Annotated in this window: 106 protein-coding genes and 1 other RNA gene; 45 read left to right on the forward strand and 62 right to left on the reverse strand. The window is 37.3% G+C overall.

The window, feature by feature from the left end:
- Window positions 1-178: 178 nt before the first annotated feature.
- From M2R48_RS12150 to M2R48_RS12175, 6 genes are all read right to left on the reverse strand, one after another.
- On the reverse strand, window positions 179-2779 hold the full coding sequence (locus tag M2R48_RS12150) for a TonB-dependent hemoglobin/transferrin/lactoferrin family receptor (protein WP_262086292.1): 2601 nt from the start codon (window positions 2777-2779) through the stop codon (window positions 179-181).
- A 190-nt stretch (window positions 2780-2969) separates the two neighbouring features.
- Window positions 2970-3563 carry a fimbrial protein gene (locus M2R48_RS12155; protein WP_262086293.1) on the reverse strand — a complete coding sequence of 198 codons (594 nt, stop codon included), beginning with the start codon at window positions 3561-3563 and terminating at the stop codon, window positions 2970-2972.
- A 605-nt stretch (window positions 3564-4168) separates the two neighbouring features.
- Window positions 4169-4762 (reverse strand): fimbrial protein, encoded by a 594-nt coding sequence (locus tag M2R48_RS12160; RefSeq protein ID WP_262086294.1) that lies wholly within the window; start codon window positions 4760-4762, stop codon window positions 4169-4171.
- Between the two features lie 90 nt (window positions 4763-4852).
- The gene (locus M2R48_RS12165) at window positions 4853-5464 is read right to left on the reverse strand and encodes a fimbrial protein (RefSeq protein WP_262086295.1); all 612 of its coding nucleotides are present in this window, start codon (window positions 5462-5464) and stop codon (window positions 4853-4855) included.
- Between the two features lie 444 nt (window positions 5465-5908).
- Window positions 5909-6892 carry a FecR family protein gene (locus tag M2R48_RS12170; RefSeq protein ID WP_262086296.1) on the reverse strand — a complete coding sequence of 328 codons (984 nt, stop codon included), beginning with the start codon at window positions 6890-6892 and terminating at the stop codon, window positions 5909-5911.
- On the reverse strand, window positions 6882-7430 hold the full coding sequence (locus M2R48_RS12175) for a sigma-70 family RNA polymerase sigma factor (protein ID WP_262086297.1): 549 nt from the start codon (window positions 7428-7430) through the stop codon (window positions 6882-6884). The genes M2R48_RS12170 and M2R48_RS12175 overlap by 11 nt, the downstream gene beginning before the upstream one ends.
- A 168-nt stretch (window positions 7431-7598) precedes the next feature.
- On the opposite strand from M2R48_RS12175, the gene M2R48_RS12180 reads away from it, so the two are divergent.
- Entirely contained in the window at window positions 7599-8213 is a 615-nt protein-coding gene (locus M2R48_RS12180) for a biliverdin-producing heme oxygenase (protein WP_262086298.1), read from the forward strand.
- A gap of 124 nt (window positions 8214-8337) precedes the next feature.
- Here the strand turns inward: M2R48_RS12180 and M2R48_RS12185 are convergent, their stop codons facing one another.
- The 4 genes from M2R48_RS12185 to M2R48_RS12200 all read right to left on the reverse strand — a co-directional run bounded on the left by M2R48_RS12185 (window position 8338) and on the right by M2R48_RS12200 (window position 14433).
- Window positions 8338-9582 carry a transposase gene (locus tag M2R48_RS12185; protein ID WP_262086299.1) on the reverse strand — a complete coding sequence of 415 codons (1245 nt, stop codon included), beginning with the start codon at window positions 9580-9582 and terminating at the stop codon, window positions 8338-8340.
- 225 nt (window positions 9583-9807) lie between these two features.
- On the reverse strand, window positions 9808-12327 hold the full coding sequence (locus M2R48_RS12190; protein WP_262086300.1) for a PEP/pyruvate-binding domain-containing protein: 2520 nt from the start codon (window positions 12325-12327) through the stop codon (window positions 9808-9810).
- 126 nt (window positions 12328-12453) lie between these two features.
- Window positions 12454-13290 carry a phosphatase PAP2 family protein gene (locus M2R48_RS12195; RefSeq protein ID WP_262086301.1) on the reverse strand — a complete coding sequence of 279 codons (837 nt, stop codon included), beginning with the start codon at window positions 13288-13290 and terminating at the stop codon, window positions 12454-12456.
- A gap of 36 nt (window positions 13291-13326) precedes the next feature.
- Window positions 13327-14433: a hypothetical protein gene (locus tag M2R48_RS12200; RefSeq protein ID WP_262086302.1), complete on the reverse strand. Its 1107-nt coding sequence runs from the start codon at window positions 14431-14433 to the stop codon at window positions 13327-13329.
- A gap of 208 nt (window positions 14434-14641) precedes the next feature.
- Here M2R48_RS12200 and M2R48_RS12205 point away from each other — a divergent pair, with 208 nt between their 5' ends.
- From M2R48_RS12205 to M2R48_RS12215, 3 genes are all read left to right on the forward strand, one after another.
- A complete protein-coding gene (locus M2R48_RS12205; protein ID WP_262086303.1) occupies window positions 14642-15490 on the forward strand; it encodes an SDR family NAD(P)-dependent oxidoreductase in 849 nt (282 codons plus the stop codon).
- Window position 15491: 1 nt separating this feature from the next.
- Window positions 15492-16922 (forward strand): class I adenylate-forming enzyme family protein, encoded by a 1431-nt coding sequence (locus M2R48_RS12210; RefSeq protein ID WP_262086304.1) that lies wholly within the window; start codon window positions 15492-15494, stop codon window positions 16920-16922.
- A gap of 203 nt (window positions 16923-17125) precedes the next feature.
- Window positions 17126-17752 carry a regulatory protein RecX gene (locus M2R48_RS12215; protein ID WP_262086305.1) on the forward strand — a complete coding sequence of 209 codons (627 nt, stop codon included), beginning with the start codon at window positions 17126-17128 and terminating at the stop codon, window positions 17750-17752.
- A 386-nt stretch (window positions 17753-18138) separates the two neighbouring features.
- Here the strand turns inward: M2R48_RS12215 and ffs are convergent.
- An RNA gene (ffs, locus tag M2R48_RS12220) (signal recognition particle sRNA small type) lies at window positions 18139-18235 on the reverse strand.
- A 380-nt stretch (window positions 18236-18615) separates the two neighbouring features.
- Between ffs and M2R48_RS12225 the strand changes: the two genes are divergently transcribed.
- A complete protein-coding gene (locus M2R48_RS12225) occupies window positions 18616-19473 on the forward strand; it encodes a YbgF trimerization domain-containing protein (protein WP_262087490.1) in 858 nt (285 codons plus the stop codon).
- A 69-nt stretch (window positions 19474-19542) separates the two neighbouring features.
- Here the strand turns inward: M2R48_RS12225 and lpxA are convergent, their stop codons facing one another.
- From lpxA to rimO, 12 genes are all read right to left on the reverse strand, one after another.
- Complete coding sequence (gene lpxA / locus M2R48_RS12230; RefSeq protein WP_004822130.1) at window positions 19543-20331, reverse strand: acyl-ACP--UDP-N-acetylglucosamine O-acyltransferase; 789 nt, start codon at window positions 20329-20331, stop codon at window positions 19543-19545.
- Complete coding sequence (gene fabZ, locus M2R48_RS12235) at window positions 20328-20813, reverse strand: 3-hydroxyacyl-ACP dehydratase FabZ (RefSeq protein ID WP_004719745.1); 486 nt, start codon at window positions 20811-20813, stop codon at window positions 20328-20330. Before fabZ ends, lpxA begins: the two co-directional genes overlap by 4 nt.
- A gap of 2 nt (window positions 20814-20815) precedes the next feature.
- Complete coding sequence (lpxD, locus tag M2R48_RS12240; RefSeq protein WP_262086306.1) at window positions 20816-21886, reverse strand: UDP-3-O-(3-hydroxymyristoyl)glucosamine N-acyltransferase; 1071 nt, start codon at window positions 21884-21886, stop codon at window positions 20816-20818.
- Between the two features lie 3 nt (window positions 21887-21889).
- The gene (locus M2R48_RS12245) at window positions 21890-22375 is read right to left on the reverse strand and encodes an OmpH family outer membrane protein (RefSeq protein WP_004822135.1); all 486 of its coding nucleotides are present in this window, start codon (window positions 22373-22375) and stop codon (window positions 21890-21892) included.
- A gap of 43 nt (window positions 22376-22418) precedes the next feature.
- The gene (bamA, locus tag M2R48_RS12250) at window positions 22419-24956 is read right to left on the reverse strand and encodes an outer membrane protein assembly factor BamA (protein WP_262086307.1); all 2538 of its coding nucleotides are present in this window, start codon (window positions 24954-24956) and stop codon (window positions 22419-22421) included.
- A 36-nt stretch (window positions 24957-24992) separates the two neighbouring features.
- Complete coding sequence (gene rseP, locus M2R48_RS12255) at window positions 24993-26348, reverse strand: RIP metalloprotease RseP (protein WP_262086308.1); 1356 nt, start codon at window positions 26346-26348, stop codon at window positions 24993-24995.
- A 2-nt stretch (window positions 26349-26350) separates the two neighbouring features.
- Window positions 26351-27547, reverse strand: coding sequence for a 1-deoxy-D-xylulose-5-phosphate reductoisomerase (gene ispC, locus M2R48_RS12260; RefSeq protein WP_262086309.1), 1197 nt, complete (start codon window positions 27545-27547; stop codon window positions 26351-26353).
- Window positions 27548-28372, reverse strand: a complete 825-nt coding sequence (locus M2R48_RS12265) for a phosphatidate cytidylyltransferase (protein WP_004719733.1) — start codon at window positions 28370-28372, stop codon at window positions 27548-27550.
- Window positions 28372-29124, reverse strand: a complete 753-nt coding sequence (uppS, locus tag M2R48_RS12270) for a polyprenyl diphosphate synthase (RefSeq protein ID WP_004719730.1) — start codon at window positions 29122-29124, stop codon at window positions 28372-28374. The genes M2R48_RS12265 and uppS overlap by 1 nt, the downstream gene beginning before the upstream one ends.
- A 7-nt stretch (window positions 29125-29131) precedes the next feature.
- Window positions 29132-29686 carry a ribosome recycling factor gene (frr, locus tag M2R48_RS12275; protein ID WP_004719727.1) on the reverse strand — a complete coding sequence of 185 codons (555 nt, stop codon included), beginning with the start codon at window positions 29684-29686 and terminating at the stop codon, window positions 29132-29134.
- Window positions 29687-29811: 125 nt separating this feature from the next.
- Window positions 29812-30540, reverse strand: a complete 729-nt coding sequence (gene pyrH / locus M2R48_RS12280; protein WP_004719725.1) for a UMP kinase — start codon at window positions 30538-30540, stop codon at window positions 29812-29814.
- Window positions 30541-30605: 65 nt separating this feature from the next.
- Window positions 30606-31949, reverse strand: coding sequence for a 30S ribosomal protein S12 methylthiotransferase RimO (gene rimO, locus M2R48_RS12285; protein ID WP_262086310.1), 1344 nt, complete (start codon window positions 31947-31949; stop codon window positions 30606-30608).
- A gap of 363 nt (window positions 31950-32312) precedes the next feature.
- On the opposite strand from rimO, the gene glnL reads away from it, so the two are divergent.
- The 3 genes from glnL to M2R48_RS12300 all read left to right on the forward strand — a co-directional run bounded on the left by glnL (window position 32313) and on the right by M2R48_RS12300 (window position 35730).
- Window positions 32313-33419 (forward strand): nitrogen regulation protein NR(II), encoded by a 1107-nt coding sequence (gene glnL / locus M2R48_RS12290; protein ID WP_034613940.1) that lies wholly within the window; start codon window positions 32313-32315, stop codon window positions 33417-33419.
- Entirely contained in the window at window positions 33409-34893 is a 1485-nt protein-coding gene (gene glnG, locus M2R48_RS12295) for a nitrogen regulation protein NR(I) (RefSeq protein ID WP_004822147.1), read from the forward strand. Before glnL ends, glnG begins: the two co-directional genes overlap by 11 nt.
- 120 nt (window positions 34894-35013) lie before the next feature.
- A complete protein-coding gene (locus tag M2R48_RS12300; protein ID WP_262086311.1) occupies window positions 35014-35730 on the forward strand; it encodes a hypothetical protein in 717 nt (238 codons plus the stop codon).
- Window positions 35731-35786: 56 nt separating this feature from the next.
- On the opposite strand, the gene M2R48_RS12305 is transcribed toward M2R48_RS12300, so the two are convergent.
- Both M2R48_RS12305 and M2R48_RS12310 read right to left on the reverse strand, forming a co-directional pair.
- A complete protein-coding gene (locus M2R48_RS12305; RefSeq protein ID WP_262086312.1) occupies window positions 35787-36389 on the reverse strand; it encodes a YidB family protein in 603 nt (200 codons plus the stop codon).
- 124 nt (window positions 36390-36513) lie between these two features.
- A complete protein-coding gene (locus M2R48_RS12310) occupies window positions 36514-36984 on the reverse strand; it encodes a DUF6231 family protein (protein ID WP_004822152.1) in 471 nt (156 codons plus the stop codon).
- A 32-nt stretch (window positions 36985-37016) separates the two neighbouring features.
- Between M2R48_RS12310 and M2R48_RS12315 the strand changes: the two genes are divergently transcribed.
- Window positions 37017-37889: a DUF2797 domain-containing protein gene (locus M2R48_RS12315; RefSeq protein WP_004719710.1), complete on the forward strand. Its 873-nt coding sequence runs from the start codon at window positions 37017-37019 to the stop codon at window positions 37887-37889.
- A 160-nt stretch (window positions 37890-38049) separates the two neighbouring features.
- Here M2R48_RS12315 and lpxB read toward each other — a convergent pair whose 3' ends face one another.
- Window positions 38050-39225, reverse strand: coding sequence for a lipid-A-disaccharide synthase (lpxB, locus tag M2R48_RS12320; protein WP_262086313.1), 1176 nt, complete (start codon window positions 39223-39225; stop codon window positions 38050-38052).
- Window positions 39226-39454: 229 nt separating this feature from the next.
- Between lpxB and M2R48_RS12325 the strand changes: the two genes are divergently transcribed.
- From M2R48_RS12325 to M2R48_RS12345, 5 genes are all read left to right on the forward strand, one after another.
- Window positions 39455-41590 (forward strand): TonB-dependent siderophore receptor, encoded by a 2136-nt coding sequence (locus M2R48_RS12325; protein WP_262086314.1) that lies wholly within the window; start codon window positions 39455-39457, stop codon window positions 41588-41590.
- Window positions 41591-41650: 60 nt separating this feature from the next.
- Window positions 41651-41929, forward strand: coding sequence for a hypothetical protein (locus tag M2R48_RS12330; protein ID WP_262086315.1), 279 nt, complete (start codon window positions 41651-41653; stop codon window positions 41927-41929).
- A 3-nt stretch (window positions 41930-41932) separates the two neighbouring features.
- The gene (locus M2R48_RS12335) at window positions 41933-43495 is read left to right on the forward strand and encodes a PepSY-associated TM helix domain-containing protein (RefSeq protein WP_262086316.1); all 1563 of its coding nucleotides are present in this window, start codon (window positions 41933-41935) and stop codon (window positions 43493-43495) included.
- Window positions 43492-43779, forward strand: a complete 288-nt coding sequence (locus M2R48_RS12340) for a hypothetical protein (RefSeq protein ID WP_262086317.1) — start codon at window positions 43492-43494, stop codon at window positions 43777-43779. The genes M2R48_RS12335 and M2R48_RS12340 overlap by 4 nt, the downstream gene beginning before the upstream one ends.
- A gap of 316 nt (window positions 43780-44095) precedes the next feature.
- Window positions 44096-45970: an ABC transporter ATP-binding protein gene (locus M2R48_RS12345; RefSeq protein ID WP_262087491.1), complete on the forward strand. Its 1875-nt coding sequence runs from the start codon at window positions 44096-44098 to the stop codon at window positions 45968-45970.
- Window positions 45971-46348: 378 nt separating this feature from the next.
- Here the strand turns inward: M2R48_RS12345 and M2R48_RS12350 are convergent, their stop codons facing one another.
- The 4 genes from M2R48_RS12350 to M2R48_RS12365 all read right to left on the reverse strand — a co-directional run bounded on the left by M2R48_RS12350 (window position 46349) and on the right by M2R48_RS12365 (window position 52279).
- Window positions 46349-47497, reverse strand: coding sequence for a phospholipase A (locus tag M2R48_RS12350; RefSeq protein ID WP_004822164.1), 1149 nt, complete (start codon window positions 47495-47497; stop codon window positions 46349-46351).
- 27 nt (window positions 47498-47524) lie between these two features.
- On the reverse strand, window positions 47525-50464 hold the full coding sequence (locus M2R48_RS12355; RefSeq protein ID WP_262086318.1) for an insulinase family protein: 2940 nt from the start codon (window positions 50462-50464) through the stop codon (window positions 47525-47527).
- 220 nt (window positions 50465-50684) lie between these two features.
- Window positions 50685-51449 (reverse strand): hypothetical protein, encoded by a 765-nt coding sequence (locus tag M2R48_RS12360; protein WP_262086319.1) that lies wholly within the window; start codon window positions 51447-51449, stop codon window positions 50685-50687.
- A 362-nt stretch (window positions 51450-51811) separates the two neighbouring features.
- Window positions 51812-52279 carry a GNAT family N-acetyltransferase gene (locus M2R48_RS12365; RefSeq protein WP_004822170.1) on the reverse strand — a complete coding sequence of 156 codons (468 nt, stop codon included), beginning with the start codon at window positions 52277-52279 and terminating at the stop codon, window positions 51812-51814.
- Window positions 52280-52593: 314 nt separating this feature from the next.
- Here M2R48_RS12365 and M2R48_RS12370 point away from each other — a divergent pair, with 314 nt between their 5' ends.
- The 3 genes from M2R48_RS12370 to M2R48_RS12380 are packed head-to-tail and all read left to right on the forward strand — an operon-like array spanning window position 52594 to window position 54557.
- Window positions 52594-53598, forward strand: coding sequence for an adenosine kinase (locus M2R48_RS12370; RefSeq protein ID WP_034613897.1), 1005 nt, complete (start codon window positions 52594-52596; stop codon window positions 53596-53598).
- Window positions 53599-53616: 18 nt separating this feature from the next.
- Entirely contained in the window at window positions 53617-53928 is a 312-nt protein-coding gene (locus M2R48_RS12375) for a Rieske (2Fe-2S) protein (RefSeq protein WP_162242519.1), read from the forward strand.
- A gap of 14 nt (window positions 53929-53942) precedes the next feature.
- Window positions 53943-54557, forward strand: a complete 615-nt coding sequence (locus M2R48_RS12380; protein WP_004822174.1) for an OB-fold-containig protein — start codon at window positions 53943-53945, stop codon at window positions 54555-54557.
- Between the two features lie 70 nt (window positions 54558-54627).
- Here M2R48_RS12380 and M2R48_RS12385 read toward each other — a convergent pair whose 3' ends face one another.
- Window positions 54628-55206, reverse strand: a complete 579-nt coding sequence (locus M2R48_RS12385; protein ID WP_262087492.1) for an NAD(P)H-dependent oxidoreductase — start codon at window positions 55204-55206, stop codon at window positions 54628-54630.
- Between the two features lie 564 nt (window positions 55207-55770).
- On the opposite strand from M2R48_RS12385, the gene cydP reads away from it, so the two are divergent.
- Genes cydP through M2R48_RS12410 form a run of 5 tightly spaced genes read left to right on the forward strand, consistent with a single transcriptional unit; the run spans window position 55771 to window position 59122 of the window.
- Complete coding sequence (gene cydP / locus M2R48_RS12390; protein WP_004719678.1) at window positions 55771-55962, forward strand: cytochrome oxidase putative small subunit CydP; 192 nt, start codon at window positions 55771-55773, stop codon at window positions 55960-55962.
- Window positions 55962-57548 carry a cytochrome ubiquinol oxidase subunit I gene (locus M2R48_RS12395; protein ID WP_004719676.1) on the forward strand — a complete coding sequence of 529 codons (1587 nt, stop codon included), beginning with the start codon at window positions 55962-55964 and terminating at the stop codon, window positions 57546-57548. Before cydP ends, M2R48_RS12395 begins: the two co-directional genes overlap by 1 nt.
- A complete protein-coding gene (cydB, locus tag M2R48_RS12400; RefSeq protein ID WP_004719675.1) occupies window positions 57545-58690 on the forward strand; it encodes a cytochrome d ubiquinol oxidase subunit II in 1146 nt (381 codons plus the stop codon). The genes M2R48_RS12395 and cydB overlap by 4 nt, the downstream gene beginning before the upstream one ends.
- 30 nt (window positions 58691-58720) lie before the next feature.
- A complete protein-coding gene (gene cydX, locus M2R48_RS12405; protein ID WP_002120988.1) occupies window positions 58721-58822 on the forward strand; it encodes a cytochrome bd-I oxidase subunit CydX in 102 nt (33 codons plus the stop codon).
- A 3-nt stretch (window positions 58823-58825) separates the two neighbouring features.
- On the forward strand, window positions 58826-59122 hold the full coding sequence (locus M2R48_RS12410; protein WP_004719673.1) for a cyd operon YbgE family protein: 297 nt from the start codon (window positions 58826-58828) through the stop codon (window positions 59120-59122).
- 47 nt (window positions 59123-59169) lie between these two features.
- Here the strand turns inward: M2R48_RS12410 and M2R48_RS12415 are convergent, their stop codons facing one another.
- From M2R48_RS12415 to M2R48_RS12425, 3 genes are all read right to left on the reverse strand, one after another.
- Complete coding sequence (locus M2R48_RS12415; protein ID WP_262086320.1) at window positions 59170-59718, reverse strand: GNAT family N-acetyltransferase; 549 nt, start codon at window positions 59716-59718, stop codon at window positions 59170-59172.
- Complete coding sequence (locus M2R48_RS12420) at window positions 59708-60058, reverse strand: hypothetical protein (RefSeq protein WP_262086321.1); 351 nt, start codon at window positions 60056-60058, stop codon at window positions 59708-59710. The genes M2R48_RS12415 and M2R48_RS12420 overlap by 11 nt, the downstream gene beginning before the upstream one ends.
- A gap of 100 nt (window positions 60059-60158) precedes the next feature.
- On the reverse strand, window positions 60159-60824 hold the full coding sequence (locus M2R48_RS12425; RefSeq protein ID WP_262086322.1) for a DUF2057 domain-containing protein: 666 nt from the start codon (window positions 60822-60824) through the stop codon (window positions 60159-60161).
- A gap of 278 nt (window positions 60825-61102) precedes the next feature.
- Here M2R48_RS12425 and M2R48_RS12430 point away from each other — a divergent pair, with 278 nt between their 5' ends.
- The 5 genes from M2R48_RS12430 to M2R48_RS12450 all read left to right on the forward strand — a co-directional run bounded on the left by M2R48_RS12430 (window position 61103) and on the right by M2R48_RS12450 (window position 65967).
- On the forward strand, window positions 61103-62296 hold the full coding sequence (locus M2R48_RS12430; RefSeq protein ID WP_262086323.1) for a hypothetical protein: 1194 nt from the start codon (window positions 61103-61105) through the stop codon (window positions 62294-62296).
- Between the two features lie 127 nt (window positions 62297-62423).
- Complete coding sequence (locus M2R48_RS12435; protein ID WP_004719666.1) at window positions 62424-62687, forward strand: hypothetical protein; 264 nt, start codon at window positions 62424-62426, stop codon at window positions 62685-62687.
- A 568-nt stretch (window positions 62688-63255) separates the two neighbouring features.
- Window positions 63256-64410, forward strand: a complete 1155-nt coding sequence (locus tag M2R48_RS12440; RefSeq protein ID WP_262086324.1) for a hypothetical protein — start codon at window positions 63256-63258, stop codon at window positions 64408-64410.
- Between the two features lie 9 nt (window positions 64411-64419).
- The gene (gene thiM, locus M2R48_RS12445; RefSeq protein WP_262086325.1) at window positions 64420-65286 is read left to right on the forward strand and encodes a hydroxyethylthiazole kinase; all 867 of its coding nucleotides are present in this window, start codon (window positions 64420-64422) and stop codon (window positions 65284-65286) included.
- Between the two features lie 60 nt (window positions 65287-65346).
- Complete coding sequence (locus M2R48_RS12450; protein WP_262086326.1) at window positions 65347-65967, forward strand: DUF4240 domain-containing protein; 621 nt, start codon at window positions 65347-65349, stop codon at window positions 65965-65967.
- Between the two features lie 38 nt (window positions 65968-66005).
- On the opposite strand, the gene M2R48_RS12455 is transcribed toward M2R48_RS12450, so the two are convergent.
- The 6 genes from M2R48_RS12455 to aceI all read right to left on the reverse strand — a co-directional run bounded on the left by M2R48_RS12455 (window position 66006) and on the right by aceI (window position 74141).
- Window positions 66006-66389, reverse strand: coding sequence for a 5-carboxymethyl-2-hydroxymuconate Delta-isomerase (locus tag M2R48_RS12455; protein ID WP_262086327.1), 384 nt, complete (start codon window positions 66387-66389; stop codon window positions 66006-66008).
- 550 nt (window positions 66390-66939) lie between these two features.
- Complete coding sequence (locus M2R48_RS12460; RefSeq protein WP_262086328.1) at window positions 66940-68394, reverse strand: SulP family inorganic anion transporter; 1455 nt, start codon at window positions 68392-68394, stop codon at window positions 66940-66942.
- 397 nt (window positions 68395-68791) lie between these two features.
- Window positions 68792-69205 carry a hypothetical protein gene (locus M2R48_RS12465; protein ID WP_262086329.1) on the reverse strand — a complete coding sequence of 138 codons (414 nt, stop codon included), beginning with the start codon at window positions 69203-69205 and terminating at the stop codon, window positions 68792-68794.
- A gap of 23 nt (window positions 69206-69228) precedes the next feature.
- Complete coding sequence (locus tag M2R48_RS12470) at window positions 69229-70944, reverse strand: AAA family ATPase (RefSeq protein WP_004822190.1); 1716 nt, start codon at window positions 70942-70944, stop codon at window positions 69229-69231.
- Window positions 70945-71075: 131 nt separating this feature from the next.
- Window positions 71076-73145, reverse strand: coding sequence for a hypothetical protein (locus tag M2R48_RS12475; protein ID WP_262086330.1), 2070 nt, complete (start codon window positions 73143-73145; stop codon window positions 71076-71078).
- 570 nt (window positions 73146-73715) lie between these two features.
- Window positions 73716-74141 carry a chlorhexidine efflux PACE transporter AceI gene (gene aceI, locus M2R48_RS12480; RefSeq protein ID WP_004822192.1) on the reverse strand — a complete coding sequence of 142 codons (426 nt, stop codon included), beginning with the start codon at window positions 74139-74141 and terminating at the stop codon, window positions 73716-73718.
- Window positions 74142-74288: 147 nt separating this feature from the next.
- On the opposite strand from aceI, the gene M2R48_RS12485 reads away from it, so the two are divergent.
- The 4 genes from M2R48_RS12485 (at window position 74289) to M2R48_RS12500 (ending at window position 78517) form a co-directional block, all read left to right on the forward strand.
- Window positions 74289-75179 carry a LysR family transcriptional regulator gene (locus M2R48_RS12485; RefSeq protein WP_034618362.1) on the forward strand — a complete coding sequence of 297 codons (891 nt, stop codon included), beginning with the start codon at window positions 74289-74291 and terminating at the stop codon, window positions 75177-75179.
- A gap of 88 nt (window positions 75180-75267) precedes the next feature.
- Window positions 75268-76251 (forward strand): transaldolase, encoded by a 984-nt coding sequence (tal, locus tag M2R48_RS12490; protein WP_262086331.1) that lies wholly within the window; start codon window positions 75268-75270, stop codon window positions 76249-76251.
- Window positions 76252-76400: 149 nt separating this feature from the next.
- Window positions 76401-77054 carry a leucine efflux protein LeuE gene (leuE, locus tag M2R48_RS12495; protein ID WP_034618364.1) on the forward strand — a complete coding sequence of 218 codons (654 nt, stop codon included), beginning with the start codon at window positions 76401-76403 and terminating at the stop codon, window positions 77052-77054.
- Window positions 77055-77344: 290 nt separating this feature from the next.
- The gene (locus M2R48_RS12500; RefSeq protein WP_034617575.1) at window positions 77345-78517 is read left to right on the forward strand and encodes a benzoate/H(+) symporter BenE family transporter; all 1173 of its coding nucleotides are present in this window, start codon (window positions 77345-77347) and stop codon (window positions 78515-78517) included.
- 349 nt (window positions 78518-78866) lie between these two features.
- Here M2R48_RS12500 and map read toward each other — a convergent pair whose 3' ends face one another.
- Complete coding sequence (gene map / locus M2R48_RS12505) at window positions 78867-79661, reverse strand: type I methionyl aminopeptidase (protein ID WP_004822201.1); 795 nt, start codon at window positions 79659-79661, stop codon at window positions 78867-78869.
- Between the two features lie 326 nt (window positions 79662-79987).
- Between map and brnQ the strand changes: the two genes are divergently transcribed.
- Together brnQ and M2R48_RS12515 are read left to right on the forward strand one after the other, a co-directional pair.
- On the forward strand, window positions 79988-81280 hold the full coding sequence (gene brnQ, locus M2R48_RS12510; protein ID WP_262086332.1) for a branched-chain amino acid transport system II carrier protein: 1293 nt from the start codon (window positions 79988-79990) through the stop codon (window positions 81278-81280).
- A 644-nt stretch (window positions 81281-81924) separates the two neighbouring features.
- On the forward strand, window positions 81925-82161 hold the full coding sequence (locus M2R48_RS12515; RefSeq protein ID WP_004719635.1) for a hypothetical protein: 237 nt from the start codon (window positions 81925-81927) through the stop codon (window positions 82159-82161).
- Window positions 82162-82214: 53 nt separating this feature from the next.
- On the opposite strand, the gene M2R48_RS12520 is transcribed toward M2R48_RS12515, so the two are convergent.
- Window positions 82215-82673, reverse strand: a complete 459-nt coding sequence (locus M2R48_RS12520; RefSeq protein ID WP_262086333.1) for a hypothetical protein — start codon at window positions 82671-82673, stop codon at window positions 82215-82217.
- A gap of 126 nt (window positions 82674-82799) precedes the next feature.
- Here M2R48_RS12520 and M2R48_RS12525 point away from each other — a divergent pair, with 126 nt between their 5' ends.
- The gene (locus tag M2R48_RS12525; RefSeq protein ID WP_262086334.1) at window positions 82800-83657 is read left to right on the forward strand and encodes an alpha/beta fold hydrolase; all 858 of its coding nucleotides are present in this window, start codon (window positions 82800-82802) and stop codon (window positions 83655-83657) included.
- Between the two features lie 137 nt (window positions 83658-83794).
- Here the strand turns inward: M2R48_RS12525 and M2R48_RS12530 are convergent, their stop codons facing one another.
- Complete coding sequence (locus M2R48_RS12530) at window positions 83795-85336, reverse strand: TerC family protein (RefSeq protein WP_262086335.1); 1542 nt, start codon at window positions 85334-85336, stop codon at window positions 83795-83797.
- Between the two features lie 956 nt (window positions 85337-86292).
- On the opposite strand from M2R48_RS12530, the gene M2R48_RS12535 reads away from it, so the two are divergent.
- Window positions 86293-86757: a MarR family winged helix-turn-helix transcriptional regulator gene (locus tag M2R48_RS12535; RefSeq protein ID WP_262086336.1), complete on the forward strand. Its 465-nt coding sequence runs from the start codon at window positions 86293-86295 to the stop codon at window positions 86755-86757.
- Between the two features lie 3 nt (window positions 86758-86760).
- Here M2R48_RS12535 and M2R48_RS12540 read toward each other — a convergent pair whose 3' ends face one another.
- From M2R48_RS12540 to ftsY, 5 genes are all read right to left on the reverse strand, one after another.
- A complete protein-coding gene (locus M2R48_RS12540) occupies window positions 86761-87432 on the reverse strand; it encodes an SOS response-associated peptidase (protein WP_262086337.1) in 672 nt (223 codons plus the stop codon).
- A gap of 137 nt (window positions 87433-87569) precedes the next feature.
- The gene (locus tag M2R48_RS12545) at window positions 87570-88190 is read right to left on the reverse strand and encodes a 2OG-Fe(II) oxygenase (RefSeq protein ID WP_004719624.1); all 621 of its coding nucleotides are present in this window, start codon (window positions 88188-88190) and stop codon (window positions 87570-87572) included.
- A 190-nt stretch (window positions 88191-88380) separates the two neighbouring features.
- Complete coding sequence (locus M2R48_RS12550) at window positions 88381-90543, reverse strand: malate synthase G (protein WP_004822212.1); 2163 nt, start codon at window positions 90541-90543, stop codon at window positions 88381-88383.
- Window positions 90544-91180: 637 nt separating this feature from the next.
- Window positions 91181-91774: a nitroreductase family protein gene (locus M2R48_RS12555; protein ID WP_262086338.1), complete on the reverse strand. Its 594-nt coding sequence runs from the start codon at window positions 91772-91774 to the stop codon at window positions 91181-91183.
- A 475-nt stretch (window positions 91775-92249) separates the two neighbouring features.
- Window positions 92250-93356, reverse strand: coding sequence for a signal recognition particle-docking protein FtsY (gene ftsY, locus M2R48_RS12560; protein WP_262086339.1), 1107 nt, complete (start codon window positions 93354-93356; stop codon window positions 92250-92252).
- Window positions 93357-93532: 176 nt separating this feature from the next.
- On the opposite strand from ftsY, the gene M2R48_RS12565 reads away from it, so the two are divergent.
- On the forward strand, window positions 93533-94927 hold the full coding sequence (locus M2R48_RS12565; RefSeq protein ID WP_262086340.1) for a M16 family metallopeptidase: 1395 nt from the start codon (window positions 93533-93535) through the stop codon (window positions 94925-94927).
- A gap of 13 nt (window positions 94928-94940) precedes the next feature.
- The gene (locus M2R48_RS12570; RefSeq protein ID WP_262086341.1) at window positions 94941-96551 is read left to right on the forward strand and encodes a M16 family metallopeptidase; all 1611 of its coding nucleotides are present in this window, start codon (window positions 94941-94943) and stop codon (window positions 96549-96551) included.
- 10 nt (window positions 96552-96561) lie between these two features.
- On the opposite strand, the gene M2R48_RS12575 is transcribed toward M2R48_RS12570, so the two are convergent.
- Window positions 96562-96888: a hypothetical protein gene (locus M2R48_RS12575; protein ID WP_262086342.1), complete on the reverse strand. Its 327-nt coding sequence runs from the start codon at window positions 96886-96888 to the stop codon at window positions 96562-96564.
- A gap of 245 nt (window positions 96889-97133) precedes the next feature.
- On the reverse strand, window positions 97134-97493 hold the full coding sequence (locus M2R48_RS12580; protein WP_004822225.1) for a hypothetical protein: 360 nt from the start codon (window positions 97491-97493) through the stop codon (window positions 97134-97136).
- A 222-nt stretch (window positions 97494-97715) separates the two neighbouring features.
- On the opposite strand from M2R48_RS12580, the gene M2R48_RS12585 reads away from it, so the two are divergent.
- The 3 genes from M2R48_RS12585 (at window position 97716) to M2R48_RS12595 (ending at window position 99086) form a co-directional block, all read left to right on the forward strand.
- The gene (locus M2R48_RS12585; protein WP_004719607.1) at window positions 97716-97949 is read left to right on the forward strand and encodes a hypothetical protein; all 234 of its coding nucleotides are present in this window, start codon (window positions 97716-97718) and stop codon (window positions 97947-97949) included.
- A gap of 180 nt (window positions 97950-98129) precedes the next feature.
- Complete coding sequence (locus tag M2R48_RS12590) at window positions 98130-98507, forward strand: DUF2750 domain-containing protein (protein WP_262086343.1); 378 nt, start codon at window positions 98130-98132, stop codon at window positions 98505-98507.
- Window positions 98508-98654: 147 nt separating this feature from the next.
- Window positions 98655-99086, forward strand: coding sequence for a CBS domain-containing protein (locus tag M2R48_RS12595; protein ID WP_004822228.1), 432 nt, complete (start codon window positions 98655-98657; stop codon window positions 99084-99086).
- A 260-nt stretch (window positions 99087-99346) separates the two neighbouring features.
- Here M2R48_RS12595 and trpB read toward each other — a convergent pair whose 3' ends face one another.
- The 9 genes from trpB to M2R48_RS12640 all read right to left on the reverse strand — a co-directional run bounded on the left by trpB (window position 99347) and on the right by M2R48_RS12640 (window position 107316).
- Window positions 99347-100555, reverse strand: coding sequence for a tryptophan synthase subunit beta (gene trpB / locus M2R48_RS12600; protein WP_262086344.1), 1209 nt, complete (start codon window positions 100553-100555; stop codon window positions 99347-99349).
- A 63-nt stretch (window positions 100556-100618) separates the two neighbouring features.
- Complete coding sequence (locus tag M2R48_RS12605; RefSeq protein ID WP_262086345.1) at window positions 100619-101806, reverse strand: vWA domain-containing protein; 1188 nt, start codon at window positions 101804-101806, stop codon at window positions 100619-100621.
- Between the two features lie 15 nt (window positions 101807-101821).
- On the reverse strand, window positions 101822-102673 hold the full coding sequence (locus M2R48_RS12610) for an AAA family ATPase (RefSeq protein WP_004719598.1): 852 nt from the start codon (window positions 102671-102673) through the stop codon (window positions 101822-101824).
- A gap of 20 nt (window positions 102674-102693) precedes the next feature.
- A complete protein-coding gene (locus tag M2R48_RS12615; RefSeq protein WP_016539240.1) occupies window positions 102694-103107 on the reverse strand; it encodes a hypothetical protein in 414 nt (137 codons plus the stop codon).
- The gene (locus tag M2R48_RS12620) at window positions 103100-103405 is read right to left on the reverse strand and encodes a YcgL domain-containing protein (protein ID WP_004822235.1); all 306 of its coding nucleotides are present in this window, start codon (window positions 103403-103405) and stop codon (window positions 103100-103102) included. The genes M2R48_RS12615 and M2R48_RS12620 overlap by 8 nt, the downstream gene beginning before the upstream one ends.
- 184 nt (window positions 103406-103589) lie before the next feature.
- Window positions 103590-104732, reverse strand: a complete 1143-nt coding sequence (locus tag M2R48_RS12625; protein ID WP_016539239.1) for a ribonuclease D — start codon at window positions 104730-104732, stop codon at window positions 103590-103592.
- 347 nt (window positions 104733-105079) lie between these two features.
- The gene (gene recR / locus M2R48_RS12630) at window positions 105080-105676 is read right to left on the reverse strand and encodes a recombination mediator RecR (RefSeq protein ID WP_004719588.1); all 597 of its coding nucleotides are present in this window, start codon (window positions 105674-105676) and stop codon (window positions 105080-105082) included.
- A 10-nt stretch (window positions 105677-105686) separates the two neighbouring features.
- Window positions 105687-106016 (reverse strand): YbaB/EbfC family nucleoid-associated protein, encoded by a 330-nt coding sequence (locus M2R48_RS12635; RefSeq protein WP_004719585.1) that lies wholly within the window; start codon window positions 106014-106016, stop codon window positions 105687-105689.
- Between the two features lie 112 nt (window positions 106017-106128).
- Window positions 106129-107316, reverse strand: a complete 1188-nt coding sequence (locus M2R48_RS12640) for an O-succinylhomoserine sulfhydrylase (protein WP_262086346.1) — start codon at window positions 107314-107316, stop codon at window positions 106129-106131.
- A 141-nt stretch (window positions 107317-107457) separates the two neighbouring features.
- Between M2R48_RS12640 and M2R48_RS12645 the strand changes: the two genes are divergently transcribed.
- The 5 genes from M2R48_RS12645 (at window position 107458) to M2R48_RS12665 (ending at window position 111552) form a co-directional block, all read left to right on the forward strand.
- Window positions 107458-108549 (forward strand): alpha/beta fold hydrolase, encoded by a 1092-nt coding sequence (locus M2R48_RS12645; RefSeq protein WP_262086347.1) that lies wholly within the window; start codon window positions 107458-107460, stop codon window positions 108547-108549.
- Between the two features lie 9 nt (window positions 108550-108558).
- Window positions 108559-109431, forward strand: coding sequence for an NAD(P)-dependent oxidoreductase (locus M2R48_RS12650; RefSeq protein WP_239045446.1), 873 nt, complete (start codon window positions 108559-108561; stop codon window positions 109429-109431).
- An 81-nt stretch (window positions 109432-109512) separates the two neighbouring features.
- The gene (locus M2R48_RS12655) at window positions 109513-109779 is read left to right on the forward strand and encodes a YARHG domain-containing protein (RefSeq protein WP_004719576.1); all 267 of its coding nucleotides are present in this window, start codon (window positions 109513-109515) and stop codon (window positions 109777-109779) included.
- A gap of 28 nt (window positions 109780-109807) precedes the next feature.
- Window positions 109808-110224, forward strand: coding sequence for an HIT family protein (locus tag M2R48_RS12660; protein ID WP_004719575.1), 417 nt, complete (start codon window positions 109808-109810; stop codon window positions 110222-110224).
- 221 nt (window positions 110225-110445) lie between these two features.
- A complete protein-coding gene (locus M2R48_RS12665; RefSeq protein WP_004822251.1) occupies window positions 110446-111552 on the forward strand; it encodes a porin in 1107 nt (368 codons plus the stop codon).
- A 340-nt stretch (window positions 111553-111892) separates the two neighbouring features.
- Here the strand turns inward: M2R48_RS12665 and M2R48_RS12670 are convergent, their stop codons facing one another.
- The 3 genes from M2R48_RS12670 to M2R48_RS12680 all read right to left on the reverse strand — a co-directional run bounded on the left by M2R48_RS12670 (window position 111893) and on the right by M2R48_RS12680 (window position 114869).
- Complete coding sequence (locus M2R48_RS12670) at window positions 111893-112453, reverse strand: DUF4256 domain-containing protein (RefSeq protein ID WP_262087493.1); 561 nt, start codon at window positions 112451-112453, stop codon at window positions 111893-111895.
- 296 nt (window positions 112454-112749) lie between these two features.
- Window positions 112750-113949, reverse strand: coding sequence for a hypothetical protein (locus tag M2R48_RS12675; RefSeq protein WP_262086348.1), 1200 nt, complete (start codon window positions 113947-113949; stop codon window positions 112750-112752).
- Window positions 113950-114476: 527 nt separating this feature from the next.
- A complete protein-coding gene (locus tag M2R48_RS12680; RefSeq protein WP_151802911.1) occupies window positions 114477-114869 on the reverse strand; it encodes a DUF2007 domain-containing protein in 393 nt (130 codons plus the stop codon).
- Window positions 114870-115339 lie beyond the last annotated feature (470 nt).

Consider the following 115339-nt stretch of genomic DNA (forward strand, 5'->3'; position numbering starts at 1 on the left):
CATTATACCCCTGCATTTTCACAAATAATGGGCGACATCCTTGTCGCCATGCGATAGCTACTCCGTCTATGATTAAATAATGTAAAAAGCCTTTTAATTTATAGGAAGTAAATGTGTATAAACCTAATCCTTAAATCAAATTGACTTCTCGCTATGTCGAATATTGAACATAAACGCATTAAAATTTCTGCGAAATACTCACCTTATAATCTCGACCTGTACCTGTCATATACTCACCCAAATACATTTTGTAATCACGATTAAATAAATTATCAATCGAAAAATTCAGCGTCGGCCCTTTTGCACCAATTGGCTGCCAGTCGGCATAAACGCTATGTAGTGAATAGCCTTTAGTTTTGGGTAATGAAAATGAAGATGCCGCGATCGACTTATCATTATCTGAAAGGCTTCGATCTTGCTCAGCAACAAATATCCCTCTCCACCCCATAGTTAAATGATGTTCAGGCACATTTACCCCTAAAGTCGCTGTGGCTTTTTTCGGCGGAATATTGGTCATCCATGTTTTTTGATCAAACCACGGATTTACAGGGGAATTATCACGTTGCCCGCGAATATAGGAATAGGTTAAACCTGCAAACCAAGTCGGCTGATTATAGAAAGCTTCGACTTCATAGGCTTTGATGGTGTAATCAGTCACATTACGATAAAAACCATGATCATAATTGCCTTTACAGTCGGCTATACTGCCTTTTCCTGTATTGGCATTGTTTTCTGCTTGTGCTTTACAAAATGTTGAGCGATTACGAAATATCTCATCGCCCCCGCGATTATGATGATAAGTTAAACGTACTTGCAGATGGTCTTCATCACTAAACACATCGTCAAAATTCATCTCATTTCCGACACGAATCGCCAACATTTTTTCAGGCAGTAAATAACGACTGGTCGAGGGAACAGAGGTTGCTGCAGATTGCACATAATATTGTTCATCTACACGAGGTGCACGCCATGTTTTACTGACATTTGCAAACCATGTCATATAGTCGGCCTGTTTCCAAGACATTGCCAAACGTGGCGACCATCCCGTATAGGTTTTACTGGAATAATCATGCCCTGCTGCTGGATCATTAAATCGTGATGCACGATTTGGCTTGCCGTTATTTTCAATATGATCATAACGGAGCGATGGGGTAATGACGAAATTGTTAATCTGATATTGATCTTCAATAAATGCACTCAGCATTTGTTGATCGCCAGCAGGCATATAGTTCGGTTCATAATAACCAAAATTATAATCTGGCTTTTTGGCATTGTTTTTATCATAAATCAGCGAGTTTTGTTCCATTTTCTGGTATTGCGCGCCAACCTTTAATTTATGCGTGCCCAGTTTTGTTTCAAAATCACTGATATTACTCATTTTTAATGCTGTATTGGTATAGGTTACCCAGCTTTCATTACCTAACAGTGCCGCTGAACCCGTTACACTTGGCAAGCGTAGATCATGCTGATAGGTTTTGGAGTAGGATGCGACGGCTTTTAAATTTAGATATGGGTTAGCATCAGGATTGAATTCATAACTTGCAGAATAACTGGTATCTTCCTGATCACGGTCAACCAAACGGCGTTTCCAAGCCTCGTCATAGCCATATTTGGCAATATCAGCTTCAGTCGGTACTGCATCTTGATCACGCATGGCTGCAAAAGGCTCCCAGCCTTCATGCCCACTGCGCATGGCGTTTAAAGAAATTTTGTGACCATCGGCAGGGTAAAAGTTCAGTTTGGCTAAATAGGTTTCTTGCTCTTGTCCAGAATATAAAAACTCACTGCCATCAGGTCGCTTTACATTTCCGCTGTCTCGGTTGGTATAATAAAACAAACCATCGACCAGCCCATTGTCGGCTTTACCATATACAGCGCCAGTATAGGTATTTTGGCTGTTGTTGGAAAAACGTGAATATTTTAAGAATGCGCCAATATTTTTACCATCATCTAGTAAATCAGTGGCATCTTTAGTTTCTAGTGTGACCTTACCACCAAAGCCACCATTTCCGACTTCAACGTTATGCGGCCCTTTATCCACAGTGATTTTCTTTAAAATCTCAGGTTCAATAAAGACTGAACCTTGTCGATATTTATCAAAGGTTTTAACTGAATCATCCAAGGTGATTGGCACATCGGCGACCCCACCCATACCGAGAATATTAATCGTTTGCCCTCCCGGACGTGGAGATCCTGCTGAACCTACACTGGGCATATGATCGAGCAATTGCGCTACATTATTGGCCTGATAACGATCAATCGCTTTTTGATTGAGTACGCTCTGACCAAATTGTATGGTGTCTTTTTTTACTGCTTCGACCACAATCGGGGTCATTTGATAAATTTGGTTTTCAGCATTTGTGGTTGATGTTGCTGTTTTTCCTGTTGCTGTTTTTTCCGTTGCAATGTTTGCTGTATTGACTACAGGCATTTGTGTAGCAACAGGCTTTTCAATAAGTAGATAGCCTGCTGAAGTTTTTTGAATCTGAAATGGGGTATTCTGCACCAATAATGCAAAAGCCTGATCTAGGCGATACTTACCCTTAAGCGTCTTTACCCGATAACGATTGGTTTTTGCTGGATCGAGTAACAACGATACATTAGCTTGCTGTGCCAAGCTATTTAATGCTTGAGTCAATGAACCACTTTGCACTTGATAAAAGCCAACAGGTGAAGTGTTATTGGCATGCGTTTGGATACTGATTGCACTCATAGACAGTGCGATTGCAACAGCCATTGCAACTGGCTTTATTGCATTATGATATAAAGATTGAGACATTCTCTAATCACCCAAGGTTAAATGATAATCATTAACTTCATTCAGTTAAAATAATCTGTGTTTTCATGTGTTCTAAGTTATATGACGAAGCAGAAACGAAAAAACCGCAATAAATTGCAGTTTTTTTAAATTTTAATTTTCTAAAGTATTAGCAAACCTAAGCTTCCCCACTAAAACCAAGAGACAAAAATTAATTATAGTGCATGGTATAATTTACAGTTGCTTGCACATTTTGAGCATCAGCAACTCCATCCACGGCATAATACCTTGTGAGGTAACGTATGTATGTAAAGCCACCAAGTTCATGCACTTTCCCCGGCGCCTGAGTCCCCCAAGCTGCGGAAAAATCTATAGGAAAACCATGATAATTTACAATTTGAATAAAAATAGGATTTGCAACAGAGGCACCGCCTGTAGCTTTATTCACCAATAAAGTCTTATACCTAGGATGCAAGTCAGTTGGAGAAATTGTACTAAGATGTAGACCTTTAAAGGCATTAGTTGTTGCAGCATCGCAACTCCCTGTACCATCAGCATTTGCTAATACCACAGTAAACTCTATGGTATCCGACATAGGATGCGAAAGCCTAAAGGTTGATTTAGGCACAGCTGGCAAATTAACCGTTATATCTTGAACGCCACTTGCTTGATAGCCACCTCGTAATGTACAGGTTTGATCCGTCACCACACCATTGACTGTAATGGTTCCATCTACAGCAAACACGTTGCTATATGCCAAACTTAAAGCCAAAGCACTCAATATAGATAAACTGAGTTTCTTCATCAAATCAACCTTATGAAGCTTTTGATAAATATGATAATTTAACGATGCTGTTACTTTCATGATGCGGTATAGCGATATCAATAATCATCCTAAATATAGGTAAACCACATCGTTGTTTATTTTAAGCCACGGCTTATTCACAGCCTTAGCCTATTTGAAGCACTGTTTTTATTTTAAATTTCCGACAATTTAAAATAAAACCCCATCCTCACAAAAACATACCTATACCACAATGTTTTTTAGTTAACTTTTTATCATTAAAATACATTACTAAAAATCATAAACCTGTTTTAATTGTTAGAATTCAAAAACTTATATAAAACAAACAGTCAAAAATAAAATTTTATTTATGTTTTAAACAGCATTTCCCACATATAAGAATGAGACCAAACATCAATAAAATCGTTTCCGAAAATAGATACTTTAAGATTGTCAACAAATCCAAATCTAAAATGGGCTAGTGCAAACTCTTTAAGAATATCAATTTATTTTTATGGAATAGTATTTCATAACAAAGCAAAAAAACCGCAATGGATTGCAGTTTTTTTAAATTTCTAAAGCAGCAGCAAATGCATCATTCTCCGCTTAAGCCAACACACAAAAAATTAGTTATACATCAATGTATAATTTATAACTGCCTGTACATTTTGAGCATCAACAATCCCAGTCTTGGAAGCATACTGTGCACGATAATATATAAATGTATGACTACTAAGATGCTGAACTACACTTTTTGCCTGAGTTCCCCAAGGGGCAGAAAAATCCACAGGTATCGCATCCAAGGTATAAAATTGAATAAAAACAGGATTCGCAACAGAAGCACCAGAGGCTTTGTTGACCAATAAAGTCTTATCCGTTGCATCCAAGTGATCTGGTGAAATCGCACTCAGATGTATACCTTTAAGCGCTCTTCTTGTTGCTACATCACAGAAGTTTGTACCCGCCGCATCTCTTAAATGCAGATTAAAACCCATGAAAAATGGGACTGGATTTGAAGGTGTAAACCTTGACTTAGGCAAAGTAGGTAACTGAACCGTTAGATCTTTTAAACCACTGGACATTTCACCATCACCTATTAATGTACATGTTCCATCCGTTACAACCCCATTAATCGTAATGGTTCCATCTACTGCAAATACACTGCTACATGTCAGACTTAAAGCCAAAGTACTCAATGTAACTAAAGTCAGTTTCTGCATTGAATTACCCTTTTATAAAGTTTTAATTATTTTAACTTGCTGAATCATCAGTAAATCTATGCCTCACCCATTAAGCCAACAGACAAAAAATTAATTATAGTGGATGGTATAATTAACAGTTGCCGTGTAATTCTGAGCATCTACAATTCCAGTCTTAGAAGACACTCCTACCCCATAAACTAGGTACGTTTCATTATTACTACCTCTAAAAACTTGACCTTTCACCTGCCCCTCCCAAGGGGCAGAAAGATCTACTGGCACATAAATAGCAGCAGGTGCAGTTAAAATTTGAATAAAAACAGGATTTTCCTTAGAAGCACCACTGGCTTGATTCACTAATAAAGTTTTATCGGCTGTATCCAAGTGATCTGGCGAAATCGCACTGAGATGAATCCCTTTAAAGGCTTTACTTGTTGCAGCATCACAGTTAGCTGTACCCGTAGCATTTCTTAGATACAGATTAAAGCTTTCGATCCATACCCATTGATTTGGAATAAACCTTGATTTAGGCAGAGCAGGAATATTAACTGTTATATCTTTAAGACCATTGGTCGCATTCCCCCCAATAGGACTTGCTAGCAATACACAGGTCTGATCCGTCACAGCGCCATTAACAGTAATGGTTCCATCTAGCGCAAATACATTTGTGCATGACAAAGTTAAAGCCAAAGTACTCAATGTTGCTAAAGTCAGTTTCTTCATTGAATCCCCCCCTTTATAAATTTTGAATCAAAACATGCGATAAATATAATCTTATTCACATTATAGGAACGAAAATTTCAATATAAACAAACACAATTAAATATAGTTAAACTATGTTTATGCTTATTTTAATCCTATGCTGATTTAAAAATTTAACTATTCACTATTTATTTTAAACATTCGATAATTTAAAATAAAATATCATCCTTACAAAAATACATCTACACCACAATAGTTTCTAAGTTGACTTTTTATCATGCAAAAACATTACATAAAATCATGTATAATTTTTACTTTTATAATTCAATAAAATAAATAGAACAAACATTAAATTTTAAGTATTTATTTGAGTTTTAAACAGTATTTAAAACATATAAAAATGTGACTAAAAATAAATAAACCACATTTAACAAGATATTAACCTCATCCAAAATAACATTTTTGTTATTTTGAAGTAATATAAATCACATGATCGCCAAGCTTATTTATTTTAATTGGATATTGAGTTACCAACAAACGGAGCGTTTGATCTAAATCCTGCTTCGCATTAATCACACCACTGACTTTATAATCTTTTAAAGCTGAGTGATTAAATATCAAATATTGATGATGATAACGCCCTAAGTTTGTGAGTAAATCAGGCAAAGGAAGTTGATCTGCCAATATCTGATGTTTATCCCAAGCAAACTCAGTGGAAGCAATATCCAACTCAGAAATCTGGCTTAAACCACGTGAGTCAGCGCTAATTTTTTCACCTTGCTTGACCACTTTAACTTGAGAATTTTGAGCCAACGAACGGGTTTCAACCTTTGAATGCAACATATTTAGCACACTGCTATTGGCGTACTGATAAACAATAAATCGTGTACCGAGCGCTTTAAAATCCGCTTGGGCTGTATGAACGATCAGAGGTCGTTTTGGGTCTTTGGCAACATCAATATAAATGTCCCCTTGGACTAGATTGATTTGTCTTTTTTCAGCGGTGAAATCAAGTTTAATGGCAGATTTTGCAGCTAAAGTCACTTTGGAACCATCTTCCAAGGTGATCGAATGCATTTGCCCAACCTCAGTTTTATAATCAGCCATGTAGTAAGACATCATTGTTGAATTCGCAGCGAAATAAACAACACCACCGATACTCACACAAAACAGCAAGACTTTGCTAAACAATTGTAAAATATGTTTTTTACTTTGCTGGCTGACTTTTATTGAGTTGCGAATGTTTTGGCTAGATATGCCATGCGTTGTCGAAAACTGTTGCATCGTTTCAGAAAAATTAAACATCTGATCAAGTTGATCATGATATTCAGGATATTTGCTTCGCCATGCTTCAAACTCAATCTGCGCTTGTTGACGTTCATGCAAATCGTCAGTATTTAAACGAACAATCCATAAAGCCATTTCTTGCTGTAGCTGTTTAGCGTTCATCTAGTCCTAGCTCAAGCAAATTGTTTTTCGCCTCATAACATAACTGTAAACATTCGGCTAAATAGAGCTGTGTCGTGCGTAATGATTTACCAATCTCAGTGGCAATTTCACTCTGACTATAGCCTTCAAAGTAATACATGATAAAGGCTTTTCGAGTCAGTGCCGTTGTATCCTGCAACGCGATGGTGAGAAAATCTAAAATAAGTACGGCCTCTTCAATTTGATTTGAAGTGACTAAAAGATCTTGATCATCTGCATACTGTTTGAGTGTTTCTAAATAATTTTGCTCTAAAATATAACGACGATGCTTATCAATCAGCAGATGTTTTGCAACATTGACCAGATATGCACGTGGTTCCTGAATAGAAAAGAGCTGTTTGGTTTGCAGCAATTTAACAAAAGTATCTTGAACCAGATCTGCGGCAGTAAAAGGATATCTGACACGCGAGTTAAGCCACTGTTTCAACCAATCATGGTGATCCAAATACATCTCTTGCAGGATTTGTTGCCGCGATGGTGTGGGGAGAATTGGAATCATAAAATTAAATTAAAAATTCTAAACAATAATAATTATCGTTTACATTTTGTGATTTGTAAATGCTATTCCTAAAGAACTTTTTGTAGGCTCAGTTGCGGTTTTTATCTAGTTCATTCGTCATCTCTCATATAAACCATTTTTTCATAGACTTTTTAATCAGAGAATTACATGAATCAAGCACTGATCACAGAACCCAATGCCAATGCGCAACAAGAACTCAGTTTAGCCATGCGTCTCAAATTACAAACCGCAGATGAGCATGAAAGAATGCATACACTGATGGCAAAGGCAGATGTATTTTCTAGTTTAGAAAAATATGCCTTATTCACCCTGTCTCAGTATTATTTTCAATTGGAAATCGAATATTTATTTCAACAAGATCAAGTGGCTTTACATATTACCGACCTTGATATTCGTGGTCGTTCTGGACAAGCACTGTTAGATCTACAAGATTTAGGCATTCAACCTCAAGGCCAAACGTTAGAAAGCTTAAATGTGACTTTCCCTGCTGCTTTAGGCTGGATTTACGTTTCAGAAGGATCAACTTTGGGCGCAGCATTTTTATTTAAACAAGCGCAGCAACGTTTAGGCTTAAGTGCTGAGAATGGTGCGCGCAATTTGGCAGCTTACCCTGAAGGTCGAGCAAAGGTTTGGAAACGATTTGTGCAAGCTTTAGATCAAGCCCAACTCAGCCCTAGCCAGAAAGATGAAGTTATTCAAGGTGCGCTTGATGCATTTAATTATTTTGGTCATGCGTTAATCAATTTAGAACAGCTTAAGTAATTCTATTGCAGTGAAAAGTTTTAATTCATTTGTATAAGCAATAGATCTTTCATAAAGCAAAAATGATTATATGGCGTAAATCATTTTGCTATTGGAAGTCCCTTTCCCCACTGGGCATAGGTATCTACACATCTTTTTGTAGAGACTCTAATGCAATTTCAGCAATCAGCTTAAGGTCATCAACCGAATGTTCAGATAATAATTGTAGTGTATTCAGTAATATTGACAGACCAGCCAAAATTGCAGGAGCACTTTCCCTTGTTCCTCTTTTTTGTTGCCTTCCTGATAGACGTGTTAGAAAGACTCTAACTCTTGAATTTTTCTCATCATTTTCTCGCTGTATTCGCCAAGTTAATACACATGCCATACTTGCAATTAAGAGTCGTCTTAATATCGCTTGCGGAGTTGTTTGTAGCCATGACTCAATGTCATGGCCCGCCTGTTTTAACAACTTAAAATAGTTTTCTATTTTCCAACGCCAGTAATACCAAGTTGCCAATTCTATACTTGGAATTTCTGATGATACATTACTTAATAAGCTCCAACGAGAAAGTGATTTTCCTTGCTTATTTTTAACTTCAACTACAATCAGTCGAACGGTTAATGACTTTCCCTTTTGTGGTGGAACTCTTTTTCCCGTTTCATCTTTTTGCATTGGTCTTGCATTACGCGTAATACTGATTTGAGTTTCACCAACATAAAGTTGTTCGCAATTCCCTTTATATTGAATTGTATGGGTTTGTGTAGTTGGTATTTGGTCTGACACTTCTCTTAACTTAACATCTTCTCCTTGATATTCAACACGATTTCCTTCTTTACCTCGAATAAGAAATAAATGTTCTTGTTGATTCAATAATCTAAGATGAGCAATTGAATCTCCTTCACGATCAATAATATGTACGAGTTTCTTTTCTATTGGTAAAGACTCAATATGTTCGATTTGTTCACATAGTGCATTTAAATGGGTTTCTTTTATTTTATGCCCATCAGTAAATGTTGAATAACGTCCAGTAGCATCACATAAAGTTTGATCTAATGGTGCAATGGGTAACCCCGTTTCCGCATCAATTAATAAACTGCTTTGTAATTCATAGCCTTTGTCACTCGCATGTGTTCTTTTGAATCTATTTAACTTGTTGTTATGTTTGAAATATTGTAGTTGAGACCAATCATGAGCAACTAAGGCATAGTGGTGATTCGATAGAGCGATTTGTTCAAGCGCAAGTTTTTGAAGAGGCTGATTGAGTTGTTGAAATGAAACGTTTTCGTTATTTAAGAAACGCCAAACTGCTTGGGTTGTAGCAAAGCTAGTCTTTTGGGTAGAGGCAATATCTTTAAGCGCTGGGGCTAATGAAGCAAGTGGATTCATATTAAGTTTTACAAGACGTCCGTAGCGTTTAACTAATCGGTTATCTAAGTGTGGAATGTTAAATTGGAGAGCATGCTCTCCAATTTAACTTAAATAGATTTAATTGTGTAGATACCTATGCCCCTCGGGAGAAGGCTAGGATGAGGGGGATTTTATGTTGATCTATGATTTTAAAAAGAACCTATCAAAGATAGCCTAATCAATGCCCTTTAAATCCAGATGATTCTATTCCTCTAAAATCACCATACCTGTTTGACCATCAATTTTGACACGATCACCATTTTTCAACCAACTACATGCGCCATGGATACTCATTACCGCAGGAATGCCTAATTCTCGTGCTGTTACAGCACCATGTGATAGTGGCCCCCCACTTTCAGTAATGACGCCTTTGGCTTGATAAAATAAAGGCGTCCACGCTGGATTAGTCGTTTTTGCGACTAATATGGCATTTTGTGGAAAATGAATAAACTGATTTGGGTCTGTAATGACATATACCTCGCCTTCGGTTTGTCCTGAACTTCCACCTAAACCTTTACGAACATTGCCTCCTTGTTCCATAAAATCATTATTTTCACCATAAACCCATTCAGCTGTTTTTTGTTGAGCAGCGAGATACTGTGCTTTTTGTGCAATAGCAATGCTACGTATTTGGCTATAATCTTTATCTTCAATTGCTTGTTGTAAACTCTCAGGCGGAATAAAGAACACATCCCATGCATCATCCAAAGCACCATAATTTACAAGACGAATACCAATTTCATTGGCTGCTTTACGGAAAGGAATCGTTAAACGTGTTGTATGATAATGCTCAATATCATCCAAAGCAGTATAAGTACGAACTAAACGAATCAACTCTTGTAAAAAGAATCTAAACGTTTCAGGTACAGCTTTTAATAAAGCCAACTCAGTTGCAAGCATGCTGTCACGCTTTTGCCAATAGGTTGCTTTATGATGATCCTCATCCTGTTTTGCCATCATCTGAATTTGTGCAAAGACAATATGCGGTACTTCCACCCATGTTGGTTGATAAGCATCAAAATCAACTTCACGATGTCCGTGTTGTGTCAGGAACTGATTAAATACCTGTTGAATTTTTGGATAATCTTGCAAGGCAAGTTCTAAGCTCTGCACATCATTAAAAGCAGTGGTACATAATGCTTCATATTCACGTAACTGGCGTGAAATTTGCCACATCGCCTGATTAACTATACCTGTCTTGGTTTCAGTATTTGAAATCAATAAATCAAAAATATGCTGCGCATTGTCACCTTCAAACTGTACCAACACTGCACGTAAAGTCTGATAAAGTAAATTTTGAGTCAATGAAATTGCAATATTCGGTAAGAAGTATTCAGTCCCTAATCTATTAATTTGTTGAAGTAAATCCCAACACTCTTCTATGGATTTATATTGATAGTCGATATGATTAAAACGCCCTATTGCCAATAGATAAGAATCTAAATCATTCATCCAGCGAGTGGGTAACTCACTGATCCAAGTAAATTGCCATAAACCACCAGATTCAATAAATTGAGCAAATTTTTCTGGTGTGTTTAATGCTGCGATCGGCATACGTCCTGCATAAACACGGACTGCATTTTGATTTCCATAAACATAATTATCTTTCACTACAAACCATTTATCATGAAATGGCGGTAGCCCCATCAAGCGAAATGAATAATTCAATGAGGTATGAAAACCTGTCTCACACAACTGCCAAGTCAGAGGAGTAACAGGATTTGGGAACCGTTCTGCAGACTCATCTCGAGTCCATTTAGGTGCAAAACGCGTCACAGGTCGTGACTGTAGAATATAAAGTGTTTCACCTTCAAAAGCCCACTCAATATCCTGTGGAAATGTTGAGAATTGCTCTGCTTGTCTCGCCAGCGCTGCAACTCGCTTTGCATGTTCAGCACTTAAAGAACGTTGATTTTGTTGTTCAGCTGATAATAAAACTGTAGTAGATTGGCCTAATTGCCGAACCAACGCATGTGACTTCGTCGCAATAAATTCAGCACTGATTTGACCCTCATGGTCCACTCTAAACTCATCAACTTCGTACTCTCCTGCCACCACGGTTTCACCTAAACCAAAAGCAGAATTAATCAAAACATGTTCTATATTTTCACCTACAGGGTCTATAGAAAATGCCACACCTGCTGCATCATTGATCTGAACATTTACCATCTTCTGTACAACTACAGCCATACTAATCGTGTCATCAGCGATTCCCAAACGCTCACGATAGACAATCACTTCAGTATTCCACAACGATAACCAACATTGTAAAACTGCTTGCTGTAAGCGATCAATTCCATGAACATTTAGAATCGTATCGTGTAAACCTGCGAAGGCTGCACCTGGCAAATCTTCTGCACTGCCTGATGAACGGACAGCAAAAAAGGTATCCGTCAAACGGCTTTGTAAATCAATAAGATTTTCTATTAAAGCTTGTGGCAATATTTGTTTTGCTAGGAATTCACGTACAGCGCTACTTTTTTCCTGTGCAGTATGTGTATCAACGAGGATGTGTTGAATATTTTGTTTAAAAGGGCTAAACCATTCTGTATACACTGATGCTGGAATAATATAAGCCTCTGGTACAGGCAAGCCCGCTTGCTGACAGCGAATTAATCCTGCGCCTTTGCCTCCAACTTGGGTAACATCAATATCTGCAAATTGTTGTAACGGTAGCAATATTGCTTTCTGCTCTCGCTGATATTCCGCTCTGGTATTTTTCATTTTAATGCACCCTTTTAAATTTTAACTTTTGTTCATCATCTTCTGGTTATATAAAAAATTTAAATTCAATCAAAAATGATCACGATTCAATTTACTTTAAATTCACATCCCCTCCGCTACTGCAATTCATACTGTATACGCCGTTTGATTGAGCCATTTTTGACTAAGCTTCAATACGATTATTGCTAAAATAATGCCAAATATGACATCTATACCATAGTGATAACGTAATAAAATAGTTGCAAAGATGGTTCCAAGAATAATCGGAGATAGAATCAAACTGATCCTTTTAAAACCCGTTTGGTGTAAATAGCCAACAATAAAAATTGAAATTGCGGTATGTAGACTTGGAAAGACATCCATTCCTGTCACCCCCTGATTTACACTTTTAGTCACCATCTGTGTAATCGGGCCACCACCACCAATTTGCGGTGCAACTGTAAATGCTGGCCCGCTCGCAGGAAATAAAATATAACCAACAAAACCAATACTATAGAGCAAAATTATTGAGTTGAAAAATACCTGACCTGCTATAGACTGTCTTTTAACGGTATATAAAATGACACTCCCCAATACCAGAAAATAAAAGAAAAAATAGCAAGATGAAATGATATCTGCGAGTAGTGGATAACTTTCATAATGAAAATAATCAACAAGGATTTTTCCGAAAAAAATATGCTGATCGATATTATGCAATAAAGCATCGGCAGACCATGGCAATACAAATTTTGAGATCAGTGTCATGAGTGGGAATACTCCCCATGATAATAAAAAAAGCAATAATCCATACCAAGGCCAATTGGTTTTTTTGAAATATAAATAGACACTCACCAACCACAAGACACTCACAATAAAAAACAAAGCTAAACTTTGATATTGTGCTGAACGGATCATACCGACTGCAGCCAATGAAATTAATATGAATAAAATTATTAAATATGCCGCTGAGATTGTTTTTTTCATTTATTTTCCTTGTAGTTAAAATATATTTATAGAATTTTAATTGATCATATCTTTATTTAAGCATCTCGTAGTTAATGTAATAGGTTCTGGTTCTGGGTAAAAATACCAACCTATCCAACCCAATAAAATGATCATGATGCTATAAACAGGAACAGTAAATAATCCAACTATCCATAAAATACAGGTCAAAATTGAACCATAAAAACCGCCCAGTAATCTAAAAAAAGTGACATTATTACGACCATCAGCCCCTTTTTGAGCCAGTAGTGCAAAGAGTACTGTAGGGAAAAAGCCAATAAAAAATAGGATTTTAATCATAGGGTTTAAAATTTTTCTTGTAGGATTTAGCAACTTTTTGATTTCAAGGTTTACAGCGGAGTTGACGGATAAATCATTGTGTTTTGCTTTGGACTGCAACGCTAAAAATAATTCCCCATAATCCTGTGTTTGATGTTGTTGTGATTCTAATTGTATGGATGGTCCGAGATGTTTAATGCGATTCCAAGCCATTGCCTGAATCTGATTAAACTGTTGAACGCTTTGACAGTTTACAGATACATCATTCAATCGCTCAGACATTTCCATAAAAATACCATCAACTGTACTTTCTTGTGGCATAAATGCTGAGCCAAAAACAATACTCACTTGACTACGAAATCCATCAGGCTTGGTATAAAATACCCCCATAGATTGCACAACAAAATCAATTTGACTCAGCTTAAGCTGCTTTACAATACGTGCCATACCTTCTTTATAAGCTTCGGGTTTTTCTCGCCACTCACTCGAGCCCTCTGGCATGATACACAGTGAACCACCTGAACTTAGCTGTTGAATTGCAATTTGTATAGGCGAAGTAACCGAATCATGTGAAATTTTATATCGCTGTGTATCTTGTGGACGCACCACAGCAATCCCATCAAAGATGAGTCTTAGAAACCATTTTCGTAACATTTGAATCGAAATTAATGAAGGGGTTTTATCAATTGCCCATGTATAGACCTGCCCATCAGTTGCACCATTACGATGACTTGCGATATATAAAGTCGGCTTTGAAGCACGTTCTCCAATCACATGGATCTTGGAAAAATAAAATCCAGTGATTAAGCGAGCTAAACCCACATGCCAAAATGAAAGTTTTTTCAAGCTATATTCCTTTAATATCGTCTAAGTTTGCTCATTAATTTTTTCTAAGCACTTCTAAATAAAGTATATTTTTATTTATCTTTAAATCGATTAAAAAAACATCCTAACAACAGCATAACGATTCTGCAATCACTGTTTATTACTTACATTGTCATTTTTCTGTCTTTTAGGTTATAAATCATAGCAAATTACTTAAAAATTTAACCTCATGTCGCAAATTCTTAAAATAATATCTGAAAAATTATTCTTTCAATCGCCTTCTCTGCATAACAATACCATTCAACGACACTTTCAAAATAAAACCATTTTACTTACAGGGGCAAGTTTTGGGATTGGTGAAGCATGTGCAAGGCTGTTATCTAATACACAATGCACGCTTGTGCTGATTGCACGTAGCACAGATAAACTTATACAACTCAAAAGTGAATTAGAATCTTATTCATGCCATATTGAAATCATCTGCGCAGATTTATATCAATCCGATGTCGCAGAAGATATTTTTCAAAGCCTAAAAGCACGCAATATTCAGATTGATGTATTGGTCCATAATGCAGGAAAATCAATTCAGCGCTCTGTTTGGGATAGCTTGGATCGCCCACAGGATATCAATCGAACCATTGCGATTAACTATATCAACCCTGCCCAACTTACCCGTTTATTGTTAGCTGATTTAAAACACAAGCAAGGACAAATTATTGTGGTTTCAACCATCAATGCCAAACTATTTGCCCCGCCATTTTGGTCAACCTATCAAGCTTCAAAAACCGCAATGCAACAGTGGATTCTTGCCATTCAACCAGAATTGGCGGTTCATGAAGTACACGCAGGCTTAGTCTACTTGCCCTTAGTTCGTACACGAATGATTTTACCCACCAAACAATATCAGCAAATGCCAGCGATGCAAGCAAAAGACGCTGCTCAAGCGATTCTTACATGCCTAATTTATCGTAAACGACAATGGCAACCGTGGTGGTTAGGGCTTGCACAGATTGGTTCAATATTGTTGATCACACCGATTTATTATTTCTATAAACATTTACTCAAGCGAAAGTTATAAGATGAAATGGATCTTTTGGTTAAGATGGTGCATAAGTTTATGTTATAGCACTATTCAACATGGTATTCATTTATATAGTATTTTAGATGCACAGACACGTATTCAAAAAGATAAAACAGCATTTATTATTGATGCTCATCAAATTAGCTTTTTAGAATTAAAATGTAGAACTGACCAACTTATTTGTGAATGGCAAAACCCCCATAATCCAAAGCAACTTCCGCAACAAATTGGTTTAATGATGCAACAAGACCTAGATAGCTTGGCGGCCTTGTTTGCACTAAGCCGTTTAGGTAAAGATATCATTATCGTTAACCCCAGCCTCGTACAGCATAAACTTCAAGCTTTAATTGAGCAGAGACAACTGCATCTTATTGGCAGTTTAGATGTATTTACTCCACTCAATATCCAAAATTTTACGCTTATTCCTGCACCAAGTACCCAGCAGAAATTTCGTATAAAACCGACTTATTTTAATAAAATAAGTGTCTGTTCTTCTGGTTCAACAGGAATCCCTAAAGTTGCGACAAGGCAATCTAAACCACTACAAAGTTTACCTTTGTTAGACCTCATGCTCAGAAAACTAAAATTTTTTAAAATTAAGCAAATTTTTGTGATGACACCACTGTGCCATGCGGCAGGTTTAACTGCGAGTTTGATGGCGCTGAGTTTTCATAAAACTGTGATTTTGCAAAAACGTTTTGATCCACAATCTGCCAAGCAACTGATTAAACACCATCAAATTGATTGTTTAAACTTAGTGCCCACTATTTTATACCGTTTAATTGAACTGAACGCTCCTCTGTGCTCAGTGCAATACATCATTACAGGTAGCGCGCCTTTAAGTGCGAATTTAGTCAAACATGCCCTACAGCACTATCCTCAGATACAACTGTTCAATCTCTATGGCAGCTCTGAAAGTGGAATTAACCTCTTGGCAACAACAGCTGACTTAAAACGAAATCCTGAAAGTATAGGAAAAGCTATTCAAGGTGTACAAATTAAAATTGCCGATTCTACAGGTCAGCCTTTAGAAAATGGCAATATCGGTATCTTATGGAGCAAATGTGCTTGGTCAATTACACCGAATCAATGGCTACAGTGCGGTGATTTAGCCGTACAAGATGCTGAAGGTTATTATTATTTAAAAGGTCGCTCTGATGATATGTTAATTTGCGGTGGTGTAAATGTTTACCCGATTGATTTGGAAAATATTTTATATACCCATAACGCAATCAAATTTGCACGCGCTTATGCTATAGGTGATGCTGATCTTGGACAATGCTTGGCAGTAGACATTATTCTCAATCAGATACTCAATATTGAAGAATTACAATTATGGATTAGCGGCCAAACTCCTCGCTACCTTCGCCCTAAATCAATTCGAATCATTGATCAAATAGAAACGGACAGTATCGGTAAGCCAGTTTAGGCGTTATTAAGCTTCGACATGAAGCGCTTTAAATAAAAAATCTAAACCCTGATATCTACTTATCTTCCCCTCTTATACTGGTTTAGATTCTTTGATATTTAGGCGGAGGAAAATTCATCCGTATAGCATTTGCACTGTTAAAAAAATGAATTAAAGCTAAACTAGCGTTTATCTCTGAAATAAATAGATTGTTATCAATAGCTATGAGCCAAGCAAAATTTCCCAAATTGTTAGATTACCAAAAACTCAAACAGCAATTTGGTGAACAAGAAACAACAGCGTATCAGCAATCTACATCTCAACCTGCAGAACCTGCATCTGGCATTGCAAATGATGAGCACGCCTTTAATGCGGAACAGGATCTTGCACCCAAACCACAGGGCTTAACCGGTACACGTTTGCGCTCTTATGCTTTTGCAGTGTTGACTCGAAAAGAATATTCCAAAGCTGATCTAATTGAAAAGCTAATGACCTATGCGCAAAGCCGAGAGGAGGTTTTAACTTTAGTCGATGAGTTGTCAGCGAATAACTACCAAAGTGACCAACGTGTGGCAGAAATGACTGTGCGTAGCCAAGTCCGTAGAGGTAAAGGCCCGAATCGAATCAAACTAGCTTTACGCGCCAAACAACTGGATAGAGCCTTAGTACAAGAGGATATTGCAGAAATTGATTGGTATGAACAAGCCTACCAATTGAAAGTTAAAAAATATGGCACAGAGGTCAGCAAAGATCCAAAAATTAAAGCTAAACAAATTCGCTTTTTACAATATCGTGGTTTTGAAATGGATGCGATTATGAAAGCAATTTCAAAAAAATCAAGTGATGATTGATGATGGTCAGTCGATACAATTCAAGATCAGCTTTTCATTAAACGCTAGGTTGAGAATCTTAGGCTGAAAATCTATTGATAGAAGTCCCTTCTCACTTTTGATTTCTTATAAATTCTAAGCAGATCCAATATCTTTTAGCACTGTACAAGCTATCATTTCATTCATCCATAAAACTATACGCGTATTTTCAATATTAAAGCTCAATAAGGGTGATAGATCTTTAGTCACGACTAAAAAATGATGGTTGAATTAAATCAGATGGTCTAAAGATTGAAAATATAAAATTTTCAGGAATTAAATAGCAGAGATGGTTTTAAAATGTAGGATATAAATCGAATGGATATCTTGAGTTATTAGTATTGGTAGATTTAGAAATCTGGTGGCAGCCCTACTAGCAAAATCTCGGCACATCGTATTTCTGATACCGTTGCTACCTTCCGGTCCTGGCGGGGTTTTCAGAGTACAATTGCGAAACCACCAGCAGGGCTACCATTGCAAGAACAGAGTATAGAGATTTTTTATTTTCTTTCAAGCCAAACATTGTGATTTTCTCAAGTTATTCATTCGTTTGCTTATTTCATCATCAATATGGTTAATTTTTAACAGTAATTCTAACTTTTCTTTTCAATAGCCCATTAAAATTATCAAGCATCAGTCAATATTCTACTGAATTTTATCTCAGCACTACTTCATAGATTGCAGGTGTTAAAATACAAAAAAGCTTCATATTGCATTAGAATTAGCTGAAGATTGTAAAAGCATCTTGCAATTCCGCCCCTAGCCGTTTTTAATGATAACAATTATTGATTTTCAAATAGCCCATATCAGTCTATTTGAAAAATTTTGACTTTGATGGATTTTAAATTATGCTAAAAAAGCATGCCCTGTTTTCTATTGCTTTACTCAGTTCAGCATCTTTATATGCAATCCCTATAGAATCTCGTGGATTAAGTGATACTGCATCATCTCGAAATGATGTAGCGAATTCAGCAGCACCTATTGCTGGAAATATGAATTGGGATTTAATACAAAAGAATCAACAATTAGAAAATCAAATTCGTGAATTACGTGGCAAGATTGAAGAACAAGATCATGCCATTGATCAACTAAACAAAGAACTCACCAACCGCTATACCGATTTAGATCAGCGTCTTGAATTGCTCAATCAGAAACTTGAACCTGAAAGCAATCAACCAGAACAAGCACCTGCTGAAAATGCACCTGCCGATAGTTCAACCGCAACCGATCAAACAACCACTGCAAGCAAAGCTACAACGAATAGCACGGCAGCAACAACGGCTCAAAATCCAGCAACAACAGCCAACAGTAGCAACAATACCAGTGATCCTGTTGCACTGGAAAAAGCAGCTTATACCATTGCTTTAGATGCCTATAAAAAAGGCGGTGCAAAACAAGCCATCGCCCCTATGCAAAACTTTATTAAAAACTACCCAAATAGCATTTATACTGGAAATGCTTATTTTTGGTTAGCTGAGTTTCAATTGGCAATTGATCCACCAAACTATAATGAAGCCAAGAAAAACTATGAAATCGTGGCAGCTAAATTTCCAAACTCGTCTAAAGCACCGCGTGCTTTATACCAACTTTATAGTATTGCCAAAGATGTCAATAAGAACACACAAACTGCAAATGTCTATAAAAGTAAACTGTTAAGCACCTACCCTAAATCAGAAGAAGCAGGTTTTTTCAAAAAAGGTTAATCCGCTTATTCACAATTTAGACCAAAAAAATGCCTCAATAGAGGCATTTTTTATTGATATTCTTAACAATTAACGCACGATACCGCGCTTAGATTCTAATACTGAATCAATCAATAACTGGACTTCTTCAACTTCTGGAAGGATCTCTTGACGAATTTTTTCAATGGCTTGTTCAGTGGTTAAATTCTCTTTATAGATCAATTTAAACGACTCTCTTAAGCCTTGAATCACATTCTTAGACCAACCTTTACGACGCATCCCTTCAACGTTCATACCATAGGCATGCGCAGGGTTGCCTGAAACCATGACATAAGCAGGAACATCTTTAAGAATCAGTGATGCACCACCAATCATACTATAAGAATCAATCTTACAGAATTGATGGATACCTGAGTTCCCGCCCACAATGACGAAATCGCCAATGTGAACATGGCCAGCGATGCCGACATTATTTGCAAAAATATTGTTATTTCCAATCAAACAATCATGTGCAATATGCGTATTCACCATCAATAGGTTATTGCTTCCTATTTTGGTTAGGCCTCGATCTTGAACAGTGCCACGATGTAAGCTGCAATGTTCACGGATTTTGTTGTTGTCGCCAATTTCTAACCAAGTTTCTTCACCTTGGTATTTTAAATCTTGACAAATTTCACCTACACTTGCGAATTGGAAAATATCGTTATTTTCACCAATACGTGTATAGCCTCCAATCACAACATGTGAGTGAAGTTTGGTACCAGCACCAATCGTCACTTGTGGACCAATAATACAATATGGCCCTATTTGGACATCTGGTGCTATCACTGCAGAAGAGTCAATAATAGCGGTTGGGTGGATTAAGTCGTTACTGCTCATGCCTGCTCTAATTTCTGATGAGAAATGATAATTTCAGCGGTTGCTGCTACCACGCCGTCAACACTGGCAGTACATAAATACTTGTAAATGCCACGTTTTTGCATGAGTAATTCAGATTTTAGCACGAGTTGGTCACCTGGTACGACTTGTTTTTTAAATCGTATTTTTTCAGCACCAGCGAATAAGAACAAAGAACCTGGTCTTGGCTTTTCATTATTCATGATAAAACCAAGCACACCAGAAACTTGTGCCATCGCCTCAACGATCAAAACACCCGGCATAATTGGATAGCCAGGGAAATGACCCTGCATAAATTCTTCATTAATTGAAACGTTTTTGTATCCTACAATCCCATTCTCTGTAACTTCAGTTACACGATCGACAAGCAAAAATGGATAACGATGTGGCAAATACTCGCGAATCGTTTGGGTTTGCATTGGTAATTCAGGAACCGTAAAAGGTAGAGATTTAGACTCAGTCATAATTATTTACGCGACTTTAAAGTTGATTCAATGGACTCAATTTGAGCCTGCATATGATCTATTTGTTTCACCAGTTTGGTCAATGGCACATCTGCTAATTGTCTTAAGCGCACAACCGTTCTTTTCCAATGATTTGTTTCAAACTGTCCAGTACCTGAAGAATAAGAACCTGCTTCAGAAATACTTTTTGTGACTATTGACATTCCAGTAATTGTGACATTATCCGTGATTTTTATATGCCCTACGATGCCAACAGCACCTGCAAGAACACAGTTTTTGCCAATAATCGTACTACCCGCGATACCACACTTGGCTGCAATGGCAGTATTCTCGCCAATCTGCACGTTATGGGCGATTTGCACAAGGTTATCAATAATGACACCGTCATGAATGATTGTATCGTCCAAAGCACCACGATCAATACTACAATTTGAACCTATACGTACATCATTTCCGATACGTACAGAACCCAATTGAGCAATACGATTCCACTTTCCTTGATAAGGTGCAAAACCGAAGCCTTCACCACCAATTGCAGTATTGGAATGAATCCGAACACGATCTGCGATTTTTGTTTGGCCTGTAATGGTCACATGAGAATCGACAAAACCGTCTTTGCCAATTTCAACACCATCATCAATTTTGCTGTGCGATTGGATAACTGTATTTGCACCCACCACACAATCATCACCAATCACAACATAATGACCAATATAAGCATCATCTGCAATAATTGCTGAGGGAGAGATTTGCGCAGTACTTTCGATACCCCGTTGAGTTACTTTAACTTCAAATTGATGGGTTAAAATCGCAAAAGCAAGATAGGGATTGGCAACAACAATAAAATTCTGGCAATTTGTAAGCTGTTCTTTTAACTCTGCCGTGACGATCAAAGCGCCAGCTTTAGAGTTTTGAGCTTCATTCAAATATTTGTCGTTATTTACAAAAGAAATATGATTGGATTGCGCGTGTTCTAAACTTGCAAGCCCATCTAAAACAAAATTGGCTTGACCAATTAGCTCACCTTGTACAAGCTGAGCTAATTCATCGAGATGAAAACGATTTGATTTCATTGATTATTTAATTGCATTAACCTTTTGGATTATTTTAGCAGTTAAATCACTCTTTGCGTCATAAGCAAGTGCTGAATTTTTATTCAAAACAAAGTCTAATCCAGCTTCTTGGCGCAATTGTTCAGCAGCTTGCTTTACACGAGCCTCAAAAGTTGCATTGGTGTTTTGAATTGTGCTCTGCACTTTCGCCTGAACACCTTGCTGAATCGTTTGGAATTCATTCACTTTTGCTTGGTATTGCGCATTAATTTGCTGAACATTTGCACCTTGAGCCTGTGCTTTTTGTTTCAACGCTTCAATATCTTTGGTGATTTGTTCAAGCTTTGTTGTTTGCGGTTTAACCGATTGTTCTAAACTTGCATTCTGTTGCTTTAAGTAGGTGCTACTTTCTACAACTTTTTCTAGATCAACTACACCAAAACCAGCCGCTTGAACCAATCCAGCAAAACCCAAGCCTAAGCCCATAATGGCCATTTTCATTGTTTTCATCATTGTTCCTTATATTAAGTTAAATCTCGTAAAAAGATCGCACTTAGAAAGTACGACCAATCTCGAATTGAATATTTTTAGTTTCATCACCCGGTTTGTCATTCAATGGGAATGCATAACTCAACGAAAGTGGGCCAATCATGGTAATCCAAGTAAAGCCTACACCAACACTATAACGCATGTTACCAAAGTCAAAATCATAGTTATCTTTACAGTACTTTTTAGCATCAACACCTTGATCAGTGTCACCACCTTGCCAATACAATTTACCTGTAGCAGTACTACAATTTGTATCAAAAACTTGCGCACCTTCAGCAAAGATCACAGGACGGATCTGACGTGCCCAATCTCCCTTGAATGGAACTGGTAAAGCCAATTCTGTACCGAATTGTACTAAAGCATTACCACCGACTTCTTCAGGGTCATAATCTTTGGTTTTTCTTTCGTTATAGGTTACGCCTGGGTATTTTGGGCCTAATGTACTGTTGTCATAACCACGGACTGAACCAAAACCACCCGCATAGAAGTTTTTATAGAATGGTAAATCATTACCATAACCTAACTTACCATAGCCACGTAATACGAAATCACGACCTAATGGGAAATAAGTCTGTGCATCGTAAGTAACTTTTTGATATTCAACATCACTACCAGGCAATGCGATTTCAGCATTGATACGATGTGCTGTACCATTTGTAGGGAAAATTGGACGATTCAGTGTATTATATGACCAGCCTAAATTTAAATTATAAGTTAGATATTTACCTTCAAATGCATCGCCGTATGGAGATAACTTATCAGCAGGACAGTCTTTATAACCAGTTATTTTGGTAGGATCTTTTGGGTCCTCATAAAGTGGTTCTAAATCAACTGTACAATATGTTGATGTATGGGTTTGCTTGCCACCATTTGCTAACAAATAATCACGTACATAAGTTGAAACATAAGCACCGGTGGTTACTTTAGTTTGGTCAATGTTTAGACCCGCACTAATGTTTTGGTTTTCATCGATTGGATAACCAAATGTAACACCACCACCAATACTGTCCGTCACATAGTTGTTAACGTTATAATCATCATTTAACTTGGTCTTACGGTAGTACATGTTATAACCGCGGCTAACACCATCAATGGTAAAGTATGGGTCAGTCACACTTAAGTTATAATAATCTTGGGTTTCTGAACGAGATAAATCGATAGCAACACGATTACCTGTTCCCATAAAGTTGGTTTGACTTAAACCTGCTTGGAATGTGATACCACCATTCTGAGAGTAACCGACTGCCAATGTACTGGTACCAGAATGCTGTTCTTCAACATCAATATTCAAGTCCATTTGATCTGGCAAGTTCGGTACACGAACAGGTTTAACATCAACTTTACTAAAGAAACCAGTACGTTCTAAACGGACTTTAGACAAGTCAATTTTTTCGTTACTTGCTAAAGCACCTTCCATTTGACGCATTTCACGACGTAATACTTCGTCCGCAGTTTTGGTATTACCGGTAAAGTTAATGCGACGCACAGTCACTTGTTGACCAGGGTTAATATAGTAATTTAAATCAACAATATGGGTTTCATTATTGATTTCAGGGACCACATTCACTTCTGCATAGTAGTAACCCGCATTACCGTATTTACGTAGCAGTAACTGCTTTACAGCATTGACTTTTTCTTGAGAATAAGTTGTACCATCTTTATAGATTTGTAGCGCTTGTAGATCTTCAGTTTTATAAAGGGCATCGCCTAAAAATTTAGTTTCGCCAAATTTAAACTGCTCGCCTTCATTCACTGAAACTTCAATAAAGATATGTTTTTTATCTTCACTAAGATTTAAATTTGAACTGTTAATATCAAAATTGATATAACCTTTATTGAGATATAGCGCACGCAATGACTCTAGACTTGCTGACATTTTTTCACGTGCATAACGGTCATTTCGAGAAATAACCGATAACCAGCCACTCTCTTTTACCGCAAACGCCTGTTTAATGTCGTCTTCTTTAAATACGGTATTACCAATAATATTGATATCAAAGACTTTTGCAGGCTTACCTTCATTAAAATTGATATTCAATTCAACGCGGTTATTAGGTTGAGCAACTTGTTCAACTTTAATATCTGCATCATAACGACCTTGTTGAGCATATTGTTGCTCTAACTCAGTTTCTAAGGTTTGTAAGGCAGATTTTTTAAGCACTTCGCCTTCGGCCAAGCCCATTTTCTTTAAACCATCCGCCAAAGCTTCTTTTGGAATTAGTTTATTGCCTTTAAAATTAATTTTTGAAATTACTGGACGTTCAATCACTTTAAACACCAAGACACCGTCTTGGTTAGATGCTTGGATATCATCAAAAAGATTTGAAGCGTACAAAGCACGAATTGAATCCGCAATTGCAGGATCATTGACACGGTCACCACTATTTATTGGTAAAAGTGCAAGAACATTTTGTTGCGTTAAACGAACCAAGCCATCCACACGGATATCACGTGCAATGAACTCATCTGCCGCTTGTACTTGCTGTACAGCTGCCATCGCACTAACGAGCGCTAATGGCATAAATAAATGTGAGTGCTGCATGCCTATTATTTTCCAGTAAGTTAATCCACAATTGCGTTATAAACGCATAAAATCATTAAATATTGCAAGAAGCATCATGCTACCAAGCAGTACCATACCAATTTTTAACCCAACCAATTGTATTTGTTCAGAAACAGGCTTACCACGAATTGCTTCAATAATGTAATAAACCAAATGACCGCCATCTAACATCGGGATAGGCAATAAATTTAAAATCCCCAAACTCACACTCATCAAAGCCATAAATGAAATGAACGTCTGCCACCCCATTTCAGCACTTTGACCGGCGACTTTTGCAATGGTAATTGGACCCGACAAATTATCTAAGCCAATTAAACCACGCACCATCTTCACCATCGAATTCAAAATCATTGCTGAAAGTTGCCCAGTCTTTTCAACAGCAACAACAAAAGCTTCAGCAGGATTATATTGAATTGTTTGTTTATATTCAGTAGGAATTGTCAGTTTATCAGTCTGTGCTTGCACACCCAACATACCTGTTACATTTCCCATATTGTCGCGTTTACCTTGCGGCATTACCTGTAAATGTACAATCTGCCCTTGGCGCAACACATCAACTTTAAGTAACTTTTCAGGTGATTTTTGTACCACATCTACCACATCAAACCAATCTTTCATTTTCACTTGATTGATTGAAATGATTTGGTCACCTTCCTTCATCCCTTGACGAATCGCAGCGCCATCACTACTTAACTTATAAACAGTTGCAGGAATCTGTGGACGATATGGGGTAAAACCTAGCACATCAAATGGTGACTGGCTTTGGTCTTTTAAGAAATTCTTGATCGGTAAAGCAAAACTCTGCGGCTGACCATTGCGCTCAACCTGAACATCGATATGACCTGTTTCACCAACACGATCAACGATGGCATAGTTAAGTTTTTCCCAAGTGCTGACATCTGTTCCATCTACAGCAACAATTTTATCGCCAATCTGCATTTGAGCTGTTGCAGCAGGTGTATTCGGTAGAATTGCACCAACACGAGTATTTAATTGCTCTTGTGCAGGTAGAAATAGGATCCAAAATAGGACTATTGCAAAAATCAAATTGATCAATGGGCCTGCAGCAACAATCGCAATACGCTTCCATGGTGGCTGACGGTTAAATGCTAACGGCAAATCTTCCGCACTAACATTCCCCTCACGCTCATCCAACATTTTGACATAACCACCCAGTGGTAATGCAGAAAGTTGATATTGGATGCCTGATTTTTTCGATGTCCACTTCAACAAAGTTGGACCAAAACCAATCGAATAGACCAATACTTTTACACCGAGTTTACGTGCAACCCAATAATGCCCAAATTCATGAATCGCAATCAGCGGACCAAGTAAGAAGATGGCAGCAACAATGATAAATAAAACACTCATGATCAGCTTCCCAATTGTGTAATGCGTTGTGAAGCAACTTGGCGCGCAAGTTGATCTGTCTGCAAAATCGTGTCAATCGAATCTGCCAAACCATTTTGAACGTGATTTAAAGTATGTTCAACCACTTGTGAAATTTCTAAAAATGCAATTTTTTGCTGTAAAAAAGCACTCACAGCAATTTCATTGGCAGCATTGAGAATAGACGGTGCCAATCCGCCCGCCTGCATAGCATGTCGAGCCAGTTTAAGCAATGGAAACCGCGTAATATCTGGTGCTTGAAAATCGAGTTGTGAATGGACAAATAAATCCAGAGGCGGGACATGCGTTTGAATCCGCTCAGGCCACGCAAGTGCATGCGCAATCGGCGTACACATATCAGGATTACCCATTTGAGCCAAAGTTGAACCATCCACATATTGAACCATTGAATGAATGATACTTTGTGGATGAACAACAACTGTAACAAATTGTTCTTTAATTGAAAATAAATGACATGCTTCGATCAATTCTAAACCTTTATTCATCAGGGTTGCAGAATCTACCGAGATTTTTTGTCCCATCGACCAATTTGGATGTTTACAGGCTTGTGCAGGTGTTACGGTTTTTAATTGTTCTAAGCTAAAGTTTAAAAATGGGCCGCCTGAAGCAGTCAACAAAACTTGCTTGACCCCCAATTGAGGCTCACCATTGGGTTGAATCTGTAAATAATTTTGCGGAAGACATTGAAAAATAGCATTATGTTCAGAGTCAACAGGCAGTAACAAAGCATGATGATCTTTAGCTGCTTGAAGCATAATATCGCCAGACATCACCAAGGCTTCTTTGTTGGCAAGTAAAACGCGCTTACCTGCTTTCACTGCGGCTAAAGTTGGCAACAATCCTGCTGCACCAACAATTGCAGCCATCACCACATCTACATCAGGATGTTCCGATACGGTGATAAGCCCTGCTTCATCTGTGAGGATTTCGATATCAAAAATATGATGTATAGCAAGTAGCTGTTGTAACTCATCTACTTTATCCGATGGTACAACAACACATTTCGGTCGATATTGTTTGCATATTTCACTGAGTTCTTTGATTCGACTAAATCCAGTCACTGCAAAAACTGAATACTGGTCCGAATGCTGTTGTAAAATTTTTAAAGTACTGCGCCCAATAGAACCTGTAACACCTAATATACAAACAGATTGTGACATCTATAAATCTACACCAATAAGTTTTAAAACATACATGCCAGCCGCAAAAAACGGAGCCGCAGCAAGCAATGAATCTATACGATCAAGCACCCCACCATGTCCTGGAAGGATACGACCTGAGTCTTTAATTCCTGCACGACGTTTGATCATAGATTCAAACAAGTCGCCAAGCACAGAGCTAAACACAGTCACAATAGACAAAACTAGGAAAAGAATATGTTGTGGAAGCGTTAAATGTAGGTAAATCGATTGAACCACGATGATCACAATCGCAACAGTGACAATCCCACCAATTAAGCCTTCGATTGATTTGTTTGGACTCACATCTGGCGCAAGTTTACGCTTACCAAATTTACGCCCAACAAAATATGCACCACTGTCCGCACCCCAAACCAACAGGAACAGGTACATCAACCACCAAGGTGAACTTTTCCAAACTTCAAAAATAGCGGTAACTGCGGCACTGATTAAAACCAAGCCAACAATATTTAAAGTGATATTGTACCAGCCATCATATTCAGGATAATGTTTTACCCAATACAGACTACACAACCAAGTGAGAATAGAGGCACTCCAAAGAATAAGCGCCAAATCATTAAAATATAATGCTAACCCTGAAAAAAAAGCGGTCAATACACCGAATCCAGCAGCTTTAATTTTCTTCACATGGTCAGATTCATGTGGCATGAGTTTAAACCACTCATAACCTGCTGCCCCAGCTGCGATAATCATTAACACTAACATTGGATATTGAGATTTTGTTGCAAACATACAACTCAGTACAACTGCCACCAATACCAATGCGGTTATAATCCGCTCTAACATTATAAATTCTCTATATGTTCTTGTTGAATTTGTTCAGAGGTTTTTCCGAAACGTCTTTCACGCCCTGAAAAAATATTGAACGCATGATCCAACTCTTGCACTGTAAATTCTGGCCATAATGTCTCAGTAAAATATAACTCAGCGTATGCAGCCTGCCACAGTAAGAAATTAGACAGTCGGTAATCACCGCCTGTACGAATCAATAAATCCACGGGTGGCAAATCCCCCAAACTTATTTGTTGTGCAAATAACTCAGTATTGATTTGATTCACATCAATTTGTTGATCTTTAACTTGTTGCGCAAGTTTACGTGCAGTATCTGCGATATCCCACATACCACCATAACTAATCGCAATTGTTAAAGTCATGTTACTGAACTTAGCAGTCCTTTGTTCAGCATGCAACATTAATTCACGTAGCTCTGGAGAAAGCCGACTACGATCACCAATAAATCTCAACGAAATTTCGAATTTTTCCATCCGTGGAATTTGCTCATGAATTGTGTCTTCTAACAATTTCATTAACAAATCAACTTCATACTGCGGTCGGTTCCAGTTTTCACTTGAGAAAGCAAACACAGTAAGCGCCTGAACACCAACTTTACGGCAATGCTCTACAATTGGATCAAGGACATTTTTACCTTCACGGTGTCCATCACCTTTTTGCAGTTGTTTCTTTTTTGCAAAACGATTGTTGCCATCCATGATGATGGCAACATGTTTTGGAAGATGGTTGTCTTCAGATGTGGTCATTTAAATCTTAGACCTTCATCAATTCAGCTTCTTTCGCAGCAAGACGTTTGTCCACTTCAGCAACAAATTTATCGGTAATTTTTTGGATATCATCGCCTGCACGACGCTCATCATCTTCAGAAATTTCTTTATCTTTTAATAATGATTTGATATCGCCTAAAACATCACGACGGATATTACGAATCGCAACTTTGGCATTTTCTGCTTCGTTACGTGCAACTTTCTGCATATCTTTACGTGTTTCTTCTGTCAAAGCTGCCATTGGCACACGAATCGCATCAGCAGTTACTGGGTTTAAGCCCAAATCTGATTCACGGATTGCTTTATCAATTGCAGAAACCATTGAACGTTCAAATGGTTGAACTAACAAAGTACGTGAATCTTCAACACCCACGTTAGCCACTTGATTTAATGGCACGTCAGAACCATAGTAAGGAACCATAACTCCATTTAGGATGGATGGATGCGCACGACCTGTACGAACCTTTGCAAAACCATGTTCCAAAGACTCCAATGACTTATTCATACGGTCTTCTGCGTCTTTTTTAAGATCGTTAATCATATGATCTTCCTTACTTATTTATCTAAATGTGTATGGGGTCTAGTGACATTTCATAAACAGACGAAGTGTCAATACACCCTAATCTAAAATTGCAGTAGTATAAAGAGCTTTACTACCCACGTACATTAGTTTGTAACGTGAGTGCCCTCTTTTTCGCCCATTACCACAGAAAGCAAAGCACCAGACTTGTTCATATCAAATACTTGAAGTGGCACATTGTGATCGCGGCATAAGCAAATTGCAGTTAAATCCATGACACCAAGTTTCTCATCTAAAACTTCATCAAAGCTTAAATGGTCATATTTAACAGCATCATCATATTTGCTTGGGTCTTTATTGTAGACACCATCAACTTTAGTGGCTTTTAAAATAAGGTTTGCTTCAATTTCAATACCACGTAAGCATGCTGCTGTATCCGTTGTAAAGAACGGATTACCTGTTCCAGCAACAAATACGCACACTTCACCTTGAGTTAAGTGGCGAATTGCATCACGGCTTGAATATGCTTCAACTACTGCACCAATTGGCAATGCAGACATTAAACGGGTTTTGATGTTACGGCGAACCAAAGCATCACGTAATGCCAAACCATTCATTACCGTAGCAAGCATACCCATTTGATCACCCGTTACACGGCCAACCAAACCATCTTTTTGTAATTGACTACCACGGTATAAGTTACCACCACCAACTACAATACCCACTTGCACACCCAAACCAACCAAGTGAGCAATAGATAAAGACATTTGATCTAAGACTTGGGCATCAATCCCCATGTCTTTATTACCCGCAAGCGCTTCACCTGAAAGTTTCAGCAAAATTCGCTCATAGCGCGGCTTTTTAGAATCTAACATCACAAAACTCCAATACTTATATCTACAATTTTATTCGTATTTAATCAAATCGAAATCGGCAACACTTAAGCTGATTTAACGCGAATCAACTTGGCAAACAAATCGTATTCATCTGCATCTGTAATTTCGACTTCAAGTAAATCACCAGCTTTAATCACTGACTTATCAATATCTTCAACAAAAACATTACCATCAATCTCAGGTGCATCTGCATAAGAGCGTGCAACTGCGACTGGGAATTCTTCTTCAAGATCATCCACTAAAACCGTCATGGTTTGACCAATACGACTTTGCAGTTTTTCAGCAGAAATCGCTTGTTGAACTTCCATAAAACGTTCATAGCGTTGTTGCTTAATTTCTTCAGGAACATGATCAGGCAAATCGTTGGCTGTTGCACCCTCTACAGGTGAGTAGGTAAAGCAACCCACACGATCAAGTTTCGCCTCTTGTAACCAGTCCAATAACATTTGAAAATCTTCTTCAGTTTCACCAGGGAAACCCACCACAAATGTTGAACGAATAACCAATTCAGGACATTTTTCACGCCATAATTTTAGACGTTCCAAGGTGTTTTCACTATGAGCTGGTCGCTTCATCAATTTTAAGATGCGCGGACTGGCGTGTTGAAAAGGAATGTCTAAATACGGAAGAATTTTACCCTGTGCCATTAAGTCAATCACCGCATCCACATGTGGATATGGATAAACATAATGTAATCGCACCCAAATCCCTAACTGACCGAGCGCTTCGCACATGTCATAGAATTTGGTTTTAACAGGCTGACCATTCCAGAAATCAAGCTTATATTTGGTATCTACACCATAAGCGGAAGTGTCTTGAGAAATCACCAAGACTTCTTTTACACCCGCTTTCTTTAACGCCTGTGCTTCATTTAATACAGAGCCAACAGGACGTGACACAAGATCACCACGCATGCTTGGAATAATGCAGAATGTGCAACGATGGTTACAGCCTTCTGATATTTTTAAATAAGCATAATGTTTAGGTGTTAAACGAATACCTTGTTCAGGTACAAGATCTACAAAAGGATTGTGTTTTGGTGGTTCTGGAACATACTGATGGACAGCTTCCATCACATCTTGATACGCCGCCGCACCTGTCACTTTTAAGACATTTGGATGCATCTGACGAATTTTATCTTCATCTTTACCCAAACAGCCTGTGACGATCACACGACCATTGGCGCTCATGGCTTCACTAATTGCGTCTAAAGACTCTTGTACTGCAGATTCAATAAAACCACAGGTGTTCACAACAACTAAATCAGCACCTTCATAATCTGATGCAACATCATAACCTTCAGTCTTTAACTGCGTTAAAATGCGTTCAGAATCTACCAATGCCTTAGGACAACCTAAAGATACAAAACCGACTTTGGGGGACTTCATGAATCTGCGCTCCACTATAATCCGCGTATTGTATGACTTTTCAAGAGATAAAAACAGGTGGAAACTGCACTCTTTGTATAATGCACCAAAATACATCCAATCAAATAATTAAATTACTACAATGCACCATTTTGGAACAATATAATGATAGCGTAATATGAATGCTGGTTTTTACACTTGAATAAAGCGCAGTAAATGCGCAATTTTTATCATTCATGTAAGAAAACTGCGCAGTATATAAAAGTTGGCGTGCATCTTGCTTTATATCAGGACGATTTAACCGATTCAATCACCCATGTTCGGGAAAATAGAAAACGAGGTGCAGATGCCATTGCGCTATTTAAAGACAGGAAAGCTCTGCTAATGGATCAATACCCAACAATTGATTATAGATTGCTTGTGGATAATTTAACCACTGCAATTCTTTTGGTCGATTGTAATTTAAATATTTTTTATCTTAATTCATCATGCGAAGCATTGTTTGATATTAGCTTGCTTCGTGCGGCAGGTCAGCCAGTGATTAATATTTTACATGCACCAAATGATAGCTTTAATACCTTGGAAGCATTAAACAACTCAATAAAAACAGGTCAAGCCTATACACGCCGTGAAGCGATTATCAATGTTAACTTTAAAGACATGCATGTTGATTATTCCGTATCGCAGTTAAATACAGGAAGACCCTATCACCCATTACTATTAATTGAATTAAATCCGATTGATCGGATGCTTAAAATTTCTAAAGAAGAAAACCTGATTCAACAACACCAAGTCGCACGGCAATTGATTCGAGGTGTTGCACATGAAATCAAAAACCCATTAGGTGGAATTCGTGGCGCGACTCAACTGCTTGCTCGTAGTTTAAATGATCCACAGTACGCAGAGTTCACCGATATTATTATCAGTGAAGTCGATCGTTTAAGAAACCTTGCTGACACTATGCTGGGTTCACGTCAACTCCCAAGCTACGAATTGGTCAACGTACATGAACCGCTTGAACGTGTTCGCTCATTAATTGTAAATCAGACCAAGAAAAAAATTAAAATCACACGAGACTATGACCTTTCATTGCCTGATGTTAAAGCAGATCGCGATCAACTAATTCAAGTGATGCTCAACATCAGTGTCAATGCGGTACAGGCGATGACTGAGAATCGTGAGTTTTTTATTGATCATCAACCTGAACTGATGTTGCGTACACGCATCCAACGTTTGGTGACGATTAATGGCGTACTGAATAAATCAGCCATTCGTATTGATATTGAAGACAATGGCCCCGGTGTTCCTGAAGAAATTTTAGAATCCGTGTTTTATCCACTTGTGACTGGCCGTGCCAAAGGAACAGGTCTTGGCTTAAGCATCGCACAAAATATCATGCATCAACACAACGGAATGATTGAATGCCAATCCGTTCCTGGAAAAACAGTATTTAGCTTATATCTACCTTGGGAGTCTAACCATGTCGCATAATAAAATTTGGGTGATCGATGACGACCGTGCTATGCGTTGGGTCTTGGAAAAAACATTTAAAGAAGAAGGCTTCGATGTCACCAGTTTTGAAGAAGCACAATCTGCTTTAGATCAACTTCCAAGCAATGCTCCAGATGTCATTCTCACTGATATTCGTATGCCCGGCATTGATGGTTTAACCTTCCTAGGAAAAGTCAAAGGAAGTTATCCTGATCTGCCTGTGATTATTATGACAGCACATTCAGATTTAGAATCTGCAGTATCGAGCTATCAAACAGGTGCTTTTGAATATCTACCAAAACCTTTTGATATTGATGAAGCACTTGCCTTGGTGAATCGTGCGATTTTGCATATCAACAAACTGCAACAACAAGAATCCGCAAAAGTTACCCCGATTCAATCTACTGAGATTATTGGTGAATCCCCTGCAATGCAGGAAGTTTTTCGCGCCATTGGACGTCTATCTCAATCGCATATTACTGTATTGATCAACGGTGAATCTGGAACAGGTAAAGAGTTAGTTGCGCATGCTTTACATCGCCACTCACCAAGAAGCAGTAAACCATTTATTGCTTTAAACATGGCCGCTATTCCAAAAGATTTGATTGAAACTGAATTATTTGGTCATGAAAAAGGCGCATTTACTGGCGCCAATACTCAACGCCAAGGTCGTTTTGAACAAGCCAATGGTGGAACCTTATTCTTAGATGAAATTGGTGATATGCCATTTGAAACCCAAACACGTCTACTCCGTGTTTTGGCAGATGGTGAATTTTATCGTGTTGGTGGTCATATTCCAGTCCGTGTTGATGTTCGTATCGTGGCAGCAACACATCAAGATTTAGAAAAGTTGGTCAATGATGGGCGTTTCCGTGAAGACTTATATCATCGTTTAAATGTCATTCGTATTCATATTCCTAAACTTGCTCATCGTTCTGAAGATATTCCGATGTTGGCACAACACTTCTTGGCACGCGCGGGTAAAGAGCTCGGGGTTAGTCCAAAAATTTTACGCCCAGAAACGCAAGAGTATATTCAAAAACTGCCTTGGCCAGGCAACGTACGTCAACTAGAAAATACCTGCCGCTGGTTAACTGTGATGATCACAGGCCGTGAAGTTTATCCAGAAGACTTACCGTCAGAATTAAAACAAATTCCAATCAATAAATCTGATGATCAAGGTCAAGCGCAAGCTGGTATTGATCGTATAGCATTACACCATTGGGATGAGTTATTAGCGCAATGGGCAATTCAAAAGCTGAAAAATGGCGAAATGAAAATTTTAGACATTGCCACTCCAATGTTTGAACGTACTTTGATCATCGCAGCACTTCAACAAACTCGTGGTCGTAAACGTCATGCTGCTGAACTCTTAGGTTGGGGGCGTAATACTTTAACCCGCAAACTCAAAGAATTAGGTATGGATTCTGCTGAAGATGATGAAGAGGAAGACAAAACTGTCTTAGCTGAATAACAAGCAACTCATAAATATAAAGTTTACTCCAACCATATTTCGTAAGAATATGGTTGTTTTTTATTGGTCCATAGTGAAAAATAGCCTCGTGAAATTTAAACTTTATCGTCTAGGGTAAAAATGAAGAAAACTGTTGTTGTAATTAGCTTACTCTCTATTTTTAGTGTTGCTTGCTCTAAAAATAAACCGCATGACAGTTCTGAACATCAAGCAGAAGCCCCAGCAGTTAAAAAAGCATATAAAGCAGCCAATTCAGATGATTGTTTTAAGTTAGAACCGAACAAACAGTTTACCCTGAACAATAATGAAGAAACACAAATACAGATTGTTCCCACAACCTTTAACAATCAGAATGCGATAGCAATCGTTAGACAAGGCGCAGGTGTGCGTACAGATTATATCTACGATTTAACTGGTCGTACCATGCTTGCAAATTTGGATTATGGTATTGCTGCACTGGGATCAAATCCAAATGATGTGCTGGTAAAAACCACTTATCAAGCTCCGCTTCCAACATTCCCATCCAATCTTAAACCACAGCAAAAGTTCCAAATGACGTATAACGCGGTCATTGAATCGCAAATGGATAACAATGATAAGTCTGAAAACAATAAGACGATTGACGTAGTATTTGTAGGATTTGAAGATCTGACTTTAATTGACAATGATGACAATACCTTAAAGTTTGATAATGCATGTCATTTTATTTCTCAAATCGGAGATGAAACATTGGATGAATGGTATGCTGAAGGATATGGACAAATTAAATATGTTAAAAAGAAACAGAATGGCGACGTAAAAAGTAGCGAAGCAATTGGCGATGACCCACAGCCTTAATTTAAATCAGCCAGTCAACAGCTATTGACTGGCTTTGATCATTTTTATATTCGATTTTACTTTAAAAAGCCTGATACCAAATTCATGACATTTTGAATATCACCATTGGCTTCAGTGTGATCTGTTGCATCACCTTGTGGTGTGAGTGAATCAATAATTTGCGGTAATACTGTAGAGATTGCACCATATACTTCAGTAGTCGGAACATTGGCTTGTTGAGCAACTTGTTCAACTTGCTGACCACCAAATAAACTCTGGATTTGCTCTACATTTACAGCACCATTACCTTGTGACGGATCGACCCAACTTTGAACCTGCCCACCTAAACCTGCGCCTTGCAATTTAGCTAAAGCACCTTGTAGACCACCATTTTGTTGAATCCAACCCAAGACCAATGGCACAACTGCAATCAATAAAGAAGAGGCATTAAAACCACCCGCTTGCGGTGCTTGTTGTTGTTGTCCACCTGTCAAACCACCTAAAACTGAACCAAGCACGCCACCCAATCCACCTTGTGATTGTTGCTGCTGCCCACCCAAGCCACCGAGTACTGAACCAAGTACCCCGCCCAATCCACCACCTAGCCCGCCTTGTGATTGTTGTTGTCCGCCAAGTGCTTGTTTTGCCAGAATTTCCACAATATTGGTTAAATCTGTCATGAGTTTTCCTTTTTTAAGTTTTATGAGACAAGTACAGCATACTTGGCTTTATCCTATTCACCAAAATTGGAATTGTTAAATTTTGCAATAGCTTAAGACTGATTTTATAACCAAAATAAAATCACTACCAACGAAATTTATTCCAGTTTTCTGGATTGGCCCAAAACTTAGAATTAAACCAATCTGGTACATGTTTATAGGTCAAAATATTAAACTGCCAAAGTGCAAAATCATTTTGATGTAAAGTTTTATCAATAAGTTGGGTAAAACCTAGCGATCTGAGTAACTGCTCATCTTTTAGCTGACATGCCACGACAATTCGTTTTGCCAATAAATCACGCAACTTGACCAATAACTGCGATTTTTGTAAATCGGTGATCCCTGACATTTCATCTGTATCTAAAAGTACAAATCCTAAATCATATCGCTGCGTAAAAGGCAGACTTAAAAACTCAGATACGTTAAAATAGGACCATTGAATTGAATAATTTGTAGGGTATTGCGCTAAATTTTGCCCAATACACAATGCAGTTTGAATTGGCTGTTCTTGCGATAAATCGTCTAGCATTGAAGTGATGACATTTTGCTCAGCCATAACTGCACCTTTTTTGAAGCGAGTAATTAAACATGGAACTACAAGGCATTTGTCATAAAATGCATGCAGGTCTTAAAGACCTTAGTGTAACTGATCAACAAACACATAAGGCAAATGTTGAATATAAATTTATATTAGATCGCTCAGAAACCGAGCTACCATTTAGTTTAGGCCAGGAAATTGAGATTGAAGCGACAGGAAATATTTATTGTGTTTCTTGTGGCGCAAAAACACCGAAGTCTTATTCACAAGGCCACTGCTTTAAATGCATGAAAACCAAGGCGTCTTGCGACATGTGTATCATGAAGCCTGAAACTTGCCATTATCATTTAGGTACTTGCCGTGAAGATGATTTTGCTCATGAAGTTTGCTTTCAACCGCATATAGTATATCTAGCAAACTCAAGTGCTTTAAAAGTGGGGATTACCCGTCTAGGTCAAATGCCAACACGCTGGTTAGACCAAGGTGCGACCCAAGCACTGCCTATTTTAAAAGTCGGTTCGCGCCGTCTTTCAGGTCAACTTGAAGTCATGTTTGGAACACAGGTTGCAGATAAAACGGATTGGCGAAAGCTACTTAAAGGTGAAGCTGAACCGATTGATCTGATTGAAATTCGTAATGAATTGGTTCAAGAGTTTTCCCCAAAGATTCAAAGCATTCGCGATGAGTTTGCGCAAAACCTTGAGTTTAATGAAACGGTTGAATTGTTAGAAAATGAATTACCCCGTGAATTTATCTACCCTGTCGATATTTATCCTGAAAAAGTTAAATCGCACAATTTAGATAAAACTCCAATCATTCGCGGCAAGCTACAAGGAATCAAAGGTCAATATCTGATTATGGATACGGGTGTCATCAATATTCGTAAATATACAGGTTATGAACTTAAAGTTCGGGCGGAATAGTTTTCACACTCAAACCCAGAAATTAATTTATACATACTCCTCTTTATCTTAGATTTAGAGGAGTTTTTATTGGTTAAAGGTTTTCTAAACTGATTACAAAGTATTCCAGCAGCTCGATAAGCAAACGGATATTTGCTTAATCGGTTGTTAGCATTAAAAATCAAGCTGTTAAAATTGCTAAAATCGCCTGAACCGGATCTTCACTATTTCCAGCCAAAAGTTGCTTATGCATGGTGATTAATTGCATCACCTGAATTTGTGCAGCTTCAATATTCATTAATTTTTCAATTTGATTGGCTAAATTTTCTGCTGTGGCATCTTGTTGAATGAGCTCTTGAATCACTTTTTTACCCGCAATAATATTCGGCAATGAATAATACGGAATTTTCACTAAAAATTTCGCAATCACATAGGTTAACCAATTCAACTTATAAAAAGTCACCATTGGACGATGTAACAATAATGCTTCAAGTGTCGCTGTCCCCGATGCCAAAGCCACAATATTGGCAGCATTCATAACCTGACGACCAATTTTTGATTCTTTATCGGTATTTTCCAGTAAATGAATTTTTGCGACCAAGTCACTTGGATAATGCTTTAATAATTCCTGAATTTGCTGTTTGCGTAAATCATTAATGGCAGGAATCAGGAACTGATAATCTGGATATTTTTGATGAAGAATTTTTGCAGCATCTAAAACCAACGGCCCAAGTCGTTCAATCTCACCACGCCGACTTCCCGGTAACAAGGCAATATGCTTTTGACTAATATCTAAACCAAGCTCTTGCTTTGCATCCAAAATTGGATTTTGTAATGGCAATTGACTTGCCAGTGGATGCCCAACAAAGGCTGCTGGTACATCATATCGTTGATAAAAGCCTTTTTCAAAAGGAAATAGACAAAGCACTAAATCTATACTGGCTTTGATACCATGTACCCGTCCTTGTCGCCAAGCCCATACAGATGGACTGACATATTGCACTGTTTTAATCGGCAAGTTTTTCTGTTTTATACTTTTTGAAAGACGTAAGTTAAAGTCTGGCGCATCAATACCGATAAAAACATCTACAGGATTGGCAGTCCATTTTTCGACTAGACCATCACGTACAGCAAATAATTTTTTTAAATCTTTAAGCACTTCAACAATTCCCATCACAGATAAAATATCCATTGAATAAAAACTGTTAAATCCTTCTGCAATCATTTGAGGACCACCAATCCCCTCAAATTCAGCATCAATACCCTGTTCACGAAAACGACGAATAAGTTTTGCGCCTAAAGTATCCCCCGATACCTCACCTACGACAATTCCAATTTTAAGCTTTCGATTTTGCAAGATATTCTTCCTGATCAGCACTATAACTGCATGATAGCATATTCATCAGATTTAATTGTGAATACTCAAAACAGGATACTGCTATGGCAAATACGTGAATTTATAAAACAATTCATCTAATTTTCTATCGTTATTTTATTTTCTATTTATATTTTCAATTGCACGACGCTTGTAAGCACTTCTTACAAACAATAAACTAAGCGATAATTATTATCATTTAAGATAAACAATGTTGAATTCTCTCCCACACAGCTTTAAGTTCTCTATTCTTAGTTTAGCGGTACTCAGTGCTCAGCAGAGTTTTGCTGAAGATATTGAAAATCTACCCACAATTTCAGTTCAAGCCACAGCGGATCAAACTGAATTAAGCTCTGAACAATCAAAATCTTATATCGTTAAAAAATCAGCAAGTGCGGCCAAGCTAAATATTCCTGTCAAAGAAACCCCACAAACAGTGAATGTGGTGACACGTCAGCAATTAAATGATTTTGCGCTCAACAGTGCACGTGAGGCTTTAAGTAATACTCCCGGTATTACTGTTAGCAATCAGGAAACCGAACGTTCAACCTACACCGCTCGTGGTTTTGAAATCTCAAATATTTTAACTGATGGCGTCGGCTTTCCTTCTAGCAGCTACAATTATAATAATACCAATCCTGATACGTATTTTTATGATCGTATTGACGTAATTAAAGGTGCAGATGCTTTAACCAATGCTTTTGGTGATCCAAGCGCAACAATCGATTATATCCGTAAACGCCCTACCCAAGAATTTCAAGCCAATGCTGGACTAAGTTATGGCTCTTGGAATACCCAACGTTATGAAGCAGATGTTTCAGGTGCATTAAACAAAGAAGGTAGCATCCGCGGACGTTTGATGGGTTATGAGCAAACTGGGGATTCTTATCTAGATCGTTATTCATCTGAGAAAAATGGATTTTCTGGCATCATTGATGCGGATTTAAGTGATACCACGTTATTAACTGTCGGTTATAGCCAACAACAGAACAAACCTAATGCAAATAATTGGGGTGCCTTACCACTTCTCGGTGCAGATGGGAAACAACTTTCCTATGAGCGTAATTATAATCCCAATCCAGATTGGGCATATTGGGATAATAAGTCACAAAATGCTTTTGCTGAATTAAAGCAAAAAATTAATGACAAGTGGACAGCTAAGCTGAGTTATAACTACACCCAAACTGACCATAACAGTAACTTACTCTATTATTTCGGTTATCCTGATCAAAATGGAGCGGGTGTAGCCCTTACCGCTTGGGGCGGAAAAGAAAGTCTAAAAAGTCATTTTGCCGACTTAAATCTACAAGGCTCATATTCATTATTTGGCCGTGAGCACGAAGCGACACTGGGTTATAGTTATCTACAAAATAAACAGTATGATCAACAGACCTCAGGCACAATTAATGACAGCAATATTAATAATAATCAAACCACAGATTGGGCAAGCTGGACACCCCAATCAGTAACTTGGTCTGCTTTTAGTGATGCTGCAAACTATACTCAAAAGCTCAATTCTGTATATGCTGCAACACGACTACACTTAAACGATGATTTGAAACTTTTACTCGGTTTAAATTATGTTCAAGCTAAAAGTGAAGGTGAAAGTTACGGTTCATCAATGGCCTATGATGAAAACAAAGTATCTCCTTATGCTGGCATTACCTATAACTTTAGCCCTGAATACACAGGTTATCTAAGCTATACCTCTATTTTCCGCCCACAATCTGGAGTGGGTACTGATAATAAAGCACTCAAACCAGTTGAAGGTGAAAGCTATGAGGCTGGTATTAAAAGTTCATGGCTAGATGACAAACTCACTGGAACTTTGGCGGTGTTTCGAACAGAACAAAGTAATTACCCTTTGCGCAATTCAGATGGAAATATTCTCAATCGAAAAGTTGAAACCAGTGACTTACGCTCTCAAGGGGTAGAAGTTGGACTGGCTGGACAATTAACAGATCATTTAAATCTGTCATTTGGCTATAGCCAATTTAGCTTAAAAGATTTAAAAAATGGTGGAGAGGCACGTACTTACAACCCCAACCAAACCATTAATCTTTTAACCACCTATACCATTCCAGCTATACCTAAACTGAAAATTGGCGCAGCCTTACAATGGCAAGATGCAACCAAGCTGTATGACTCTACTGTAAAGAGTACAATTACCCAAGATGCTTATGCTTTAGTAAATTTGATGACCAGCTATGACTTGAATAAGCATATTTCGCTTCAAGCAAATGCAAACAATGTAACAGACAAAAAATATTTATATAGCTTTCCAGATGGTCAGGCATTTTATGGCCCATCTACAAACTATAATGTTGCAGTGAAATTTAAATACTAATCTGAATTCGCCTTAATCTTTTAAGATTAAGGCGTTTTCAATTGCAAGAAAGTGATCGTTATGCAGATTGTGCTCTACCCTTTATCAGTGCTCTATCGTTTTATACTGGCTTTTGGTATGGGCTATGTGTGCAGTTATTTAGTATCCTTAGCTTTAATTGATGTGTTTTATCCTTATTTTGCCAAAGCTGAATCTATTTACTTGGCGGCATTTAGCGCACTTATTTTTTACATTATTTTTGTGATTCTAAGCTTTTGTATTCATTCTTTAAAGAAACTTACGCTGATCAGCCTGGTGTTGGTCACTACTTTTTTCCTATTTTCCAAGTTTATAGGTTAACTCATGCATAAATCTGTTCGTCAATCTATGGCATGGTTACATTCTTGGATTGGGCTTACTTTCGGCTGGCTGTTATTTGCAATTTTTTTGACGGGTTCTGCAACATATTATCGCCATGAAATTAGTATGTGGATGCAACCACAGTTCGCAAGTATGCAAATCAAACAGGAATCGGCTATACAGTCCGCGTATGCTTATTTGCAAAAAAATGCCCCAGATGCAAAAAGTTGGTATATCGGCGTTGCAAACCAGAATACCCCTGCAAATAAAGTTTATTGGCAAAAAGCCGATGGTGGTTATGAAAGTAAAACTTTAGATGCCAATACAGGTAAAGAATTGAGTCTTTCTGCCACACAAGGCGGTGATTTCTTCTATGGGTTTCATTATCAGCTTTATGGAATGCCTTATTCAATTGGGCGTTTGATTGTCACCTTTGCAGCGTTAATTATGTTTATAGCCTTGATTTCAGGCATTATTACCCATAAAAAGATATTTACCGATTTCTTTACTTTAAGAGCATTTAAAGGTCAGCGTTCATATTTAGATTTTCATAATGTAAGTTCGGTAATCGCATTGCCCTTTTTCTTAACCATTACATTTACCGGCTTGGCGATCTTTTTCTATCTGCTTTTCCCTACAGGGATGAAAAAAGCCTATCCAGATAATCCATATCAGTATTTTGATGAAATTCGTCATGTTTCAACTGCAAACAAGGCTCAACAAGCACAGCCGAAGAATATGTTATCTATTCAACATTTCCTGCAACAAACCCAACAGCAATGGGGAAAAACGAATATTGATAATATTACCGTTGATCAGCCCAATACACAGCTTGCCAAGCTCACAATTACTGCCTTAGAAGATCATTCGATTACACGTAATCAAGCACAACTTAGCTTTAATGGCGCTACTGGTACTTTAATTGGGAATACCCGTAATAACAGTGCAATTGCAACATTAAATGCCAGTATGTACGGGCTGCATATGGCGAATTTTGCCCAACCTTTATTGCGTTTAGGCTTATTTTTTTCTGGCCTCTTAGGTTGTGCAATGATTGCTTCGGGCTTATTGCTCTGGAGTTTAAAACGACAATTACAAAAGAAAAATGATCATTTTCACTTTGGACATTATCTAGTAAACCGACTCAATACCACGATGATTATTGGTTTACCCATTGCAATGTTAGGCTATTTATATGCCAATCGTTTTGTGCAACTTCAAGCAAATACACCGAATTATGAAGTCTATACATTTTTTACTTTGTGGTTATTCAGTTTTATTATTGCGCTCTGCACCAAACAACAATATCTCTGGAAAACTCAGCTCAAGTTGCTGATTGCTATGACATTAGCTTTGCCTATTTTAAATGTCTATTATCTGATTTCTAATCAATATATTCATTCATTACAGGATTATTGGTTATTTTTACGTGTGGACTTAATGATCTGGTTATTTGCCATTTTAGCGATTTTTTTACATCAAAGAATCACACCCATTCAAAACAAAGCTGTGGCGAAGATCAAGAAAAAGCTGGAACAAAAACCAGCGCAGGAGTCTGTGTCATGATATTGGCCTTAGCATTTCTCCTGATCCTGATTGCCAGTTATAGCTTGTATTTGGTCAGCTCAAAGCAGATCACCAAGACTCAGAAAAGTAAATTGTCTGTTTTAGCGCAACATGTGAAACTGGTAAAAGTTATCGCGTTTGCGTTGATCATCTCGGCTTTATTTTTATTCAGTGTAAATTATGGCAATAGCATCTCTTTTGTGGCCTTATGCATACTGAGTAGCCCAATACTGTTTGGATTGATACTCTTTGTAAATGATTTAAAACCTAAAATAAAAAAGTAGACATCTAGCGTTTTAACACTGTGCTAAGTAAATTTGATCAGTTTTTTAGGATGCTCAATGGCTAATCTATATTCATTGGGCAATCCTGATTGAATCGATAAGTTTTTTTAACAAGCTTTAGGTACAGTATAAATCGTTTTTATTCGATATAAATAACTGGTGTAATTTCCGCGAAAACTATACAATCTACATTACCCCACTATTCTCCCAATTTCTGCTGAATTTGCCTTAAAATAATTTAAGCTGTTCAGGTTGTAACTTCATTTCAATATTTTACAATTTAATCAATCTATAAAATTTCCACGAGGATTTTATGTTGCTGCAATGGTTTGAAAAGTTAGTAGATCCATATCCGTCGAAAGGTTTAAACGAACCATTACCCACCAAGTTCTTTCCATTTGTTTGGCAAGCTGCGACTGGTGTTAAGCGTTATTTATTGATTTTAATATTATTCACTGCTGCAACAGCAAGTTTTGAAGCTTTATTTTTTTCACAAATTGGACATTTAGTCGATTGGTTGACACAATCTAAACCTCAAGACTTTTTAGTAAATCATCGTGAAAATTTGATCTTTTTAAGCTGTATTCTGTTGGCAAATATCTTTTTTGCCAGTATGCAATCCATTATCAGACATCAGATTTTATACAGTAGTTTTCCAATGCGTTTGCGTTGGAGATTTCATAATCTAATGCTACGCCAAGGCTTAGACTTCTTCCATAATGACTTTGCTGGACGTTTATCTGCCAAAGTCATGCAGACTGCGCTAGCGGTACGTGAGTTTTGGGTGATTTTGGGCGACATGGTGACTTATGTTGTCATCTATTTCATCACCATCAGTATCGTATTGGGATCAATTTCTCCTATTCTATTGATTCCACTTTTATTATGGTTGGCGTTGTTTGTCAGTGCGGCATTATATTACATTCCAAGATTAGGACGAATTTCCAAAGAACAAGCCGATGCGCGTGCGGTGATGACTGGACGTGTAACCGATGCCTATACCAACATTCAGACAGTAAAACTTTTTGCACATGCAGGCCGTGAAAGCCAGTATGCAAAAGAGTCAATGAAAGAGTTTATGCGTACAGTGTTCAAACAAATGCGTTTAGGCACTGCATATGAACTTTGTATCAATTTACTGACAGCCGTTTTATTCTTTGGGGTATTAGGTACTGCTGTTTGGTTATGGTTACAGGGTCAAGCAGCGATTGGTGTGATTGCAGCAACAACAGCCATGATTCTTAAACTTAACAGTATGGCTGAGTTTATGATGTGGCAAACCTCTGCCCTATTTGAAAATGTCGGCACAATTCAAGATGGTATGCAAACTTTAGGTCGTCAGATCAATATCCAAGACAAAGAAGATGCCAAACCACTTGTTGTGACTCAAGGTAATATTAAATTTAGCGATGTCACATTTGCTTATAACAGCAAAAAAGTCATTGATCACTTTAATTTAAACATTCAACCAGGTGAAAAAATTGGTATTGTAGGACGTTCAGGCGCTGGAAAATCCACATTAATTCAATTACTTTTACATTTTTACACCATCAATAATGGAAAAATTACCATTGATGGTCAAAATATTGAAGAAGTCACTCAAGACAGCTTAAGAAAAAATATTGCGCTTGTGACCCAAGATACTTCTTTATTACATCGTACAGTTGCGGAAAATATCAAATATGGCCGCCCTGATGCGACTGATGAAGAAATGTATGAAGCAGTAAGAAAAGCCAAAGCAGATGAGTTTATTCCGCAACTTTCAGATTTAAGAGGCCGTACTGGCTATGATGCTTATGTCGGAGAGCGTGGAGTAAAACTTTCGGGTGGTCAACGTCAACGTATTGCCATTGCACGTGTATTTTTAAAAGATGCGCCTATTTTAATCTTGGATGAAGCAACCAGTGCTTTAGACTCCGAAGTTGAAGCTGCAATTCAATCGAGCTTAGATGAGTTAATGCAAAATAAAACTGTGATCGCGATTGCTCATCGTCTTTCAACCATTGCACAAATGGATCGTTTGATTGTGTTAGATCAAGGTCAAATTGCAGAACAAGGTACTCACGAGGAACTGATCGCACAAAATGGTATTTATGCACATTTATGGCATAGACAGACTGGTGGTTTCTTAGTTGAACCTGAACCAAAAGCCGCCACAGAAGATGAAGATTCAACAGTCAGCACTTCGTAAATAAAGTGTTTAAATAGCCAGATTATAAAAAACCACGTTAAAAATAGCGTGGTTTTTTATTATATAGTCAACCAGTCAAAAACTCAGACTCAAGAATATATTTTTTCATAATTAATATTTTAAATTAAATCAATTATATGTAAAAAATTATTTGATTATAAAAATTTAGCAATGCCACACTTTACTTTTAAAATTTTAATCGCTTTGCGTAGGCTATGCCTCATCTTATACTGCAAATAGCACACTTGAGCTTTCCGCTTATTTATCCAAATAAAACAACAACTCTTCCTTATAAATCAATAATCAAAAACAAAAAAGCTGTCTTATATAAAGACAGCTTGTTATTTAAATCTAGCCAATCAACACTATTTTAAATGATTAATACCAATTCATTAATGAAACACCTAGACCTACATAAGTCGCACGGTGATTATAATCAATCAAGCTTTCGCCATAACCATCAAACAATTGAAAATGCCCACGTAACTTGCCTTTAATTGGAAACGCCCAATCAAATTGCATTGCGCCGTGCGAATCATCCCCACCTTTTAAAGAGTGACGTAGCATCAAAGAAAAATCATTGTCATTCCAGCGATAGAATGCAGTCAAATCACCACGACCGATATAATTTTTAATGTCAGGGTTATTGTCATCCTTAAAATCTTCTTCGATGCGATACCACGGACGCACCATCAAGGCAAAATTATCTTTTTCAAAACCAAGATTTAAAATAACCCGATTCCAACTACGTGATAGCGGATCAGAACGTCCGTTTGACTGATGATTCAAAGTCAAACCCAGCAAGCGACCATTTAAGCCCAATAAATTATAATTGGTTCTAAAAATCAAACTTGCTTCAGGTTCGTAATTTGTTTCACGAAATGGACGAGACTCTTCACTGTTATAAACTTGCCAGCGAGACGATTGGGTATAACCAACCCAAACATCACCATTGTTTCCAAAAATATTTTCGGCAGCTTTGGTTTTTAAAGAAATCTGAAATTTAGCTTCCATTGACTTTAAATTTTGATCTTCATCCACGGTGTTTTGAGGATTTGGACTCTGCGGAAATTCATTTTTCTTGCTGGTCCAAAATGCAGGAAGCAAATAAACAGGTTGATTCGCGCGAATATTCCATGTACCTAATTTACTGTCTTGAGAAAGCTCCCAACGTCGATCAAGTAATGAGGTATTTGGATCAATTTTATCACCATGAATGGCAAATAAATTTTCTGCTTTCTGGGTGATTTTATCTTTGAGTGTTTCAGGTTCTACATTGGCTTTTTGAATATCTAAAGCAGCACGTTGCTCTGACACCAAGACTTGCGGAGCAACGGTAGGTGTTTTAAATATTTTATCGTAACAAGCCAAACGGTCAGCATTAGATTCGAGCGCAACACAGGCTTGCGTGCTTGCAGGATTCACTTGTGCAGTATCATCTGCATGAGCAATAGTCACCAAACCAAAACTGAGCATCATTAAGATGCTCAGATTCAATGGTGTACGTTCAAAATTTTTGAACGACATAGAATTCTCCAGAAAGAATTTATAGGGTTAATTTACTTTCTTAATTTCAAAACCTAATTGTTCCAACACTTCTTTTTTGGCAACTGGAGCGACTACAGCTCTTACAGGCTTTTGCTCAAGTAAATAAGTTTGTGTGACACGCTTAAGATCGTCAATAGTAACGTTTAATAAGCGCTCGCGTAATTGCTTTCTAAACGCAGGTGTACGTCCATGAAGCAATGCATAACATGCAGTAATGGCTTCACCTGCGGGTGAACCAGGTTTATCCATACTAGAAACCAGACCAAGAATGGCTTCTTCAAGCTGATAATCATGCTGCTCTTTGTTTAACAACCAATCTAAACTTGCTTCAAAGTCTTGGAAAGTTTCTGCAAGGCGTGGATCACGATAACTATAGAATCGGAACGAGCAAGCATTGCCATCATAACTTGCGCCCCCACCATATGCACCACCCTTTTCACGAATAGCACTATGCAGGAAACCATTGCGTAAATAGCCTGCAAGCACCATCAACGGCGCCGCATCTGGATGGGCAACATCTACAGCTTGGTAAGCAGAAGCACAAAATTGAACATTGGCTTGAATTAACCATGCTTGATCTGCATCGCTCTCATCCATAGCCACTTGCGTTAAATAGACAGGAGATTGATCAACTGCAAGTTTATCCCAAACCGTTTGCACTTCTTCAACTAAACGCTCTGAATGATGCTCTTCACACACCAATAAAAATTGTTTTGGTGCAAGCATTAAGCCTTTATGAATTGATTTTAACTCATCTATAAACGCATCATATGCAGCTTCATCTTTTTCTATTTTTGCGATCAAATCACCTAGCCAATTCAATGCGCCTAAACCTGTATTGTCATAATCGCGTTTTGCCAACGCACTCATATGACGTGAGGCAATTTGCATGGCATAACTATGTCCAGAACCTGACAAGCGAGAAGCCCAACGTGTTTTACGTTGTTGTAAAAGTTCGATAATGCGATCTTTTTCATCAAAACGTAATTGCTCAAAAGCCAGTTTAAGCAACTGAATCGCATCAAACTTATCCGTTAAAGATTTGGTTGTTAAAGTCAACCATGCACTGATTTGACCTTTGTCATCGGTTTTAGAACGAAGCGAAGCACCCATTCCCAAACCGCCACTAACAGCCGTCTGTAACTGTTGAAGTTCAAGATAATCATATTCGCCCGCACCCACTTCTCCCATGAGAACAGACAGTAAGTTAAAATAAGGCGATTTTACAATTTGATCTGGAATTTGAATCAATACTTGTTGGTAGTAAATTCCATTTGTACCTGCATGGTACAGATTTAATGGTGTATCTACCCCGTTGCAAATCACTTCACGCAATTGACCTTGAACAATGGCCAATTCAGCTGGAATGTCTTCCAAACCGACTTTAGGCAATAAGCTCAAATCATCTGGAGTTTCTTGACGAATTTTTAAAGCTTCAGTTTGTGCGATAATTTCAGCTTTATCTGCTTCTGACAAAGCCTCACCAATTTTCGCTAAACGTGCTTTTTCATCTTCTGCTTCTTGAGCAGATTTATTTGCATCTGGAACTAAAGTCATTTGTACACGATGCGGATTATCCAATAAATGAACTTGAATCAAGTTGGATAACCACATCGGATCTTTGAGTTCTTCTTTTACTTCTGCAATGGCAGTATCCACATCCCAAGCATGGATTGGATCATTATGATGAATTGCATTGCCCAAACCATTGAGAATCAGTGTTAAACCATACGGCGTACCATCACCACTGATTTCACGTTGATGTAATTCAATTTGATGCAAAATCGCATCGACCTTGTCTTTATCAATAGGCTTTGAAGCAACGTCTTGAAGAATATTGAGCACACCATTTTTAAATTCTTCAGTATGCTCAGGATTTGAACCTTGAACACCACAATAGAACGTCATTTCATAGTTAGAATCATCTACGCCCATGATTGGACCTGTAGACTGTGCATAACCACATGTTTCTAAATAATGGCGCAACGGCGAAGCAGAGTTTTCTAAAAGAATCCCTTCAACCAAACGCATACCCAGACGAAGTTTAACATCACTGGTTTTTGGTAATAACCAAGACAAAATATGATAAGTCTTGTCTGTTAAATCTTCTGCATCAACAGCATAGGTTTCTTGTACCTCAATCGGAGCTGTTAGTCTTTGCTCCTCTTTAGAGTAAATCGTTTCACCTTTGCTGAATTTAGACAGCGCCAACTTTTCAAATTGTTCTTGCAATTTATAAGCAGGCTCATCACCAAAGGTCATAAATACTGCATTACTTGGATGATAATGTGATTTATAGAACGCCACTAACTCATCATAAGTTAGGTCAGGAATATCCTTCGGATCACCACCAGAATTATAATGATAAGTCGTTTTCGGGAACAAATGATGCGCAAGCTGATGGTAAAGCTGATCTGAAGGTGAACTCATTGCCCCTTTCATTTCATTAAATACCACGCCTTTATAAACAGGCTCACCATTTTCCAGCTCAATACGAATACCTTCTTGAGCAAAATCCAATGGATTTAAATTGGCCGCAAAAGCCGCATCCAAATAGACTTCCAAAAGGTTTTGGAAATCTTTTTTATTTTGGGTTGCAAATGGATAAGCAGTCCAATCAGCTGCTGTAAACGCATTCATAAAAGTATTTAATGAACGACGAATCATCAAAAAGAATGGATCACGTACTGGAAATTTCTCTGAACCACACAATGCTGTATGTTCAAGAATATGTGCCTCACCTTTGGAATCCATCGGTTGAGTACGGAAAGCAACAAGGAACACATTTTCGTCGTGATCAGTTGCTAAATGGTAGTGCATTGCACCAGTCACTTTATGTTTATATTCAGACACTAAAATGTCTAAAGCTTCTACATGGTGTTGACGTACCAGCTGAAACGCAGGATGAACAGTTTGAGATAAGGTTTCAGTGACATCTACAGTCATGCGATCTCCAATATTAAATGTTTATCTATACCTTCAAGTATAACCGAAACTTAAATAAATGCGATTCATTCCTAACACTAATTCTTAGTAAATCAATCAGGATTAACCGTGACTTGCTATTGAAATATCAAGAATGCGCAATGCGATAAATAAAAAAAGTGATGATCAAAGGATTCGATCATCACTGTAAAACTTCACTTTTTTAATCAATATTTTTAAATTAGTAATACCTATGTTTTTCTGTATCCCAACGCTGAGCAATAAAAATACAGATAAAAATTGCAATCAATAATACAGCCGAGGCTGTAAAGCGACTTAAGGCTAATCCACCATGATCAATCGGTTTATCCAGAAAATCACCAACCACAGCGCCTAATGGTCGTGTAAGCACAAATGCGCTCCAGAACAAAATAACCCTTGAAGTTTTTGTAAATAAATACAAGGCGATGACGATGAGAATCAAAACCACATACAGCACAATCCCACCGCTATAACCCAGTCCTGCTGTATCTGATGACCAATCCCCCAATGCAGTACCTAAAGTTTGTGAAAAAGTAATGGTTAACCAATAGAACAGTTCTGCACGAGGCTGATTGATATGTGGTGAAATTGTTCCTTCTACTTTGTACCAAGCATATAAAGTCAACAATACCAAACTGAGTAATAACGTACTTCCACCTAAATAACCAATACCCAGTGAACGATCAACAAAGTCTGCCAGTGTCGTCCCCACTGTCGTACTTGCAATAATGGTAAACCAATATAAATAGGGGTGAAAAGCTTTAGCTCGAATTTGAAAATAGACAAAAGCGATAAAGATAAAAGCAAAGATAAAGGTACCGACCAAATACCCTAAATTAAGTGACATTGAAACAGCATCGCCAGCCGTTTCACCAAAAGTGGTTGCAAAGATTTTGGTGATCCAAAACAGTAATGTGACTTGCGGAACTTTAGAAATCAGTACATCTAAATCATTTTGCTTCATTTGATTTATTCAGCAATTATGCGTTAAAAGCTATAGTCTATGCTTCGACTTAAAATAGAATTAAAAATGTGATAAAAGTCACTTTACCCTGTTAAAGACTGAGTCATCATTTGTATTTAGCGCTTATAAATACTTCACCAAAGCGGATATATGTCTTATCGAGCTTGAGAAGTTTTTATAGAAAAGAATTGCTTAGGCTATTTTTAGTATTTTACCACGAAAACTATTTTTGCAGATCAACACGGATTCATTTCCAAAAATAAAAAGTATCTTAAAGCCTATAGCTGTAAACCAACAGCACCATTTTCAAATGATGCTGTTGCTCAGAGTTAGAGGTATAGACCAAAGGATTTCCAAATTCACTAAATTAAATATTTAAAGTAATTATAATTTGGGTGATTTGAGACAAAAACATAATTTTGTTTTTGATAAAATGGCGCTGCATCTTTTTCACTACTTAAGCACAAGGCAGAAAAATTAGATTTTGCTCTTTTTTCAAGTTCGAGCAATAAACTTTTACCCAATCCCGTTTTGCGATATTCAGGCAATACATAGAAACGGCGTACCCGACCAATTTTATGCTGAGTTTCTGAGTTCTGCTTTGTATCACCATCCTCACTGATTTGAATATTTAAACCACCGCATGCAACCAGTTTATCTCCATCAAACGCAACCAATAAAAATTCACCATGTCGATTAAATCTATTGCTGCCTTGCTGAAACTCATCAACCAAACGTTGAATAAAATGAAACCCTTCTTTTTCAGCAACTACGGCTAAATCTTGAATTTGCGCAGGCAATTGATCTACCTGTTGAATTAAAATATTCACTCAACCTCCAATATGTTTTAGGGTTTGTAGACAGTTTTAGCTTGATGCCTATGTTTATTTCTCAACAAAACCTAACCCAGCGATCTCAATCAATCACATTGAAACAATCTAATTTAATCACGCACACTGATCAACACAATGGCTTAAACTACGCAATAATCATCTCAAAAACAGGTTTTATTCAGCACACCAGCAAGTTGTAAAATTCCAACAAACCATATTTAACAAATGTAATTGAAATTTTTTCAACAAACTACTGTAAAGCTGAGCATTCGTGTAAACTTTATGTTTTTAACATTGATGTGATGAAGAACATGGCTACAGTTGACCTTTTTGCAATTGGTAACGCGCTCATTGACCAAGAATTTAAAGTATCAGATCTCTTTTTAGCTGAACAAAATTTGCAAAAAGGCACCATGCAACTCGCAGATGGTGAATCTCAAACTCGGCTATATAATAATTTAAAAGCCAGCCAAAATTATAAAGGTCAAGCATCTGGCGGTTCAGCTGCCAATACCACAGTGGCATTCAGTGCATTAGGTTCTTCAGCATTTTATGCATGCCGTGTTGGAAATGATGATCTAGGCACAATTTATCTCGATGGTTTAAATGAAGCAGGCATCAAAACTTCGAAAAAATCGATCAGTGAAGGTGTTACGGGTACATGTATGGTTCTGGTCAGTGAAGACTCAGAACGTACGATGCAAACTTATCTTGGCATTACTGCAGAACTTTCAGATCTACAAATGGATTTTGAACCTTTAAAAACAGCGCAATGGTTATATATCGAAGGTTACTTGTCTACAAGTGATTCAGCGCGCGCAGCCGTAAAACAAGCACGTCAAATTGCTCGTGATCACAAGGTTAAAATCGCATTAACCCTATCTGACCCGGCAATGGTGCAATATGCACGCCAAGGTCTAAATGAGTTAATCGATGATGGTGTAGATCTGATTTTCTGTAATGAACAAGAAGCCATGATGTATACAGAAACTGACTCTGTAGAAGCTGCACTGAATCAATTAAAAACACTAAGTACTGATGTGGTGATTACACTCAGTGAAAAAGGTGCATTAGTCGCAGATCAAAAACAGCATTTTTATGTTCAAGGTCGTAAAGTGAATGCAGTCGATGCAAATGGTGCTGGTGATGCATTCTCAGGTGCTTTCTTATATGCTTTAAACAATGGTGAAAATTTACAAACCGCGGCACAACTTGCTATCCTTATTTCAAGCGAAGTAGTGTCTAAGTTTGGACCACGCCTAGACGTTGCAGAATACGCAAATCTACTCGAAACGTTCAAAAAGGAATGTGCATAAATGTCTGAAAAAATTGCAATGACCGATGAAATTGAAGAGCGTAAGGCACGTGCGTTTGACACAATGACTGGCGATACCATTTTTATCACTCAACGTGATGGTGCATTTTATGCCTACCAAAATGTCTGCCCTCATCTACAAACTGAACTGGAATTTCTGGAAAATCAGTTTTTAGACCAAGACGGCGAATATATTCAATGCTCGACGCATGGTGCTTTGTTTGAAGTTGAAACAGGTGAATGTATTTCAGGACCATGTCTGGGTGATAAACTTGAAAAAGTAAATATTTCAGTCCATTCAGATGGTGGTATTTACATCGAGGACGAATAAGGTTGGAAACTGCCATGCTTGGATTCTTATTTGAACATGAATTAATGCCCTTTCACCTCAGTGTCTTGGCTTTAATTCTGCTGAGTATGGCAGAAACTTTTGGCTACTATATCGGCTTACGGCCAAGTACCTTTCTGAAAAAAATTTCACCAGATTGGCTCATTGAGTCGCCCCTGTTACAAGTTAAATTTTCCAAAGTACTTATTTTCGTTTTTTTATTATTGAATTTTAGTTTTGCAGGCTATTTTTTACAGCTCTCTATCTTTGCAAGCAAACAAGTATTTGCCGCTTGGTATTATGTAGTTTTACCCGCATTGGTGATTGCAATCTTCTTCACCGTATTTATGATTCATTGTTTGGATCAGGTGATAAAACCTAAAGTTACGTTGAATCAAGTTGACTTGCTTGGACGATTGGCCACAGTCTCTAGTGGTAATGCACGACCTGGGTTTTCAGCTCAAGCACGGGTTCGTGATGAAAATGGACAACTGCACTATATCCAAGTCGAACCAGAATTTGGTGAATTAGAATTTCAATCGCAAATCATCTTAATACGTTTTAGAAAATCACATTATATTGCCAAGAAAATTTCGATCTCAAATCATCTATTTAGTTCAGATCAGTATTAAAAGTCTGACTCGGTTTAGTACATCCAATACCTTTATTACGTCTCCAGCTGAATCTAATCATAACTTGCCCTCATTTTGGCCAACGTGTAATTTTAGCTTCAATCCGTGCACAAAATGACGCAATTTGAGCTTGAGTAAGCGATTCAGCTTTATACAGTGACAACATTTGAAAATGGCATTTTGGTGCACAGGTACTCAATAATGCGATTTTCAATATGTGTTTTACTGGTTGCCAAAGTACCAAACGAGCTACCCACCAAGCTGAACCCAATGAAGTAATCGCCAATGTGTATTTGAGGTTATCGAGTTTAGGTTGAATTGCACCCAAATCGTTTACATGATCATAAGCAACTCCAGGAGCCCAAAAACGATCAAACCAGCCTTTCAGTATTGCAGGAAAACCAAACCACCGAGTCGGAAAGACCAGTATTAAAGCTTCTGCGAAAAGTAAATCATCTATATTCTCTTTGACAGCTGTTTGATCAAATGTAGGACTGTAATAACTTTGACGTTCCTCATCTGTCAGTGCGGGTGAAAAACCATAGGCGTACAGATCTTCAATCACAACTTCATGACCATTGGCAATTAAAGTCGCTATTGCGGTCTTCGCCAAGCTTTGACAAAGACTATCAGTTACAGGGTGAGCAATAACAACTCAACATTTCATGGTGATTTCCTTTCAGCTCAATCAGTTATAACTTATTAGATAAAATGAACAAGAATTTAAATCATTGAACTTCAGCAAAAATCCAAATATAGATGAAGTTGTACATAATCAAATAAATACCCAACTATCAAAATAGAAACATCTTTTAACTTTTAATTATGACTAAAATTTAAGCATAAATTACGATTATTGTTCCCCCCATATTTGTTACACAATTGGATTTTTTCTAAAACAATAAACTCAAAAAGAATTTAAACCAACCATTTTAATCGGAATAATTTTTCACCAAACTTAATTCAAACTAATTTAGTTGGTTTAATAAAATCTAAACAATACCATTTTACTAGGTTTTATTTTTATTAATTACAAGTGTTTTAATCAACTTTAAAAACAATATAAATTAGTATATTTTTTAACAATACAAATTTTTAAACTATTGTTTAATATCAGTTTAATAATATATTTTTATTTTAACTGTTTTATCTATTTATTTCTTGTTGCGTTTTGTTTAATAATATAAGCATATTTAAATAATAGGCTTAACGCATGAGCTTAAAACCTAACGATTTAAACCGTCGGCTTGTCAGAGAAATTGCAGTCATATTAATAATTAAGATTGCCCTTTTAATGACGATCAAACATATCTGGTTTGATGCGCCGACTATTCCTAAAGATTTTGATAACCAAGTTGCTGAGCGTATTGCTGGCAGTCCTTCCCAAATCAAGGAGACACGTTGATGATTTCTGAAAGCGTGGTCGATCTTTCGCGGTTCCAATTTGCAATGACCGCGATGTATCACTTTATATTTGTACCACTTACTCTAGGTCTGGCTTTTATTCTTGCCATTATGGAAACCACTTATGTGATTTCTGGTAAAGAAATTTATAAAGACATGACCAAATTCTGGGGCAAACTTTTCGGTATTAACTTTGCTTTAGGTGTAACCACTGGTCTGACCATGGAATTCCAGTTCGGTACAAACTGGGCGTACTACTCTCACTATGTGGGTGATATTTTTGGTGCGCCACTTGCCATTGAAGGATTGATGGCATTCTTTCTAGAATCAACTTTTATTGGTTTATTCTTCTTTGGCTGGGATCGCCTTTCAAAAGTTCAACATTTAAGTGTGACATGGTTAGTTGCGCTGGGTTCGAATTTATCCGCATTATGGATTTTAGTTGCCAATGGTTGGATGCAAAATCCTGTCGGTTCAGAATTTAATTTTGAAACCATGCGTATGGAACTTGTCGATTTTGGTGCTTTGATTTTTAACCCAGTAGCTCAAGTGAAATTTGTTCACACGGTGTCTGCAGGTTATGTGACTGGTGCAATCTTTGTTCTTGCCATTTCAAGTTATTACTTATTGAAAAAACGTGATTTACCATTTGCGCGTCGCTCTTTCGCCATCGCTGCAATCTTTGGTTTAGCGTCTACACTTTCAGTCATCTTATTGGGTGATGAATCTGGTTATGAGCTTGGTGATGTTCAAAAAACCAAGTTGGCTGCAATTGAGTCTGAGTGGGAAACACATCCAGCACCTGCGCCATTTACTTTATTTGGTATTCCAAATCAGGAAGAACAACGTACTGACTATGCCATAAAAATCCCGTATGCAATGGGTATTATTGCCACACGTTCACTCGATAAAGAAGTCACAGGGCTTAAAGATTTGATGGTTCAACATGAGGCACGTATCCGTAATGGTATGGTGGCATATAGCGAACTCGAAAAACTTCGTGCTGGTGACCGTTCGCCTGAACTGATGGCATCGTTCAAAGAAAACCAAAAAGATTTAGGTTATGGCTTACTTCTTAAAAAATATACTGAAAATGTAACAGATGCTTCTGAAGCACATATTCAAGCAGCAACAAAAGATACCATTCCAAATGTAACTGCATTGTTCTTCTCTTTCCGTGCAATGGTCGCTTCTGGTTTCTTGATGCTACTCCTGTTTATCCTTGCAACATTTGCTGTAGCAAAACGTAATGCAGAAAATAAACCATGGTTACTTAAATTTGCATTGTTTGCACTACCATTACCTTGGATTGCAGCACAAACTGGTTGGTATGTAGCAGAAGGTGGTCGTCAACCGTGGACTATTGGTGAAGTTTTACCTACACATCTTTCTGCCTCAAGTTTAAGCACTGGTGATGTATGGGGATCAATCATTGCATTAGCCGCGTTCTATACGGTGTTATTGATTATCGAAATGTATTTAATGATCAAATTCTCACGCTTAGGACCAAGTTCTTTACATACAGGTAAATATCACTTCGAGAAACTTGAAGCTCAGCAAGCTCAAACTGGGGAGAATCAATCATGATCGAATATGAACTTCTCAAAATTATCTGGTGGGTTTTAGTCGGTGTTCTACTGATTGGTTTTGCCCTCACAGATGGTTTCGATATGGGCTCAATGGCACTGATGCCATTTGTAGGTAAAACTGATGATGAACGCCGTGCAGCAATCAATACCATTGCACCGCATTGGGAAGGCAACCAAGTTTGGTTCGTGACTGCGGGTGGCGCACTATTTGCTGCTTGGCCTATGGTTTATGCAACGGCTTTCTCAGGTATGTATTGGGCACTCTTGCTGGTCTTATTTGCACTCTTCCTTAGACCTGTTGGCTTTGACTATCGCTCTAAACTGCAAAATACCCAATGGCGTAATTCTTGGGATTGGGGCTTATGTATCGGTGGTGCTGTACCTGCGCTGGTTTTCGGTGTTGCATTTGGTAATATGTTCTTGGGCGTCCCGTTTACTTTAGATGAGACTGTACGTTCAACTTATACAGGTAGCTTCTTTGCCCTACTTAATCCATTTGCATTGGTCTGCGGTATTGTAAGTTTGTCGATGCTGTGTGCACATGGTGGTGCATGGTTAATGCTGCGTACAGATGGTGTATTACGTCAACGTTCTGCTAAAGCAACACAACTGATGGGTATTCTCTTCTTAGTTACCTTCTTGGGCGTGGGTGCTTGGTTATATTTTGGTGGCATCGAAGGATATACTTTGGTACAACCATTTAATACCAATGCTGTTGCCAATCCGCTTGCGAAGGAAGTATTAACAACGGGTAATCATGGTTGGATGAATAACTATTCAATTTACCCAATCACCATGCTTGCACCTATTTCTGCAATCCTTGGTGCAATCCTGATTATCTTTGGTGCTGGTAAAAACAAAGCTGGTGTCAGCTTTACAGGTTCTACCTTAGCGGTGACGGGTTCAATTTTAACTGCTGGTTTTGCACTGTTCCCATTCTTAATGCCATCAAGCATTAACCCAACTGTAAGTTTAACCATGTGGGATGCGGTTTCAAGTAAGAATACATTGACAGTAATGACTGTGGTTGCTTCTATATTTGTGCCCATTATTTTAATCTATACCACATGGTGTTATTACAAAATGTGGGGCGTTATCACCAACAAACATGTTCAAGATAACTCACACAGCCTGTACTAAGGCTGTGTCTAAGCAAATAGGAGAATATTTATGTGGTATTTCGCTTGGATTCTTGGGATCTTGATGGCGTGTTTTGCAGGTGTGTTAAGCGCACTCTATATTGAACATCATCAAGATTTGGATGAGGAATAAACCATGACAGAGATCGCAATGACAACAAAACAAAGAAAGCCGAATAAGTTTGCAATGGCCATTTCGTTTTTGATGGCATTGCCTCTTGCTGCGGTATTGTTGATTCACCCTGGGGCAATGCTTGATGCCAATGGTCACTATAACCATAGTGCGCTCATGATGGTGATGATTGGTATTTCAGGTGGCTTTATACATGGGGTAGGATTCCTACCACAGTTTTGGTTATGGAAATGGTTATTTAGTCCCTATGTCGCATGGCCACTCATGCTATGGGGCTATTACACTTGGTTCTTTAGCTAAGTCCTAAATTTGAAAAAATAAGACCCTGATTTACTCAGGGTTTTATTTTAATTGGATGAAGCTTTACTCGCGACACTCTTTCTCATTTCGATTAAATGCAAATCTACAATAGGTATACCTACATTTGCATTTAAAGGATAATCCTCCACTATACCCGTTTGTATATAGCCACGGCGCTGATAATAAGCAATCAATTCATGACGTACACTTAAAACCCACATAACGAAATGCGTAAAATGACAGTGGTTGAATAGAGCTTTGTCATACACATACTGTTCAGCAAAATCTAAAACATATTTGCCGATACCTTGATTTTGTAATGTAGCTGCAATACAAAATGTGCCGATTTCCACATCATGTTGGGTAAAAGTCAAACCAATACATGCGACAATTTGCTCATCCAATTCAGCAACAAATAACTGAAAATTATCCTGAGCCAAGGCTTGTTCTAATTGCTTGGCATTGATTCGATCACCCGTGACAATTTCTGATTCACTGGTCCAACTACGACCTTCTTGTTGTCGATAAGCAGAATTAATCAGATCAACTAAATTTGTAATGTCGGATATTCGTGCTGTTCTAAAATTAAGCTGCATGCAGTTTGCTTTTTAAAAAATTGAAGATAAATAGGACCAATTCAAAAATGACCAGTGATAAAGCAACCTCAATGAGAATTAGCAATTCCCCACTTCGACTAGCCGAACAATGCATTTGGGCAGTTCCCGCAATACATTTAAAGATCAGCTTATAAAATGAGATTGACCAGATATATAAAATACCTAAACTAGCAAAGAAAGCTAGAAAATGGAAAATATTAGATTTATTTTGAAAGAGTTTCGCTGTAATACAATAAGCTCGATATGGAATCCAGCTAAAAGCAAATAAACCAATAACGGTAAAAATGATCGCTGCTGTATAAAGAAAATCATCTGACATCAAAAAACTTTCAAACATTTTATTCTTTTTTTTTTCAAAAACACACTTTGTTATAACACAAAAAAAGACCATCGAAATGGTCTTTTACATGTACTTAAAATTATTGCTCAGCTAACCAAGTCATAAACTTCTGACGTTCCGCCTTGCTTGCATTTTGCCAGATTTGAATCAATTGGCGATCTGCTGAATTGACATCAGTCACGGTTTGAGTGGTCTTAGCAACTGAGGTTGTTGCTGGTGATTGGCTTGTCGTTGTTGCATATACAGCTGCGGGTTGATTTACTGGCGCTTTCTTACTTGAAGTTAAATCAATCACTTTGCCAAATAAACCAGAACCTAACCACGGCTTCGCTTCAGTATTTACACCAGTCTGTTGCACCACAAGACGGTTTTTATTGTCATAAATCGCAATCGTTGGTTGTTCTGCATATTTTTTTGCATCTTCAAAACGCTGAGGCGGATTCACTAAAGCAATTTTATAAGTTTGACCATCTTTTAAATCTGGCGCTGTCACTGTGACCACACCCGATTTTAAAATGTCATGTTCACCATTTAAATGTTCAAAATACTGTTGATAACGAACACTTACCGCAACTTGACCTGCATCGACTTTATATTCATTCTTTTTACGGATTAAACCTGAATTCACTTCTTGATCGTTTACCGCCAATACTACAATTTCTTCTGGCGCAGATAAGGTGGCTGCTGCAAAAACTGATCCGCTTAGCATTAAAGCTAATGCAGCAACGCCGTATTTAAATGCCATATTGCTCTACTCTTATGTCAAATATATGTAAAATTTATTGCACTATGCAATGTCGTGATGACAGTTTTATGACAATGGCGATTTGTTCTGATTTTTATAATGAAACCATTTTCATTTTACTTGTCACATAATTTTGTCATTTACTGGAAAAACCATTCATCTGCTTGTCCTAAAAGCACATTTTAAATTTATTTTTTCTTATTTATAACTAAAGCATTTGAATAACACATATTCAGAATAAGCATAATTCTAAAAAACAAATTAACAGGATGTTCCCCATGAATAAGAAAACCATATCCAGATTTAAAGCAATCTTAACGAGATGTATCATCGGTATTACAACTGTTTTTGCCGTACCTTATGCCACACAAACAATGGCAGCAAACAGCTATGCCACTCAAGCAAGCCCAGCACAACTATCAAAACTTGCCTACAATATGAATGCCAATATGGCACAACGTAACCTCAACACATCTGAAAAAATTCTGTATCAGCAACTTTACAACATTGCCAATAATCAAACCTCCTTATACGACCCGTCTATCACCTCCACGATCCAACAATATGAAAGTATACGTAGCAAAATTCGCCAGCAATTTTCCACAGTTAGGCAGCTTGCTATAAATACTTATGGCAACCAGTCACAACAAAAAATATTACTTGCAACTAATGCTTTTATTTTGATGTATTACGATGCACTCAGTCGTAATAACCCAAAATTCTTCTGGCCAAATCTGGGTATTTTTGTAGCCAATGATGTCCGTTCTACGTATGCATTAACCTTCTCATTGTCCAATGCTTTAGACCCCTTAAATGTCACCAATGGTCAAAGTGTCATTATTGCAGGGATGAATGTACCCACATTACAGTCCACCATTGCCCAAGCCAATAATGAATTAATTAATGGGCAAGCCAATGTGATGGCAGATATTGGTGGACTCAGTATTATGCATCAACACTATGATGCTTTGGTGTTAGCACAACAACTGACTGGCTATGGATCTACCCTGACACAAGCGTTTCAATTACAAAAAATCGCGGATGAAGAAGCGCTTAGATCAGGTATTTATTCATCAAAATTTAAAAAGTTGGCTACAGATGCAGCTATCAGCTTTGGCATTCATGAACAGGAAAAAATTCTACAGCCGATGTGGGATAAGCCAATAATGCGTGATTTTGCTAAAATTAATAATTTTATGCTCTCGCTGAGTTTAGAGAATTTAGGCTTACGTGGTGATATCTTTGTGGGCATCAATAAATTTAAATTAATTTTCACCCCCTATCTGATTATACGCGCACCATTCACAGCAACCAATCTGGCCAATGTACAACATCGTATCGCAATTGCACGTAATGGTTTTAATGTGTTAAATGAATGGAAACAAAATATATTCTTTGCGCCATGGATACCCATCTATCAAGCAGAGATTGGTAGAGGAAATGGCTTATACCAACCAGTAGGCGCACGATAAAACATTAAACCCCCGATGCACAACATTACACTTTTTTCAAAGCGACTACATTTTGAGCACAGTTCTTGCTTGTTTAATGTTGTGTATATCGCACAATAAAAATACTCAACAAAAAATGAGGTGCAACATGATTTTTAAAGACCATATAGTCCGTGTTGAAAATATTAAAACGATGCAAATGCTGGATAAAGCGAAGTTAGATCATCAGGTTATTGCGATGTTTATGACTTGTGAAGGCATTCCTTTAAAAACCAGTGAAGTGACTGCGCTTTTAAAACAATATGAAATGCTAGGACAGCACAAAGTTCCAGCTAAAAAAGCCAAGGCATTGCTTCAGGCTAAAATGGAGCATTTTGAGGATTCTGAATTACCGTGCCCTGCTGCTTATTAAGGCAGGTAAGCGTTAGGGTTATTGTTTAAATCACCTTTTATCGGTAAATAGAATCAATAGATACGTTCTATTTACCGCATTTAAACCATACAAACTGCTAAACCATACAAGCTTCTTTCCCCCAAAGTCCCACATTGTTGCTTTTACAAAGGGATTATAAATATTTGCTTTTCAAAATAATAATGTAAACCAGACTGCACTATTTTATCCTGCAATACTTTTGAATAGTCAATATGTTTTGACGCAACGAAGCGCCCTATATAACGGTTCTCAATCAGATCAATTTGAATATTTTTAAGTGCTTTGAGCAAGAAAATACCATAACGGCATTCTACGTACAGACTAGATGAAAAGATTAAAAAATGACCCCATTCCAAAACATCTAAATTTGCACTCAACTGGATTCGCTTGTTGAGATTTAGTCTTTAAATATCATTGAATAATAATACAATGGGTTCTATCATCATCGAATATGTATATTTTATAATACATTCATTTTAAGCAATCAGCTTTCATCTATATAGATGTGTATAATGAAAAGTCCTTAATAATTTATATATTTATCTCTATGCTTCAAATTCTGCAAAAACAGCTGGATGAAAGTACATTTTGCCCACTTTGTCAGGCAAGTATGTATTATGTTGAAGCTGAAGAATTTGAGAAAGAAGTCAGTTTTCACCAATGTAGCCATTGCAATCATCAAGTTTTTCAAAACAATCAACGCAACTGTCATTGTGAAACATGCCAAAGCAAACGGCGTAAACTGATTAAAGAAACTCGCTTACAAGAAACCCGTAAGCTAAAGAAAAAAGATAATTTTGAATTAGGTTTAGACCAGCTTAGTTTTTTACATAAATTATTTTTACTGAGTATTTTAGACAATCAAGTGCATGAAAATACCAACCATCAAGAGTTTATTGATTGGGAAGTGATTAAATATCATCCTATTACCCCCAATTACTATTTCCAAAGTCAACTTCTCAACCAACTGATTAAAGACAATGTTTTTGTTGCCAAAGATTTTAGTGATGATGCACACCAATACTATATCAATGTCCGTTTGGATGGTTATTCCGAACCGAGTATGTTTAGTATCGCAACACAACTTCGCCACTGGTTCTATGAAAATCTAAGCCAAGGTATCCCATTTAAAACATCCGAAGAAGTCAAAAATGCACTCTATGTTGTGCTGTATCAAGAAATTGTACAGTTTACCCAACATTATTGCCGCACGTGGGGTATCCAGATTTCGGGCAATAAAAACTTCCAAATCTTCTGTTACCACCTACTCGACACATTGGCTGTTGGGCAAATTTTCTATCTCATTCAGACTGCGCTTGAATATCTATATCAAAAAAAGGCGCTACAAGTTCGTAACGAAAACTTTATTAATACCAATATTCTCAAGAAAACAGTGCAACAATATCGAGACCGTGCAATTGCAGAAAAATGGGAAACCTCAACCCTGCCACGTCCACCAAATATTCCATTGAGTAGAATGAGTGAAATACTGTTTTATCGGTTTTTAGGCTACGATGAAGGTATCTTCTTTCAACCTGTGTGGAAATCTTGGAAAAAGATTGAGCCACGCTTAAATTTCTATTCGCAAAAGCGCTGTATGTATTGTGGCTCAAACGAATTAACGGTTGAGTATGATGCACAAAATTATGTGACATTATTTTGTCGCAGTTGCAAACACCAAGACCACTACTTTACTCAGTAAGGAGCATTTATGAATCATCCTGAAAATATTACACATTCTCAAACGGATCAACTTCATACCCACACTGATGTCATTTTACAAAAAGTTGTGGATGCTTGGACTGAGTTGCAAACTCAACAGCCCTTAGTCCAGTGTATCACCAACAGTGTTGCAACAAATTATGCTGCCAATGTCTTACTGGCTGCTGGGGCTTCACCTGCAATGATTGATAACCCATTTGAGGCTGAAAGCTTTGCTTCTATTGCTGCGGCATTAAGTATCAATGTGGGAACACCAACCTCTGAACAAATGCAGGCTATGCAAATTTCAGCGCAAACTGTAGCAAGTAAAAATACACCGTGGGTTCTCGACCCTGTTGGTTATGGTGCATTTCTCAAATGGCGCAGTGAAATGGTTGATCAGTTGGTTTTGCTTAAACCGACTGTTATTCGTGGTAATGCCTCAGAGATCAGTGCACTTGCAGGCAATCAAGTTGAATCCAAAGGTGTAGACAGTACTGTGTCAAGCAATGAAGTGTATTTACAGGCTTTAGCACTTTTAACTCATACCGAATGTGTTGCAATTTCTGGTGAATCTGACTTTATTCTATCTAAAGAATTTAATAGTGTGATTCAGGTTAATGGCGGAAGCTTTTTACAGCCTAAAGTCACGGCAACAGGTTGCGCTTTAGGCGCTTTAATTGCTGCGTATAGTGCAGTCACAACAGCCACAATCGCAGCAGTCTCTGCACATATCCATTTTGCGATTGCAGGAAAATTGGCTTTTGAAAAAGCCCAAGCTGTTGGAAGCTTTAATGTCGCATTTTTAGATGAAATATATCAAATGAGTGCAGATAAAATTTGGCAATATGCAGACATAGAAGTTTTAAGCCTTTAGACCAAACTGATAAAGTTGCTTTTTAGCATTAAAATTAAGCTTAAACCTATGGAATCACTTATGTCATTACGAGAAGAAGAAAAATTGTTTTGGGACGCAATAGACCAGTCGAATCACAACAAAGATGCTCACTGGTCTGACTATGATATTGACCAGCATTTACAAGATCTTGTGCAATATTTATCTCAATTAGATAAACAACAACTGATTACTTTTGAAAAAACACTCCAGCTCAAACTCTCACAACTCTATAGTGCTGAAATCGCAGAACTCTCGACAATTCTAGAATCTGATTTTACTGAAAAAGATGGTATTTTCAATTTCGATGCCTATTTATCAGATGATGGTTTTATTTATTTTAGATGTTGGTTAATCCTCAAAGGCAAGGAATTCTTTGATGACATACAAGAAGATATTCAAAACTTTGTTAGCGGGAAATATAGTTTTGATATAGGCGACACTTGGGCTGAGGGTCTACTCTATGTTGCTGATGAGGCATATAGCGTTCATCATGAAAATGAAGAAGAGTCTGTGATTCGTGATGCGGTATATTTACAATATCCTGAACATCACTATGATTTTGCAGCGAGCGAGATTGAAAGAGATTTACTCAATGGTGTTGAGTTACAAACGCGATATCCAAAACTGGTTAAAGCAATATGCGAACTCAGAAGTGAATAAGTAAAAGATTGGGGCTTATTTTTTAAGCCCCAAGCTGATTATTTTTGCACAAAAACTTTTTTATAAATTTCTCGTGGCATTTCAGCAAACTCTACACAGAGCTGAATTTCTAAACCCTGTGCAGAATAATCTTCAAATGACTGTAAAAATTGCGATAAATTTTCAGTCATTAAATCTTTTTGTGGTTCAGTACGACCACTTAGACCTTGTAAACGTACAAAAATAAATGCTTGATTACTCTGCTCGCCACTTTCATCCCCAAAGCCAATCAAATAATCCGAAACTGATTGAATACGGGATTTAATATCATGTGCTTCACTCACTAAGCCTGTATCAAACAATGCATGATTTAAACCCAACATCAATTTCTTTTTATCTAAATTCTGAATATTGTCAGAATAATCAATAAACATTTGTGGCATCGTATTAACCGTTTGAAAGTACTGGATATTGGTCAGAATTATAGCATTAACATATAAAAAAACTGTAAAATTAACACTAAATTAGCATTTTAGCGCTTAGATTCATGAGAACTGTAAAAGAAAAAGCAAGCCGTAAAGGTATGATTTTTTTCAGCTTACTTTTAGCTCTACAAATTTACTTCCAAATACTAAATTTTCTAAATGATAAGGAATTCGAGATAAATCAAATACTAATCTATATTTCGTTGATTTTAATCTGTAAATATTACTTTAAGTTTGAATCTTTTTTAAAAGCTAGATATTGGGCTTAAGTTAGCATCTTAATTATTTCAAACATTTTATTTTTTATACTACATTGATTATATTTTTCAGCTGTATCAATATTTCACAAGCTAAAACCGTTCTCTCTTGCTAATTTTAGTTTTAGCATTTGTGGCATATATCCCATAAATGAATCTTAGCTAATTCATATTAAGAAGTACTTGAATGATTAAGCTATACCCATTTTAGAGACTCTACATACTCTACATAAATGTAGAGTCTCCTTAATTTAAATTCTGGCATGTGTGCCATACTTATCGATCATAATTGAACTCGCTTCATTTAAACCACGTACTGTGACGTTGATTCCATTCTTACGAAATTTGCTTACAACAGAATCCAACATCGCAACAGATGTGACATCCCAAATATGGGAGTGAGTCAAATCAATAATGACATCTGAAATTTTCTCTTTGAAGTCAAAACCTTGCATGAATTTCTCAGAAGAGCTAAAGAAAATCTGACCGCTTAAATCATATAAACGTGCTGATCCTTCAAAAGCAGACTTCACCTGAATATCATCTTCTAATTTAATGGCAAGAAATAGCGCTGAAAGCAAAACGCCACTGAGCACACCTAATGCGAGGTTATGAGTAGCTACGACCACTATGACGGTCACGATCATGACAACATTACTACTTTTAGGATTTGCTTTAAAGCTAGTTAGAGAACGCCATTCAAAGGTACTAATAGAAACCATAATCATTACAGCAACCAATGCAGCCATTGGAATCACTTTGAGCCAGTCGCTAATAAACACAACAAGAATAAGAAGAAAAATACCCGCTGAGAATGTTGATAAGCGAGAAAAACCGCCTGATTTCACATTAATCATAGATTGACCGATCATTGCGCAACCCGCCATTCCTCCCATAAAACCAGATGCAATATTCGCGATTCCTTGCCCTTTGCATTCCTGATATTTATCACTTGGTGTATCAGTCATTTCATCCACGATCGTCGCTGTCATCATAGATTCAAGTAAACCAACTGCCGCTAATGCGAATGAATACGGCAAGATAATCTTCAATGTTTCAACATTCAAAGGGATGTCTGGAAGTAAAAATATTGGAAGCGTATCAGGCAAAGCCCCCATATCTCCAACTGTTCGCACATCAAATCCAAGACTCATTGCCAATATCGTAATTGCAATAATACACACAAGCGGAGAAGGCAGTATTTTTCCTAATTTTGGAATGAACGGAAATAAATAAATGATTACCAAACCTAATGCAACCAAAGCATAAACATGCCACGTCACATTCACAAATTCAGGCAACTGAGCCATAAAAATCAAGATAGCTAGAGCATTCACAAAACCAATCACTACGGATTTAGAAACAAACCGCATTAACTTCGCTAACTTCAAATAGCCTGCAAATATTTGAATCACACCCGTTAAAATTGTTGCAGCAAGTAAATATTCAAGGCCATGCTCTTTTACTAAAGTGACCATAAGCAATGCCATAGCGCCTGTTGCTGCCGAAATCATTGCTGGACGTCCCCCAACAAACGAAATCACGACGGCGATACAAAATGATGCATATAAACCCACTTTTGGATCTACACCAGCAATAATTGAAAAAGCGATAGCTTCAGGGATGAGTGCAAGCCCCACAACAAGTCCAGCAAGCACATCCCCACGGATGTTAGAGAACCATTGTTCTCGGATATTAGATAACATAAATAGCGCCTATTTTTTTGATTTTTTGATAGGCTAGTGATGTGATATACGACACACAAACGACTACACCACATCACTAGACAATGATGAGTTATTTACAGATTAGAAGAGGTAAATAAACTTAAGGTGGCGTAAGTGTCATAAAAAAGCACTGGTTTTGAAGGAAGTTAAAGTGTGAGTATAGCATCCAAATTTACTACACAACTATACGATGCTGAAATTCACTTTAATTTTAGAATAAGAATAACCATAAGATGAAACATTTCTGCACTAGGGTGCTTTATGGTTCTTTATCTCATTCAAAGCACGACATCTATTGTATTCTATTGATAGACCTTAACAAAATCATCAATAAACATCTGTGTTAATGCATTCTTTTTAACTTAAAACGATTGAATCATAAGATCTGAGATGCAACAGTAGCATTGATCACCAATTCTAGATTTTCAAAATCGTCAAATTGCTCAAACTCAAAATCGATCTTGATTTTCGCAATCACTTTTAGATAACCGTCACGACTTTCAATAAATGCCAATTGGTATAAATCGACAGGATTATGGATACTTTTAATGGTAAAACACCCATTAAATGCATCACATTCATTTTCATCAAAAACCAACGTCAACCCAAGCAAATCTTTTAAAAATGGAGATGGTAGCTCCAACCCTTCAAAAGAAATATTTGAATCTATCAATTCATGCGCATAATAAAATGGGCACAACTGAAAGCTGAGATTATAACTATTAGAATATTTGCATTTAGACAAAATAGCTAAACGTGGACTTAATAACTTTTTCTCAAATTTAGCCATTAATTCATCACTAAAAACATCTATCACTCAACAAATAACAATGCCAAACGTACCTGATCATAGCCCATTTTGGGACTGGTTAAATCAACGATTGGACGCAATTTAATCGCACCATCATCATTAAAATGACTTGGATCTTGACGTTTCTTCAATTTTTTATAGATCACACGAATTTTTTCTACAACTTCTTCACCAGGATTTGCAATCGAGATATCTAAACCTTGCTCTCGATGTAAACGAGCCAAATGATTGATAATCGTCGCAGGAGTTAATCCACGTTCAACCGCAATATCCTGAATCTCATAGCCACTTTCAAACAATTCACGTGTTTCATCAAGTGTTGCCGAAGCATAATTGGTTTTACCACTATTACGCGCCAGCTTCTTTTCATTACGTTCAATTTCAGTGGTATTTAACGTCCCGCCACAATGACGAATAAAGGCATTGTGCTGTGTGGTTAAGTCTGAATCTGCATAATGCACTTCGGCTTCATTGGATAACTCTTGAAAACGGCGATCTGCTTTAATTGCAAGACTATCCAGTTCCAACGCCTGATCATTAAAACCTAACAATCTTAAACCCTGAATCGATTTAAGCCGGGATAAAGCCACATAACCCTGACCTTTTTCAAAGGTATGGCTTAAGTTGATTTCCGCGGCTTCCAAGGTCATCCCTTGTGATTTATGAATCGTAATCGCCCAAGCTAACCGTAATGGCACTTGTTGTAGACTGGCGATGGTTTTACCACCTTCATTGTCAACAGACCACGTTTCTGGCGCAACCAATAAGGTTGTACCATCGGTCATTTTGACTTTAGGCAACATTCCTAGTTCATCGTCTTCTTCAAAACCAATAACTTCACCTAAACTACCGTTGATATAGCCCATATCGAAGTTATTTTTAACGAACATAACTTTGGCATGCTTTTTAAGCGTCAACTCATCAGGTGCACGTACAGAAGATTTCAATGTTTCGATCAGCTTTTCATTACCATCTGTCACCGCTACAAATTGATGATCATCCCCTTCAATCGCATTGAGATGCTGAAAGTTGATGCTATCCACGTCCATATTGTGGGTATATAAACGCGTGTAGGTATCGCCAATGTCTTGATTACGGGTATCTTGTAGCGCTTGAATATGCTGTGGCTGAATATTCTGGGCACGAATCGCATTGAGTACATCATTCAATGCCGAATCATCTTGACGATGCTGCTCTGTCAGGTAGCAAACACGAAATTTTGCTTCAACCCAAGCGGTTGACATAAAACAAAATTTATCTCGATTTAGTTCGCTATTTTTTCCTACAGGCGGCAGCTGAAAAAAGTCTCCAGCTGCAATTACTTGAATACCACCGAAAGCATCATCAGATTCTTTAAAATATTTTAAAACTTGATTGACCAAATTAAGCTGTTTGGCATGTAACATTGAAATTTCATCAATGATCAAGACTTGGGCATTTTCTAAATGCTCTTTTAAGTATTTACGCTCTTTCATACGCTTTAAATCATCATCAGTCAGCGTATCTTTGATCCCTATGCCTGCCCAAGTATGAATCGTCATTCCATTCATATGTGTTGCTGCAATCCCCGTAGATGCTGTAATTGCAACAGGGACTTTGCGTGCTTTTAAATAATTGATGTACTGATTAAGCGTATAGGTTTTTCCTGCACCAGCAGATCCAGTCAAAAAGACATTTTCACCCGCTTTCATAAGTTTGAGTGCAGTTTCTTGTTTCATAACAGCCTTGAATTACCTAAACAGGATGGGACGGCTATAGCCTAACGATTTTTACATAAAAAGTTAAGCCAAATGCATCATGAAAAGTGAATTAAAGCCAAGTCGCTCACTCAAAAATGATCTGCGTCAAACTATAAATTCCCCAATTCTTCATTGGGTTGAATACTGCTTTTCCATTTTAAATGCTGATTTACATCATCAATAAAAGCTTGAGCTTTCAATATATAAAACTCATCAGGAATATGATTATTAGGTAAACGCAATTGATCAAAGACCAAACGTCCTAATTTATAATAACAACCTAGCGTCATTTCCTGAGTCGCATCATCAACTTTCGATACATGAAATGCTACATATTCACGATCTGCGATCCGCGCACAATAGGACAATGCCAAACAGTGTTTAAACACCAGCGACTCTTGGATAATTCGTTTTAAGCTATTCAGTTCCTCATAGCACCACTCTTCAAAATAAATCTTTTGCATTGGTGCAACGCGATCCCAATGCTCTACATCTATTTTTTCTTTAAGTGTTGATAAGGTATCAACAAAATAATGATGTTGATGCCAACGCTGTGCTTGTTGATATAGACCAGACCAAGTGACATTCCGCTCTATATCGTGATGATCATTAAATAAATGCATCACATAGTCCAAAACAAAGCTGTCGTAAATACTATGGTTAGATGCACGACCGATCTGCATGTGTTTCAGTTTTTTACGAAAATCATCGACTGTTATATTGTGCTTTTGCAACTGAATAAAAAATTCTGCATGTTGTTGTCGTTGCGGATCAATAAATTTAATCAGTTGCTTGGGTAAACCCTGAGCAATGTGTTGTACAAACAGCATAAATGCTTGAATGATACGATTTATCTTAAGGTATATTTTTTTATACATCTGTGGTTGATCCGCTAACATCAATGCAGCGAAATCCAACCATTCTTCGATATATAAATAAGAATTAGAAATCGTTTTCTTATTCGATTTATTTTCAATCTCTGTTTTTAAAAAACTATAACGATTGTTCTTTGGATGATTCTGCCATTCATTTGTAATTGCAAAAGAGTGACACTCAATTAAAAATAGCCGTGCTGCAATATTTTTAAAATACTTTAAAACACCTACAGTGACTTCAGGATAAATCTTTGAAGTATCAATCAGACTTAATGCTGTGATCGTGATCCTGACATTGGGATCCTTTATATGTCGACTAATCCAATCATTGACCTGTTCATCTTGTTTAAATAGCCAATTTGCAGTGCGCTTAAGGCTACAAATTGGAAATTGTGGAACTTGATCCTGTTCCCAATATTCAGCATCTTTTTGTAAAAAGTGTTGCTTGCTCAATAAATCCTGATATTGCCAAAAGCCCCGTTTCATATATTTTGCATAAGCAAGCATTTGCGGTTGTTCTTGAGCATGTACAGCCAGTAATTGATAACTTGCAAAATACTGACTGAGTTCGTGTAAGCGTAATGATTCTGGGTGAAAAATCTTTAAAATACGCAAATAATGCGCTGGAATAAACTGATCTAAAGAAAAAATGGCCTGTTGAAATTTGGGTACCAATGACTGAATCGGTAAAAACTCTTGACCCAATACAGAATTAATCAGCACTAAATGCTTAATGTTAATTTCAACACTTAAAGGAATCGCTTTACCATATTTGGCAAAATCAGAAACATAGGCATAATCAAAATATTCATAGTACAGCAAAATTTGATCAATACGCTCTGCATCTGCTTCACTAATATTATATAAATACTGCTCTACCCGATTTTCACCATCCACCCACTCGAAAACCTGCTCAATCAGCGTTTGGCGGATGATTTGAGCTTTGGTCTTTAAATCAGTTGGATGTATCTCATGATATTTTGTTGTATAAAAATAAATATTTTCTGAGAAATATTGAACAAAACGATTGATATTGATTTTATTTTCTAAACAACGCGGTAACTTTGCAAAATTTAAATCAAAAATTAAACCCTTTTCTTCATCAAAGTAAATATTGAGTAACTGATTTGCCAGACTGAATTTATGCTGCTGTGGATCAAACTGGAAAAAGTTGTGCGCAGTAATCTCGGACAAATAGTCAAATTGATCAAGATAAATCTTATTTAAATTTGCTGAAACCTGAAGTAATTCTTGAGCAGCAAGCTGGTGTCTATGTGGCAGCTGCTCCTGAACTGTCTGCACCATATTTGCCTCAATCCATCTCTTACATATATTGAATTTATTAGGGTCTGTTGACACTTCTTCTATGTTTGCGACAACTAGTTTTTTTAGACGATTCGAGGCACGAAATACGAAATTTAGTCAGCTAAATGAGTAGTTCGTAACGACGTAGCGACAAAAAAACTCTAGTCCCGAAGGGTTGTGGTTAAAATTATCTCAGTCTGTGTTATGAAACTCGAAAATAGTCTCGCTATTCTCTTCGTTTCATGCCTTGCCTGCTCAATTTTAGCCTACAACGCAAGCCATTTATGAAATGTTAACAGACCCTATTGTAGGCGAACAATTTTACAAAACAAATTGAATTCAATTATCTTTTGCAAAAGTTTGTTTAAACTGAGCTGTGATCGTGTAACGGGTTTTATCTTTATTGATTATGTTTTATCCAGTCTTTATTCATTATTTAAAATCTATTTTAATTATATGTTATTTATTCAATTAAATTTTTATAAAAAAAGATCCCCTTACTTTTCAATAAAACTAAGGGGATCTCTATCGCAACACATTTGAAATAAAATAAATGCATCGCAGGCTTAATTAAGAATGTACAGGCTTTGCCCCCATGCGCTCTTCAATCAAGTCATAACACCATTGGAAAATAAAGGTATACACCAAAATACAGGTGGTCATTCCAAAATCCAATAAAATTGCTTGCCACAAAGACATATCCATTGCGTAAGCAACCATTGGAATCGTGGCTAACATCAAACCACCCTCAAAACCAATGGCATGTAAAATACGTACACCAATGGTACGTTTAAGTTTTCTCTTACGCTCAAATTGTTCAAAGAAATGGTTAAACACCATATTCCAAACCACTGAAGTCACGGCCATTGCAACACCTAATACACCAGTAACTTCCATTGGTACTTCAAAAATAAAACTTAATGCAATCGCTATGATCACCAATAGGATGACTTCATAGCTTAATGCATGAATAACCCTTCTTTTGGAAATCATCATTTAAAACTACTCTTTCTTGATTCGATGGATGCATTATATTTTTATAATATTGATCAATCGAGTCAGGTTCTTTCAGTTTTATTGAAAGGTTGCGTGAATTGGAGTAAATTTAATGACTGAAAAATTAAACATAATGGTGCCAAGCGCGTGAATATTAACCAAGAACAACTCACTATCTTTAAAACGGTGATGGAAACAGGTTCATTTTCAGCAGCAGCCCGACAGCTTGGCAAAGTCCCCTCCGCTGTCAGTATGTCTATCGCCAACTTGGAAATAGACTTAAATCTAAAACTCTTTAATCGTGTGGGACGTGAACCAATCCCTACACCTCAAGCTCAACGCTTATATGAAAAAACTGAACAACTGCTGGTAGAAATGAATCAGTGGAAACAACAAGCGATTGCACTTAGCGAAGGCTTGGAATCCTCATTAAATATCGTGGTGGTTTCTGAATTACTGCATACAGACTGGGCTGAATACATTGCACTGTTGGGAGAGCATTTTCCAACTTTAGAAATTAATATCTTCTCAGCACCACAAGAAGATGCGCTGAAAATGCTGATGAATCAGACGGCTCAACTGGCATTGATGTTTGAACGTGAAATACTTGAAAGCCGTGAGCAATTTGTCGAATTTAAAAAAGAAGCCTTGGTCCCTGTTTCAGCTATTCATCATCCATTATCAGCACATAAACAAGTTACTTTTGAACAAATCCTACAATCCAGACAAATTGTCGTGGCAAGTCGTGATCGAACCATTAAACCCGAACTGCTTTATTCTAAAAACTATTGGCGGACAGACAATCACCACTCAGCATGTGCTTTAATTTTAAAAGAACTGGGTTGGGGTGTACTTCCCTTGGAAATGTTTAATGAAAATCCTGAGCTCAAACATAAGTTAAAAATCTTAGATTTGCTCGATTTCACACCAAAATTTGAATATTTTGTCGACTTAGTCTGGAGTCGTGAGAGCAATTTAGGCTCAGCTGCTCGTTTTTTGATTAATCACATTCGAAATCAAAGAATTCATACAAAATAATAGGCCTTTCAATACATTTTCCTCTTTTGCTCAAATCGCATTGTGTTATAAATAAATCACAAATATTTTAACTAAGAAATAATCGGTAATGACACAATCTGCATTAGATCAATTAAAACGCTTAACCACTATCGTTGCTGATACAGGTGATTTAAACGCAATTCAACAATTTCGCCCTTTGGATGCAACGACTAACCCGTCACTCATTACAGCAGCAGCACAACAGCCTGAAAGTCGTGAGCTGATTGAAGATGCCTATGCGCAAGCAAAAAAAGAAGGTTATGAATTAGATGCGCTCGTCGAACGCACCATCGATATTCTCACCGTCAAACTGGGTGTCGAAATTTTAAATATTGTAGAAGGTCGTGTTTCAACAGAAGTGGATGCAGCCCTTTCCTATAATACCGAAGAAACCATTGCCAAGGCTAAAGAGCTACTTACATTGTATAAAGAATATGGGATCGACCAAGACCGTATTCTGATCAAGATTGCCTCTACATGGGAAGGTATTCAGGCAGCGAAAGTGCTAGAAGCAGAAGGCATTCATTGTAACTTAACCCTGCTTTTTGGTTTACACCAAGCCAAAGCCTGTGCAGATGCCAATGTTACTTTGATTTCTCCATTTGTCGGTCGTATTTTAGATTGGTTTAAAAAAGCTGAAAATGTAGAGAGCTATCCAATTGAGAAAGATCCAGGCGTATTGTCTGTTAAACAAATTTATCATTACTACAAGCAACATCAAATCAAAACTGAAGTGATGGGCGCAAGCTTCCGTAGCATTGACCAAGTTTTAGGTTTAGCAGGTTGCGACCTTTTAACCGTTGCACCGGGTCTGCTAGAAAAATTGAAAAATGATCAACGTCATGTGGTTTCTCAACTCAGCTTAGACACTGAACAGACTGCTCAAGAACATCAAGAGATCTCTAAAGCTGAATTTAAACAACAATTGGAAGCTGATTTAATGGCATTCCAATTATTGCAAAGCGGGATTGACGGTTTTATCAAAGCGCGTGAACAACTCGCATTATTATTGCGTCAATCTTTTGGCCTAGATGCTGATTTTATTGACTAATCTATGCTTTTAGAATGATTTATATAAATCTAAATTGTAGATGCGCTTTTGGTTAAAATTGCACTAAAATCGCTCACACTCTAAAGCCGAGTTTGTTATCATAAACGCTCGGCTTTTTTATTTCGCTTTTCTTATACAGTGAGAATGTTGTGTTTGGTATTACCGATATTGTGACATATATACTAGGGACTATTTTTATCGTCATTTTACCCGGTCCCAACTCATTGTATGTGATGTCAATTGCCTCTCGATTTGGGATTAAAACGGGCTATATTGGTGCCTTAGGCGTATTTACAGGAGATTTAATCCTGATTCTCTGTACTGTTTTAGGTGCTGCCTCTTTACTACATGCCTTTCCTTGGTTATTTATCATTCTCAAAGTTGTAGGTGCAAGCTATCTGTCTTATCTCGGTATTCGTTTGTTGATCGCAAGTATCAAAACTTGGCAGAGCAAACCACAAACGCTGCAAACAAATACATCGAATACTGCAACTCACGAACAATTTCATCCATTTCGAACAGCACTAACCATTAGCTTACTCAACCCAAAAGCAATTTTATTTTATCTTTCGTTCTTTGTTCAGTTTGTCGATCCTGATTACCCTTACCCTGCTTTAAGTTTTGCGGCACTTTCAGTGATTCTGCAAATCATCAGTATGAGTTATTTGACGATCTTGATCTTCTCAGGGGTTAAACTCGCCACTTTTTTCAATACACGCTACAAAATTGCTGCAGGTTGTGTTGCTTGTGTAGGCTTACTGTTCTGTGCCTTTGGAATAAAACTTGCCGTTTCAACGATGTAAGCTGATTTAGCTCAATAAATTTCCCGATTAAAAGCATTCTTTTTTGGATCGTTCTTTTGGATAAACTGCGCTTTCTATTCAAGATAATATCTAATCCTTATAAGTAGGTATAAATTACTTTCCACTAAACTATTTTAACTTTAAAAAGCCAAATTCTCCCAAAATGAGAATTTATTCAATTTTATTTTTCCTTTTGCTATTTAATTCCAATTAACCCTATAAGCTTTAAAATGATCCATGTATGATGGTTGCATTTTCAACCATTCAATCAAATTTAAAAGCAAGGGATCATGCAAAAGTTACTCCAAGACTTCTCTATACCTGCTGTATTTGCAGGTTTCATTACCTTCTTAATTGGTATCAGTGTTTCGGCTGTACTCGTTATACAAGCAGCTCAATTACTTGGCGCAAATCCTGAACAAATTACCTCTTGGTTTTGGGCACTCGGTTTAGGTATAGGTCTTTCAGGATTAATTCTTTCTTGGAAATTCAAATATCCTGTTGCCACCTCATGGTCAACCGCTGCACTTGCACTCATCATTGCCACTGCCAGCGGCTACTCACTCTATGAAGCGATTGGTGCTTTCTTGGTGAGCGGCTTACTGACTGCCACCCTAGGCTTTTTAGGCATATTTGAAAAAATTATTTCGTATATTCCCCAGAGTTTGACCAGTGCCATGCTTGCAGGCGTATTACTCAAGTTTGGTATTGCTCTATTCGCCAGTATGCAAAACGACTGGGCATTTATTCTCAGCCTCTTGGCGGTTTATATCATCACTAAACGGCTATGGGCACGTTATTGTATTGTGATTACCGTGATCGCTGGAATCATCATTTGTCCATTTTTTATGGAGTTTCATGTTCCAACCTTACATTGGGGATTGGCAAAACCAGTATGGATGACACCTGAGTTCACATGGTCTGCGATTCTAGGATTGGCACTGCCTTTATTTGTAATCAATATGGCATCTCAGTATTTACCAGGGATTGCGATGATTAAAAGTTATGGCTATAAACCCCATGTTAACCAACTTATTGGTTGGACTGGTACAGCGCAGACTTTGCTTGCACCATTTGGCTGTTATACCGTGAATATTGCCGCAATCAGTGCTGCTGTCAGTCTGGATGACCAAGTTCACCCAGACCCTGCGAAGCGTTATATTGCCGGCATGAGCTGTGGTTTCTTTTATATTTTGATGGGGTTATTTGCGGCAACATTGACAAGTCTATTGATGTCTTTTCCACATCTTTTTATTGTGGCATTAGCGGGGATCGCCTTGTTTGGTACGATTAGCCATAATATTGCGATTGCATTTCATGAAGTCAAAGACCGTGAAGCTGCACTGCTCACCTTCTTATTCAGTGCATCAGGTGTTCAGTTTTTTGGGATTGGTTCCGCTTTTTGGGGACTACTATTTGGCTTCGCTGTTTCGTTTATTTTAAACTTTAAACTTAAAAAATAGCATTTTGATCAATAAGATGAATGTAGGCTCATTCATCTTATTTTAAATTTGCAATCGTCGAATCAAAGCAAATCGAGAAGCGATAGACAAAAAAAAGCTTACCCTAGGATGGGTAAGCTAGAAAGCTTGAAACAACAATAGAAACTACAGCGAGAATCTGGAAGCTATCTTAGCGATTGGTTAATATTTAAACCAATACTTAAAAACACTTATTGGATATTTCTTAAACGAAAATACCCCCTAAAAGATCCACATTTCCAGCAAATAAAGTGAGAAAAATCTCATTTTCAAAGATAAAAAAACAATAAATCGCTGAGCATAATTCATTCATTAGACCAAAGTCTAAAGATTAAATCTCAGGGTAGTTGCCAGTGCCTTCAGGCCAAGGTGTAAGCAATTCAAATCCTGTATCTGTGACAGCAACCATATGTTCCCATTGTGCTGACAATGACTTATCCGCAGTAACCACAGTCCAGCCATCTTTCAGCTCTTTAACACTGGATTTCCCCGCATTAATCATTGGTTCAATGGTAAAAACCATACCCTTTTTAAGCACTAAGCCCTGTCCGGGTTGACCATAATGTAATACGTTAGGTTGCTCATGATAAATCTTACCAATCCCATGACCACAATATTCACGAACGATCGTATAACCTTCACGTTGCCCAACTTGTTGGATTGCATGACCAATATCCCCGAGTGTTGCACCGGGTTTGACCATATGAATCCCAGCCACCATTGCCTCATAAGTCGTTTCAACCAGTCTTTTCGCTTCAGGTTTAACTGTACCCACATAGTACATACGACTGGTATCACCAAAATAACCATCTTTGATAATTGCAACATCGATATTGATAATATCGCCATCATTTAAAACTTTGTGTTTTGATGGGATACCGTGACAGACCACTTCATTTGGAGAAATACAGGTGGTTTTGGTATAACCATAATATCCAATATTTGCAGGGATCACTTTTAGCGTATTGACAATAAAATCATTGCAAATATCATCTAAATACTCAGTCGTCACCCCTGGCTTCACATATTCACCAATCATTGCTAAAACTTGAGCAGCTAAACGCCCTGACACTCTTAATTTTTCAAGGTCTTGTTCGGTTTTAATGGTGACTGTAGAAGCTTTCATTGGATTTGTCCGCAAAAGTGAAAAAATATTATATGCCTTTTCAATACATTTAGGGCAATTTACCGCCTATCTTATTCAATAAAAATGCAAAATCAAGCACATAAATTTTAGAATGAGTATAATCTTTCCATATGATGATTTTATCTATTCTATTTTTTTTGAAAATTTTGATTTTTGAAAATTAACTGTGAATCATCCACATAAATATAATCAATATGACTAATTGGTTAAAATTTATAAAAAACGGGAATATTATCCATAAAATAAAATACAAAAAATAAGCTATTTCTACTAAAATCGCTGTTTTGCTTTTTCAACCACAGTTTATGACTAATCTCCGTACAAAGGATATTATTGCTTTAGGCTTTATGACCTTTGCCTTATTTATTGGGGCAGGCAATATTATTTTTCCACCCATTGTTGCTCAACAAGCCGGTGAACATGTATGGCTCGCAGCGCTAGGTTTTCTAGTCACAGCTGTAGGCTTACCAGTTATTACCATTATGGCACTTTCTAAAACTGAAGGTTCTATTGCGCTTTTAAGCTCGCCTTTAGGTAAAGTCGCAAGTTTAATACTGACCGTAGTGTGTTATCTCTCGGTTGGGCCATTATTTGCTACACCTCGTACTGCAACTGTTTCTTATGAAATTGGTTTTTCCTCATACTTTGGAAATGGTGGTACATCATTATTTATTTATAGTGTTATCTATTTTGCATTTGTAACTTTAGTTTCTCTTTATCCAAATAAATTATTGGATACAGTGGGTCATATTCTTGCGCCGCTAAAAATTATTGCACTGGCAATTTTAGGTATTGCAGCATTTCTGATCCCGACTGGTTCAATTTCTCCTGCGATCAACAATTACGCTACCAGTCCAGTTTCTGAAGGTTTTGTAAATGGTTATTTGACCATGGACACTTTAGGCGCTTTGGTTTTCGGTATTGTGATTATTCATGCCATCCACTCTCGTGGTGTCACAGATAAAAAGCTCGTAACCAAATATGCCATTATTGCAAGTTTGATTTCTGGTGTAGGTTTAACGCTAGTTTATCTCAGCTTATTTAAACTTGGTTTAGGCAGTCATGATGCTGCTCCAAATGCTGAAAATGGCGCAGTGATCCTGCATGCTTATGTTCAACATGCTTTTGGTGACTTAGGTTCTTTATTCCTGACAGGTTTGATTTTTATTGCATGTATGGTTACCGCGATTGGCTTAACCTGTGCATGTGCTGAATACTTCTCTGAACTCACGAAAATCCCATATAAAGTTTTAGTAATTATTTTGGTATTATTTTCATTGGTGATTTCAAATCTAGGTTTAACCAAACTGATTGCTTTTTCAGTCCCAGTACTCAGTGCAATTTACCCACCCGCAATTGTGGTCATTCTATTAAGCTTCTTTTGGGGCAAATTCAATAACCCAACCACGGTTATCGCACCTGTTACTGGTGTTGCATTTCTATTTGGTCTTATTGAAGGAATTAAAGTCACAAGCTTTAAAGACAGCTTACCTTTAATGATTCAAAACTTACCGTTAAATGAACAGAATCTTGCATGGGTGATCCCATCATTGATCGTGTTAATCATCTGTGTCGTAATTGATAAAATTAAAAAATAAAGCTTTTTAATTATCATCCTTAAAATTTGATTTTACCCAAATCTTATTTTAACAGTGATCAATAATTGTCATGTTTACCCCACAGGCCGTTATTGTTTGCGACACAATTTTTAAAGCGTCCTTTGATCCATCTTAGTGCTTCAAACATGTGATCTATGCACCTGAATAGATCGAATCAAGTTTTTCGCTATGTATAAAATCATTTGGCTTAAAAATACTAAAACTCAATTTTTATTTAGCACAGATAAATTCAGTCGCGTTGTTGCATTTTTTACATGAATGAACCGTTCTCCGTACCAAGATCGAATTATTTAAAAAAATAGTCAATTTTTTCGATTTTTGCATAAATATTGCATAATTTTTCATCAACTTTAGTCGAAAGTGCTTTCAAGACCTATTCAATTATTGTATTTTATTTTGATAACTGGCTCACACTAACTCCACAACAATTACATCATTTATATAAAAAATCACTCATATTTTCATTTTTTATAAAATAATCATCATTTGTAATAAATATGTCATAATTATTTTGAATAATAGAGGTATTTGCTCTTGAAATAATAATTAGATGTGGTACAACTGAATAAACCAATCCAGACTAAAACAATGTGGTTTTTGTCGAGCAGACAGGAGGAATGGGGATGTTATCAATACATTTCAATAAGCAAGTCTTCATTAATTCTTTGAAGACAAATACAAAACTGGTCATCTATCTAAGTACAACACTTGCACTTTTAGTGACTCTGTTTATTCATGGACTCATTCAAGGCAATTTAAAACCTGAATTTTTTGCCTATGCATTAGTCGTTTCTGCTGCCTTCTATGTTTGGGATGTAGTCGACCATAAATCTCGTAAACTCGCGAAGATTACAGAATAAAAGATGGATGCCATGCATCCATCTTAAATAAGAAAATTATAAAAATTTAAGTATTAAAACAAAGTATTAAACATTCCTAATAATAATCCTCCAGTCGCAATAATCTCCCCGAGTACCAATAACAGCATTGCTATACGTAACAATATTTTCGGTAATTGCATGGTTCCTAATTGGTGTGGTTGTTTGAATTGATTGGTCGTATCTTTTAAAAAACCATGCAAAACATAACTGGCGATTGAAAAGCTAAAAAAGAATAAATTGATCAAGACAAATATCAAATTTGTTGTTTCTGTCCAGCTTGAACAATAGGCCATTACCGCCAAAATCAAAGTGGCTGGAGCATAAAGCAAGCTACTGCGATGTGCGATATCGACATAATAATGCGCTCGGGCCATTTCTGATCGACTAATTTGGTAATATTTCCACACCCCTGTCAGCATACCTACCCATAGATAAATCCCGCTGAATATTAAAGCTAACTTTACTGACAAACCTAAACCCACAAAGTCCATTTAAAACACCCTAATTCCAACAGCTTAAAATATTTAGATTAGCTTTGACTCATAAGTCATACTTTGATCAAGTTTCTTTTTGGAACTTATGTAAAGTAATCATCAAAGCATACTCATTGAATTGTTATGAATACATTTGAAAATTTAACCATAACTTGTGCAGATAGCTATAGCTTAACTGCACGTTTTTATCCGGCAAAACAATCAACCCATCGATTGCCTATTTTAGTTTGCCCTGCAACAGGGATTACCCAAGGTTTTTATCATCATTTTATAGAGTGGCTTGCTCAACAAGGTTCAGATGTTCTGGTCTTCGATTTCCGTGGTATAGGTGAGTCCTTACACGGTCCTCTTCGTCAATCCAAAGCAAGTATCCAAGACTGGGGGCAACTGGATATTCCTGCGGCCATTGAAACTTTGCTGAATAAGACAGGAAAACAACAAGTTATACTTTTAGGTCATAGTGCTGGCGGACAATTATTAGGCATTGTTTCTAACTACAAGAAAGTGGCACAAGTGATTGCAATTTCAGGTTCTACAGGACATGTCAAAGGACTTAAAGGGCGAACCAAACATATGGCGCCTGTCATGTTTAAGATGATCTTCCCTGTTTCGAGCTTAGTCAAAGGCTATGGCGCAACCAAGTTTTTAGGCATGGGAGAAAATTTACCCAAAAATGTTGCAAAACAATGGGCTGAATTTTGCAGTAAACCTGGTTATGTGATGAACGCTATAGGTAAAACGATTTTCGAGGACTATCACAACGAAATTCAATGCCCAATTACGGTGTATTGGTCATCGGATGATGAGATCGCCACTGAAGCCAATGTCAAAGACTTACTTCGCTTGTATCCCAAAGCCACCACAGAAATGATAGAGCTTAAACCGAAAGATACAGGTCATAAAGTCATTGGTCATATGTTGATGTTTAAGAAATCACACCAAAATTTATGGCCAACGATGACACAAAATATTTTTAATTAATTTTTAGTTTTAAGTACTTAGATAAGTAATCCTATCTAAGTGCTCTTTTTATTCAAAAAAAATGCCTCATCAATGAGGCATTTTTCTACTTAGTTTTTATATCTGCAATATCTGCTTGCGGTTTAATCATAAAACAGTTACGAAAATTGTTCTGGACGGGTAATTTTTACCGTCTTGATCCGATTTTCATCCATTTCGATGACTTCAAACCAAATGCCCTCTTGTTCAATCTGAGTGCCTACTTTTGCTTCGCCTTGAGTCTTGTCTAAAATCAAACCTGCTACGCTAAAGTAACCTGAGTCTTCTTGAACCAGATCCAACATACCAAGTTCCAACTCAAGCTGATACAAGTCCAGCATGCCTGACGCCTTCCACGTTGTATCATTCAATTTGATCAACTCTAGCTGTTCATCTGCATCAGGGAACTCACCTGCAATTGCCTCAAACACATCCAATGGAGAAATCAAACCTTGGATATTGCCAAATTCATTACTCACCAAGACCAAAGAACCCTTAGATGTTCTTAAAGTATGAATCGCGTCAATTACTTTCATTTTTTCAAAAATAAAAATTGGACGACTACGTTTAAGTAAAGCTTGTAATTGCTCTGGTTCATCCAGCACATCAATTAACTCTTTAGCACGGACAACTGTAACCACTTTATCCAATTGTCCACGACATACTGGGAATAAACTATGTGGTACAGCCAAGATTTGCTGACGAATACTCTCCGCATCATCTTCAAGATCGATCCACGAAATTTGATTTCTTGGTGTCATAATTGAGGCAACTGAACGTTCAGCAAGGGTCAGTACGCCACCAACCATATAGCGTTCTTCATCACCAAAGGCTTTTTGAGCGGCTAAAGCTTCAGGGCTTTGTAATAAATCTGCATCCAGCTTGCTTCCCATCAATTTTAAAATTGAATCTGCGGTACGATGACGCAGTGGCGTTTTCGACTGATGCTTTTCAACATTACGGCTGGAAAACTGGTTAAAGGCTTCAATTAAAATTGCTACACCAATACCCGAATAGATATAGCCTTTCGGAATATGGAAACCAAAACCTTCCGCGATTAAGCTCACACCAATCAACAGTAGGAAACTTAAACATAGAATCACGACAGTCGGATGCTTATTGACAAAAGCAGTTAACGGCTTAGACGCAATCAACATCACAACCACAGCAATCGTTACAGCAGCCATCATCACGTAGATATTGTCGACCATACCGATCGCGGTAATCACTGAATCAAGTGAAAATACAGCATCTAAAACGATAATTTGCGCCACAACCGCCCAGAAGCTTGCATAAACAACTGCACCTGAACTTTTAACCTCAGGTTTGCCTTCCATTTTTTCATGTAGCTCAGTAACAGCTTTATAGACGAGGAACAGTCCACCGAATAATAAGATTAAGTCTCGACCTGAGAAAGACAACCCACCAAAGGTGATTAAAGGCTTGGTTAATGTGACCAACCACGAAATAATAGACAGCAAGCCTAAACGCATAATTAAGGCTAAAGATAAGCCAATAATACGTGCTTTGTCTCGTTGTTCTGGAGGAAGTTTATCTGCAAGAATGGCGATAAAGACCAGATTATCGATACCCAGTACAATTTCTAAAACAATCAGGGTTAAAAGACCAACCCAAATCCCAGGGTCTAATAAAAATTCCATTATTAGAGCTCCTGCTTATTATTATCAATATATAAAGCGGAGAAAAATAAATTTGACCTACACGACGACGGATCCATGAATGAAACCTTTTCAACTAAATTAGCTTAATTATGCACAATATCTTGCAGTTGTAATTATTTTTCACAAAAATTTTACATTTATTTAAGATTTTTCTTATGGGTAACTTAGTGATACAAGTGAATTCTGTGTAATCACTCTCCTCACAATGCGAATTTAATGCTTTATAGATGCCGATTCATCTTATTCAATTTAATTTTCACCCAATCTAACAAAAATGTCATTGGATTTTTTCAATATAAATTGTGTATAACTATAGTTATTAAATGCTACTTACCTTCTAAAGGTATAAATCGCTTTAATTTAATGAATGATTTTCAATCGGATATACAGGTATTTAGAGAAGAAATACTTAGATTTATTCACATTATGACCCAATCAACATGAATTAATTACAGTTAAGCCAAGTTGATTTCTTTCATTTTTCAGTTAAAATAACATCAGATGTTAATTTTTTTAACAAATAAGCTTGCTTTTAATATCATTTTCTTGGTAATTTTATAGTTGAGTAAGCCGAAATACATAGGATCAACCACTATGACACAAGGACATTTAATAAAAATCAACTTCTAGCGTTGCTTTTGAGACCTTGTCTTCAACAGCAAAATTAGAGTATGGATTTTTCTTCATTCCATATTGCATGAAGAAGCGACTAAATTTACGCAAAGTATTTCTACTTTTTTACCTAAACAGAGACAGTTATACAATGCTTTTACTTGATACTTTAGCTTAAGTTTACTTCAAGAAAAATTTACATTTCGTCAATTTTAATTGTTTTTTTCATTAAGTGAACTATCACATATTGATTCAAGTATTCAAAGTAAAATATGATTAGCGCTTAATATATGGCAATAATTACAAAAAACAGGGACCTCTAAATGACTAAAAAATATGCAAAATTTTTACCTACTGCTGAAAATTTTAACATCGAAAATTTCCCATACTACTGGATCACTCAAGTTCATTCGCAGTATGTTTTAAATTTAGATCACGTACTTAAAAAGTATGGGGTAGACAACTCGAGACGTCGATTATTGGTCGCGTTAGAAGCAAAACCAGATGCAAGTGTCTCAGAGCTTTCAGAAATGATCGTTTCAAAAATGTCAACGACGACCAAAATTGTGTATCGACTTAAAGAGGAAGGATTTGTCGAAACCTATTCTTGTGGACATGATGCACGTATCACACGGGTACATTTAACCGAATCTGGGCAACAAATGACCCATAAAATTAATGATTTAATGAGTGTTGTACTTGAACAGTCATTTGACGGTTTAACACCACTACAAATTGAAAAAACCATGGAAAATTTAAAAATCATCTTTAAGAATCTTGCACATTAATTGTTAAGATTCTTCATCAAAGATGTTCAACTGTGGCGAGTTTTTGTTATTCGATCTTTTGGGGCAATAAAAACACTCAAACTCAGCCACAGGGAACCCCTCAATAAAACTCAAAATATTGGGTTGCTGTAAACCCAACCATTCATCAAGTCGGTGATGTGGAATGACCACCACCGAACGTTTATCTGTTCGAGGTTCATGAAATTCACTCATCATCGAGTGGGTGTGGGCATCCATACTGATCATGGTGGCTGAACGAACAACTTCACCGGTTTTTAATCGGGTAATCTCATACAGTGCAGCAATATAAAAAGCCTGACCATCTTTACGTCGTACACCCCACCGTTGTGGTCGACCGTTGATATATTTGGATTCATAAAATTCTGTTACGGGGATCACACCAAATTGGCACTTGCTAAAAGCCTCGACAAAACTGCGTTTTTCCATCAGGGTTTCATTTCTTGCATTATAAGTATGTTTTGCAGCATCTTTATCCTCAGCCCATTTTGGCACTAAACCAAAGTTGACTAAACGCCACTCAAGCCCTTGATCGGATTTAAATAACAACGGCGTTTGAAAGCTTGGAAATATTTCTTCTTCATAAAGGAAAGGAATCGCAGGTAAGCCAAGCTGCTGAACTTGTAATAAGCTGATAGGTTTAAAATTGGCACACATAATAAGATTTAAAATATTGATTTATAATTGTTGAATTTATCTATTGCACTATCCATTGATGAGACATTGATAAAAACTTGAGACAGCTCACAATTTCAATTGGGGATAAACCGAAGTTTACCCTCTTCACTTAGCTTTTATCCAAAAATCTTTTTCACTTTGGCACTTAAGCCATGGAAAAACTTATGTTTTGCATTGGCTTTTTCGCTGGTCAAAAAGTTAATTTGAATAGATTGACGTTGCCCCTCATAAGGAATATAGCCATGCCAACCATTGTCAGTTACTTTAAATGCAACCAGTGAACCCGGACCTGCATTAATTTCAGTGACATAGTTATTGATGTCTTTATCATCATTAAGAATGCGTAAACGTCCATTCGGCGCATCCCAAGATTCATTTAAATAGATCAAAACCGTCAACAATTTGCTTTTTGAATCACTGTGAATCCGCCCATCTTTTTGACGAGAATAACCACGTAAAGTAATCATCATCGGATGTTCCATCACATTCACATCAAATTTATCTGTTAAAATTTGACGAAATTCTGGTGTATCCAATGATTTTAGAAATCGATCAAAATTAGGCTTAATTTCTACATCTTCGATGTTAAAGCTTCCGCCCTGTTCAATTTTAGGAAAGTCTTGGATTACCGCCTGGACTTCACTATCAGCCAAAGCATTTTCAACTACGAAATACGGATAAGGCGTACTCGCAACTTCAGCATTTTTCAGCGCATCTAATTTCAGAATTGATGTCATTTATAATTCAGCTTAATGATTAATTCCGTTAAATTGTATCAGAGATTTTATCTTATTGGCTGAAAACTCAAAGTCACGTCTACAAATTTTATATATGAAAGCAAAGCAACATTTAAAATAAACCATAAAAATAATAAAGCCTCCGAAGAGGCTTTATTGATAAGTTAATAGGATAAATTAGACGATAAAATTAATCACCTGTATAGCCTTTTAACTTTAAGCGATACGCATGCAATAATGGCTCAGTATAACCAGACGGCTGTTCGCCACCTTTGAATACTAAATCATAAGCAGCTTTGTATGCATAACCGTCAAAACCAGGTGCCATGTTGCTATATTCAGAGTCATTGGCATTTTGTTCATCAACAATTTTCGCCATACGCTGCATAACTTCTTCAACTTGCGCTTTAGTCACAATACCATGACGTAACCAGTTCGCAACGTGCTGAGAAGAAATACGTAAAGTCGCGCGATCTTCCATTAAACCGACATTGTTAATGTCTGGCACTTTAGAACACCCCACACCTAAATCAACCCAACGAACAACATAACCCAAGATACCTTGAAGGTTATTTTCAAGCTCTTTGGTCTTCTCTTCTTCAGTCCAGTTTGTATCTGTGGCTAAAGGCGGTGTCAACAAGTCATCTAACGGAAGCGCTTCAGTTTTCAATAACTCTTGTTGGCGTGCTGAAACATTACATTGATGATAATGAATCGCGTGAATCACAGCACCTGATGGTGAAGGAACCCATGCACAGCTTGCACCTGCTTCTGGATGTTCAATTTTGGTTTTATACATGTCTAAAAGCATGTCAGGTTTAGGCCACATGCCTTTACCAATCTGTGCTTTACCACGTAAACCTGCTTGTAGACCGACCATCACATTACGGTTTTCATAAGCTGGGAACCAAATTTGGCTTTTCACTTCACCTTTACGAACGAAAGGACCTGCTTCCATAAAGGTATGAATTTCATCACCTGTACGGTCCATGAAACCAGTATTGATGAAAATAGTACGGTCTTTCGCCTGTGCAATACAGTTTTTCAAGTTTACAGATGTACGGCGTTCTTCATCCATAATCCCGATTTTCAACGTTTTCGCTGGTAAGCCAAGTGCTTGTTCAGAACGTTCAAACAATTCAACAGCGAATGCAACTTCTTCAGGACCATGCATTTTTGGCTTAACGATATACATTGACCCTTTACGAGAGTTTTTGTTTTCGTTTTGGCCTTTGATGTCTGCAAAAGTCAATAATGGTGTAATTAAAGCATCCATAATACCTTCGTAGATTTCAGCACCATCTACAAGGATCGCAGGGTTCGTCATTAAATGACCAACGTTACGAAGAAGCATCAATGAACGACCATGAAGTGTTGTTTCACCACCGATCAAGTTCTTATGTGTACGATCTTTATTCAATGTACGCGTCACGGTTTTACCGTTCTTCTCAATTGATTCTTCAAGCGTACCTTTCATTAGACCTAACCAGTTACGGTAGCCTTCTACTTTCTCTTCTGCATCTACAGCAGCAATCGAATCTTCCAAATCTTGAATCGTAGTAACAGCAGCTTCTAAAACAAGATCTTTAACACCCGCCGCATCAGTTTTACCCACTGGGCTATTTGCATCAATTTCAATAACAACGTGTAAGCCGTTATTTAAAAGTACAATTTCAACAGGTGCAGATTCTTCGCCATTAAAGCCGACAAATTGTGATTCTTTCGCCAAAGTCGAGGTTGAACCATCTTTAAGGCTTACAACAAGTTTTTTGCCTTCAACAGCATATTTTGTTGCATCTGCATGTGAACCATTTGCCAATGGGAATGTTTCATTTAAGAAATTCTTAGCAAATGCGATAACTTTATCGCCACGAACAGGGTTATAGCCTTTACCTTTTTCCGCGCCACCTTCTTCAGAGATCACGTCAAAACCGTAAAGCGCATCGTATAAAGAACCCCAACGTGCATTTGCCGCATTTAAGCAATAACGTGCATTACGCACAGGTACTACCAACTGCGAACCAGCCAATAATGCGATTTCTTCATCTACATTTTCTGTACTGATTTGAAAATCTTCTACTTCTGGTAATAAGTAGCCAATTTCTTTTAGGAAAGCTTTATAAGCTTGGAGTTCAAATTTATTGTTGCGGTGCCATTCATCAATTTTAGCCTGAATCTCATCACGCTTCGCTAAAAGCGCCTTATTCTTAGGGCTAAGATCGACAACAACTTGCTCAAAGTTTTTCCAGTATGTTTCACTATCTAAACCAGAACCTGGTAGTGCTTCATTTTCGATGAAATCGTAAAGTTCTTTAGCAATCGCTAACTTGCCTTTTTGAATACGTGCAGTCATTGTCTTTCCTGATATTGCTACTTTTTATAACAAGAGTTTCTAGTATACCGATTTAAACCATGCTGAATAGTACTATCACATTGCTAAATAGTGATCATTTTAATTAAAAAAATAGCTACATTAACTTAAAAAATAATGATCAAAAATACAGCAACACCATCAACTAAATCATCAACTTAAATCGCTTTTTAACAGTGTATAAATTTTTTAAAATGTCTAAATTAGACCAAAGTGCTGAATCAACCCTAATTTTCCCATTTTTTTATACACTTTTATTCCTTGAGCAAAGATTAAGCCATGAATAGCGCTAAATGTCGATAAAACCAATCCATAATTCTGTGTAAAGAATTGTTCGACTCACTTATATTTTTTCTGTTTGTTCAAATCTCATCTTATTGTTTCAATTTAGATGATTGGAATCTTTAGCAACAAGGTGGAATCGCATAATTTTTTTAAACCACTTATACTTTTTTAGATTATTTAATTATACAGCGTCGATCTATTATCTGGCGACAAGTAGAGATAACGTGCTGCACATAAAAAACCTGTTTAAAATTTTCATTCTAAACAGGTTTCTGGAATCGCAAGGTCTAAGCTAAATAAGCAATAGACCTTAGCTTAAAACGAAATGCTTCACTTAGTTAAAAGTTTTAAAACGTGTTGCATCATCAATAAATGTTTTTCCGCCCGCTGGTGCTTCGATTGAACCAAATACTAATTGTGCGCGAAGTTTCCAGTCAGCAGGTACATCAAATGTTGCTGCCACTTCTTCATCCACGATTGGATTATAATGTTGTAAAGATGCACCAATACCCGCTTCAGCCAATGCAGTCCAAGTTGCAAATTGTGCAATACCAGTTGAATGCTCAGACCATACTGGGAAATTATCAGCATATAATGGGAATTGTTCTTGTAGAGCTTTGATCACGCTTAAATCTTCATAAAACAACACTGAACCAGCACCAGCGATAAAGCTGTTAATTTTACCCGAAGTTCCTTCAAATGCTTCAGCTGGAACGATTTTACGTAAAGTTTCTAAAACGATTGTCCAGAATTTAACATGTGAATCACCAAATAAAATCACAGCACGAGAAGACTGTGAGTTAAATGAAGATGGGCTATGCTTGATTGCATCTTTGATGATTTCTTCAATTTTCGCTTGGTCTAAGCTTAAATCTCTACCAATTGCATAAATTGTACGGCGTTGTTTGATTTGATTTAAAAATGACATGGTGTTAATCCTTCTATGACCAAATGGGTCGTGTTATTTAACATGGTTTGAGTGTATTGCATCATTCTTAGTTTCGTCATGCTTATATACATAACAATGTGTTCTATATTTAGAACAATATGTGAAATCGGGCATTTTAAAATGCTATCGTGTTTTATGTGGTCCCCTTTTTGAATTGTAATTAAAGTATTTATTAATCAAACAATTTAATTAAAATTTACCATTAAACTCAGCCTATTGCCTTGAGCTTTTCAATGATAAGAATATGGCAAATATCCTATATACTTTTCATTGCTTGTTTTGTGGTAAAAATATTGCAAATCTGAACAGATGATTCTAGACATCGCATTAAAGTACAACTTGATGGCATTCTTATGATGCCTTCTTTCAATAACATACCACCATCAACCCCAATCTTAGAAAATAAAAACTCCGCATAAAGCGGAGTCTCATTTAAAATAAATAGTTTTCTAAATTATTTATCTGTTTCAAACAGTGCAGCGACAAATGATTTTGCAGAGAATGGACGTAAATCATCAATCTTCTCACCCACACCAATATATCGAATTGGTACATGGGTACGACTGGCAATATTAAACAACACACCACCCTTTGCTGTTCCATCTAATTTGGTAATGGTTAAACCTGTTAAGCCTACAGCTTCGTCAAACATTTCAACTTGGTTAATCGCGTTTTGACCAGTACCAGCATCCACCACCAACATCACTTCATGTGGCGCAGTTGCATCAATTTTTTGCATCACACGTTTTACTTTAGTCAACTCAGACATCAAGTTACTTTTATTATGCAAACGCCCTGCTGTATCAGCAATTAAAACGTCCACACCTTTGGCACGTGCACTTTCAAAGGCATCAAAAATGACTGAAGCACTATCTGCACCATGGCCTTGAGCCACGACAGCAATATTGTTACGTTCACCCCAGATTTGAAGTTGCTCAGTTGCCGCTGCACGGAAGGTATCTCCTGCCGCAAGCATGACTTTCTTGCCTTCACCTTGTAAACGTTTGGCTAATTTACCAATCGTGGTGGTTTTACCCACACCATTTACACCCACCACCAAAATCACAAATGGATTTTTATTGGGATCGATATGCAATGGTTTTACCCGAGGTGCAAGTAAAGCAACCAGCTCTTCTTGTAGCGCTTTATACAATGAATGTGAGTAAATCAAATCACCACGTTCTGTACGCTCAGTCAAATTCGCAATAATGGTTTTAGTCGCCTCTACCCCGATATCAGCAACCAAAAGTTGCTCTTCTACTTCTTCGAGCAACTCATCATCAATTTCTTTACCACCAATCAGGATATTGACCATACCATCGGCAAGGCTTTTACGCGATTTGGTCAAACCTTCTTTCATGCGGCTAAAAAAGCCACCTTTAGATTTTTCATCTGCCGATTCAATCTGTTCGTCTTGGCTCTCAGTTTGAACAGGTTCCGTTTTAGGTGTTTCTACATTATTTTCAATAATAGGCACATTGACGGCTGGTAAACTAGGTAATGTGACATCGTCATCCCCGATATCCGCATCAATCAAGAATTTATTTTGCTGTTCTTGCATGCCGATTCCTTGAAAAGCATAGCGTTAAAAAAGAATGAGTTTAGCATAGATTGCATCATTTTTAGCGTTAAAGCAGCGATAAAACAAGCAAACCAAAATGCAACATTCCAGCCTTGCTTTAAATCATTAATTTTTTAAGAATAGTTCTAAATTTGAAATAAATTTTTGGGTTATCTGTGTATATTCTGAAATCTAAATTCTTAAATCTTCTTAGACAATCCAAAGTTATACTTGCGCCACTTTTATTTTTATCTTTTAACACGGTAAATACGCAACTTCAGGCAGCACCTCAAAGCCAACTCTCTAGGACCACCTTTGAAACCACACTAAAAAATGGTTTAAAAGTGATTATCCGTGAAGATCATCGTTCACCAATTGTTATGACCCAAATCTGGTACGGCGTGGGGAGTAGTGATGAGTCAGGTAATGTACTTGGTATTTCGCATGTGCTTGAACATATGATGTTTAAAGGAACTAAAAAAGTTCCTGATGATGAGTTTGCTCGTTTGAGTCGAATTTATGGTGGCCGCACCAACGCTGCCACATATACAAATTACACCAACTATTATCAGCTTTACCCTAAGAAGTATTTTCCATTGGCATTGGAACTTGAAGCAGACCGTATGACGAATCTGGTCCTCAAACAACAAGATTTTGATCCTGAAATCAAAGTGGTTATGGAGGAAAGACGACAACGGACAGATGATAACCCACGAAATCTAGCCTACGAACGTTTTAAATGGATCGCCTATCCAACCAGTCACCATCGTCAACCAGTGATTGGCTTTATGAAAAACCTACAGAATATTCGTCTGGATGATCTTAAACATTGGTATCAAACATGGTACACGCCCAATAATGCGACTTTGGTCATTGTGGGAGATGTCAATGCAGAACAGGCACTTAAACAGGTTGAAAAATATTTTGCGGCAATTCCAAAAAAAGAACTTCCTGATCGTAATGATGTTTTAGAGTTTGATCGAATGGGGTATCGGCACATGGAAGTGCAGTTGCCAGTACAAGTCCCCAACTTGTTTATGGCTTGGAATGTTAAATCCATTGCCACAGCAAAAAACCCACAAGATGCTTACGCACTAACCATTATCCAATCCTTATTGGATGGCGGAATCTCCGCACGCTTACAAGACCGTCTGATTCGGGATAAAAAAGTGCTGACCGCAATCAGTGTCAGTTATGACCCCTATAATCGCGGTGACAGTTTATTTATGATCTCCGCGATCCCAAGTGATGATGTTTCTCTGGATGAGGCACAAAAAGCGATTGAAAAAGAGATGAATTTATTTAAAACAGAATTGGTCAATCAAACTGAACTCGATCGTGTCAAAAACAACTTCGTTTCAAATTTAATCTATAGTCAGGATGATATTGGTGGACAAGCCAATATGATTGGGAATTTAGAAGTAAACGGCCTAAGTTTTCGTTTAATGGATGAATTACCCAAACATTATGACAAAGTGACACCACAAGATTTACAACGAATTGCCAATATTTATTTTGTCAAAGCCAATCTGAGTAGTTTGTATTTAATGCCTGAAAGTACAAAAGAATAAAAAAGGATCTCTCATGAATTTTAATCCATTCTCGACCTATTCGATAAAAATACCCCTATTTGTGTGCATCAGCTTACTCTACTCCCCCCTTAACCATGCGGAGGTTGAATTAGACAATCATGATGAAACGGATGCGGTTATAGATGATTCAGCACTTAAAGCAAATTCGACCTTACAGAGCTTAAAAAATTTAGATAAACATCAACAGTACCAAGCACCCTTTGTTCAAGACCTCTCCAACAACCAAAAAGTCAGAACACTGTTTGTTTCAGCCACCGACCTGCCTATTGTCGATATTCAACTCACCTTTAATGCAGGTTCGTCACAGGATGAAGCTCTAGGAAAAGGTTTGTATGGTATGGCAAATATGGCAGCCAAACTGATCACTGAAGGTACAGATCAATATACAGCAAAAGAAATCGCGTCTACATTTGAAGGATTAGGCGCTCAATTTAGCGTTACCGCGTACCGTGATATGTTTGTGGTCCGACTTCGGGTCTTGTCAGATCCTGAAAAATTAAACCCTGCCATCAATACCATGTTGCATGTGCTGAATCATGCACAATTTAATCCATCGGGTTTAAATCTTGTGCTAAATAATACCAAGGTTGGGCAAAAGCAAATCCAAGAAAATCCAAGTCGAATTATGAATATTCGCTTTTATCGTGCGTTATATGGACAACATCCTTATGCCGAACCCACTGTAGGGACCAATGGGAGCCTTAAAAAAATTACCCCAGAACTACTTAGGGCTTATCGACAAAAACTGCTTGTTGCCCAAAATATGAATATTGCGATTACAGGTAATTTAACTGCAGCCGATGCAACCCAACTGGCCAATTTAATCAGTCAAAATATAACCCAAGGTGAAGCTGCACAAACACTTCCTGAACCACAAGATCAAAGTGATTTTAATATCCATTACATTCCATTTAACTCAACACAAGCCAATGTGATGATGGGGCACTTGGCTATTCAGCGCAGCGATCCTGATCGTGTTGCATTAGAAGTTGCCAATCAAATGTTTGGTGGAAGCGGATTTAATTCCATTTTAATGAAAGAACTTCGGGTTAAACGGGGTTATACCTATGGAGCGTATAGTAATTTGACCTCCACATTGGCTCAGGGTTTTTTTAGTTTGAGTTATTCCACTGAACAAAATCAATTGATGGACAGTATCAAAGTTGCACATCAAGCCTTACGTGATTTTGTAAAAAATCCAATCCAAAGAAAACAGCTCGAAGAAACCAAAGAAGGCATGTTACGTTCATTTCCAATGACCTTTAGTTCCAATGCCAATATCAATGCCCAAATCGCATCGATTGGTTTTTATCAACTTCCTGCGGATTATTTGACCCAATATCAAAAGCAATTGAGCCAAGTCACCACCAAACAAGTTCAAAAAGCCATTCAAAAACATCTTCGTGCGGATCGTCTCACTTTGGTTGTTGTTGCACCAACATTGGATCAAACTGCATTAAAAGACATGTTAAGTGCGGATTTAGCCAACCCAGATCAATCCAGTACAAATCAAAACAAACAAGTGGATACGCAAGCCATGCCAGATGTCCCAACTTTGATCATTCAAAAAACAATTCGCCCGCAAGCGGAACCAGCCAAATGAGTATTATCAATTATTGCGGGTCTTTACTATCTACCGCAGGATATCGTTTTACTTGTTGATTTTCAAAATGATAGGCACGTAGTAGGCGTAAATATTCAACCACATAAATACGATCTTGGTGGCGCAATTGATTGGCAATTTTTTGCGTCTTGGGATTGGCGGCTTGTTGTGAATATTGCATCACATATTTGTATTGATCTGGATTAATTGGCCGTGTTAAAGCCAATGTTGCAAGAAAAATCATCAGTGCGATGATCACAACAACAAAAGAATTCAAGATTTTTTCCACAGGAAATGAATAGAATAATTTTTGAAAATAATCTTTGAATTTTTGCATGAACTACCTCTAATTACAGATAGTTTATCATCCTGACCATAAAAATATAGGCCTTTCTTCAAGACAGCTGAAGATCGGTTGTAAGATGATCTTTAAGATCAAAATTGCGAGAACGACAGCGCTTAAATATTCTCCCCATAGATATCATCGCCTGTCGATATGAAATTTAAAGCCCTCTTCTCTTATTCAAGAAAAGGGCTTGAGCCAAGTTAAATAACGCGTGAATCATTTCTATATCGTGCCAATTAAAGGATCGTTGCACGTAAGAATGCGAAATATAAAATAATCGCGATTATTGCCAATGCAATACTGACAGCAAAGATACTCACTCCCCCCTCTGCATGTGCAGGATGCAAATCATCATCATCAGCAAGACGCCTTAATTCACCATCATAGATTCGATAAAAGCCCGCTTTTTGCACTGGATTTAAGTTTCGGGTATAATCGTACACGCGTTTACGCTGGGCTAAACAATAATCCCCAAGATGGATTTCTTGATGATAAATTGCCTCATCCAGTTGTTTACGGTGATACTGAGCTAATTCTACGATCTGAGACTCAGCAGCGGGTACATCAAAAATAAAGCCATCTATAGTGTTTGTCATTTTGCTCTCCCTTTGTCTTAATTCTCATATTGATTTTAATAAATATTATTTCTGATTAATGTTTAATCATGTAATCTTATCTTCGTCAAGCATAGATTTCAAATCGCTTGACAACCAAGGCTAATTGTAATATTAGTTTAATAAAGTTAAGTTAGATTAGTTAAGTATAAGCTCCGTTGGGGAGCTATGTTAAAAGATCATAATTACAATAAGGAGTTATATATGATTCATCAAATCTCTCACCAAGACTTAGAACATGTTTATGCAGATGCTGTAAATACAATCCAGTGTGAAATGAACTTTGTAGAAGCGGTAAAAGCATTAGAAGATGCGGCGAAAGCGGGTCATGGTAAAGCAGCAATGTTTCTTGCAGAACTTTACTACCAAGGTTTCCGCGTTGAACGTGATTCTCTAAAAGCCCAATATTGGCAAAAGATGGCAACCATGCAAGCATAATAAAACGTCACCTAGGTGGCGTTTTTTTAACCCCTATCTTTTTTATTTTTTAATAAATCATTACGCTTTCAATACATTTTTTATTGTTTTAATAAATGCTTACGATTGAGCATAAAGCACCAACAGTTCTTATAAGAATTTCAACTACAATAGGCAATGTACTAAATAAGATTGTTAATTATGACAAAGTATATTCATCTTCAACCCATTTCGAATGAATTGTTTATTAAAATTTCTATTTTAAAATCACTCATGTATTGTGGTGTACTTTGGGGACTTTACCACGATGGCTGGGCAATGAAGTCTGGTTCAAATGAAGTTTATTTTCCTTTTTGGCTAAACGCTGTTCAAGCCCATCAGTATGCAAAGATTCATTGGCCTCACTACACCCCTCGCAGAATAACACCTAAAGATTTTAGAGAATCACTGTTACCTACATTAACACGGCTCAATATCATGCCTGCATTGTTTAATTCCTCATCTCGAAAATTTAAACTATCAACCTCTCAAATGGAACATTTCTTTTTCCATAGTCATGTTCAATTTCAACCAGCTTAAAGGCGAAGATATATTTTTAGTGGTTTAAAATTGTTGTAAAAAATAAACTTTATATTTTTATGACTGCAAAGTATTTGCAAAGTTAAAAAATACAGTTAAGTTAAAGGTGTGCAGATTAGTAAGCACCCTAGAAAAGGAAGAATAATTATGACGACAGTAGCACAAGTAATCCAAGATAAGATTGGTCGTGAAATTTATACGATTTCACCCTCTGCCACAGTATTAGAAGCCATTACACTTATGGCAAACAAAGGTATTGGTGCTGTGGTTGTCACTCAAGATACAAAGGTCGTCGGAATCCTCTCAGAACGCGACTATACGCGTAAAATTGCGCTTATGCAGCGTACCTCTGACCATACAACGGTCGCTGAAATTATGACGTCTAGAGTGATTTCTGTGACACGTGGCCATACAGTTGAAGAATGTTTAAATTTAATGACTGACGGACACTTACGCCATTTACCTGTGATTGAAGGTGAAACGCTGGTTGGATTTGTGTCTATTGGTGATTTAGTCAAAGCCACCATGGAAGATCAACGAAAATTGATTGAACAGTTAAGACAATATATTTCAGGTTAAGTGAAATTATAAAAACATAACCCTCCATGTGGAGGGTTTTTTTATTGTGTATAGAAAATTGGCAGCTCAGCTTGTATGTAAAACCTTTTTTTAAATTTCTAGATAATAGAAATAACCACCAGCTTTGAGTTGTATGTCTTCATTTATCACGGGGATAAACAATTGAGCTCATTAAACGAAATCCAAGACTGAATTTCAAATTTAACGAAATAATAAAAAACCTAGCCAAAGCTAGGTTTTTAGATCAAATCAATTTTTTATCAGTTTAGATTTAACTTTTCAGCAACATAGTCGGCATCTTTATCACCACGCCCAGAAAGGTTTACAACAATTTTGATTTCTTTCGCTAATTTAGGCGCTTCACGAATTGCCCACGCCACAGCATGAGAACTTTCCAATGCAGGAACAATCCCTTCTACGCGTGAAAGGGTCATAAACGCATCTAAACACTCTTGATCAGTTGATGTAGAATATTCCACACGGCCTAAATCTTTTAAAAAGCTATGTTGAGGGCCTACACCCGGATAATCCAAACCAGATGCAATCGAGTGCACAGGCAATGGCGCGCCCTGTTCATCTTCCAGTACATAACAAGCCATACCATGAATCTGACTTGGCTTTCCTAAAGTCAATGTTGCTGAATGCTGTTGAGTATCCAGACCATGACCTGCAGGTTCCACACCAACCAGTTTAACCTCTGCATCATTTAAAAATGCAGTGAATGCGCCAATTGCATTTGAGCCACCGCCTACACACGCAACCACATAATCGGGTTGTGCGCCAAAGCGATCTTGGGTTTGAACTTTAATTTCATTGCCGATAATAGATTGGAAATCACGTACCATTTTTGGGAAAGGATGTGGTCCAACCACAGAACCAATCGCATAAATAAAGTTTTTAGGGTCTTTTAAATACTCTTCAAATGCACTATCTACAGCATCTTTCAGTGTTGCAGTACCTTGAGTGACTGAAACCAGTTTTGCACCCAAAATCTTCATTTTCACGACATTGGGATGCTCTTTTTCAATATCCACCTGCCCCATATGAATTTCACATGGAATACCAACCAAAGCACATGCGGTTGCAAGTGCAACGCCATGTTGACCAGCACCTGTTTCTGCAATCACTTTGGTTTTTCCCATATATTTGGCAAGCAAAGCTTCGCCCAAACAATGGTTAATTTTATGTGCGCCTGTATGATTTAAGTCTTCACGCTTTAAATAGATTTGTGCGCCACCCAATTGATCAGAAAGGCGTCTTGCATGGAATAAAGGACTAGGGCGACCTACATAATTGGCAAATAAATCAGCCAATTCATTTTGAAATTCAGGCGTTTTACGAATTTCCTCATATGCGACATTGATTTCATCCATTGCTTCTTTTAAATGAGGTGGAATAAATTGACCACCATATTCACCAAAAAAGCCTTGTTCATTTGGTAATGCAATACCATTTATTTGATGATCCATTTCTTTCCCTATTTAATAAATCAGCCGTTGAATTTATGAATAACAACTTTGCTTGAGAATAATCTATCGTGATAAATATTTCGTCATATCCTCAATACCTTTAAGGGTCATTGGAAACATATGATCGTCAAATAATTGTTTAATTAATGCGATGGTTTGTGTGTAATGCCAGTAACCTTGCTCTTCTGGATTTAACCATGCTGTTTTTTCAAAATGATTGCGTAAGCGACGTAACCATACATCCCCAGCTTCATCATTCATATATTCGACAGAACCACCGACCGATTTCAGCTCATAAGGTGCCATACTTGCATCACCTACCACAATTACACGATAGTCTTTACCGTAGGTGTTAAATAAATCCCATGTATTCATGCGGGTAGACGAACGACGATGATTATCTTTCCATACATAGTCATATAGACAGTTATGGAAATAGAAATACTCTAAGGTTTTAAATTCAGTTTTTGCCGCACTAAACAATTTTTCACATTGTGCAATGTGCGAATCCATCGATCCACCCACATCAAACAACATCAAAACTTTAATACGATTACGCCGTTCAGGCACCATTTGTACATCTAAAATGCCCTGTTTGGCAGTTTCATAAATGGTACTGTTGATGTCTAATTCTTCTGCAGCGCCTTGACGAGCAAACTTACGTAAACGACGTAAAGCCATTTGCATTTGTCGAGTACCTAAAATTTGTTCATCATCCAAATTTTGATACTTACGCTGTTCCCAAACTTTTACTGCTGAATTTTTACGACTCGGGCCGCCAATTCTCACGCCTTCAGGATGGTCACCAAAAGCACCAAACGGTGAAGTTCCACCTGTGCCAACCATACGGTTGCCGCCTTGATGTTTTTTGTGTTGTTCACGCAAGCGCTCTTCCAACATCTTCATCAGTTCTTCAAGCGAACCTGCTTTCAGCAATTCATCACGTTGTTCAGGTGTGAGATGTTTTTCAAGTAACTCTAAATCAAACCAGTCTTTGGGAAGTTTTTGAACTTTGCTGAGCAGATCATCGATATCAAAAGTATGAATACCTTCAAAATAATCTTTCATGGCACGGTCAAATTTGTCAAAGAAGCGTTCATCTTTGACCATGACTGTCTTTACTAGTTGATAAAAATCATCTTGATCAGCAAAAACCAAGCCTTCACTAATTGCTTGGTTGAGATCAATGAGTTCTCGTGTTGAAACTGGAACACCATATTTTCTGAGGGTATAAAATAATCGCACAAACATGTTGCGATCTCCTCATTAACGACGTGACATAAAGGCTAAGCGTTCAAGCAACTGTACATCTTGCTCATTTTTAATCAATGCACCATATAAAGGTGGAATCGCTTTTGATTTATCATGATTACGCAAAATGTCTTCTGGCATATCATCTGCCATTAACAAGCTTAACCAGTCAATCAATTCAGATGTTGAAGGTGGTTTTTTTAAGCCAGGCACTTGACGTAATTTAAAGAAGACTTGTAATGCTTCTGAAACCAATGTTCCAGAGATATTCGGAAAATGAACTGCGATAATTTCACGCATCGTTGCTTCATCAGGAAATTCAATATAATGAAAAAAACAACGACGTAAAAATGCGTCTGGTAGTTCTTTTTCATTATTTGAAGTAATGATTACGATCGGACGTTGGGTTGCCGTAATGGTTTCGCCCGTTTCATAGACAAAAAATGACATTTTGTCTAATTCATGTAGCAAGTCATTTGGAAATTCAATATCTGCTTTGTCTATTTCATCAATCAACAATACACAGCGTTCTTCACTGGTAAATGCATCCCATAACTTACCTGGTTTGATGTAGTTTTTAATATCGTAAACACGGTCATCACCCAACTGGCTATCACGTAAACGAGAAACTGCATCATATTCATACAAACCTTGCTGTGCTTTGGTTGTAGATTTAATGTGCCAAGTAATTAATTTAAGACCTAGACTCTCAGCAACTTGTTCAGCCAATAAGGTTTTACCTGTACCAGGTTCGCCTTTCACCAATAATGGCTTTTGCAATGCTCGAGCTGCTTTTACAGCCAGTTTTAAACTATCCGTTGCGATATACTGTTCAGTACCTGTGAATTGTTGAGAATCGACAGACATAACTTACCTTTATTTTTTATTTAAAGTGGTGAAATATTTTTTGCTACAGCGCTTGCTTGAGTATTTTTCGTGGTTTTGTATTTAGACCAAAAAAATCCAATGACTAAACCAATACCCATGACAAAAGTAATTAAGGCAAGATTTGACCAAATCAATGGTGAATCCTTGGTCAGAATACCAAATAACAGTCCAAATATTGCTGGCGCAATCGCTGAGTTTGGTCCTTCAGAAATGGTCGGGGTTGCAAGAACGGCAAATACAATGATCCATGTAATACCGCCAAGTGGCGATGGCAATCGTTTTGAAATCGAATACCAGCACCATAAAATCAACAGCGTCCCAAGAATATAGACGGTTATTGCGATATTATCTTCTGGGATAGCATCAAATAGATCTAAAAAATTTGCCCATATTCCTGATAACTGATCAAGCACCACGTAATCCCTCTGGTTCAACCGCATTTGGGTTAATTAAACCTTCTGGCGGCATTTGAATAAAGAAGCCTTTTGTATTGAGTGAATCGATTACATGTAACACATTTACACGTGCCAAAGGTCGAGCTTCGCTCAGTTCAAGATGCATTACATGCGTTGCACGACCAAAGGCAACACGTAGTGGCTCAGAAAGAGCTGCTAAGGGATCTGCACTTTCGTCTGTATTTGGATGATTTGGGCGAGCCACATAAAGATACATTTCATCTTTTTTGCTCGATTTATAAATATCACAATGCATTTTAAACAACAGCTTCAGTAAAACTTAGTTGACAGCATACATGAAAAAAACGATGGATACATTATCGAAAGTTAACGCATCAGTCGTTATTTATGTCCAATTGCTAAATCTTTGATCAACAATAACACAGTAAGCGTTCTTGGCTATTGATGATTATTCATCTAAACAAGGGCAGCAACAGCCGCTATTCATTGACCTTCATCTGCATACTTAAAAACTTAATATCTTCTTGTAACAGATGGATAAGTGGCTGGGTAAGTAATTCATAGCGCCACCCCAACAAATAACCGGGTAAATCCTGTTCATTGCCATGAAATACCACATGATGATACAAGGCATTTAACCATTTTTTACGCATAAGTACTTCTTTAGGTACTTGCATTTCAAATGAAACCTGAGAAATTAACTCATCCACTTCAAGGGTGATTCCCTGAGAAGAATGCTTGATTGGTCGTGCAATACGCAGTGGCCATTCATCGGTTTCAGGCAGAAACTTCAATAAATCTAAAATTGTTTTTCCATGTTCACGCACAATATTTGGACGTATTCCCTTCACAGAGGACAATTGAAAATTATTTTTAGGATTAACTTCAACCAAATCAATCATCGTGGCATTTTTTAGAATAAAGCTACGTGGTTGATTGAGTGCCTTAACCATTTCTTCACGCCAAACACTTAATTGTTGCAATTGCATCAATTGTTTTCTGGAATGACGATAATTACCAATATCACAATATAATTTTTCTTTTGGAGTTTCTGAAGCAATTTCAAAGGTTAAATTTTGACAATCTTCAAGCACATGTGAGTATAAGCTTTTCTCGACCAATTCAGCTTTTACTTTTTCAGCCAGACGCATAATGTATAAAACATCATTGGCTGCATAATTCATTTGTTCATCTGTTAACGGTCGAGCCAGCCAATCTGAACGTGTTTGATCTTTATCAATATCAATCTCTAACACCAATTTCAATGCATTTTGATAACTGACCTGTAGACCATGTCCTAAAAAAGACAACCCCACTTGGGTATCAAAGACATTTTTCAGATTTTTCTGATCTGCATAATGATAAATGAGATCAATATCTTCTCCGCAAGCATGAAAAATATTTTGCTGTGCTTGAAAAAGTTGAAACCAAAAGCGATCTAAATTTAAGGTTGTGCCGTCGAGCAAAAATACTTGACCATTGACATTAATTTGGAATACACCGAGTTTTGGCCAAAGTGTGTCGACTTTAATAAATTCAGTGTCTAGACCATAAGTCGAGGTATGTTGCATCAAGTTCAACACATGTTCGAGATCGGTCTGTTGATTAATAAATTGAAACATGTCAGTTTAAGTCAAAATGTTACATTCAAATGAAATATGATTTTACCTTAATATATAAAATTTAAATATAATATTTTTAAACTAATTCTCCGTAAACACCTTATTTTTCAATAAAGTTTCTTGTGAATATTTATTTTATATATAGGTTTTACAACTTAATAAAAGTATATTTTAAAGTAATAAATAACATGGCTAATCATTGCTTTAGCTTGAGTTTACCTAAAAAATTTAGATTGAATGTAAATAATTTTTAAATGAAACAGAGTTTGTTGATCTTTTAATCGTTATCGCATTTACGCTAAACACCCAAGCTCAACAAACTCTAAATGATACCAAGTCTAAGATCGCTATTTCATTCTCATGCGATTATGAACAGCCTGACTCAATGTATGACTATCCACATATTCCAATTCACCACCTTGTGGAACACCTTGTGCGATTCGTGTCATTTGCAAAGACAAATGTTTTGTCGCTTCTACAAGATAATGCGCAGTCGCTTGCCCTTCTACTGTTGCATTGGTGGCTAAAATTACTTCAGTAATTTTACCATCGGTTAAACGCTGCACTAAATATGGAATACCTATTTCTTCAGGACCAATACCATCTAATGGCGACAAATGTCCACCCAATACATGATATTTGCCTCTAAAGCTACCAGACTGTTCTATTGCCATTACATCTGCAGGAGACTCAACCACACAAAGCAGCTGATCATCCCGATCATTTGAGCAACAAATATCACAGACTTCATTTTCAGTTAAAGAATGACAAACACTACACTCATGAATATAGGAAGTTGCTTCATTTAGCGCATGCGCCAAACCAATAGCACCTTCTTTATTTTTCATGATCAGATGGAGTGCCATACGTTGAGCCGATTTCGGCCCAACGCTGGGTAAGATTCGTAAAGCTTGTACGAGTTGATCAAAACGGTCGCTAAACACCTATGATTCCTTAGAACAAACCTGAAAGACCTGGTGGTAAACCCATACCTGAATTGGCTTCTTTCATCTTCGCTTCTGTAATGACTTCAGCTTGGCGAGCCGCGTCATTCATTGCTGCTGCAATCAAGTCTTCAATCATATCTGGATCGTCTTGTAACAAATCTGGACTGATTTCGATACGCTTAACAACATTACGGCAAGTCATTGTTACTTTTACCAAACCGCCACCAGCTTCAGCATTCACTTCAGTTTGGGCAAGTTGTTCTTTTGCCTTTTTAACGTTGCTTTCCATATCTTTCTGCATACGTTGCGCTTGCTGCATAAGCATATTAATGTTCATAAAATACTCCGAACAAAAGTCCTAAATTAAATCTTTGTCTTACACTTTCATGGCTAGTTTTTAAAAACCTAGAAGAAAATGAAAGAAACTGTTTTGCAAATTTTTGCTTATCTTAAATTAAATCTAATCCATGAGAAAGGTCACGGATAATATCATCGACATCTTCTAAGCCAACAGACAAACGAATTAAACCTTCACGAATACCTGCTGCTGCTTTTGCTTCAGGAGAAAGCTTACCATGAGTCGTTGTTGCTGGATGGGTAATTGTTGACTTGGCATCACCTAAATTTCCTGTAATCGAGATAAATTGTGTATGGTCAATAACTTTCCAAGCACCTTCTCGTTCACCTTTCACTTCAAAAGAAACGATTCCACCAAAACCAGTTTGTTGTTTGGCTGCTAACTCATGCCCGACATGATCTGCTAAGCCAGCAAAATAAACCTTTTCCACTTTTGGATGAGCAACCAGCCACTCGGCAATTTTTTGTGCACTTTCAGAATGCGCCTTCATACGCAGTCTTAAGGTTTCTAAACCTTTCAAAAAGACCCATGCATTGAATGGACTCATCGATGGGCCAGTGGTACGAACATAACCAAATACTTCTTCAAGTAATTTATGATTACCGACCACAGCACCACCCAGTGCACGACCTTGTCCATCTAGATATTTGGTGGCAGAGTAAATCACTAAATCTGCACCAAATTGTAATGGACGCTGCAAAATTGGTGTGCAAAAACTGTTATCAATCGCCAATAAGGCATCATTTGCATGTGCTAAATCTGATAATGCTTGAATATCTGCGACTTCAGCCAAGGGATTTGATGGTGACTCGACAAATAGTAATCGAGTTTCAGGACGAACCGCGTCTTGCCAAGCTTTTAAATCTGTTAAATCAACAAAAGTCACTGCGACATTAAATTTAGCGACATATTTTTCAAATAATGAAACTGTAGAGCCAAAAACAGCACGTGAACAAATCACATGATCGCCTGCTTTTAAGAACGACATTGCAACGGCCATAATTGCAGCCATACCTGAACTTGTTGCCACAGCGCGCTCACCACCTTCTAGTGCAGCTAAACGCGTTTCAAACATTGCTACAGTTGGATTGGTAAAACGTGAATAAATATTACCTGGTTCAGCACCAGAGAATTTTGCTGCTGCTTCCGCTGCATTTTCATACACAAATGACGAAGTGAGGAAAATTGGCTCACTATGTTCACCTTCAAAACTGCGTGTATGACCTGTACGAATCGCTAAAGTATCAAGTTGGTATTCAATGTCGTCGTGCTGGCTCATTTCAACTACTCAGTCCAAAAACTGCCTTTGTAAAATATTGCCAACATTTTGAGCGCCCTATGTATTTAAGGTCAAGGTAAAATCGTAAATTATCACATACACTTCGCTTAAATCTGCATAAAAATGAGACAATCACCGCTTATGACACAAGTATCAGCTAAGTTCCAACAGCGCAAATCCAAATTGAAGAATCTAACCACACGTATCTTCAATGGTAAGTCATTGGTTTTATCTCAAAGTACCCCTTATGAAATTATTGCGGAGCATCATCAAACCAAAGTGCGTTACTACGCAGCTGCTGACAAAAAATTTAAGGAACCTTTGGTTTTTACAGCGCCATTATCGATCAATATGGCAATTTACGACCTCTACCCTTATCGTTCACTTATCAAATATTTTACTGAACAAGGCTATGATGTGTATTTATTGGATTGGGGAAAACTCAGTTATCAGGATCGCAACTTAAACTTTTTATATTTTATTGATGAAGCTATGCCGTTATGCATTAATAAAATTCGAGAACATGCCCAAAGTGAGCAAATCTCATTGCATGGCTGGAGCATGGCTGGCATTTTTGTATTACTTTACACGGCATTACGTCAACCCAATTATGTTAAAAACTTAATTATACTGGCCAGCCCAATTGACAGTTATGCATCAGGTGGTATCGGTAAACTTTATCAAAAAATAAATAACCTGATTATAAAGAATCAAAAACTGAAAGATACTTTATATAAAGGTGGTTTACCGAAAAAACTGATCCATACCCCGGGTTTACTCAATGCCATTGGTTTTAAGATTTTAGATCCAAAGGGTTGGTATGAGGGTCATAAACAGTTGTTGCTAAATTTAGACGACAAAGAGCTCTTACATGAACACGCTACCCTTGGAAATTTTTTAAATCACATGGTGGATTACCCCGGCGGTGTCAATCAAGATATGTTATTTAATGTTTGGCTGCAAAATCCACTGAAAAATGGGGCAATTCAGCTCAGTAACCATAAAATTGAACTTCGCAATATCAACTGTTCATTGATGATTGGGGCTGGAAAAAATGATCAAATGGTCACCGCAGATGCAGTTAAGCCTTTAAGCGAATTGACAAAGAGTACTGATGTCACGTTTACTCTTATTCCTGGGGGACATTTAGGGCTAATGTCTAGTCAAAAAAGTGCAGATGAATTTTGGCCTACACTGTCCAGATGGTTAGAACAAAGATCGACAAAAATTTAAGAGATAGATATGAAGACTACAGTTGCATTTATTGGTTTAGGCGCAATGGGCTATCGTATGGCAGCACATTTACCCAAACATTTTGATACCGTATATGTATGGAATCGAAATTTTGCAAAGGCCAAGCAACATGCAACTGAGTTTGGTACTCAAGCTGTCGAACTCGATCAAGCGGTGCAAGCTGATATTATTTTTTCATGTTTACCAACCAGCCAAGATATCGATGATTTAATCCAAGATTTAAAGATCAAAAATGGCGCGATTTGGGTCGACTGTACCAGTGGTGTACCTGATGCTGCGCGTAAACAGTCTGAGTATCTGCTCAAAAATAATATTCACTTCTTAGATGCACCTGTAAGTGGTCAAACCATTGGCGCTGAAAATGCAACACTGACCTTTATGGTTGGCGGTGCGGCAGAAGCATTTCAAATTGCCCTACCTGCAATGCAGGCGATGGGTAAATTAATTAAACGTGTTGGTGACTCAGGTGCAGGCTTTGCAGTAAAAGCTGTAAATAATATGATGATGGCGGTTCATTTATGTGCTGCCGCTGAAGGATTTACCACGCTGAAAGCACATGGGGTAGATTTAAATGAAGCGCTTGATTGTATCAATGCATCCAGTGGTAAAAGTGGTGTGACTGAAACTGCACTACCGCAACGTATCCTCAATCGTAGCTTTCCACTGACCTTTGCTTTACCCTTATTGGCAAAAGATACAGGTATTGCCATTGATTTAGTTCGTGATGCAAGATTATCAGCACCTATTCTTGGTTTAACACAAAGCTTAATTACCGCAGCCAATAGTCTTTCAGAGCCTGATAGCGATTTTTCTACCGCGGTAAAAATGTATGAATCATGGAGCAAAATTACATTAGATTAATTTTTCGTCATTGAATAATCACAACTAAACCTTATAATCACATTAAGTGACATGTAAATATGTCAATTTCGAGGTCGTATCATGAATAAATATGTAATTGCTACACTTTCTAGTTTATCTATTTTAGTCGCTAGTCACGCTTTTGCTGATAACACCCAAGAATGTAAAAAATTGCAAGATGATTACAATGTCATTTATGCATCAAAAGGGTTCTGTTTTAAAGATCCTGAAGCAAAAGCAAAATATAATAATGACAATTGTTATACAAGTAAGCCTAAATTTTCTGAAAAAGAGCAGCAAAAACTTGACTCTATCAAGGAACGTCAGAAAGAATTGAACTGTAAATAATCACATTCACACCTTCAAGGAAATAAACATGGCTTATGATGATCAGAATATATTTGCACGAATTTTACGTGGTGAACTTCCTGCAATTAAAGTTTATGAAGATGATCATGTGCTTGCATTTATGGATATCATGCCGCAAGCCGATGGGCATACCCTGATTATTCCGAAGACGCCAGCTGTGACATTGCTCGACTTAGATCCTGAAATTGCAGCTTATACAATCAAGATTGTGCAAAAAATAGCACAAGCAATTGAAACAGCTTTGGATGCTCAAGGTATTGTATTGATGCAACTTTCTGGAGCTGCTGCTGGACAAACTGTACCTCATGTACACTTTCATTTGATTCCGAGCTCGGTGCATGAATTAGGTCGTCATGCTATTCAAATGGGCGATCAGGAAAAAATTAAAGGGTTTGCTGAAAAAATTAAGGCTGCACTGGCTTAATTAAAAACCTTTTTAGAATCAATGGGGCTAATCAAGCCTCATTTTTTTATTCAAATTACACAAATGTTAAATCCGCGTCATTAAATTGTCATTTTTTCTTCACTGATATGTAACAAAGTTTACAGATACTGCATGCAAGTTAGTAAGTAGTGCACAAACCCACACTTACTGAATAAAAAAAGTAACTGCAAACCCATTGAACATGTTTTGGAGAAATCTCAATGAAAAAAGTGCTACTCGCTGCAGCAATCGCCACCCTTAGCATAAGCGCAGCTCAAGCAGCGCCAACATTGTATGGTAAATTCAACGTAACTTTAGATCAAATTGATAAGAATGGCTTTAAAGACGAAAGCGTAACTAAAGTAAACTCTAACGCTTCTCGTATTGGTGTTAAAGGCGAAGAGAAATTAACAGATAAATTATCTGCTGTTTACTTGGCAGAATGGCAAATCAGTGCTGATGGTGATGGCGATGCTTTTACTAACCGTAACCGTTTCGTGGGGATTAAATCAGACGGTATCGCAACGTTAAAAGTTGGTCAGTTTGATTCATATTTCAAAAATGCTGCTGGTAACAACCAAGATATCTTCAACGATCACAACGAACTCGATATGACTGCGATTTTAGTTGGTGAAGATCGTTTAAAAAACGTGATCGGTTTTGAAACTGATAAAAAATTATTGGCTGGTTTAGCTTTCAACATCATGTTCCAGCAAGGTGAAGAATCATCTGCTTTAAAAAATGATGCTAAAGGTCAAAAAGGTAGCCGTGATAGTTTCGGTGATGGTATCTCTACATCACTTACTTATGACAACAAAGACTACGGTTTTGCTGCTGCTGTTGCAGGTAACTTCGGTGTTGCATCTAAATATAATGCATATAACTCTGAATTAGGTAGCAACACAATCTACTCTGACGCAATCCGTGTTACAGGTTCTGTAGACTTGAAACCTGCGGGTCTTGATGGCTTAGTATTTGGTGCATTATGGCAAACTGCTAAACCGTCTGATGATACTGTTGCAACCACTTCTGGTACTACAGTAACATCATTCAAAGGCTTGAAAGAAAATGCTTATGGCATCACTGCTGCATATGCAATTCCTTCTACACCGATTAAGCTAAAAGCTGAATATATTTCTGCAACGACAGAACTAGATGGCCGTGATGATCGTAAACAAGACCTTTACGGGATTGGCGCTGATTACAACATCAACAAGCAAGCTCGCTTCTACGGTGTTGTTGGTCAACAAAAGCGTGATTGGTCAACTACATCTACACCAGAGAAAAAGAAAACTGTTATTGGCTTAGGTATGGAATATAACTTCTAATCCGAACCATTAATAAAAAACGGCAAGTGATCTTGCCGTTTTTTTCGACTCAATAATTCAAAAGCTCATTTTATAAAATACATATTCATTAGCTGAGTAACCATCATATAAATTTAGCGCTTTTATAAATAGTGTACATATCATTTCATCATCTATGACAGATCTTTCGTTTAGCAACATGAATGTCATGGTTGGATAGGCATACAGCTCCCCAAACCAAAACTGAAAATCATTAATTTAAATATCAATATGTAGGATATAACAGCAGTTATATCTAAACACCAAAAATACAAACAAGCTTGACAGAATCTTAGGATTTCACGCTGTCAATTTTTAACAATTAAAGTTTGATATAGGTTCGAAACCCACGGTTCGCATAATATGAGGCAGCACCATTATGATAGGTAAATGTACGCCCATAACGCTGATCACAAAAGATCGCCCCGCCTTGCTGACGTAATATCGTTGGAGTTTCGACCCAGCTGGATGTTTTTAAGTCAAAATTGAATATTTGCTGTAGAGCATAATACTGTTGTTCAGTCATTAGTGCCAAGGCATGCTTATTTACCCAGTCGATCACGGTATCTTCAGGAGGATGATCCTTGCGACTGAGTAATGCCTCTCGGTCATAACACAGACTACGCCGCCCTTTTGGCGACTCAATTGCACAATCAAAAAAATACACACCTTCTGTGTTCGGTAAAACAACCACATCAGGCTCACCGCCAGTCATTTCCATTTGTTGTAAAGCCCATAACTTTTCAGGACAAAGCAAAAGTTGTTTTTGGACAAAATCCCAGCTCATTTGTGCATGTCGTTCTGTATGCTGCTGAAAACGCTGTGCTAATGTTTTTAATAGGTTTTCAACTTGCAACGGACTCAGTTTTTCTTGCTGTTTTATCATTTATTTTACTGCCTGATTTTAAGCCTTGACTAACATAACATTATCCACCAAGTGCAACCAAATCCGCTTTTTAGACATACTGAAGTGGATTGATTAAATAGTGTGGCACGGATAATTCAATGGAGTTCTCTGCATATGCAACTTCTTCCACACCGATTCAACTAAAAGCTGAATCTATTTTTGCAACGACAGAAAAATCGTCGTGGCGATCGTAAATTACGGGATATAGCTTCTAATCCTAATTTAAAAAATGGTAAGAAATCTTGCCGTTTTTTACTTAACAACAGAATATTTTAAAAATCTCGTATTTCATCAAACCAAATATTCACTGTTTCTTGATCTATATCGAATGTTGAAGCTTCAACCAGTTGTAGTACAACAAGACCAGTATCTTCTCTTTCAGTAGTTTCAATATTGGGTAATGTATTAATTATCTCAACAAGTCCAATAATTGCCCCTTTCACATCTTGCTTCGTCTTCGCCTTGGAGATTTCTTTTAAAGCAGATTTATATGCTTTGATCGCAATTTTTGCATTATTGCTTTCCCAGTTTTCAAATGGAATTCCATATTCAGTGGTAAACCATATTGAACTCCTCAGTTTAGACACCGAAGAATAGTCCAATTGCTTTTCTTTAGCCAAATGCTTTAATTCAGCATTTAACCTTTTCCCTATTTTTTCATCAATATTCCATCCAATAAAGGACCTTAAGTTTTCCCAAGTATTTAAAGCTGGAAAGCCTTCCAAATTTACAGCATAGCGTATTCCAATACGTTCAAGTTGCTGAAGTTGTTTTAAACTTGCTGTATTGGTTATATTTCCAGTTAAGTTTAGATTTTTTAAATTAGGAAACTGTAATAAGCTTTCACAATCAAAAGCTTGACCTAAAGGTTTAACAGTTAAATCTAACGAAGTTATTGCCGCTAAATTTTTAATAACAGGAAGATGGTATGCCGACACCATTGGATCTTTGTTTGTCGTTGGTTCTATTCTCATATGGGGATATGCTGCTGTGGTAATAATTTCAAAATGCTCAATATGACCAGCCAAATGAAGTGAATATAACCCCTTCTTATTCTCATCATCAGCATGATTTAAAACTAATGTGATTGGATGTTGATCTGCTTTGATTGAAAAGTTATGAATCTGAGCATGACTTAAATCTAGACAAATTGCTTGCGTAGGTCGCCAAGAAAAATCTTCTATCACTCTTTTCTTCGACCATTCAGTAAAACCCTGATCATTTCCCCAATAATAAAAAAATCTTGGCCAATCTCCATAAGGATGCAAATGCACATTTTGTTGACCATGTGGCGTATAAAAAGTATTAAAAGCATCCCAATTGATTACAGCATTTTCTTCAACAAGAACATCAAACTTTTTCTTGTCCATGCCGATTCGACCAATTGAGAAGCTTCCTTGCCCAGCTGGAATTTTTATCAGATGGCTATTTGTACCTGTTAAAGAAACATAAATGGGAGTATTTCTATCCATGTTGATCCATTATTTGTAAATTGTATTATTCGGCTTTCAGCAAATATTAACTACTTATGCTTGTACAAATAAGCATATAAACTCAACACAGAATATATCAGGCTTAAAGCTTAGCCGTTGTTTCATTTTAGCAAAATATGAACATGTTAGATTTAGCTCTATATTTCAACTTTCCTAACTTAGATACTTAGATACTTAGATACTTAGATACTTAGATACTTAGATACTTAGATACTTAGATACTTAGATACTTAGATACTTAGATACTTAGATACTTAGATACTTAGATGATCTATTTTGACCACAATCAGTGGATGGATTAGAAATCCCAATTTTTTTCTAAGCAATCATCACCTAATTTTTCAATATGAAAATCCACATCGTGTTTGACTATCTCTTCAACTTCAAAATCCTGTTGAATGTTGCGTTGGTTTTGTTAATCAAATTTTACGATATTTTCTAGTAAGTAATTTATTTGATCTAAAGTTTGCTTATTTAAAATATCTTGCCGATTTTCCAATAGAGCACTAACTCCAAAAATGTTGGCACTGTTTACACTTCGTTCCATTTTTATAAAAAAAGAGCGGAAAACCAAGCAATAGAAAAACCAAATAAGCGGGACGTTTTCCTTCGGTATATGGCTGTATATCGCGACTACCACAATGAGGGCAACTTTCGCTTGCTCCAAACTGTTGTTCTAATTCTTGACTAAAATCTTGGGCAAGTAATGCTTTAGCCTCTTCTGCATAGCTTTCAGGAACTAACAGTCGCACACCACCCAAAGCATTGGAGTAAAGCCAATCCATATTAATGGTATGTTCATTTTCAATACGTGCTGGAATTTCTGCTGCTTCTAATTGCGTTTTGGCAATCTGAGCCTCGTAAGGAAATGAATATGTTTCAGCAACCACCCATTGCATAAGAACACCTAACAGAAATAAAAATGGATTTTAAGCTCAATTCATTTAACTGTATATTGCATAAATTTATTCAGTTGATGCTTTCATTTTTCAAGTTATGAGGAAGGAAAGGAAATTTCATAAAATAAGGAAATATGTTGGAGGATAGATAGGTTTTAAAGCAGTACATTTTATCTATTTCCGTTAAATGTCATTCTTCTTTCTATTCTGCCTAAGCAACCAATAACTATAGTTAGTCTTAACTCTATCCTACTTTGCTATATTTTGATGAGGAAGTGAAACAGCAAAATTTACATCTTATTCTTACTATTTATTATTTTTCTCCGCATATAAAAAAACACCCCGCTCTCTCTAGAGATCGGGGTGTTTTAGATTTAAAAGCTGGCGATGACTTACTCTCACATGGGTAACCCCACACTACCATCAGCGCTAAGAGGTTTCACTTCTGAGTTCGGGAAGGGATCAGGTGG

The organism is Acinetobacter sp. I-MWF (genome assembly GCF_025433935.1).
Classification (GTDB): Bacteria; Pseudomonadota; Gammaproteobacteria; order Pseudomonadales; family Moraxellaceae; genus Acinetobacter; species Acinetobacter guillouiae.

What these genes read in the sequence shown, in the direction of transcription:
- M2R48_RS12450 (WP_262086326.1), top strand. Translation starts at nt 65,347, where the DNA reads ATGTCATTACGAGAAGAAGAAAAATTGTTTTGGGACGCAATAGACCAG.
- M2R48_RS12340 (WP_262086317.1), top strand. Translation starts at nt 43,492, where the DNA reads ATGATATTGGCCTTAGCATTTCTCCTGATCCTGATTGCCAGTTATAGC.
- M2R48_RS12180 (WP_262086298.1), top strand. Translation starts at nt 7,599, where the DNA reads ATGAATCAAGCACTGATCACAGAACCCAATGCCAATGCGCAACAAGAA.
- M2R48_RS12655 (WP_004719576.1), top strand. Translation starts at nt 109,513, where the DNA reads ATGAATAAATATGTAATTGCTACACTTTCTAGTTTATCTATTTTAGTC.
- M2R48_RS12645 (WP_262086347.1), top strand. Translation starts at nt 107,458, where the DNA reads ATGACACAAGTATCAGCTAAGTTCCAACAGCGCAAATCCAAATTGAAG.
- M2R48_RS12460 (WP_262086328.1), bottom strand. Translation starts at nt 68,394, where the DNA reads ATGTTATCTAATATCCGAGAACAATGGTTCTCTAACATCCGTGGGGAT.
- M2R48_RS12165 (WP_262086295.1), bottom strand. Translation starts at nt 5,464, where the DNA reads ATGAAGAAACTGACTTTAGCAACATTGAGTACTTTGGCTTTAACTTTG.
- M2R48_RS12425 (WP_262086322.1), bottom strand. Translation starts at nt 60,824, where the DNA reads ATGGCATTTAAATACGGCGTTGCTGCATTAGCTTTAATGCTAAGCGGA.
- M2R48_RS12640 (WP_262086346.1), bottom strand. Translation starts at nt 107,316, where the DNA reads ATGAGCCAGCACGACGACATTGAATACCAACTTGATACTTTAGCGATT.
- M2R48_RS12415 (WP_262086320.1), bottom strand. Translation starts at nt 59,718, where the DNA reads ATGCAGCTTAATTTTAGAACAGCACGAATATCCGACATTACAAATTTA.
- M2R48_RS12305 (WP_262086312.1), bottom strand. Translation starts at nt 36,389, where the DNA reads ATGACAGATTTAACCAATATTGTGGAAATTCTGGCAAAACAAGCACTT.
- M2R48_RS12515 (WP_004719635.1), top strand. Translation starts at nt 81,925, where the DNA reads ATGTTATCAATACATTTCAATAAGCAAGTCTTCATTAATTCTTTGAAG.
- ispC (WP_262086309.1), bottom strand. Translation starts at nt 27,547, where the DNA reads ATGTCACAATCTGTTTGTATATTAGGTGTTACAGGTTCTATTGGGCGC.
- M2R48_RS12375 (WP_162242519.1), top strand. Translation starts at nt 53,617, where the DNA reads ATGACCGATGAAATTGAAGAGCGTAAGGCACGTGCGTTTGACACAATG.
- fabZ (WP_004719745.1), bottom strand. Translation starts at nt 20,813, where the DNA reads ATGACTGAGTCTAAATCTCTACCTTTTACGGTTCCTGAATTACCAATG.
- M2R48_RS12470 (WP_004822190.1), bottom strand. Translation starts at nt 70,944, where the DNA reads ATGAAACAAGAAACTGCACTCAAACTTATGAAAGCGGGTGAAAATGTC.
- M2R48_RS12265 (WP_004719733.1), bottom strand. Translation starts at nt 28,372, where the DNA reads ATGTTAGAGCGGATTATAACCGCATTGGTATTGGTGGCAGTTGTACTG.
- rimO (WP_262086310.1), bottom strand. Translation starts at nt 31,949, where the DNA reads ATGAAGTCCCCCAAAGTCGGTTTTGTATCTTTAGGTTGTCCTAAGGCA.
- pyrH (WP_004719725.1), bottom strand. Translation starts at nt 30,540, where the DNA reads ATGTTAGATTCTAAAAAGCCGCGCTATGAGCGAATTTTGCTGAAACTT.
- cydX (WP_002120988.1), top strand. Translation starts at nt 58,721, where the DNA reads ATGTGGTATTTCGCTTGGATTCTTGGGATCTTGATGGCGTGTTTTGCA.
- M2R48_RS12155 (WP_262086293.1), bottom strand. Translation starts at nt 3,563, where the DNA reads ATGAAGAAACTCAGTTTATCTATATTGAGTGCTTTGGCTTTAAGTTTG.
- aceI (WP_004822192.1), bottom strand. Translation starts at nt 74,141, where the DNA reads ATGATGATTTCCAAAAGAAGGGTTATTCATGCATTAAGCTATGAAGTC.
- M2R48_RS12215 (WP_262086305.1), top strand. Translation starts at nt 17,126, where the DNA reads ATGAGCCAAGCAAAATTTCCCAAATTGTTAGATTACCAAAAACTCAAA.
- M2R48_RS12350 (WP_004822164.1), bottom strand. Translation starts at nt 47,497, where the DNA reads ATGTCGTTCAAAAATTTTGAACGTACACCATTGAATCTGAGCATCTTA.
- M2R48_RS12590 (WP_262086343.1), top strand. Translation starts at nt 98,130, where the DNA reads ATGACAAAGTATATTCATCTTCAACCCATTTCGAATGAATTGTTTATT.
- M2R48_RS12380 (WP_004822174.1), top strand. Translation starts at nt 53,943, where the DNA reads ATGCTTGGATTCTTATTTGAACATGAATTAATGCCCTTTCACCTCAGT.
- tal (WP_262086331.1), top strand. Translation starts at nt 75,268, where the DNA reads ATGACACAATCTGCATTAGATCAATTAAAACGCTTAACCACTATCGTT.
- M2R48_RS12620 (WP_004822235.1), bottom strand. Translation starts at nt 103,405, where the DNA reads ATGCATTGTGATATTTATAAATCGAGCAAAAAAGATGAAATGTATCTT.
- M2R48_RS12360 (WP_262086319.1), bottom strand. Translation starts at nt 51,449, where the DNA reads ATGAAGCAAAATGATTTAGATGTACTGATTTCTAAAGTTCCGCAAGTC.
- M2R48_RS12440 (WP_262086324.1), top strand. Translation starts at nt 63,256, where the DNA reads ATGCTTCAAATTCTGCAAAAACAGCTGGATGAAAGTACATTTTGCCCA.
- M2R48_RS12150 (WP_262086292.1), bottom strand. Translation starts at nt 2,779, where the DNA reads ATGTCTCAATCTTTATATCATAATGCAATAAAGCCAGTTGCAATGGCT.
- M2R48_RS12595 (WP_004822228.1), top strand. Translation starts at nt 98,655, where the DNA reads ATGACGACAGTAGCACAAGTAATCCAAGATAAGATTGGTCGTGAAATT.
- M2R48_RS12610 (WP_004719598.1), bottom strand. Translation starts at nt 102,673, where the DNA reads ATGTCTGTCGATTCTCAACAATTCACAGGTACTGAACAGTATATCGCA.
- glnL (WP_034613940.1), top strand. Translation starts at nt 32,313, where the DNA reads ATGGATCAATACCCAACAATTGATTATAGATTGCTTGTGGATAATTTA.
- lpxD (WP_262086306.1), bottom strand. Translation starts at nt 21,886, where the DNA reads ATGAAATCAAATCGTTTTCATCTCGATGAATTAGCTCAGCTTGTACAA.
- M2R48_RS12330 (WP_262086315.1), top strand. Translation starts at nt 41,651, where the DNA reads ATGCAGATTGTGCTCTACCCTTTATCAGTGCTCTATCGTTTTATACTG.
- uppS (WP_004719730.1), bottom strand. Translation starts at nt 29,124, where the DNA reads ATGACCACATCTGAAGACAACCATCTTCCAAAACATGTTGCCATCATC.
- M2R48_RS12680 (WP_151802911.1), bottom strand. Translation starts at nt 114,869, where the DNA reads ATGCAATGGGTGGTTGCTGAAACATATTCATTTCCTTACGAGGCTCAG.
- brnQ (WP_262086332.1), top strand. Translation starts at nt 79,988, where the DNA reads ATGACTAATCTCCGTACAAAGGATATTATTGCTTTAGGCTTTATGACC.
- frr (WP_004719727.1), bottom strand. Translation starts at nt 29,686, where the DNA reads ATGATTAACGATCTTAAAAAAGACGCAGAAGACCGTATGAATAAGTCA.
- ftsY (WP_262086339.1), bottom strand. Translation starts at nt 93,356, where the DNA reads ATGCAAGAACAGCAAAATAAATTCTTGATTGATGCGGATATCGGGGAT.
- M2R48_RS12300 (WP_262086311.1), top strand. Translation starts at nt 35,014, where the DNA reads ATGAAGAAAACTGTTGTTGTAATTAGCTTACTCTCTATTTTTAGTGTT.
- M2R48_RS12635 (WP_004719585.1), bottom strand. Translation starts at nt 106,016, where the DNA reads ATGAACATTAATATGCTTATGCAGCAAGCGCAACGTATGCAGAAAGAT.
- M2R48_RS12170 (WP_262086296.1), bottom strand. Translation starts at nt 6,892, where the DNA reads ATGAACGCTAAACAGCTACAGCAAGAAATGGCTTTATGGATTGTTCGT.
- lpxA (WP_004822130.1), bottom strand. Translation starts at nt 20,331, where the DNA reads ATGAGCAGTAACGACTTAATCCACCCAACCGCTATTATTGACTCTTCT.
- M2R48_RS12650 (WP_239045446.1), top strand. Translation starts at nt 108,559, where the DNA reads ATGAAGACTACAGTTGCATTTATTGGTTTAGGCGCAATGGGCTATCGT.
- trpB (WP_262086344.1), bottom strand. Translation starts at nt 100,555, where the DNA reads ATGGATCATCAAATAAATGGTATTGCATTACCAAATGAACAAGGCTTT.
- M2R48_RS12675 (WP_262086348.1), bottom strand. Translation starts at nt 113,949, where the DNA reads ATGGATAGAAATACTCCCATTTATGTTTCTTTAACAGGTACAAATAGC.
- M2R48_RS12210 (WP_262086304.1), top strand. Translation starts at nt 15,492, where the DNA reads ATGAAATGGATCTTTTGGTTAAGATGGTGCATAAGTTTATGTTATAGC.
- M2R48_RS12545 (WP_004719624.1), bottom strand. Translation starts at nt 88,190, where the DNA reads ATGACATCAATTCTGAAATTAGATGCGCTGAAAAATGCTGAAGTTGCG.
- M2R48_RS12310 (WP_004822152.1), bottom strand. Translation starts at nt 36,984, where the DNA reads ATGGCTGAGCAAAATGTCATCACTTCAATGCTAGACGATTTATCGCAA.
- M2R48_RS12580 (WP_004822225.1), bottom strand. Translation starts at nt 97,493, where the DNA reads ATGACAAACACTATAGATGGCTTTATTTTTGATGTACCCGCTGCTGAG.
- M2R48_RS12465 (WP_262086329.1), bottom strand. Translation starts at nt 69,205, where the DNA reads ATGGCTAAATTTGAGAAAAAGTTATTAAGTCCACGTTTAGCTATTTTG.
- M2R48_RS12410 (WP_004719673.1), top strand. Translation starts at nt 58,826, where the DNA reads ATGACAGAGATCGCAATGACAACAAAACAAAGAAAGCCGAATAAGTTT.
- M2R48_RS12175 (WP_262086297.1), bottom strand. Translation starts at nt 7,430, where the DNA reads ATGATTCCAATTCTCCCCACACCATCGCGGCAACAAATCCTGCAAGAG.
- M2R48_RS12185 (WP_262086299.1), bottom strand. Translation starts at nt 9,582, where the DNA reads ATGAATCCACTTGCTTCATTAGCCCCAGCGCTTAAAGATATTGCCTCT.
- thiM (WP_262086325.1), top strand. Translation starts at nt 64,420, where the DNA reads ATGAATCATCCTGAAAATATTACACATTCTCAAACGGATCAACTTCAT.
- M2R48_RS12395 (WP_004719676.1), top strand. Translation starts at nt 55,962, where the DNA reads ATGATTTCTGAAAGCGTGGTCGATCTTTCGCGGTTCCAATTTGCAATG.
- M2R48_RS12370 (WP_034613897.1), top strand. Translation starts at nt 52,594, where the DNA reads ATGGCTACAGTTGACCTTTTTGCAATTGGTAACGCGCTCATTGACCAA.
- M2R48_RS12420 (WP_262086321.1), bottom strand. Translation starts at nt 60,058, where the DNA reads ATGTCAGATGATTTTCTTTATACAGCAGCGATCATTTTTACCGTTATT.
- M2R48_RS12550 (WP_004822212.1), bottom strand. Translation starts at nt 90,543, where the DNA reads ATGACTGCACGTATTCAAAAAGGCAAGTTAGCGATTGCTAAAGAACTT.
- M2R48_RS12535 (WP_262086336.1), top strand. Translation starts at nt 86,293, where the DNA reads ATGACTAAAAAATATGCAAAATTTTTACCTACTGCTGAAAATTTTAAC.
- M2R48_RS12195 (WP_262086301.1), bottom strand. Translation starts at nt 13,290, where the DNA reads ATGAAAAAAACAATCTCAGCGGCATATTTAATAATTTTATTCATATTA.
- M2R48_RS12355 (WP_262086318.1), bottom strand. Translation starts at nt 50,464, where the DNA reads ATGACTGTAGATGTCACTGAAACCTTATCTCAAACTGTTCATCCTGCG.
- M2R48_RS12625 (WP_016539239.1), bottom strand. Translation starts at nt 104,732, where the DNA reads ATGTTTCAATTTATTAATCAACAGACCGATCTCGAACATGTGTTGAAC.
- rseP (WP_262086308.1), bottom strand. Translation starts at nt 26,348, where the DNA reads ATGAGTGTTTTATTTATCATTGTTGCTGCCATCTTCTTACTTGGTCCG.
- M2R48_RS12325 (WP_262086314.1), top strand. Translation starts at nt 39,455, where the DNA reads ATGTTGAATTCTCTCCCACACAGCTTTAAGTTCTCTATTCTTAGTTTA.
- cydB (WP_004719675.1), top strand. Translation starts at nt 57,545, where the DNA reads ATGATCGAATATGAACTTCTCAAAATTATCTGGTGGGTTTTAGTCGGT.
- M2R48_RS12160 (WP_262086294.1), bottom strand. Translation starts at nt 4,762, where the DNA reads ATGCAGAAACTGACTTTAGTTACATTGAGTACTTTGGCTTTAAGTCTG.
- M2R48_RS12335 (WP_262086316.1), top strand. Translation starts at nt 41,933, where the DNA reads ATGCATAAATCTGTTCGTCAATCTATGGCATGGTTACATTCTTGGATT.
- M2R48_RS12660 (WP_004719575.1), top strand. Translation starts at nt 109,808, where the DNA reads ATGGCTTATGATGATCAGAATATATTTGCACGAATTTTACGTGGTGAA.
- M2R48_RS12555 (WP_262086338.1), bottom strand. Translation starts at nt 91,774, where the DNA reads ATGTCATTTTTAAATCAAATCAAACAACGCCGTACAATTTATGCAATT.
- M2R48_RS12525 (WP_262086334.1), top strand. Translation starts at nt 82,800, where the DNA reads ATGAATACATTTGAAAATTTAACCATAACTTGTGCAGATAGCTATAGC.
- cydP (WP_004719678.1), top strand. Translation starts at nt 55,771, where the DNA reads ATGAGCTTAAAACCTAACGATTTAAACCGTCGGCTTGTCAGAGAAATT.
- bamA (WP_262086307.1), bottom strand. Translation starts at nt 24,956, where the DNA reads ATGCAGCACTCACATTTATTTATGCCATTAGCGCTCGTTAGTGCGATG.
- M2R48_RS12585 (WP_004719607.1), top strand. Translation starts at nt 97,716, where the DNA reads ATGATTCATCAAATCTCTCACCAAGACTTAGAACATGTTTATGCAGAT.
- M2R48_RS12575 (WP_262086342.1), bottom strand. Translation starts at nt 96,888, where the DNA reads ATGCAAAAATTCAAAGATTATTTTCAAAAATTATTCTATTCATTTCCT.
- M2R48_RS12245 (WP_004822135.1), bottom strand. Translation starts at nt 22,375, where the DNA reads ATGAAAACAATGAAAATGGCCATTATGGGCTTAGGCTTGGGTTTTGCT.
- M2R48_RS12665 (WP_004822251.1), top strand. Translation starts at nt 110,446, where the DNA reads ATGAAAAAAGTGCTACTCGCTGCAGCAATCGCCACCCTTAGCATAAGC.
- M2R48_RS12570 (WP_262086341.1), top strand. Translation starts at nt 94,941, where the DNA reads ATGAATTTTAATCCATTCTCGACCTATTCGATAAAAATACCCCTATTT.
- M2R48_RS12500 (WP_034617575.1), top strand. Translation starts at nt 77,345, where the DNA reads ATGCAAAAGTTACTCCAAGACTTCTCTATACCTGCTGTATTTGCAGGT.
- M2R48_RS12430 (WP_262086323.1), top strand. Translation starts at nt 61,103, where the DNA reads ATGAATAAGAAAACCATATCCAGATTTAAAGCAATCTTAACGAGATGT.
- M2R48_RS12435 (WP_004719666.1), top strand. Translation starts at nt 62,424, where the DNA reads ATGATTTTTAAAGACCATATAGTCCGTGTTGAAAATATTAAAACGATG.
- map (WP_004822201.1), bottom strand. Translation starts at nt 79,661, where the DNA reads ATGAAAGCTTCTACAGTCACCATTAAAACCGAACAAGACCTTGAAAAA.
- M2R48_RS12190 (WP_262086300.1), bottom strand. Translation starts at nt 12,327, where the DNA reads ATGAAAAATACCAGAGCGGAATATCAGCGAGAGCAGAAAGCAATATTG.
- M2R48_RS12475 (WP_262086330.1), bottom strand. Translation starts at nt 73,145, where the DNA reads ATGGTGCAGACAGTTCAGGAGCAGCTGCCACATAGACACCAGCTTGCT.
- M2R48_RS12605 (WP_262086345.1), bottom strand. Translation starts at nt 101,806, where the DNA reads ATGTTTGTGCGATTATTTTATACCCTCAGAAAATATGGTGTTCCAGTT.
- M2R48_RS12455 (WP_262086327.1), bottom strand. Translation starts at nt 66,389, where the DNA reads ATGCCACAAATGTTTATTGATTATTCTGACAATATTCAGAATTTAGAT.
- M2R48_RS12540 (WP_262086337.1), bottom strand. Translation starts at nt 87,432, where the DNA reads ATGTGTGCCAATTTTAAACCTATCAGCTTATTACAAGTTCAGCAGCTT.
- M2R48_RS12530 (WP_262086335.1), bottom strand. Translation starts at nt 85,336, where the DNA reads ATGGAATTTTTATTAGACCCTGGGATTTGGGTTGGTCTTTTAACCCTG.
- M2R48_RS12315 (WP_004719710.1), top strand. Translation starts at nt 37,017, where the DNA reads ATGGAACTACAAGGCATTTGTCATAAAATGCATGCAGGTCTTAAAGAC.
- glnG (WP_004822147.1), top strand. Translation starts at nt 33,409, where the DNA reads ATGTCGCATAATAAAATTTGGGTGATCGATGACGACCGTGCTATGCGT.
- M2R48_RS12205 (WP_262086303.1), top strand. Translation starts at nt 14,642, where the DNA reads ATGTCGCAAATTCTTAAAATAATATCTGAAAAATTATTCTTTCAATCG.
- M2R48_RS12520 (WP_262086333.1), bottom strand. Translation starts at nt 82,673, where the DNA reads ATGGACTTTGTGGGTTTAGGTTTGTCAGTAAAGTTAGCTTTAATATTC.